The sequence below is a fragment of the Nocardioides sp. NPDC127514 genome, from assembly GCF_040302125.1.
Taxonomy (GTDB): Bacteria; Actinomycetota; Actinomycetes; order Propionibacteriales; family Nocardioidaceae; genus Nocardioides.
This window is the reverse complement of the sequence record NZ_JBEORF010000004.1, coordinates 1-112,403: the sequence shown is the minus strand read 5'-3', so window position 1 is coordinate 112,403 and position 112,403 is coordinate 1. Positions and strand designations below refer to the sequence as shown.

Annotated in this window: 109 protein-coding genes and 3 tRNA genes (1 of these 112 running past the window's edge); 74 read left to right on the top strand and 38 right to left on the bottom strand. The window is 69.5% G+C overall.

Going from position 1 to position 112,403, the window contains the following annotated elements; genetic code table 11:
• The 3 genes from dnaA to gnd all read left to right on the top strand — a co-directional run.
• Positions 1–415: the end of a chromosomal replication initiator protein DnaA gene (dnaA, locus tag ABTX24_RS04475; RefSeq protein WP_160026108.1), read on the top strand. 1,331 nt of this gene lie to the left of the window's left edge; the window shows 415 of its 1,746 coding nt (coding positions 1,332–1,746); the start codon falls outside the window, past its left edge; the stop codon is at positions 413–415.
• Positions 416–1,039: 624 nt separating this feature from the next.
• Positions 1,040–2,179, top strand: a complete 1,140-nt coding sequence (dnaN, locus tag ABTX24_RS04470; RefSeq protein ID WP_008355535.1) for a DNA polymerase III subunit beta — start codon at positions 1,040–1,042, stop codon at positions 2,177–2,179.
• Positions 2,180–2,240: 61 nt separating this feature from the next.
• On the top strand, positions 2,241–3,131 hold the full coding sequence (gene gnd / locus ABTX24_RS04465; RefSeq protein ID WP_350837708.1) for a phosphogluconate dehydrogenase (NAD(+)-dependent, decarboxylating): 891 nt from the start codon (positions 2,241–2,243) through the stop codon (positions 3,129–3,131).
• Positions 3,132–3,165: 34 nt separating this feature from the next.
• Here the strand turns inward: gnd and ABTX24_RS04460 are convergent, their stop codons facing one another.
• Positions 3,166–3,564 carry a DUF2752 domain-containing protein gene (locus ABTX24_RS04460; RefSeq protein WP_350837706.1) on the bottom strand — a complete coding sequence of 133 codons (399 nt, stop codon included), beginning with the start codon at positions 3,562–3,564 and terminating at the stop codon, positions 3,166–3,168.
• A 22-nt stretch (positions 3,565–3,586) separates the two neighbouring features.
• On the bottom strand, positions 3,587–4,009 hold the full coding sequence (locus tag ABTX24_RS04455; RefSeq protein ID WP_350837704.1) for an NINE protein: 423 nt from the start codon (positions 4,007–4,009) through the stop codon (positions 3,587–3,589).
• A gap of 29 nt (positions 4,010–4,038) precedes the next feature.
• Between ABTX24_RS04455 and recF the strand changes: the two genes are divergently transcribed.
• The 8 genes from recF to ABTX24_RS04415 all read left to right on the top strand — a co-directional run bounded on the left by recF (position 4,039) and on the right by ABTX24_RS04415 (position 12,752).
• Entirely contained in the window at positions 4,039–5,193 is a 1,155-nt protein-coding gene (gene recF / locus ABTX24_RS04450) for a DNA replication/repair protein RecF (RefSeq protein WP_350837702.1), read from the top strand.
• On the top strand, positions 5,186–5,752 hold the full coding sequence (locus tag ABTX24_RS04445; RefSeq protein WP_350837700.1) for a DciA family protein: 567 nt from the start codon (positions 5,186–5,188) through the stop codon (positions 5,750–5,752). Before recF ends, ABTX24_RS04445 begins: the two co-directional genes overlap by 8 nt.
• Positions 5,753–6,108: 356 nt before the next feature.
• Positions 6,109–8,172, top strand: a complete 2,064-nt coding sequence (gyrB, locus tag ABTX24_RS04440; RefSeq protein WP_160029293.1) for a DNA topoisomerase (ATP-hydrolyzing) subunit B — start codon at positions 6,109–6,111, stop codon at positions 8,170–8,172.
• 49 nt (positions 8,173–8,221) lie between these two features.
• Positions 8,222–10,921, top strand: coding sequence for a DNA gyrase subunit A (gyrA, locus tag ABTX24_RS04435; protein ID WP_350837698.1), 2,700 nt, complete (start codon positions 8,222–8,224; stop codon positions 10,919–10,921).
• Positions 10,921–11,478 carry a DUF3566 domain-containing protein gene (locus tag ABTX24_RS04430; protein WP_350837696.1) on the top strand — a complete coding sequence of 186 codons (558 nt, stop codon included), beginning with the start codon at positions 10,921–10,923 and terminating at the stop codon, positions 11,476–11,478. Before gyrA ends, ABTX24_RS04430 begins: the two co-directional genes overlap by 1 nt.
• Before the next feature lie 155 nt (positions 11,479–11,633).
• Positions 11,634–11,707 (top strand) — tRNA-Ile (locus tag ABTX24_RS04425).
• A 109-nt stretch (positions 11,708–11,816) separates the two neighbouring features.
• The gene (locus ABTX24_RS04420; RefSeq protein ID WP_350837694.1) at positions 11,817–12,479 is read left to right on the top strand and encodes a YdcF family protein; all 663 of its coding nucleotides are present in this window, start codon (positions 11,817–11,819) and stop codon (positions 12,477–12,479) included.
• Positions 12,480–12,482: 3 nt separating this feature from the next.
• On the top strand, positions 12,483–12,752 hold the full coding sequence (locus ABTX24_RS04415; RefSeq protein WP_350837692.1) for a hypothetical protein: 270 nt from the start codon (positions 12,483–12,485) through the stop codon (positions 12,750–12,752).
• A 266-nt stretch (positions 12,753–13,018) separates the two neighbouring features.
• Here the strand turns inward: ABTX24_RS04415 and ABTX24_RS04410 are convergent, their stop codons facing one another.
• Positions 13,019–13,948: an MBL fold metallo-hydrolase gene (locus ABTX24_RS04410; protein ID WP_350837690.1), complete on the bottom strand. Its 930-nt coding sequence runs from the start codon at positions 13,946–13,948 to the stop codon at positions 13,019–13,021.
• Between the two features lie 72 nt (positions 13,949–14,020).
• On the opposite strand from ABTX24_RS04410, the gene ABTX24_RS04405 reads away from it, so the two are divergent.
• The 4 genes from ABTX24_RS04405 (at position 14,021) to ABTX24_RS04390 (ending at position 16,058) form a co-directional block, all read left to right on the top strand.
• The gene (locus tag ABTX24_RS04405; RefSeq protein WP_350837688.1) at positions 14,021–14,968 is read left to right on the top strand and encodes a hypothetical protein; all 948 of its coding nucleotides are present in this window, start codon (positions 14,021–14,023) and stop codon (positions 14,966–14,968) included.
• A gap of 80 nt (positions 14,969–15,048) precedes the next feature.
• On the top strand, positions 15,049–15,168 hold the full coding sequence (locus ABTX24_RS04400; RefSeq protein ID WP_008355567.1) for a DLW-39 family protein: 120 nt from the start codon (positions 15,049–15,051) through the stop codon (positions 15,166–15,168).
• Between the two features lie 17 nt (positions 15,169–15,185).
• A tRNA-Ala gene (locus tag ABTX24_RS04395) sits at positions 15,186–15,261 on the top strand.
• Between the two features lie 17 nt (positions 15,262–15,278).
• Positions 15,279–16,058 (top strand): protein phosphatase 2C domain-containing protein, encoded by a 780-nt coding sequence (locus ABTX24_RS04390; protein WP_350837686.1) that lies wholly within the window; start codon positions 15,279–15,281, stop codon positions 16,056–16,058.
• Between the two features lie 46 nt (positions 16,059–16,104).
• On the opposite strand, the gene ABTX24_RS04385 is transcribed toward ABTX24_RS04390, so the two are convergent.
• From ABTX24_RS04385 to ABTX24_RS04370, 4 genes are read right to left on the bottom strand one after another with little or no spacing between them, the layout of a single operon-like run.
• A complete protein-coding gene (locus tag ABTX24_RS04385) occupies positions 16,105–16,701 on the bottom strand; it encodes an SRPBCC domain-containing protein (RefSeq protein ID WP_350837684.1) in 597 nt (198 codons plus the stop codon).
• 3 nt (positions 16,702–16,704) lie between these two features.
• On the bottom strand, positions 16,705–17,037 hold the full coding sequence (locus ABTX24_RS04380; RefSeq protein ID WP_160026093.1) for an ArsR/SmtB family transcription factor: 333 nt from the start codon (positions 17,035–17,037) through the stop codon (positions 16,705–16,707).
• Between the two features lie 42 nt (positions 17,038–17,079).
• Positions 17,080–17,583 (bottom strand): hypothetical protein, encoded by a 504-nt coding sequence (locus ABTX24_RS04375; RefSeq protein ID WP_350837682.1) that lies wholly within the window; start codon positions 17,581–17,583, stop codon positions 17,080–17,082.
• A gap of 33 nt (positions 17,584–17,616) precedes the next feature.
• Positions 17,617–18,018, bottom strand: coding sequence for a DUF1304 family protein (locus ABTX24_RS04370; protein ID WP_160026091.1), 402 nt, complete (start codon positions 18,016–18,018; stop codon positions 17,617–17,619).
• 169 nt (positions 18,019–18,187) lie between these two features.
• Here ABTX24_RS04370 and ABTX24_RS04365 point away from each other — a divergent pair, with 169 nt between their 5' ends.
• The gene (locus ABTX24_RS04365; protein ID WP_350837680.1) at positions 18,188–18,607 is read left to right on the top strand and encodes a MarR family winged helix-turn-helix transcriptional regulator; all 420 of its coding nucleotides are present in this window, start codon (positions 18,188–18,190) and stop codon (positions 18,605–18,607) included.
• Positions 18,608–18,610: 3 nt separating this feature from the next.
• On the opposite strand, the gene ABTX24_RS04360 is transcribed toward ABTX24_RS04365, so the two are convergent.
• Positions 18,611–18,982 (bottom strand): hypothetical protein, encoded by a 372-nt coding sequence (locus ABTX24_RS04360; protein WP_350837678.1) that lies wholly within the window; start codon positions 18,980–18,982, stop codon positions 18,611–18,613.
• Between the two features lie 310 nt (positions 18,983–19,292).
• Here ABTX24_RS04360 and ABTX24_RS04355 point away from each other — a divergent pair, with 310 nt between their 5' ends.
• From ABTX24_RS04355 to ABTX24_RS04330, 6 genes are all read left to right on the top strand, one after another.
• Entirely contained in the window at positions 19,293–20,297 is a 1,005-nt protein-coding gene (locus ABTX24_RS04355; RefSeq protein ID WP_350837676.1) for a TauD/TfdA family dioxygenase, read from the top strand.
• A 95-nt stretch (positions 20,298–20,392) separates the two neighbouring features.
• Positions 20,393–21,295: a hypothetical protein gene (locus tag ABTX24_RS04350; RefSeq protein ID WP_350837675.1), complete on the top strand. Its 903-nt coding sequence runs from the start codon at positions 20,393–20,395 to the stop codon at positions 21,293–21,295.
• A gap of 22 nt (positions 21,296–21,317) precedes the next feature.
• Positions 21,318–22,169 (top strand): SURF1 family protein, encoded by an 852-nt coding sequence (locus ABTX24_RS04345; RefSeq protein ID WP_350837673.1) that lies wholly within the window; start codon positions 21,318–21,320, stop codon positions 22,167–22,169.
• Positions 22,166–22,498 carry a DUF3817 domain-containing protein gene (locus ABTX24_RS04340; RefSeq protein ID WP_160026085.1) on the top strand — a complete coding sequence of 111 codons (333 nt, stop codon included), beginning with the start codon at positions 22,166–22,168 and terminating at the stop codon, positions 22,496–22,498. Before ABTX24_RS04345 ends, ABTX24_RS04340 begins: the two co-directional genes overlap by 4 nt.
• A 78-nt stretch (positions 22,499–22,576) precedes the next feature.
• Entirely contained in the window at positions 22,577–23,086 is a 510-nt protein-coding gene (locus tag ABTX24_RS04335; protein ID WP_350717520.1) for a peptidylprolyl isomerase, read from the top strand.
• 105 nt (positions 23,087–23,191) lie between these two features.
• Positions 23,192–23,998, top strand: coding sequence for a rhomboid family intramembrane serine protease (locus ABTX24_RS04330; RefSeq protein ID WP_350717518.1), 807 nt, complete (start codon positions 23,192–23,194; stop codon positions 23,996–23,998).
• A gap of 144 nt (positions 23,999–24,142) precedes the next feature.
• Here ABTX24_RS04330 and ABTX24_RS04325 read toward each other — a convergent pair whose 3' ends face one another.
• Positions 24,143–24,604: a cell division protein CrgA gene (locus ABTX24_RS04325; RefSeq protein WP_141802023.1), complete on the bottom strand. Its 462-nt coding sequence runs from the start codon at positions 24,602–24,604 to the stop codon at positions 24,143–24,145.
• A 43-nt stretch (positions 24,605–24,647) separates the two neighbouring features.
• Between ABTX24_RS04325 and ABTX24_RS04320 the strand changes: the two genes are divergently transcribed.
• The gene (locus ABTX24_RS04320; RefSeq protein WP_160026082.1) at positions 24,648–25,436 is read left to right on the top strand and encodes a DUF881 domain-containing protein; all 789 of its coding nucleotides are present in this window, start codon (positions 24,648–24,650) and stop codon (positions 25,434–25,436) included.
• A gap of 34 nt (positions 25,437–25,470) precedes the next feature.
• Here the strand turns inward: ABTX24_RS04320 and pknB are convergent, their stop codons facing one another.
• From pknB to ABTX24_RS04285, 7 genes are read right to left on the bottom strand one after another with little or no spacing between them, the layout of a single operon-like run.
• A complete protein-coding gene (gene pknB / locus ABTX24_RS04315; RefSeq protein ID WP_160026081.1) occupies positions 25,471–27,279 on the bottom strand; it encodes a Stk1 family PASTA domain-containing Ser/Thr kinase in 1,809 nt (602 codons plus the stop codon).
• Positions 27,272–28,825, bottom strand: coding sequence for a serine/threonine-protein kinase (locus ABTX24_RS04310; protein WP_350837670.1), 1,554 nt, complete (start codon positions 28,823–28,825; stop codon positions 27,272–27,274). Before ABTX24_RS04310 ends, pknB begins: the two co-directional genes overlap by 8 nt.
• Positions 28,822–30,288 (bottom strand): peptidoglycan D,D-transpeptidase FtsI family protein, encoded by a 1,467-nt coding sequence (locus ABTX24_RS04305; RefSeq protein ID WP_350837668.1) that lies wholly within the window; start codon positions 30,286–30,288, stop codon positions 28,822–28,824. The genes ABTX24_RS04310 and ABTX24_RS04305 overlap by 4 nt, the downstream gene beginning before the upstream one ends.
• Complete coding sequence (locus ABTX24_RS04300) at positions 30,285–31,691, bottom strand: FtsW/RodA/SpoVE family cell cycle protein (protein WP_350837666.1); 1,407 nt, start codon at positions 31,689–31,691, stop codon at positions 30,285–30,287. Before ABTX24_RS04300 ends, ABTX24_RS04305 begins: the two co-directional genes overlap by 4 nt.
• 23 nt (positions 31,692–31,714) lie before the next feature.
• Entirely contained in the window at positions 31,715–33,049 is a 1,335-nt protein-coding gene (locus ABTX24_RS04295; protein WP_160026077.1) for a PP2C family protein-serine/threonine phosphatase, read from the bottom strand.
• On the bottom strand, positions 33,046–33,528 hold the full coding sequence (locus tag ABTX24_RS04290; RefSeq protein WP_141802030.1) for an FHA domain-containing protein FhaB/FipA: 483 nt from the start codon (positions 33,526–33,528) through the stop codon (positions 33,046–33,048). Before ABTX24_RS04290 ends, ABTX24_RS04295 begins: the two co-directional genes overlap by 4 nt.
• A complete protein-coding gene (locus ABTX24_RS04285; protein ID WP_045550788.1) occupies positions 33,525–34,232 on the bottom strand; it encodes an FHA domain-containing protein in 708 nt (235 codons plus the stop codon). Before ABTX24_RS04285 ends, ABTX24_RS04290 begins: the two co-directional genes overlap by 4 nt.
• 244 nt (positions 34,233–34,476) lie before the next feature.
• On the opposite strand from ABTX24_RS04285, the gene ABTX24_RS04280 reads away from it, so the two are divergent.
• The 7 genes from ABTX24_RS04280 (at position 34,477) to ABTX24_RS04250 (ending at position 42,430) form a co-directional block, all read left to right on the top strand.
• Positions 34,477–34,563 (top strand) — tRNA-Leu (locus ABTX24_RS04280).
• A gap of 147 nt (positions 34,564–34,710) precedes the next feature.
• Complete coding sequence (locus ABTX24_RS04275; RefSeq protein WP_350837664.1) at positions 34,711–37,083, top strand: sulfatase-like hydrolase/transferase; 2,373 nt, start codon at positions 34,711–34,713, stop codon at positions 37,081–37,083.
• Positions 37,084–37,157: 74 nt separating this feature from the next.
• Positions 37,158–37,529: a DoxX family protein gene (locus ABTX24_RS04270; RefSeq protein ID WP_350837662.1), complete on the top strand. Its 372-nt coding sequence runs from the start codon at positions 37,158–37,160 to the stop codon at positions 37,527–37,529.
• Positions 37,530–37,591: 62 nt separating this feature from the next.
• Positions 37,592–40,144: a helix-turn-helix transcriptional regulator gene (locus tag ABTX24_RS04265; protein ID WP_350837660.1), complete on the top strand. Its 2,553-nt coding sequence runs from the start codon at positions 37,592–37,594 to the stop codon at positions 40,142–40,144.
• A gap of 65 nt (positions 40,145–40,209) precedes the next feature.
• Positions 40,210–40,662 (top strand): cupin domain-containing protein, encoded by a 453-nt coding sequence (locus ABTX24_RS04260; RefSeq protein WP_350837658.1) that lies wholly within the window; start codon positions 40,210–40,212, stop codon positions 40,660–40,662.
• Between the two features lie 44 nt (positions 40,663–40,706).
• Positions 40,707–41,888, top strand: a complete 1,182-nt coding sequence (locus ABTX24_RS04255; RefSeq protein WP_350837656.1) for a cytochrome P450 — start codon at positions 40,707–40,709, stop codon at positions 41,886–41,888.
• Positions 41,885–42,430, top strand: a complete 546-nt coding sequence (locus ABTX24_RS04250) for a TetR/AcrR family transcriptional regulator (RefSeq protein WP_350717485.1) — start codon at positions 41,885–41,887, stop codon at positions 42,428–42,430. Before ABTX24_RS04255 ends, ABTX24_RS04250 begins: the two co-directional genes overlap by 4 nt.
• 5 nt (positions 42,431–42,435) lie before the next feature.
• Here ABTX24_RS04250 and ABTX24_RS04245 read toward each other — a convergent pair whose 3' ends face one another.
• Positions 42,436–43,374 (bottom strand): AraC family transcriptional regulator, encoded by a 939-nt coding sequence (locus ABTX24_RS04245; protein WP_350837654.1) that lies wholly within the window; start codon positions 43,372–43,374, stop codon positions 42,436–42,438.
• Positions 43,375–43,515: 141 nt separating this feature from the next.
• On the opposite strand from ABTX24_RS04245, the gene ABTX24_RS04240 reads away from it, so the two are divergent.
• The 4 genes from ABTX24_RS04240 (at position 43,516) to ABTX24_RS04225 (ending at position 47,589) form a co-directional block, all read left to right on the top strand.
• Positions 43,516–44,748 (top strand): cytochrome P450, encoded by a 1,233-nt coding sequence (locus ABTX24_RS04240; protein WP_350837652.1) that lies wholly within the window; start codon positions 43,516–43,518, stop codon positions 44,746–44,748.
• Between the two features lie 3 nt (positions 44,749–44,751).
• Complete coding sequence (locus tag ABTX24_RS04235) at positions 44,752–45,774, top strand: 2Fe-2S iron-sulfur cluster-binding protein (RefSeq protein WP_350837650.1); 1,023 nt, start codon at positions 44,752–44,754, stop codon at positions 45,772–45,774.
• Between the two features lie 106 nt (positions 45,775–45,880).
• Positions 45,881–46,981, top strand: a complete 1,101-nt coding sequence (locus tag ABTX24_RS04230; protein WP_350837648.1) for an S-(hydroxymethyl)mycothiol dehydrogenase — start codon at positions 45,881–45,883, stop codon at positions 46,979–46,981.
• On the top strand, positions 46,978–47,589 hold the full coding sequence (locus ABTX24_RS04225) for an MBL fold metallo-hydrolase (protein ID WP_350837646.1): 612 nt from the start codon (positions 46,978–46,980) through the stop codon (positions 47,587–47,589). Before ABTX24_RS04230 ends, ABTX24_RS04225 begins: the two co-directional genes overlap by 4 nt.
• 13 nt (positions 47,590–47,602) lie before the next feature.
• Here the strand turns inward: ABTX24_RS04225 and ABTX24_RS04220 are convergent, their stop codons facing one another.
• Complete coding sequence (locus ABTX24_RS04220; protein WP_350837644.1) at positions 47,603–48,166, bottom strand: PadR family transcriptional regulator; 564 nt, start codon at positions 48,164–48,166, stop codon at positions 47,603–47,605.
• Positions 48,167–48,197: 31 nt separating this feature from the next.
• On the opposite strand from ABTX24_RS04220, the gene ABTX24_RS04215 reads away from it, so the two are divergent.
• From ABTX24_RS04215 to ABTX24_RS04160, 12 genes are all read left to right on the top strand, one after another.
• Entirely contained in the window at positions 48,198–49,007 is an 810-nt protein-coding gene (locus ABTX24_RS04215; RefSeq protein WP_350837642.1) for an alpha/beta hydrolase, read from the top strand.
• A 102-nt stretch (positions 49,008–49,109) separates the two neighbouring features.
• A complete protein-coding gene (mftA, locus tag ABTX24_RS04210; RefSeq protein ID WP_008355686.1) occupies positions 49,110–49,214 on the top strand; it encodes a mycofactocin precursor MftA in 105 nt (34 codons plus the stop codon).
• Complete coding sequence (gene mftB / locus ABTX24_RS04205) at positions 49,214–49,498, top strand: mycofactocin biosynthesis chaperone MftB (protein ID WP_141802063.1); 285 nt, start codon at positions 49,214–49,216, stop codon at positions 49,496–49,498. The genes mftA and mftB overlap by 1 nt, the downstream gene beginning before the upstream one ends.
• The gene (gene mftC / locus ABTX24_RS04200; protein ID WP_350837640.1) at positions 49,495–50,727 is read left to right on the top strand and encodes a mycofactocin radical SAM maturase; all 1,233 of its coding nucleotides are present in this window, start codon (positions 49,495–49,497) and stop codon (positions 50,725–50,727) included. The genes mftB and mftC overlap by 4 nt, the downstream gene beginning before the upstream one ends.
• Positions 50,724–51,926, top strand: a complete 1,203-nt coding sequence (mftD, locus tag ABTX24_RS04195; protein WP_350837638.1) for a pre-mycofactocin synthase MftD — start codon at positions 50,724–50,726, stop codon at positions 51,924–51,926. The genes mftC and mftD overlap by 4 nt, the downstream gene beginning before the upstream one ends.
• Positions 51,910–52,605, top strand: a complete 696-nt coding sequence (gene mftE, locus ABTX24_RS04190; protein ID WP_350837636.1) for a mycofactocin biosynthesis peptidyl-dipeptidase MftE — start codon at positions 51,910–51,912, stop codon at positions 52,603–52,605. The genes mftD and mftE overlap by 17 nt, the downstream gene beginning before the upstream one ends.
• A complete protein-coding gene (gene mftF / locus ABTX24_RS04185; RefSeq protein ID WP_350837634.1) occupies positions 52,602–54,020 on the top strand; it encodes a mycofactocin biosynthesis glycosyltransferase MftF in 1,419 nt (472 codons plus the stop codon). The genes mftE and mftF overlap by 4 nt, the downstream gene beginning before the upstream one ends.
• Positions 54,021–54,122: 102 nt before the next feature.
• Complete coding sequence (gene mdo, locus ABTX24_RS04180) at positions 54,123–55,415, top strand: NDMA-dependent methanol dehydrogenase (RefSeq protein ID WP_160026054.1); 1,293 nt, start codon at positions 54,123–54,125, stop codon at positions 55,413–55,415.
• Positions 55,416–55,512: 97 nt separating this feature from the next.
• Positions 55,513–56,685, top strand: coding sequence for an AAA family ATPase (locus tag ABTX24_RS04175; protein WP_350837632.1), 1,173 nt, complete (start codon positions 55,513–55,515; stop codon positions 56,683–56,685).
• A 19-nt stretch (positions 56,686–56,704) separates the two neighbouring features.
• Positions 56,705–58,225: a VWA domain-containing protein gene (locus tag ABTX24_RS04170; protein ID WP_350837630.1), complete on the top strand. Its 1,521-nt coding sequence runs from the start codon at positions 56,705–56,707 to the stop codon at positions 58,223–58,225.
• Entirely contained in the window at positions 58,222–59,142 is a 921-nt protein-coding gene (mftM, locus tag ABTX24_RS04165) for a mycofactocin oligosaccharide methyltransferase MftM (protein WP_350837628.1), read from the top strand. The genes ABTX24_RS04170 and mftM overlap by 4 nt, the downstream gene beginning before the upstream one ends.
• 241 nt (positions 59,143–59,383) lie before the next feature.
• The gene (locus tag ABTX24_RS04160; protein WP_350837626.1) at positions 59,384–59,986 is read left to right on the top strand and encodes an acetate uptake transporter; all 603 of its coding nucleotides are present in this window, start codon (positions 59,384–59,386) and stop codon (positions 59,984–59,986) included.
• Positions 59,987–60,003: 17 nt separating this feature from the next.
• Here the strand turns inward: ABTX24_RS04160 and ABTX24_RS04155 are convergent, their stop codons facing one another.
• From ABTX24_RS04155 to ABTX24_RS04140, 4 genes are read right to left on the bottom strand one after another with little or no spacing between them, the layout of a single operon-like run.
• A complete protein-coding gene (locus ABTX24_RS04155; protein WP_350837624.1) occupies positions 60,004–60,717 on the bottom strand; it encodes a MadR family response regulator transcription factor in 714 nt (237 codons plus the stop codon).
• A gap of 19 nt (positions 60,718–60,736) precedes the next feature.
• Positions 60,737–62,104: a MadS family sensor histidine kinase gene (locus ABTX24_RS04150; protein WP_160026049.1), complete on the bottom strand. Its 1,368-nt coding sequence runs from the start codon at positions 62,102–62,104 to the stop codon at positions 60,737–60,739.
• Between the two features lie 10 nt (positions 62,105–62,114).
• Positions 62,115–63,359: an iron-containing alcohol dehydrogenase gene (locus ABTX24_RS04145; protein WP_160026048.1), complete on the bottom strand. Its 1,245-nt coding sequence runs from the start codon at positions 63,357–63,359 to the stop codon at positions 62,115–62,117.
• 1 nt (position 63,360) lies between these two features.
• Positions 63,361–64,572 (bottom strand): helix-turn-helix domain-containing protein, encoded by a 1,212-nt coding sequence (locus ABTX24_RS04140; protein WP_350717442.1) that lies wholly within the window; start codon positions 64,570–64,572, stop codon positions 63,361–63,363.
• 146 nt (positions 64,573–64,718) lie between these two features.
• On the opposite strand from ABTX24_RS04140, the gene exaC reads away from it, so the two are divergent.
• From exaC to ABTX24_RS04115, 5 genes are read left to right on the top strand one after another with little or no spacing between them, the layout of a single operon-like run.
• On the top strand, positions 64,719–66,242 hold the full coding sequence (exaC, locus tag ABTX24_RS04135; RefSeq protein WP_350837622.1) for an acetaldehyde dehydrogenase ExaC: 1,524 nt from the start codon (positions 64,719–64,721) through the stop codon (positions 66,240–66,242).
• On the top strand, positions 66,242–66,634 hold the full coding sequence (locus ABTX24_RS04130) for a DUF779 domain-containing protein (protein ID WP_141802077.1): 393 nt from the start codon (positions 66,242–66,244) through the stop codon (positions 66,632–66,634). Before exaC ends, ABTX24_RS04130 begins: the two co-directional genes overlap by 1 nt.
• A gap of 37 nt (positions 66,635–66,671) precedes the next feature.
• Positions 66,672–68,633, top strand: a complete 1,962-nt coding sequence (acs, locus tag ABTX24_RS04125) for an acetate--CoA ligase (protein ID WP_350837620.1) — start codon at positions 66,672–66,674, stop codon at positions 68,631–68,633.
• A 7-nt stretch (positions 68,634–68,640) separates the two neighbouring features.
• On the top strand, positions 68,641–68,913 hold the full coding sequence (locus ABTX24_RS04120; RefSeq protein WP_160026044.1) for a hypothetical protein: 273 nt from the start codon (positions 68,641–68,643) through the stop codon (positions 68,911–68,913).
• 24 nt (positions 68,914–68,937) lie between these two features.
• Positions 68,938–69,060: a hypothetical protein gene (locus ABTX24_RS04115; protein ID WP_350837618.1), complete on the top strand. Its 123-nt coding sequence runs from the start codon at positions 68,938–68,940 to the stop codon at positions 69,058–69,060.
• Positions 69,061–69,253: 193 nt separating this feature from the next.
• Here the strand turns inward: ABTX24_RS04115 and ABTX24_RS04110 are convergent, their stop codons facing one another.
• The 4 genes from ABTX24_RS04110 to ABTX24_RS04095 all read right to left on the bottom strand — a co-directional run bounded on the left by ABTX24_RS04110 (position 69,254) and on the right by ABTX24_RS04095 (position 74,783).
• A complete protein-coding gene (locus ABTX24_RS04110; RefSeq protein WP_160026043.1) occupies positions 69,254–69,814 on the bottom strand; it encodes a hypothetical protein in 561 nt (186 codons plus the stop codon).
• Between the two features lie 100 nt (positions 69,815–69,914).
• Positions 69,915–70,136, bottom strand: coding sequence for a heavy-metal-associated domain-containing protein (locus ABTX24_RS04105; RefSeq protein WP_350837616.1), 222 nt, complete (start codon positions 70,134–70,136; stop codon positions 69,915–69,917).
• A gap of 62 nt (positions 70,137–70,198) precedes the next feature.
• A complete protein-coding gene (locus ABTX24_RS04100; RefSeq protein WP_350837614.1) occupies positions 70,199–71,641 on the bottom strand; it encodes an MFS transporter in 1,443 nt (480 codons plus the stop codon).
• A 58-nt stretch (positions 71,642–71,699) separates the two neighbouring features.
• Positions 71,700–74,783, bottom strand: a complete 3,084-nt coding sequence (locus ABTX24_RS04095; protein ID WP_350837612.1) for an ATP-binding protein — start codon at positions 74,781–74,783, stop codon at positions 71,700–71,702.
• Positions 74,784–74,919: 136 nt separating this feature from the next.
• On the opposite strand from ABTX24_RS04095, the gene ABTX24_RS04090 reads away from it, so the two are divergent.
• From ABTX24_RS04090 to ABTX24_RS04075, 4 genes are all read left to right on the top strand, one after another.
• Positions 74,920–75,816 carry a DUF8832 domain-containing protein gene (locus ABTX24_RS04090; RefSeq protein WP_160026039.1) on the top strand — a complete coding sequence of 299 codons (897 nt, stop codon included), beginning with the start codon at positions 74,920–74,922 and terminating at the stop codon, positions 75,814–75,816.
• A gap of 43 nt (positions 75,817–75,859) precedes the next feature.
• Positions 75,860–76,066 carry a heavy-metal-associated domain-containing protein gene (locus ABTX24_RS04085; RefSeq protein ID WP_160026038.1) on the top strand — a complete coding sequence of 69 codons (207 nt, stop codon included), beginning with the start codon at positions 75,860–75,862 and terminating at the stop codon, positions 76,064–76,066.
• A 72-nt stretch (positions 76,067–76,138) separates the two neighbouring features.
• Positions 76,139–78,412 carry a heavy metal translocating P-type ATPase gene (locus tag ABTX24_RS04080; protein WP_350837610.1) on the top strand — a complete coding sequence of 758 codons (2,274 nt, stop codon included), beginning with the start codon at positions 76,139–76,141 and terminating at the stop codon, positions 78,410–78,412.
• A 128-nt stretch (positions 78,413–78,540) separates the two neighbouring features.
• Positions 78,541–80,244 carry a cation:proton antiporter gene (locus ABTX24_RS04075; protein WP_350837608.1) on the top strand — a complete coding sequence of 568 codons (1,704 nt, stop codon included), beginning with the start codon at positions 78,541–78,543 and terminating at the stop codon, positions 80,242–80,244.
• 1 nt (position 80,245) lies between these two features.
• Here the strand turns inward: ABTX24_RS04075 and ABTX24_RS04070 are convergent, their stop codons facing one another.
• On the bottom strand, positions 80,246–80,623 hold the full coding sequence (locus ABTX24_RS04070; protein WP_350837606.1) for a winged helix-turn-helix transcriptional regulator: 378 nt from the start codon (positions 80,621–80,623) through the stop codon (positions 80,246–80,248).
• A 114-nt stretch (positions 80,624–80,737) separates the two neighbouring features.
• On the opposite strand from ABTX24_RS04070, the gene ABTX24_RS04065 reads away from it, so the two are divergent.
• From ABTX24_RS04065 to ABTX24_RS04050, 4 genes are all read left to right on the top strand, one after another.
• Entirely contained in the window at positions 80,738–81,103 is a 366-nt protein-coding gene (locus ABTX24_RS04065; RefSeq protein WP_350837604.1) for a DoxX family protein, read from the top strand.
• Positions 81,104–81,203: 100 nt separating this feature from the next.
• Positions 81,204–82,085: a sigma-70 family RNA polymerase sigma factor gene (locus tag ABTX24_RS04060; RefSeq protein WP_350837602.1), complete on the top strand. Its 882-nt coding sequence runs from the start codon at positions 81,204–81,206 to the stop codon at positions 82,083–82,085.
• Positions 82,086–82,172: 87 nt separating this feature from the next.
• The gene (locus tag ABTX24_RS04055; protein ID WP_141802088.1) at positions 82,173–82,643 is read left to right on the top strand and encodes a carboxymuconolactone decarboxylase family protein; all 471 of its coding nucleotides are present in this window, start codon (positions 82,173–82,175) and stop codon (positions 82,641–82,643) included.
• Positions 82,644–82,725: 82 nt separating this feature from the next.
• The gene (locus tag ABTX24_RS04050) at positions 82,726–83,112 is read left to right on the top strand and encodes a DoxX family protein (RefSeq protein WP_350837600.1); all 387 of its coding nucleotides are present in this window, start codon (positions 82,726–82,728) and stop codon (positions 83,110–83,112) included.
• Here the strand turns inward: ABTX24_RS04050 and ABTX24_RS04045 are convergent, their stop codons facing one another.
• The 3 genes from ABTX24_RS04045 to ABTX24_RS04035 all read right to left on the bottom strand — a co-directional run bounded on the left by ABTX24_RS04045 (position 83,113) and on the right by ABTX24_RS04035 (position 86,313).
• Positions 83,113–84,669 carry a multicopper oxidase family protein gene (locus ABTX24_RS04045; protein ID WP_350837598.1) on the bottom strand — a complete coding sequence of 519 codons (1,557 nt, stop codon included), beginning with the start codon at positions 84,667–84,669 and terminating at the stop codon, positions 83,113–83,115.
• Positions 84,669–85,079 (bottom strand): hypothetical protein, encoded by a 411-nt coding sequence (locus tag ABTX24_RS04040; protein WP_350837596.1) that lies wholly within the window; start codon positions 85,077–85,079, stop codon positions 84,669–84,671. Before ABTX24_RS04040 ends, ABTX24_RS04045 begins: the two co-directional genes overlap by 1 nt.
• A gap of 73 nt (positions 85,080–85,152) precedes the next feature.
• Positions 85,153–86,313: an ROK family transcriptional regulator gene (locus tag ABTX24_RS04035; RefSeq protein WP_350837594.1), complete on the bottom strand. Its 1,161-nt coding sequence runs from the start codon at positions 86,311–86,313 to the stop codon at positions 85,153–85,155.
• A 165-nt stretch (positions 86,314–86,478) separates the two neighbouring features.
• Between ABTX24_RS04035 and ABTX24_RS04030 the strand changes: the two genes are divergently transcribed.
• The 4 genes from ABTX24_RS04030 (at position 86,479) to ABTX24_RS04015 (ending at position 90,412) form a co-directional block, all read left to right on the top strand.
• Positions 86,479–87,648 carry a glycoside hydrolase family 19 protein gene (locus ABTX24_RS04030; protein WP_350837590.1) on the top strand — a complete coding sequence of 390 codons (1,170 nt, stop codon included), beginning with the start codon at positions 86,479–86,481 and terminating at the stop codon, positions 87,646–87,648.
• 192 nt (positions 87,649–87,840) lie between these two features.
• Positions 87,841–88,704 (top strand): alpha/beta hydrolase family protein, encoded by an 864-nt coding sequence (locus ABTX24_RS04025; RefSeq protein ID WP_160026027.1) that lies wholly within the window; start codon positions 87,841–87,843, stop codon positions 88,702–88,704.
• A gap of 86 nt (positions 88,705–88,790) precedes the next feature.
• A complete protein-coding gene (locus ABTX24_RS04020; protein ID WP_160026026.1) occupies positions 88,791–89,153 on the top strand; it encodes a non-heme iron oxygenase ferredoxin subunit in 363 nt (120 codons plus the stop codon).
• Complete coding sequence (locus ABTX24_RS04015; RefSeq protein WP_350837588.1) at positions 89,150–90,412, top strand: NAD(P)/FAD-dependent oxidoreductase; 1,263 nt, start codon at positions 89,150–89,152, stop codon at positions 90,410–90,412. The genes ABTX24_RS04020 and ABTX24_RS04015 overlap by 4 nt, the downstream gene beginning before the upstream one ends.
• A gap of 82 nt (positions 90,413–90,494) precedes the next feature.
• Here the strand turns inward: ABTX24_RS04015 and ABTX24_RS04010 are convergent, their stop codons facing one another.
• Positions 90,495–91,025: a Dps family protein gene (locus tag ABTX24_RS04010; protein ID WP_160026024.1), complete on the bottom strand. Its 531-nt coding sequence runs from the start codon at positions 91,023–91,025 to the stop codon at positions 90,495–90,497.
• Positions 91,026–91,173: 148 nt separating this feature from the next.
• Between ABTX24_RS04010 and ABTX24_RS04005 the strand changes: the two genes are divergently transcribed.
• The 7 genes from ABTX24_RS04005 to ABTX24_RS03975 all read left to right on the top strand — a co-directional run bounded on the left by ABTX24_RS04005 (position 91,174) and on the right by ABTX24_RS03975 (position 97,734).
• Positions 91,174–92,148, top strand: coding sequence for a helix-turn-helix domain-containing protein (locus tag ABTX24_RS04005; protein WP_350837586.1), 975 nt, complete (start codon positions 91,174–91,176; stop codon positions 92,146–92,148).
• 246 nt (positions 92,149–92,394) lie between these two features.
• On the top strand, positions 92,395–93,687 hold the full coding sequence (locus ABTX24_RS04000; protein WP_350837584.1) for an ABC transporter substrate-binding protein: 1,293 nt from the start codon (positions 92,395–92,397) through the stop codon (positions 93,685–93,687).
• Positions 93,684–94,466 (top strand): ABC transporter ATP-binding protein, encoded by a 783-nt coding sequence (locus ABTX24_RS03995; protein ID WP_350837582.1) that lies wholly within the window; start codon positions 93,684–93,686, stop codon positions 94,464–94,466. Before ABTX24_RS04000 ends, ABTX24_RS03995 begins: the two co-directional genes overlap by 4 nt.
• A complete protein-coding gene (locus ABTX24_RS03990; RefSeq protein WP_350837580.1) occupies positions 94,463–95,182 on the top strand; it encodes an ABC transporter ATP-binding protein in 720 nt (239 codons plus the stop codon). Before ABTX24_RS03995 ends, ABTX24_RS03990 begins: the two co-directional genes overlap by 4 nt.
• Positions 95,182–96,048: a branched-chain amino acid ABC transporter permease gene (locus ABTX24_RS03985; protein WP_350837578.1), complete on the top strand. Its 867-nt coding sequence runs from the start codon at positions 95,182–95,184 to the stop codon at positions 96,046–96,048. Before ABTX24_RS03990 ends, ABTX24_RS03985 begins: the two co-directional genes overlap by 1 nt.
• Entirely contained in the window at positions 96,045–97,076 is a 1,032-nt protein-coding gene (locus ABTX24_RS03980) for a branched-chain amino acid ABC transporter permease (protein WP_350837576.1), read from the top strand. The genes ABTX24_RS03985 and ABTX24_RS03980 overlap by 4 nt, the downstream gene beginning before the upstream one ends.
• Positions 97,077–97,134: 58 nt before the next feature.
• Entirely contained in the window at positions 97,135–97,734 is a 600-nt protein-coding gene (locus ABTX24_RS03975; RefSeq protein ID WP_350837574.1) for a TetR/AcrR family transcriptional regulator, read from the top strand.
• An 81-nt stretch (positions 97,735–97,815) separates the two neighbouring features.
• Here ABTX24_RS03975 and ABTX24_RS03970 read toward each other — a convergent pair whose 3' ends face one another.
• The gene (locus tag ABTX24_RS03970) at positions 97,816–99,045 is read right to left on the bottom strand and encodes an epoxide hydrolase family protein (RefSeq protein WP_350837572.1); all 1,230 of its coding nucleotides are present in this window, start codon (positions 99,043–99,045) and stop codon (positions 97,816–97,818) included.
• Positions 99,046–99,094: 49 nt separating this feature from the next.
• Positions 99,095–99,550, bottom strand: a complete 456-nt coding sequence (locus ABTX24_RS03965) for a nuclear transport factor 2 family protein (RefSeq protein ID WP_350837570.1) — start codon at positions 99,548–99,550, stop codon at positions 99,095–99,097.
• A 120-nt stretch (positions 99,551–99,670) separates the two neighbouring features.
• Here ABTX24_RS03965 and ABTX24_RS03960 point away from each other — a divergent pair, with 120 nt between their 5' ends.
• From ABTX24_RS03960 to ABTX24_RS03945, 4 genes are all read left to right on the top strand, one after another.
• The gene (locus ABTX24_RS03960) at positions 99,671–100,522 is read left to right on the top strand and encodes an alpha/beta fold hydrolase (RefSeq protein WP_350837568.1); all 852 of its coding nucleotides are present in this window, start codon (positions 99,671–99,673) and stop codon (positions 100,520–100,522) included.
• Between the two features lie 118 nt (positions 100,523–100,640).
• Positions 100,641–102,431 (top strand): FAD-dependent oxidoreductase, encoded by a 1,791-nt coding sequence (locus ABTX24_RS03955; protein WP_350837566.1) that lies wholly within the window; start codon positions 100,641–100,643, stop codon positions 102,429–102,431.
• Positions 102,432–102,462: 31 nt separating this feature from the next.
• Complete coding sequence (locus ABTX24_RS03950; RefSeq protein ID WP_350837564.1) at positions 102,463–103,515, top strand: maleylacetate reductase; 1,053 nt, start codon at positions 102,463–102,465, stop codon at positions 103,513–103,515.
• Positions 103,515–104,408 (top strand): hydroxyquinol 1,2-dioxygenase, encoded by an 894-nt coding sequence (locus ABTX24_RS03945; protein WP_350837562.1) that lies wholly within the window; start codon positions 103,515–103,517, stop codon positions 104,406–104,408. The genes ABTX24_RS03950 and ABTX24_RS03945 overlap by 1 nt, the downstream gene beginning before the upstream one ends.
• 57 nt (positions 104,409–104,465) lie before the next feature.
• Here ABTX24_RS03945 and ABTX24_RS03940 read toward each other — a convergent pair whose 3' ends face one another.
• The 5 genes from ABTX24_RS03940 to ABTX24_RS03920 form a co-directional block, all read right to left on the bottom strand.
• Positions 104,466–105,455, bottom strand: coding sequence for a hypothetical protein (locus ABTX24_RS03940; RefSeq protein WP_350837560.1), 990 nt, complete (start codon positions 105,453–105,455; stop codon positions 104,466–104,468).
• Positions 105,456–105,538: 83 nt separating this feature from the next.
• Positions 105,539–106,300 (bottom strand): Clp protease N-terminal domain-containing protein, encoded by a 762-nt coding sequence (locus ABTX24_RS03935; RefSeq protein ID WP_350837558.1) that lies wholly within the window; start codon positions 106,298–106,300, stop codon positions 105,539–105,541.
• A 50-nt stretch (positions 106,301–106,350) separates the two neighbouring features.
• On the bottom strand, positions 106,351–108,264 hold the full coding sequence (locus tag ABTX24_RS03930; protein WP_350837556.1) for a hypothetical protein: 1,914 nt from the start codon (positions 108,262–108,264) through the stop codon (positions 106,351–106,353).
• 405 nt (positions 108,265–108,669) lie between these two features.
• Positions 108,670–110,013, bottom strand: a complete 1,344-nt coding sequence (locus ABTX24_RS03925; RefSeq protein ID WP_160026008.1) for an FAD-dependent oxidoreductase — start codon at positions 110,011–110,013, stop codon at positions 108,670–108,672.
• A gap of 826 nt (positions 110,014–110,839) precedes the next feature.
• The gene (locus ABTX24_RS03920; protein ID WP_350837554.1) at positions 110,840–112,114 is read right to left on the bottom strand and encodes an HNH endonuclease signature motif containing protein; all 1,275 of its coding nucleotides are present in this window, start codon (positions 112,112–112,114) and stop codon (positions 110,840–110,842) included.
• Positions 112,115–112,403: the final 289 nt, after the last annotated feature.

The window sequence follows — 112,403 nt, the reverse complement described above, 5'->3', positions numbered from 1 at the left end:
CGAGGGTGCGCTGATCCGGGTGACGGCGTTCGCCAACCTCAACCGGCAGGACGTCGACCTGACCCTGGCCGAGATCGTGCTCAAGGACCTGATCCCCGAGGGCGGCGAGCCCGAGATCACCGCCGGCCTGATCATCGCCCAGACCGCGGCCTACTTCGGGCTGTCGATCGACGAGCTCACCGGACCCTCCCGTGGACGTCACCTGGTGATGGCCCGTCAGATCGCCATGTATCTGTGTCGTGAGCTCACCGAGGACTCCCTGCCCAAGATCGGCAAGCACTTCGGCGGCCGCGACCACACCACCGTGATGTACGCCGAGCGCAAGATCAACCAGCTGCTCGCCGAGCGCCGGGCCGTCTTCAACCAGGTCTCCGAGCTCACCAACCGCGTCAAGATGCAGGCACGCCAGGCCTGACCGCACCAGCAGTCGTACGCGGCCGCCGCCCCTCCTGGGCCGGCGGCCGTTTCGCGTTTTGGGCCGTACCGCGTTTTGAGATGGCGAAAACCCACAGGACGAGATTTCCCAGGTTGTCCACAGCCCACAGGCTGGGTGGAACCTGTGGAGAACCGGCCGTTCAAATGGGATGGAAAAGGGGATGGCCTGTGCACAAAACACCGGAACGGGCCGACAACTCTCCACAGCCCACAGTGACGTGCGTCATTTCAGCATGGCGTCCACATCCCCTGTGGAATCACATTTCCGGGGATGACCAGGGAAGACGCCACTCATCCACATTTCCCACAGATGCTCTTACGACGTACGAAACTATTTAGATCCATGGATCCTCCGTGAAATTCCACGAACGCCCTTCCCTGGGGACAACCCGCTCGGCGAGCCGAGTGCACAGGTACGCCTGTGCAGACCCGACACTGCTGAGCGCTTACCGGTTGTCGGCGGTCCGTGGCAGGATGCGTACTCCAGGTCATGTCAACGCGGGGGCGTTCCGGAACCGGTGGCGTCTTCCCCCAGGTTCAAGCACAGCCCGGGCCGCATGCCCTCAAACGCCCCGATGTCGAGTTAGAAGAAGGACAGGTCATCGTGAAGTTCCGCGTCGACCGCGACGTGTTCGCGGATGCTGTCGCCTGGGCTGCCCGCAGCCTTCCGGTCCGCCCCAGCACCCCGGTGCTCTCAGGTCTCCTGATCGAGGCGGGTCACGAGGGCCTGGTGCTCTCGACATTCGACTACGAGACCTCCGCGCGGGCGACGCTGTCGGCCGAGGTCGCCGACGAGGGCAAGGCACTGGTCTCGGGCAAGCTGCTCGCCGACATCTGCCGCAGCCTTCCGGCCAAGCCGGTCGAGATGGTCACCGATGGTGCCCGCGTCTCGCTCACCTGCGGGAGTGCGCGGTTCAGCCTCCAGACCATGCCGGTCGAGGACTACCCGACGCTGCCGGAGATGCCGACCGCGGCCGGCACGGTGAAGTCGGAGCTGTTCGCCCACGCCGTGGCCCAGGCCGTGACCGCCGCCGGTCGCGACGACATGCTCCCGGTGCTGACCGGCGTGCGGCTCGAGATCGAGGGCTCGACGATCTCGCTGCTCGCCACCGACCGCTTCCGGCTCTCCCACCGCGAGCTCGAGTGGAACCCGGCGACGCCCGACGAGAGCCTGGCTGCTCTCGTGCCCGCGAAGGTCCTCGGTGACACCGCCAAGTCGCTGACCAGCGGCAGCGAGGTCACCCTCGCGCTGTCCACCACCGGCACCGGCGAGGGCATCATCGGCTTCGAGGGCGCGGCCGCAGGCGGCGTACGTCGCACCACCACGCGCCTGCTCGACGGCGAGTTCCCGAAGGTGCGCAGCCTCTTCCCGGCCGAGCACCTCACCACCGCGCTGGTCGACAAGGCCTCCCTGGTCGAGTCGGTCAAGCGCGTGGCTCTGGTCGCCGAGCGCAACACCGCGGTCCAGATGGTCTTCGAGGACGGCGTGCTCACGCTCGACGCCGGCTCCGGTGACGAGGCCCAGGCGTCCGAGTCGATCGAGGCGACCATGGAGGGCGAGGGGCTGACCACCGGGTTCAACCCGCAGTTCCTCCTCGACGGGCTGCAGGCCATCGACGAGCAGGTCGTCGAGCTCGCCTTCACGCAGGCTCCGAAGCCCGTGGTGATCAGCGGCAAGCCGGCCGAGGGTGGCGAGGAGCCGGGGTTCCGCTACCTGTTGATGCCGCGGCGCCTGCTCTCCTGACCCACCCCCTCACTAGGGTGGTCTCGACAAGCTCGACCACCGGTACTCGAAGGAACCTCGTATGCACATCGGACTCGTCGGCCTCGGCAAGATGGGTGGCAACATGCGCACCCGGCTGCGGGAGGCTGGTCACACCGTCGTCGGATACGACCGCAACCCCGATCTCGCCGACGTGGCGAGCCTGGCGGAGATGGTCGAGGCGCTGCCCAGCCCCAAGGTGGTCTGGGTGATGGTGCCGGCGGGCGACCCGACGCGTTCCACGATCGCCGAGCTCAAGGAGCTCCTCAGCGAGGGCGACCTGGTGGTCGACGGCGGCAACTCGAAGTACACCGATGACGCCAAGAACGCCGCGAGCCTGGCCGAGAAGGGAATTGGCTTCGTCGACTGCGGTGTCTCCGGCGGCGTCTGGGGCCTGCAGAACGGCTACGCGCTGATGTACGGCGGCTCCGACGAGGACGCCGCCAAGGTGATGCCCGCCTTCGAGGCGCTCAAGCCGTCCGGCACCGAGGACGGCCTGGTCCACTGCGGTGTGACCCCCGGCGCCGGCCACTTCTCCAAGATGGTCCACAACGGCATCGAGTACGCGATGATGCAGGCCTACGCCGAGGGCTGGGAGCTCCTCGACAAGGTCGACATCGTCGACAACGTCCCCGAGATCTTCGCCTCGTGGCGGACGGGCACCGTCGTACGTTCCTGGCTTCTCGATCTTCTCGTCGACCAGCTGCGCGCCGACGAGCACCTCGACAAGATCAAGGGCTACGCCGAGGACTCCGGCGAGGGTCGCTGGACCGTCGAGGCAGCGATCGAGAACGCCGTCCCGATGCCGGCGATCTCGGCTTCGCTGTTCGCGCGGTTCGTCTCGCGCCAGGAGGACGACCACGCCATGAAGGCGATCGCCGCGATGCGCAACGGGTTCGGTGGGCACGCGGTGATCTCGGAGTCGGAGGCCTGATTCTTCGGGCGGTGGTCTCGACAGGCTCGACCACCTAGATGGCGGGGATTGCTCCGGTCATGGTGAGGATCAGGCGTACGGCGCCGTAGGCCACGAAGAGCGCGAAGAAGCCGAGGATGATCGGGCTTCGCACCAGCTTGTCGAGGTCGGCGGGGCGTCTCCGGTTCAGCCGGGCGCGCACCGAGACCACGGCCAGGACGAGGATCGCCAGGATGAGCACCGGTCCGAACCAGTTGCTCGCCAGGGATGAGCCGATGTCGCCGTGCATCAGGTAGACCCAAGACCGGGTCAGTCCGCAGCCGGGGCAAGGCAGCCCGGTGAGGGCACGGAACGGGCAGAGCACCGGGCCGTCCTCGATACCGCCGGCCGGCAGGAGCGCCGCGATGACGATCCCGCCGACGCCGATGGCGGCGGTGACCTCCGTGGAGCTCACCGCCGCGATGCGCTGATGCAGGTCAGGCGAGGGGTTTGCCGTCGGCATCCGGGAACTTTCGCACGATGACGAGGATGAGGTCGACGATCGTCCAGATCCCGAAGCCACCACAGGTGATCAGCTTGAGGATGCCGAGGCCGATCTGTCCGACGTAGAACCGGTCCACGCCGAAGGAACCCAGGAAGATCGAGAGCAGCAGGGTGACGAGCCACTCGCGGCTCGAGAAGACGCCCGGGATCTGTTTCACGGGAAACCACTGCTGGTCGGTGCCCAGGCTCGCCGGGGTGTCCGACTTGATCTGCCCGGCGGCAGCCATCTGGGCGAGCTGCTGGACCGGGTAAGGCCCGTGGACCTGGCCCATGACCGACAGATAGAAAGGTCCGGCCGGCTCGCTATAGGCGGGTTGCCCTGGAGGCGGGCCGTACGGGTTGGGAGACTGGGTCATGCAGGCACCTTAACGAGAGAGGAAACTCGATGTACGTCTCACACCTCTCTCTCCACGACTTCCGCTCCTATCCGAGCGTCGAGGTCCCGCTCGAGGCGGGCGTGACCGCCTTCGTCGGGAGGAACGGCCAGGGCAAGACCAACCTGGTCGAGGCGATCGACTACCTCTCCCGCCTGCAGTCCCACCGGGTCGCCACCGATGCGCCGCTGGTCCGGGCCGGCGCCGAGCAGGCGGTGGTGCGCGCCGCCGTCGTACGCGACGGTCGCACCGCCACGCTCGAGGTCGAGATCAACGCCGGCCGCGCCAACAAGGCCCGGATCAACAAGAGCCCGCTCCCCCGCACCCGCGACCTGGTCGGCCTGGTCCGCACCGTCGTCTTCTCCCCCGAGGACCTGACCCTCGTCAAGGGGGATCCCTCCGACCGGCGGCGCTTCCTCGATGACCTGATGATCCTGCGCGCACCCCGTCTGGCAGGCGTACGCAGCGACTACGACCGCGTCCTCAAGCAGCGCAACTCGCTGCTGAAGACCGCCGGCCTCGCGCGCGGATCCGCCCGCGAGGGTGCGCTCGCCACCCTGGCCGTCTGGGACGACCACCTTGCCGCCATCGGCGCCGAGATCCTCGCCCAGCGGCTCGCCCTGGTGGAAGCGCTGAGGCCGTACGTCGGCAAGTCCTACGAGACGGTCGCCCGCGGTGCGAGCCGCGACGACGCCGAGATCACCTACAAATCGGTGGTCGAGCCTGTCGAGACCACCACCCCGAGCGTGGAGTCGCTTCGCCAGGCGATCCTCGCCGAGCTCGCCCGACGCCAGAAGGACGAGCTTGACCGCGGGATCAGCCTGGTCGGTCCCCACCGTGACGATCTGCTGCTGTTCCTCGGCCACGGTGCCGGCGCTGAGCGCCTCCCGGTCAAGGGCTACGCCAGCCATGGCGAGTCCTGGTCCTTCGCGCTGGCGCTCCGGTTGGCGGCGTACGACCTGCTCCGGGCGGACGGCGATGACCCGATCCTGATCCTCGACGACGTCTTCGCCGAGCTCGACAGCCAGCGCCGGGTCCAGCTGGCCGAGCTGGTCGCCGATGCCGAGCAAGTCCTGGTCACCGCGGCGGTCCCCGAGGACGTACCTGCCGCTCTCGCCGGTGCGCGCTACCACGTCAAGGCGGGCGAGGTGACCCGCGATGAGTGACGACGACGAGGTGGTCGAGCCTGTCGAGACCACACCTGAAGAGGAAGAACCAGAAAAGCGCCCCGACGGCCTAGACCTCGCCCGCTCCCTGACCCGAGCCACCGCCAAGATGCCCGCGCCCAAGGCGGGGATGCGGAAGAAGCGGCGTACGCCGGACAACGCCACCCGACGCGGCACGGTCTCCGGCGCGCGGCCCGACGACCGCGACCCCCAGCTCATCGACTCGGTGGTCAGCCGGATGGTCAACGACCACGGCTGGGACACCTCGCTGCGCGTCCACGGCGTGATGGCCCGCTGGCCCGACATCGTCGGCGAGGAGATCGCCGACCACACCACCCCGGAGTCGTACGCCGACGGCAAGCTCTCCGTACGCACCGACTCCACCGCCTGGGCCACCCAGCTCAAGCTGCTGGCGCCCACCCTGGTGAAGCGTCTCAACGAGGAGCTCGGTCACGGAACCGTCCTCGTCATCGAGGTGCTCGGCCCGCATCTGCCCTCGTGGAAGAAGGGTCCCCGAGGCGTACGCGACGGCCGCGGACCACGCGACACCTACGGCTGAGACCCCGGTCGAAAGCGGGGCATGAACATGTGTTCGAGGCCCGGCGCGTGAGCCGCGATCTGCCGCTCTAGGCGCCCCGAGGACGTATAGGGACTCACCGAGCCCCCTGCTGAGGGCGCAGAGACACCGTCAGGAGACGTACAGACGCTCATTTCGATCACAGTTCCCCCTCAGGAACGGCGGTGTGCGTGGAATCCGGGCTTCCACGGGGTAAGATGGGGGTTGGGTCGATCGTCCTAGGTTTTACCTCCCCGGCGCTGGTCGGCCCGTTGCATGCCCGACCGACACCATGTCCGATTCCGGACCGAAATGACAGGTGGATCGCACCGGTGACCGCTGCCGACCAGACGACTCCTATGCCGGACGACAAGACCACAGACGGAGTCGAATACGACGCGTCTGCCATCCAGGTCCTCGAAGGGCTCGAAGCGGTCCGCAAACGACCGGGTATGTACATCGGCTCGACCGGAGCCCGCGGCCTGCACCACCTGATCTGGGAGATCGTGGACAACGCGGTCGACGAGGCGCTCGCCGGCTACTGCGACACCATCAAGGTGACGCTGCGTGAGGACGGCTGGGTGAGCGTCTCCGACAACGGCCGAGGCATCCCGACCGACACCGCGGCCGGCCAGGAGATCCCTGCGGCGACCCTGGCGCTGACCGTGCTGCACGCCGGCGGCAAGTTCGGCGGTGGCGGCTACAAGGTCTCCGGTGGTCTGCACGGCGTCGGCTCCTCCGTGGTGAACGCGCTCTCGACCAACCTCCACATGGAGATCAAGAACCGCGGACGCCTGTGGGAGCAGGAGTTCACCCGCGGCGTACCCGACTACGACCTGCGCGAGGTGCGCGAGCTCGAGGAGGGCGAGCGCACCGGCACCACGATCTCCTGGAACGCCTCGAGCGACATCTTCGAGTCGACCGACTACAACCTCGAGACCATCTCGAGCCACTTCCGCGAGACCGCGTTCCTCAACAAGGGTCTGCGGATCGAGCTGCGCGACGAGCGTCCGGAGGCCTCCGCCCTCGCCGAGGCCGTCGAGGACGGCACGATCGAGTCCGACACCGACAGCGCCGACGAGCTGCACAGCACCGGCAACGGTGAGCGGGTGCTGGAGCAGTCCTTCTACTACGAGCGCGGTCTGGCCGACTACGTCGACCACCTCAACAAGCGCAAGACCCCGGTCTCCAGCATCATCGCCTTCGAGACCGAGACCGACGACAAGGCGCCCAACCCGATGAGCGTCGAGATCGCCATGCAGTGGCAGGCGTCCTCCTACAACGAGTCGGTCCACACCTTCGCCAACACGGTCAACACCCCCGGCGGCGGCACCCACGAGGAGGGCTTCCGCGCCGCGCTCACCACCCTGATCAACCGGTGGGGCGAGGAGTGGGGTCTGATCAAGAAGAAGGAGGACCGGCTCACCGGTGACGACATCCGTGAGGGTCTCACCGCGATCATCTCGGTGAAGATCAGCGAGCCGCAGTTCGAGGGTCAGACCAAGGACAAGCTCGGCAACACCGAGGTCAAGGGCTTCGTGCAGGGCGCCGTCAACGACCAGCTCGGCGCCTGGCTGGAGCAGAACCCGGCCGAGGGCAAGGAGGTCATCCGCAAGTCGATGGCCGCGGCCTCGGCCCGGATCGCCGCCCGCAAGGCCCGTGACCTGGCCCGCAACCGCAAGGGCATCGGCGGCGGTGGCGGCCTGCCGGGCAAGCTCGCCGACTGCCAGTCGACCAACCCCGAAGAGTGCGAGATCTTCATCGTCGAGGGTGACTCCGCGGGTGGCTCGGCCAAGTCGGGCCGCGACCCGCGCATCCAGGCGATCCTCCCGATCCGAGGCAAGATCCTCAACGTCGAGAAGGCCCGGATCGACAAGGTGCTGGCCAACCAGGAGGTCCAGTCGATCATCTCCGCGCTGGGCACCGGCGTGCACGACGACTTCGACATCAACCGGCTGCGCTACCACAAGATCGTGATGATGGCCGACGCCGACGTCGACGGCCACCACATCAACACGCTGCTGCTGACGCTGCTGTTCCGGTTCATGAAGCCGCTGATCGAGCAGGGCTACGTCTACCTCGCCCAGCCGCCGCTCTACCGCCTGCGCTGGAACAAGCCGGCCGAGCACGAGTTCGTCTACTCCGACTCCGAGCGGGACGCCCTCATGCGTGACGGCATCGAGCAGGGCAAGAAGCTGCCCAAGGAGAACCCGGTCCAGCGCTACAAGGGTCTGGGCGAGATGAACGCCGACGAGCTGTGGGAGACCACGATGGACCCCTCGCAGCGGCTGCTGCTGCAGGTCACCCTCGAGGACGCCGCCCACGCCGACGAGATCTTCTCCATCCTCATGGGTGAGGACGTCGCCGAGCGACGCTCCTTCATCCAGCGCAACGCCAAGGACGTCCGATTCCTCGATATCTGAGTCTCACCGAGCCCCTAGATACCGATAGACGCATGCAGAAAGTGAAATCGTGACCGAGACTCCTCCGGAAGGCTCCGGGCAGACCGCTGCCGGCGGCCGGATCGAGACCGTCGAGCTGCAGGCCTCGATGCAGTCGAGCTACATCGACTACGCGATGGCCGTCATCGTCGGCCGCGCGCTGCCTGACGTACGTGACGGGCTCAAGCCCGTCCACAGGCGCGTCCTCTACGCGATGTACGACGGTGGCTACCGTCCCGACCGCGGGTTCTCCAAGTGCGCCCGTGTCGTCGGTGAGGTGATGGGTAACTACCACCCCCACGGTGACACCGCGATCTACGACACCCTGGTCCGGCTGGCGCAGCCGTGGGTGATGCGCAACCCGCTGATCCACGGGCAGGGCAACTTCGGTTCGCCCGGCAACGACCCGGCCGCGGCCATGCGTTACACCGAGTGCCGGATGGCGCCGCTGGCGCTCGAGATGGTCCGCGACATCACCGAGGACACCGTCGACTTCGGCCCCAACTACGACGGCCGTTCCCAGGAGCCGGCCATCCTGCCGGCCCGGTTCCCCAACCTGCTGGTCAACGGCTCGGCCGGCATCGCGGTCGGTATGGCGACCAACATCCCGCCGCACAACCTGCGGGAGGTCGCTTCCGGCGCCAAGTGGTCGCTCGAGCACCCGGACGCGACGCGCGAGGAGCTCCAGGACGCGCTGCTCGAGCGGATCAAGGGCCCCGACTTCCCCAACGGCGCGCTGATCGTCGGCCGCGAGGGCATCGAGCAGGCCTACCGCACCGGCCGCGGCTCGATCACCCAGCGTGCGGTGATCGAGGTCGACGAGGACGCCAAGGGCCGTACCAACCTGGTGATCACCGAGCTCCCCTACATGGTGAACCCGGACAACCTCGCCCAGAAGATCGCCGACCTGGCCGACACCGGCAAGGTGCAGGGCATCGCGGACGTCAAGGACAACACCTCCTCCCGCACCGGTCAGCAGCTCGTCGTGGTGCTCAAGCGCGATGCGGTCGCCCGCGTCGTACTCAACAACCTGCTCAAGCACACCGAGCTGCAGACCAACTTCTCCGCCAACATGTTGGCGCTGGTCGACGGGGTGCCGCGCACCCTGGCCCTCGACCAGTTCATCTCCAACTGGGTCGAGCACCAGATCGACGTCATCCGGAGGCGTACGGCATTCCGGCTGCGCAAGGCCGAGGAGGACGCGCACATCTGGCGCGGCCTGGTCAAGGCGCTCGACCAGCTCGACGCGGTCATCGCCCTGATCCGCTCCTCCCCCGAGGTCGACGACGCCCGCCAGGGCCTGATCCGGCTGCTGGAGATCGACGAGGTCCAGGCCAACGCGATCCTCGACATGCAGCTACGTCGCCTCGCGGCGCTGGAGCGGCAGAAGATCGTCGACCGTCTGGCCGAGCTCGAGGTCATCATCGCCGACCTCGAGGACATCCTCGCCAACGTCGCCCGCCAGCGTCAGATCGTCGGCGACGAGCTCGACGAGATCGTCGCGAAGTACGGCGACGACCGCCGCACCCAGATCATCGCGGCCGACGGCGACCTCTCCATGGAGGACCTCATCCCCGATGAGGAGCTGGTCGTCTCGATCACCCGCGGCGGCTACGCCAAGCGCACCCTCGCCGGTGAGTACCGCACCCAGAAGCGCGGTGGAAAGGGCGTACGCGGCGCCACCCTGCGCGGCGACGACGTGGTCGAGCACTTCATCTCGACCACCAATCACCACTGGCTGCTCTTCTTCACCACAGCCGGCCGGGTCTACCGGATCAAGGCCTACAACCTGCCCGAGGCGGCGCGTGACGCCAAGGGCGGTCACGTGGCCGGGCTGCTCTCGTTCCAGCCGGACGAGTCGATCGCCCAGGTGCTCGCGATCCGCGACTACGAGCAGGCGCCCTACCTCGTGCTGGCCACCCGCTCCGGTCTGATCAAGAAGACGCGGCTCGGTGACTACAACTCACCTCGCCAGGCCGGCGTCATCGCGATCAACTTCCGCGAGGACGACGACGAGCTGATCGGCGCCGAGCTGGTCAACTCCGAGGACGACATCCTGCTCGTCTCCCGCAAGGGCCAGGCGATCCGGTTCCGCGCCGACGACAACCAGCTGCGGCCGATGGGCCGGGCGACATCGGGTGTCACCGGCATGAAGTTCCGGGAGAGCGACTCGCTGCTGTCGATGTCGGTCATCCGGGCCGAGCACGTCGCCGCCGAGATCGCGGCCGGGCTCTCCGAGGCCAACGAGGACACCGCGGACGTCGCGGCCCCCGTCTCCGGCGCCGAGTCGCCCGACGAGGTCAAGGAGCAGTTCGTCTTCACCATTACCGACGGCGGCTTCGCGAAGCGTACGAAGATCTCCGAGTACCGGCTGCAGTCCCGCGGCGGTCTGGGCATCAAGACGATGGCCCTGGCCAACGCTGACCGCGGCGGTCTGGTCGGTGCGTTCATCGTGGTCGACGGAGACGAGATCCTCTCGATCACCGCGACCGGTCAGGTCGTACGCAGCCCGATCAACGCCGACTTCCGGGCAACCGGTCGCTCCACCCAGGGTGTCAAGTTCGTCTCGCCCAAGAAGGGTGACTCGGTCGCCGTCGTGGCGCGTTCCGTCGAGGCCCGCGAGGTCGACGATGACATCGTCACCGGGACAGAGGTTGCGGATGATGTAACAATCGGGGGAGACGACGAGCACGGAGCGTCGTCCGAGACCACGACGGAAGATGAATCCTGATGACGGACCGCACCGCCGACCGCACGACTGGGGGAGTCGCGATGACCGAGCGGAACGAGACCGCAGCACAGCCGGTGACCCAGCGGATCACGGACACGGTCGCCAACGCGGCCAGGCGTACCACCTCGGCAGTGGCCTCGACCGCCCGCACCTCCGGCCCCGCCGGCGCGGAGCGGGACGCGGCCAGCGGCTCGGCTCGCCGGGCCCGCCTGAGCCTGAGCCGCATCGACCCGTGGTCGGTCATGAAGATGGCCTTCCTGCTCTCGATCGCGCTCAGCGTCGTGGTGATCGTCGCCGTCTTCGTGATCTGGTCGGTGCTCGGGGCCGCCGGCGTGTGGGACTCGATCAACCAGGCGGTCCAGGACGTCGTCGGTGACTCCAGCGCAGGCTGGAACGTGCAGGACTACCTCGGTCTCTCCCGCATCATGGGCTTCACCATGGTCGTCTCGGTCGTCAACATCATCCTGATGACCGCCGTCGCCACCCTCGCCGCGTTCCTCTACAACATGGCCGCTGCCCTCCTGGGCGGCGTCGAGGTGGAGCTCACCGAGAACTGAGCTGCACACGCATCGAACGTAGGAGGGCAGGAGTCTCACCGAGGCTCTTGCCCTCCTACGTCTCAGGGCTCGCTTCGTTTTGGTGGTCGACTGGGCTGCCAGGTAATGTTTCCTCTCGCCCGCTGGTAGGGGCTTCCACCCTCCAGTTGGCGCCTGCGCTTATAGCTCAGACGGTTAGAGCACCACACTGATAATGTGGGGGTCGGAGGTTCAAGTCCTCCTAAGCGCACAGCAGTTTCACCAGGTCAGAGGCTCCTTCGGGGGCCTCTTCCTCGTTTTCAGGGCCGTCGTTCGAGGTTCTCCTGGAGCCGCACACCCGCTCTGCCAGACTGATTGACATGCCTGCGCTCATGGAGGACGCCCGGACGCTGTGGGAGTTCCACCAGATGCACCACGAGCCACGCAACACCGACGTCGCGATCGGCCTGGGCAGTCACGACATCGGCGTGGCCGAGCACGCCGCGGATCTCTACCGCCAAGGGCGGTTCCCGCTGATCGTCTTCACGGGGGCGAACGCCCCGACGACCGTCAACGACTTTCCGCGAGGTGAGGCGGTCGAGTTCGCTGAGCGGGCCGAGGAACTAGGTGTCCCCGCCTCCGCGCTGCGGATCGAGCCCCGAGCAACCAACACGGGCGAGAACATCACGTTCACACGTGCTCTCCTCGAGAACGAGGGCATCACGCCACGCACCGCAACCCTCATCAGTCGGCCCTACCAACAGCGACGGGCGTACGCGACAGCCCGCAAGATCTGGCCCGACCTCGAGGTGACCTGCTCCGCACGTGTGCAGGAGCTGCCCGACTACATCGCCGGCATCGGAAGCACTCGTCGCGTCCTCGACATGCTCGTCGGAGACACGCAACGTCTGTGGGTCTACGCCGACCGTGGCTTCGCCGCGCCTCAGCAGATCGACGACGACACGTATGCGGCGTACGAACGGCTCGTGGCTGCTGGGTACACCGGCCGACTGCTTGAATCGAACGCACGTTCGATACGATGAGGTGTGTCGGCCAACCCTCCCAAGAACGACGCCTGGCCCGCTCCCAGGAACTGGCTGCACGTCTGGGTGCACCGCCGCCGACGGAACTATCCGCCGCCGATGCCCGGTCTCGTCCTCAAGTGGGAGCTGCACAAGGGCCGCTGGCGCGCCTGGGTGATCTGGGTAGACACCACGTACGACAAGCCCGAGATCCGGGGGGACTGGTTAGGTGTCGACGAGATGCGGCCCGCGAAGAGTGACATCAACGTATGGAACGACCGGAGACGCAGGTAGCCATACGTACGCTCTCCAGCCCTCCGAGGCGCCCGTAGGAGGCTCGCTAACTAGACCGCGGTCCCGAGTCGGTACCCGAGACCACGGCACCAGCGGCACACTTCGTGGTGTCACGCTCCACGTCGGAGAAGTCACCCAGATGGCCCGTTGGCGCTGAACACGGTAACCAGTCACGTGCCATGAATGCACGCGACCGCGTCCAGTCAGTGATACCCAGAAGATCCCAGCTCCAGGAGATCGGCCGATGACGCAGGGGCTCCTTGCGCCTAGAGTTTGCTGGAAGCGTCGTGGTCGTGGGTGGGGACGACCCGCATCAGGTGGCGAGCCAGGTGCAGGCGGTGGAGGGTGGCGAAGGCGGCGTCTCGGTCCTCGTCGACGAGGTCTCCGGGGAAGGCCGGCTTCTGCCTGATCAGGTCGACCTGGTCGTAGTGCCAGGCGGCGTCGCCGGCGATCAGGACCCAGCCCGACGGGGTTCGGGCGAGGACGCCGATGCTGCCCGGCGTATGGCCGGCGAGCTCGACGAGCAGGACGGAGCTGTCGCCGAACAGGTCGTGGGAGGCGGTGAAGGTCGCGACGGGCGGGCCGTCGAGGTCGTACGTCTGCACGGGTCGGCCATCGGTCAGGGCCGGGCGGACGCCGCCGACAGGAGGCTGACCCGGGCCGAGGATCCAGTCGCGCTCGATGGTCCGCAGGCGTACCGGCAGGCCGGGGAGGTCCAGGAGGCCGCAGACGTGGTCCCAGTGTGCGTGGGTCGGGAGGGCGAAGTCCGGCTTGACCAGCGCCGTCTGCAGTGAGTCGATGGTGGCAATGGTGTCCGCCGGCGGCGTGACCAGGCGTCGCAGCATGCCCGGGAGTTCGCTCAGGGCTCGTTCGGGGGCGTCGCGGCAGTAGGACGGATCGACGACGAACGTCGCCTCGGGATGAGTGATCACGAAGCAGGTCATGGCGTTGCGTACGCGCCGGCGGAGTCCTGCGCCCTCGATGAGGCCGCCGGCGGGCAGGTTGCGTGGGACCTGGGGCATCGTGCTGACGGTCACCGTTCGGTCGCCCGGGGGCAGGCCGGCGTCGGTGATCGAGGAGAGAAGTCGCTCGTCCGGGCGGCGCGGACGCAGCATGCCGCGCCCGAATCCGGTCAGGGCGCCGATCAGCTCTCGAGCTGTCGGCGTGGCAGGGGAAGCAGTGGGGTCGCTCGTCACACAAAGAACCTAGCGACCAGGGCACGGTACGCCATCCGAACGCAGTAGGAACCGCATGCGAATATCACCATCATGACGAAGATCGACCTTCCTTTCGACCTCGACTCCATCCCGGGCCGTACGCGCCGGTGGGTCAGGGGCGGGATGAAGCGCACCGAGAGGTGGGGGAAGCGGATGGGCGGTCGGGTCGGCCCGCTCATCCCCAACACGCTCGCCACCGGGGGCACCGACGACTGGACGCCGCAAGGGCTGGGCTACGGCCCGGACACCAACATGCTGGCCCAGAGCTACTACTCCCACGACAAGGGGTCGGCGCTGGTGCTGGTCGACCTGAAGAGCGGGAAGACCGCCGCCGAGGTGCTGCTCGTGGGTCACCACGGCAAGGCCGGTCCCGGGCACGCCGGCGGGGTCGCGATCGACGGTGACGACGTCTGGGTCTCCAAGGGTGCCGGCGGCGGCAAGGGTCGGCTCTACCGCTACTCGCTCTCGGTCATCCGGAATGCGGCGAAGGGCGCCGAGGTCGAGCCGATCGAGGCACCGGCGAAGGTCGCGGCCGGCTCGTACTGCCGGATCCGTGGAAACCGCCTGTATGTGGGCGGCTTCGGAAACCAGACGCTGTTCGCCTACGAGAAGGACGCGAACGGTCAGTGGGACTTCTCCGAGCCGGTCCTCTCGACCACCACCCCGCCCAAGGTCCAGGGTGTCGTCGTGCGCCGCGACGAGTACGTCTTCTCCTCCTCGTTCGGCCGGCACCGGCGGAGCACGATCTTCATCTGCGAGCGGAAGTCCGACGGCCGTGTGGGTGCGGTGCGCCGCAAGTTCAGGTTCCCGAACATGGCCGAGGCGATCGTCGAGGTCTCGGGCGAGCTCATCACCACATACGAGTCCGGCGCCTCCCCCTACAGTCGGCCCTCGGCGCGCGGGTTCGGCATCCTGACCGGCCGGATGTGGGCGAGCACCCACATGACCTGCACCCCGATCGCCTCCCTGGGCCTCGCCCCCGACCCCGAGGCCGGTTGATTTCGTACGCTTCATGGCGGGCCGGTACGCTTTCCTGGTCTAACGGGCAGCGATGCCCACCACGACTTGCAGGAGAAGACATGAAGAAGATCGTCCTCGTACTGCTGGCCGCGGCTGGCATCGTCCTCGCCAAGAAGAAGCTCGACCAGTCCAACCCCGAAAAGGGTCACTGGGCCGCGGCGACCGACAAGGTGAACTGACCGACGGACACCCGTCCGGGGCGTTGGCGCAATTGGTAGCGCACCTGCTTTGCAAGCAGGGGGTTAGGGGTTCGAGTCCCCTACGCTCCACCAGGATTCGAGGCTGCTGAGTGAGCATCCGTCTCAGCAGCGAGGTCTACACCGAGACCTCACCGACTCATCGGGTCAACGAGGACTTCGTGCTCGTCGGGCAGGACTTCGTCATCGTGCTCGACGGTGCGACACCGGTCGCCGGGCTCGAGAACGGGTGCAGCCATGACGTGCCGTGGCTGGTGCGTCATCTCGGCCTCCATCTGGCCGAGGGACTCACCGCTCCTGGCGACGCCGGCCTGGTGAGCATCCTCGAGGATGCGATCCGTCGAGTCTGCGAGGCTCATGCCGACACCTGCGATCTCGACGACCCGAACAGCCCGTCCTCGACGGTCGCGCTCCTCCGCCTCCGGGGCGAGTGCGCGGACTATCTGGTCCTGGCGGACTCGTCGGTCGTGTTCCGGATGACCGACGGCAGCATCCTCCCGATCACGGACGACCGGCTCGATCACCTCGATGACTACTCGGTCGCCGGGTTCGGCGCGGTTCGCAACACCGCCGAGGGGTTCTGGGTCGCCAGCACCAAGCCGGAGGCCGCGCGGCAGGCGGTCACCGGCAGCATCGACCTCGGCTCACGCTCGGTCCATTCCGTCGCTGTGCTGACCGACGGTGCCGCGACGCTGGTCGAGAGGCACGGCCGGACGTGGACGGAGCTCTTCGCCGTCCTTGACCTCGGACCGGAGGAGCTGGTGCGGCGTACGCGGGAAGCCGACGAGGCCGCCACAGCCGAGTTTCGGGGGAAGCGGCACGACGATGCGACCGCCGTGCTGTGCCACCTCGTCGACGGCGACATCCCCTGACGGCGTACGAACGAAAATTCGTTCGTACGCCGGTCACCCGTGCCGGCTACGAGAGCAGCGCGGCGTACGTCGGTCGCAGCTCGTCGGTGCGGTCCTTGACGTGCTGGACGACGCGGGCGGAGGTCTCCTCCGTCATGGGCGACGGGCCCTTGTCGAGGAGGTCGGCGAGCTCGTCCAGGCAGACGTGCCAGCCGACGGCGGTGTCCGTGTTGCCGGTGGGGCTGCCGAGCCAGGTCGTGAAGGTGAGACGGGTGCCGTCGTCGATGGGTTCGAGGTCGAAGCGGAGCAGGTCGGTCAGGTCCTCGCGACCGTCCATCCCCCAGGTGAACTCGAAGGCCCGAGGCGGGTCCCAGACCCGCAGCTCCCCCGCCGAGACGTAGTTGCCCGGGTCGACGCCCATCTCTTCGATCGCCTCGGTGGTGCTCGCCAGCTCCAGGCCCTCGGGCCAGAAGGGGAGGCTCAGCCGCGCCCCGACCGTACGCTCGCCGACGATGTCGGTCGGAAACCAGTGCCGCAGGCCGTCCGTCTCGGTCAGGGCCCGCCACACCTTCTCAGGTGAGTGGCGGAGCTGGCGTACGTAGCGAAGACCCCTCCGCTCGCCGTCGAGGAGCACCTCGCCCATGGGTCCGGTCGTCGTGGTCATCTTTCAGTCCTCCTTGTGGTCAGGGTCGTCGAGCTGGTCCAGGTGACGCTCGAGCGCATCGAGACGGTCGGCCCACATCCGGCGGTACGGCGCCAGCCATTCCTCCAGCTCCCGGAGCCGTTCGGGACGCAGCCGGTAGTGACGGCGCGGTCCGTCGATGCGTACGTGAACCAGGTCCGCCTCGCCAAGTGTCCGTAGATGCTTGGACACATTGGGCTGAGCGAGTCCGAGGGTCTCCACCAGCTCGCCCACCCCCATCTCACGCTGACAGAGCAGGTCGAGGATCTGCCGACGGGTCGGGTCGGCGATCACGCTGAAGACGTCTCGGGTGGGCACCTCTCAAATATGCCTCGGTAGGAATATGCCTGTCAAGGCATGTCAGGGCAGCAGATCGTTGACCACCAGGCCGACTGTCGCAACGGCGGACAGGGCCGCGAGCACCCAGAGAACGGTCGACCCGTGTCCGGACAGGAGGGCGCGCCGGGGCGGCTCGGGGAGCGAATCGGGAGGTGAGATCCGCCGTTCCTGCTCGTCTCCCATCCAGTCGATGTCGTCCCGCTCATCTTCGTCGCGAGCGCCGCCCGGGTAGGCGGAGCCGGGCGTCACGGCCGGCTTCGAAGAAGGACGGAGCCACGGGTCCTCGAGGCCGTGTGCAGCCGCGGGTGCCTTTCGTTCGGTCAGGGCGAGCAGCTGCGCGGTATCGGCGGCGAGTGCCGCGTCCAGGTGAACACGCGCCGGATGTCCCTCGGGAAGGTCTTTGAGGAGTTGGACGTATCGCTCGATCCGGCTGAGGAGACGGGCTCGGCGACTGCCGTTCTTGAATATCCAGGCGAGGCACGCGAGTGCTACCGCGAAGAGCCCCGAGATGACCGCTGCGCCCATGGGTCGGAGCGTAGTGGCCGGGAGCGCATCCCGCTATCCAACTGCGATCGCGATCAGCGCGATGGCGGGGAGCACGGACGCGGCGATGGTCCCCTTGATGCTGCCGCCGCGTGGGAGCCAGTATCCGAGGGCGTCGGCGATCCCCATGAACAACGAGGCGAGCAGCATGTAGATGGTGGTGACGACCACGACGGTGACACCGGTGGACTCGTCGCCGAAGTTCACCATCCAGAGGCCGACGAGCGTGCCGACGCCGGCGAGAGCGTTGCGGGCGCCGATGCAGAACGACCACAGGTGGACGTTGCGGATCCCGTTCGATTCGATCCCGAGGAACCGCTGGACCTCGGGGCGATGGATGAGGAAGGCCTCGAAGGGGAAGACGGCGATGAGGATCAGCGCGGCGATGGCGGCACTGAGCTGAGCGACTGCGTTCATGGGGACCTGCTTGCGACGGGCCCCGACGCGCGAGGCTGTGGAGATCGTGGATGCAACACGCGTCCGGCGGAGCCCCGTGAACAGACCGCTGTGTCTGGACACCGGAGAGCGATATAGTCAGTCTTACTGACTATATTGACCAGGGTGCCGCACAGTGTCAAGGGGTTCGATGGACGTCGCAACGCTCATGTTCATCGCCTACCGGGCGATGGACGAACGGGTCATCTCCGCGATGCAGGAGGCCGGTTACGACATCACCGTCGCGCAGGCCCGGCTGGCCCAGCGGATCGCCGAAGACGGCTCGCGCCTGGTCGACCTGGCTGAGCAGGCCCAGGTCACCAAGCAGACCGCGAGCGTGCTGGTCGCGGCGCTGGAGAGCAAGGGGCTCGTGGAGCGGGTCCCGGACCCGATCGACGGCCGGGCGCGCCTGATCAGGTTCACGGCCACCGGGCAGGACGCCGCTGACCGCGCTCGCGAGGTGGTGATGAGCGTCGAGCAGGAGTGGAACGACCACCTCGGCCCCCATCTGGCCTCAGCCCTGCGGGAGGCGCTCACCTCGCTGCGCGAGCTCGTCGATCCGTACCAGTGACGCTCAGTCGATGGTGGCCAGCAGGAGGACGAGTCCGAGGACGTAGAGGGCAGTCGCGAGTACGCCGCCGGCGACCACGACCAGGACGGCGAGCTTCTTGCGGGCCAGGCGGACGATCCCCCAGATGCCGAAGACGAGCCAGCAGATCCACGGGGCGAAGACCATCACCGCGACGCCGATGTTCATCATCGTGTAGTTGCAGGTCTCGGAGCACCCGTTGCTTGCCATGATGGAGAACGCGCCGAAGAAGCTCCCGATGGCGCATCCGCCGAGACCCAGCACGATCAGGACGATGGTCAGCACCTGGTCGGCCGTCGAGCCGCCGAAACCTGCGGTTGTCCTCGGAGGTGAACCCGGCGGGGTCGTCGCTGTCATGGGGCTCAGGATAGGGGTGCGTACGGCCTTCAGAACCCGGGCTGGACGGGCAATTTGTCGGTAACTGGCAAACCGCAGGGGGGATACATTCCCTAAACAGGTTCGCGGCGATTACGCAAGGGGCCTAATACCTATCGTCTCGATATTTGGACCTATCACTCGTTTGAATTCCGTACGGCGGAACAAAGTGGTCTCGAACTTAGGAAACCCTTTGGTGCGGGCGCCAGAAAACGCTTCTGACGAACCCCTCCACCGCAAAGTCCGAGAGGTCAATGTTGTGGGCGCAGAGTCCGTAGTCACCCGGGTCGAGATGACCCCAGCAGAGTCCCAGGCCGCAGCCGAGCTGTCGGAGTCCTTGCTCGCCCGGTTCGAGAGCCCGGTCTCCTCGGAGTTCCTCGAGACCGCGCCCTTCCTCGGCGGCGAACTCCCCGACAGCGTCGCCAAGGCGATCCGCGCCTTCCGCTACGGCGATGCGACCGACGCCCTGGTGATCAGCGGACTCCCGGTGACAGCCGGCCCGACTCCGCCGCACTGGAACCACCCCGACGCTCAGGCGCCGCACATGGCCGACTTCTGGCTCGCCCTGATCATGGCCCAGCTCGGCGACGCCGTCTCCTGGTCCTCGCTGCAGGGCGGCCAGCTGGTCAACAACATCCTGCCGATCCAGAAGCAGGAAAACCTGCAGACCGGGCACAGCAGCGACGTCGTGCTCGACCTGCACATCGAGGACGCCTTCAGCAACCTGCGCTGCGACCACCTCGGGCTGATCTCGCTGCGCAACGAGGACATGATCCCGACCACCGCGGTCGGCATCAGCTCGATCGACGTGACCGGCCCTGAGTACGCTCCGCTGTTCGAGCCGCGCTACGTCATCCACCCCGACGACGAGCACCTGCGCAACCTTCGCGAGGCCGGCGTCAACGAGGGCGAGCTGCTCGCCGCGCCGACCGCCGTTCTCTCCGGCTCGCCCCAGGCTCCCGATGTCCGGCTCGACCCGCCCTACATGGCGGCTCTGCCGGGTGACGTCGAGGCCGACCGGGCGCTTCAACTGCTCATCATGGAGCTCTCCGCGAACGTCGAGGACGTCGCGCTGGCTCCCGGCGAGATCCTCATCGTCGACAACCACCGTGCTCTGCACGGCCGTAAGCCTTTCACGGCTCGCTACGACGGCACCGACCGTTGGCTCCGCCGCCTCACGACCGTCAAGGACCTGCGCCGCAGTCGGGTCGCTCGGTCCGAGGCCTCCTCGCGGATCATCGACCCGGTGCTCGAGCCTCTTCCCGCATCCCTTGAGCTCACAGGCGCTGGTCGCTGACGCTCGGGATCAAGGAGGCCGCAGGCGCGTTCCGCCTGCGGCCTCCATCTATTTCGTGCCGCCGACCGTGACAGGGATCCGGAATACTCGTTGGGGTGAACGTGACGCGATGGGGCATGTGCGTGCTGGCCGTTGGGCTGGCCCTTGCGCTGGTCGGCTGCGGCGACGACAGCGAGCCGAAGGAGCCGGAAGCGGCGCCGTCGGAGGACACCTACCCCGTGTACGCCGCGACCATGGACCCCGTCGAGGCGGCCATGACGTTCGTGCCGGAGGGCGCGAAGACGCTGGCGGTGACCGACTACGACGAGGTGAAGTCGCTCTTCGGGCTCGACGACATCACCGGCCGGTCGAGCCCCGCGGACCAGAGTGACCTGTGGAACCGGGCCGACAAGGAGGCCGCCCAGGTCAGCGGTGGTCTGCTGCGTGGGGTCGACCAGCGTCTGCGTGACACATACCAGTGGGGCGCGGCCGATGTCGTCTGGGAGGCCAGGTTCACCGGCGGCGGCAAGGACGGGTACGTCATCAAGGTCGCCGACCGGGTCAAGCCCGGACCGGCGATCAAGGCGGGCGTCGGCCCGCTGAAGGGCGCGACGTTCGACCCGGAGACCCACCTGATCACCAAGAACACCGCACGCCCGGACGCGGAGAACTGGGCGGCGCAGGAGGGGATGGTCGCCGTCGCCGGAGGCCCTGCCACCTCGACGTACGTCGTCAAGGGCTGCGCCGAGGGTGGGCCGAAGGAGAAGACCAGGCTGGCGCCGGTCGAGGCCTACTCGGTCGAGTTCGGCGGCGGGCTGGCCACCCTGCGTCTCGGCGAGGACCGTGACGACCTGTTCTACCGGCTGAAGCTGGGCGATCAGGTCGCGGCGTACGAGAAGGTCTTCACCAACGGTGTCGCCGATCCGTCCACGGGGCGGATCGGGTTCCGGGTGACGAACCCGGTGACCGCGGCCACCCTGGTCACCACGGAACCCGTCCCGTTCGCGGTCTGTGACTGAGGGGCCGTACCCTGGAAGGGCTATGGCCGCCCAGACCACTCCCCCGCGCAGTGCATATCCACGTGGGATCGTCTCCCCCAGGTTGTGGGGTGCGCACGCGCTGGTGGTGATCTTCGTGACCGGCGCGGTGTTGCTCGGGGTCTGGCAGTACCAGTCGAGCCAGCAGGACAAGCAGGACCAGATCGCGGAGCTGGTGCACGCGAAGCCGAAGGCGTTCACCGACCTGATCGGGCCCAACGACGCCTTCCCGTGGGAGCAGATCGGCCGCCCCGTGACCGTCTCCGGGATCTGGATGCCCGAGGAGACCATCTTCATCGACGGGATGGAGCGAGGCTCTCAGGTCGGCTTCTGGGCCGTCACACCGGTGCTCGTCGAGGACACCGAGTCGGCCGTCTACGTCGTACGCGGCTGGACCCCTGAGGTCGGCAGCGCACCGCCCGCGCCGCGCGGCCACGTCACCGTCACCGGCTGGCTGCAGCCCAGCGACTGGACCGACGTCGCCGACGACCGCAAGTCCGACAACGTCTTCCCGCAGCTGGACGTCTCCGACCTGATCTCGCGCACCAGCTACGACCTCTACAGCGCCTACCTGGTTCGCTCGCCGGTCGAGGACAACTGGCCGGCCAGCTCGATGCCGGTCAACGACGGGGCCACGGACGTCGCCGACGTGCCCGCCCCGCAGTTGCCCGAGCCGGAGGCCACGACCGGGCTGCGCAACCTCCTCTACGCGATCGAGTGGTGGCTGTTCGGCATCTTCGGGATCTACGTGTGGTGGCGCTACGTGCGCGACACCCTGTGTCCCCGTGATGACGACGAGGACGAAGAAGACCCTGAGAAAATCACTCAGGATGAGCGCGTACCCTCAGACGCGTGAACAAGCTGTTCGGCACCTACAAGGTGCTTGCGTACGTCGTGGGTGTGCTGCTGCTCGTCGGCACGATCTCCTCGCTGTTCAAGTATCTGCTGCCCGAGGGCACCGCCCTGCAGTCCTTCGGCGAGGCGATGACGCCGCTGTGGGTCGCGCACGGCTGGATCTTCATCATCTACGTGATCGTCGCCTTCCTGCTGACGCAGAAGGCCCGCTGGACGATCCCCGAGTTCCTGCTGATGATGATCGCCGGCCTGATCCCCGGTCTGATCTTCTGGGTCGAGCGCCGCGTCGCCGACCGGATCGCTCCCAAGCTCGCTGACGCGGCCTCCTGACCTCAGGTCCGCGACCGACACTGTGGGAGGATCGAGGAGTTACATCCCGTACCAATCCCAATGTCGGAAGGGCAGGTCATGGCTGACCAGAAGGCCATCCTCCACACCAATCACGGTGACATCACGATCACCTTGTTCCCCAACCATGCTCCGGAGACGGTCGCCAACTTCGTCGGCCTCGCCACGGGGACCAAGGAGTACACGGACGACGCCGGCCGCTCCGGTGTTCCCTACTACGACGGTCTCGGCTTCCACCGTGTCATCGCAGGGTTCATGATCCAGGGCGGTTGCCCCCTGGGCACCGGTACGGGCGGCCCGGGCTACACCTTCAAGGACGAGCCGCACCCCGAGCTCACCTTCGACAAGCCCTACCTGCTCGCGATGGCCAACGCCGGCCCCGGCACCAACGGCTCGCAGTTCTTCATCACCACCGGCCAGGCGCCGTGGCTGAACTTCAAGCACACCATCTTCGGTGAGGTCGCCGACGAGGAGTCGAAGAAGGCCGTCGACTCGATCTCCGGCACCAAGACGGGTGCGATGGACCGCCCGGTCGAGCCGGTCGTCATCGAGAAGGTCGAGATCGTCTAGTTGTCCGACTCGACCCCGGTCGGGGTGCCGGTCTGCTACCGCCACCCCGACCGTGAGACGCATATTCGCTGTCAGCGATGCAGCCGGCCTATCTGCCCTGACTGCATGACGCCCGCCTCGGTCGGCTTCCAGTGCCCCGAGTGCGTGCGTGAGGGCCACAAGTCCGTACGCCAGCCCAAGCGCTTCACCGGCGCGCGCGTGAGCTTCCGGGCGCTCCCGGTGACCTTCTCGCTCATCGGCGTCAACGTCCTGGTCTGGCTGAGCATCGTCCTCACCGGTGGATCCGGGTCGAGGATCGCCGACTTCCTCGCGATCCGGCTACAGGGCTACTGCCTCACGCCTGACGGTGGGTTCGCGGTGCCGAACGACGTCTGCCGGGCGAGCGGCTACACCTGGATGCCTGGGGTCGACGACGGAGCGTTCTGGCAGCTGCTGACCTCGACGTTCACCCACGTCTCGATCATCCACCTGGCCGTGAACATGCTGTCGCTCTACATGCTCGGCTCGTTCCTCGAGCCGATCGTGGGCAGGCTGCGGCTCCTGGTCTTCTACCTGATCTCCGGCCTGGCGGGCTCCGCCCTGGTGGTCTGGGCGTCGGCACCGGCCGGGTCGACCGTGGGCGCCTCCGGTGCCATCTTCGGCCTGCTGGGTGTCCTGGTGGTGCTCTTCGTCAGGGCCGGGCAGTCGCTCTCCCCGCTGCTGCCAGTGCTCTTGATCAACGCGGGCATCACCTTCTTCGGCAACGGCATCTCCTGGCAGGGGCACGTCGGCGGCTTCATCGGCGGTCTCGTCGTCGCGGGCATCTTCACCTCGCTCCGGGCCGACCGGAAGGCACCGTTGCAATGGGCTGCCCTGGGTGCCTTCACGTTGGGCTTGCTTGCCCTGATCGGCGTACGGATCATGCTGTTCTGATGCCTTCGAGGCAGGTGTTTTCGGAGCGTTTTCACCGCGTGGACAAATCCACAGGTGTGGATGGCCCTGTGGAGAACTACATCCGTGTAACGCAAAGCGGCGCAAACCAAAGGTTTGCGCCGCTTTCGCCGTCTAACGAGAGGGTCACTCCCACTTCGTGGCGAAGGTGAAGCCCACCGCCATGAAGCCGATGCCGACCAGGAGGTTCTTCTGGCCCAGGTCGTTGAAGACCCAGATCTTGTCCAGGTGGTCGTTGGCGAAGACGTAGAAGACGCAGATCCAGATCAGGCCGATGACGAAGCAGCCGAGCATGCCGACCACGACGCCGCGGCCACGGCCCAACGGGGTCTTCGGGTGAGCGGCGACGGCCAGGCCCAGGAAGAGCAGGACGAAGCCGATCAGGTAGTTCCACCCCTCGAGCTTCTGCACCGGCTTCGGCCCGGTGAAGTCGCCACCGACCTCGTTGGGGCGGACCCCGACGTAGTAGTAGGCGATCCAGCCGATGCCGAGGGCGATCAGCAGCAGGGCGACCCCGAAGCGCGGAGTGAAGATCGGCTCCTTGGGAAGGTCGAGATCACTCTTCTTCGAGAGCTTGAGCTTGGCCACGGGTGATGCTCCTCAGACAAATGTGATTGCTGCGCATACCCTAATGGTCGTGAGCTCCGGAACCCAGGCGAACCCCACACCTAAACCAAAGCGCTGGTCCCGCGTGACCTCTTGGCGGCTTGGTACGCCCGTCGTGGTGCTGCTCTGTGGCGGCCTGCTCGCGGTGAGTTTCGTGAACGCCGACGGCACCGACCTGCGTCCGGGCCGCTACGAGGACCTGGCGACGCTCGTCGACGGCGAGCGGATCCGCTACAACCGCCTCGAGGCCCAGCTGACCGACCTGCAGAGCGAGGTGGACCAGCTCACCAGCGGCGTCACCGACAAGGACGTCAAGAAGCTCCAGCACCAGTCCGCGCGGCTGGCCGATCCGGCCGGCACCTCCGACCACAGCGGCGCCGGCATGCAGATCGTCCTCGGCGACGCGCCCTCGGAGGTCCAGGAGAGCTACACGGGTGACGACCCGAACTCGCTCGTCGTCCACCAGCAGGACATCCAGGCCGTCGTCAACGCGCTCTGGGCCGGCGGCGCCGAGGCGATCACCATCGCCGGCAAGCGGATCATCACCACCACCGGCATCAAGTGCTCCGGCAGCACCGTGCAGCTCGACGGCGTCCCCTACCCCCAGCCGTACGTCATCGAGGCGGTCGGCGACCCCGACCGGCTGCAGGCCGCGATCGACCGCGACAACCACGTGCAGAACTACCGGGCCGACGCCCGCGACCCCAACGTCCAGATCGGCTGGTTCCTCAAGCCGCTGACGTACCTCACCGCGCCGGCCTACGACGGCCTGCTCGACGTGAAGTACGCGAAGCCCCTGCCTCAGGAGAAGTGAGACAGGGGCTTCGGCTGAGCCTCGGCGTCCGGGGCTACGGTGCCGCCGGGGTGCTCGGCGGGAGCGCAGGGTCGCACGTCGGCGGGTCACCCGGGTCGGCGGTCTGCGTGGCCGACGCCGACGGGTTGGCCGGGTCGGTGCCGGGCACCAGCGTCTGACAGCTCGGCAGGGCCTCCTCCTTCGTCGAGACGAAGATGATCACCTCGCCGTCCTGCGCGAGCGGCGTGCCCTTGGCCGGCGTCTGCTCGACGACGGTGCCCTTGGGCTTGTCGGTGTTGGGCTCGTCCTTGCGTACGGGCGTGAACCCGGCGTTGCGGAGGATCTCCTCGGCCTGCTCGGCCGTCTTCCCGACCACGTTCGGGACCTTGTTCGGGCCCTTGGAGACGGTGAGGGTGACCACGGTCGACTTGCCGGTCGTGACGCTCTCGCCGTCGACCGGGTCGGACTCGATCACCGTGCCCTTGGGCTTGTCGGAGTCCTCCGTCTCGATCTTCACCGTGAAGTTGTAGGGATCACCCTCGAGCAGATCCTTGGCCGTCTTCTGCGGGGATCCGATCACGTTGGGCATCTCCCGGTTGGGTGGCCCGGTGGAGACCGTCAGGGTGACGGTGCTGCCCTCTTCGACGTCCTCGCCGGCTGACGGGTCCTGGGAGATCACGACGCCGACGGCGACGGTGTCGCTCGACTCCTGCTTGATCGCGCCCTTCAGCTTGGCCGTGCTCAGCTCGGCCATCGCCTTCTCCTGGGTCAGACCGGTCACGTCGGGCGCAGGGGTGGTCTGCGGCCCGAGGGCCGCAGGCAGGAAGTAGGCGCCCAACCCGATGAGGCCGACGATGACCAGACCGAGCAGGATGAGCACCCACGGGCGCGGGCCTTCGGGGCGGTCGTCCTGGGGCGGGTAGTAGCCACCGTTGGTGGGGTCGCCACCGTAAGGGCCGACAGCGCGGTTCTGGGCGACCTGCGTCTGGTCCATGCTCGGGGGCACGGTCGCCTGGACCGGACGCCCGGCGAGGTAGCGCTCGATGTCGGTGCGCATCGCCTGCGCAGACTGGTAGCGGTCCTCGACCCGCTTGGCCAGCGACTTCATCACGATCGCGTCGAGCTCACGGGTCAGCGTCGGGTCGTGGGCCGAGGGAGGCTGAGCCTGCTCGCGTACGTGCTGGTAGGCCACCGACACCGGCGAGTCGCCGACGAACGGCGGACGGCCGGTGAGCAGCTCGTAGAGGAGGCAGCCGGCCGAGTAGACGTCAGAGCGGGCGTCGACCTGCTCGCCGCGGGCCTGCTCGGGGCTCAGGTACTGCGCGGTGCCGACCACGGCCGCGGTCTGGGTCATCGTCGACTGGGCGTCGTTGAGAGCCCGGGCGATGCCGAAGTCCATCACCTTCACGTCACCGGCCGGCGTCAGCATGACGTTGCCCGGCTTGATGTCGCGGTGGATGATCCCGTTGCGGTGGCTGTAGTCGAGAGCGTTGAGCACGTCGGAGCTGATCTCCAGCGCCCGCTCGGGCAGGATCTTGCGACCCTCACGGAGTACGTCGCGCAGCGTGCGGCCGGCGACGTACTCCATCACGATGTAGGGCTGGGCCACGCCGTCGTCGGACTTCTCCTCGCCGGTGTCGTAGACCGACACGATCGAGGGATGGTTGAGCTTGGCCGAGGACTGCGCCTCGCGCCGAAAACGGGCCTGGAAGGTCGCATCGCTGGCGAGATCGACCCGCAGCCGCTTGATCGCGACGACGCGGCCGAGCCGGTGGTCGGTGCCCTTGCGGACCTCCGCCATGCCGCCACGGCCGAGCAGCTCGCCGACCTCGTAGCGACCGGCCAGGAGAGCTCCCTCAGCCATTGCCGCCCCCGTTGCCGTTGCCGCCGCCGCCATCGGTGTTCTCGTCCCCCGGAAGATCAGGGATGCCCCAGTCGGAGGACTCTCCGTCGGTCGGCTCCTCCTCGTCGCTCTCTTCCTCGTCGGGCTCCTCCTCGGCGGGAGGCTGCTCGACCACGGGGCGCTCGCCGTAGTAGCGGATGGTGATCGGGTCGCCCTCGTAGAGGTTGCGGGTCGGGTCGAGGCCGGCGACCGTGTCGGGCTCGTAGCTGCCGTCGTTGTTCTGGACCGCCACCTTGACGTTCAGCCCGAGATCGCTCAGCTCGGAGCGCACCTCATCGACGTTGCGGCCGACGTAGTCGTTCTCGTCGATCTCGACGCGCTGCGGCTCCTCCTCGGGCTCCTCCGACGGGGTGGGAGTGGGGGAGGCCGACGGAGTGGTGGACGTGTCGTTGGCCGGAGGAGTCTTCGGGTCCGCCGCGAGGGTCGAGATGATCCAGATGATCGCGACGATGACGGCCACGAGCATCAGGATGATGACGATGTTGAACGGCTTCTTGTACCAGGGCTTCTGCTCGTCGTCCTCGTCGTACCGGTCGTACGGGTCCTGGTAGCGAGGCGGCGGCGGGCCCTCGGGACCGCCCGCGGCACCCTGCATGCCGACGTAGTTCTGAGTGGGCGAAGGCACCGGGTCCATGACCGACGTCGCGGTCGCGTCACCGGGCGCCGCCGCGGCGACGACGGTGGTGGCATCGGCGTCCGGGTCAGCGGCGCCGTGACCGATCATTGCGCTGGTGAATGCGGCCGCGTCGGCGTAGCGGAGGCTCGGGTCCTTCTGCAGGCTCCGCATCACGATCGCGGCCAGATCGGCGGGGACGTGGTCGGGCAGCGGCGGGACCGGGTCGTGCAGATGGGCGATCGCGGTCGCGACCGGGGTCTCCTTCTGGAACGGCCGGTAGCCGGCCAGGCACTCGAAGGCGACCACGCCGAGGGAGTAGACGTCGGAGGCGGGCGTGGCCTTCTCGCCACGTGCCTGCTCGGGGCTGAGGTACTGAGGTGTTCCCATCACCTGGCCGGTGCCGGTGATGCCGGTCGAGGCCTGCGCGCGGGCGATGCCGAAGTCGGTGACCTTCACCTTGCGCTGCGGGGTGACCAGGAGGTTGGCGGGCTTGACGTCGCGGTGGACGATGCCGGCCCGGTGCGCGGCGGCCAGAGCATCGCCGGCCTGACCGAGCAGGTCGCGTACGACCTCGGGGGCCAGCGGACGGCCGTCACGGAGCAGCTCGGAGAGCGGCTTGTGGTCGACCAGCTCCATCACCAGGAACGGTCGCATCAGGCCGGAGGCGGTCGGCATCTCGCCGACGTCGTAGACGGCCACCACGTTGGGGTGGTGGAGCGCCGCGGCATGCTTCGCCTCGGACTCGAACCGGGAACGGCCGATCGGGTCCTCGGCGTGCTCGGGCTTGAGGAGCTTGATCGCGACCTCGCGGTTGAGGGTCGTGTCAGTCGCTCGCCACACCTCGCCCATCCCGCCGGTGCCGATGAGCTCGTGGAATACGTAACGACTCATGAGATCGCTGCCTCCATCATGGCCTTCGCGATTGGGCCGCCCAGCCGTCCGCCGGCGATCTCGCTGCGTTCGGTGCCGCTCTTCTGGACCATCACGGCGACCGCGATGGACGGGTTCTCCGCCGGGGCGAACGAGGTGAACCAGGCGTACGGCGGCTTGTCCGGCGTGGTCTGCGCGGTGCCGGTCTTGCCGGCGACGCTCACGCCGTCGATGGCCGCCGCCTCGGCGGTGCCGTTGTCGACGGTGCTGACCATCATCTGGGTCAGGATCTCGGCGGTGTCCTGCGAGACCGCAGGCTGGTTGTCGATCGGGGTCGGGTTGCCCTGGTCGATGACGTCGAGCGAGGAGGACGTCACCCGGTCGACGAGGTAGGGCTTCATGACCTCGCCGCCGTTCGCGATCCCTGCCGAGACCATCGCCATCTGCAGCGGGGTCGCGATCACGCTCTGCTGACCGATCGCGGCACGGGCCTGCTCGGCCTTGCCGTCGTTGGGCGGGTACTGGCTCTTGGCAAGCGGGCCGATGTCGTCGAGGTAGTCCTGGCCGAAGCCGAACCCCTCGGCCTGCTCCTGCATCTCCTCGTCGGAGAGCTCCATACCGAGAGAACCGAAGGCGGTGTTGCAGGAGACCTCGAGAGCGTGGGTGAGGGTGATCTGCTCGCCGCCGCAGCTGGTGCCGTTGAGGTTGGGCAGGTCGGTCGTGGTGCCGGGGAGGTCGAGCGACGCACCGCCGTAGACCATGCTGTCACCGTCCATGCCGAGGTTCTCGATCGCGGCCGCGGCGGTGACCAGCTTGAAGGTCGATCCCGGCGGCAGCGCGGTCTGGATGGAGCGGTTGAGCAGCGGCTCGTTCTCGTCCTTCGAGAGCTGGTTGTAGGACTTCGTCGCAGCACCGAAGTCGTGGTTCGCCAGCTTGTCCGGGTTGTAGGTCGGTGTGGAGGCCATCGCCAGGATCTTGCCGGTGCTCGGCTCGATCGCCACCGCCGCCGCCTGGACGTCGTCGCCGAGAGAGGTCAGGCCCTCGTACGCAGCGTCCTGGACCTTCGGGTCGATGGTGAGCTCGACGTTGCCGCCGGACGGCTCGGAGTTGGTGACCAGGTCGACCAGACGGTTGGTGAAGAGCTTGTTGTCCTGACCGGACAGCACCGAGTTCTGGGAGCGCTCGATCCCGGTCTGGCCGTAGGAGTAGGACATGAAACCCGTGATCGGGGCATACTTCTTGCCGCCGGGGTAGGTGCGCTGCCACTCGTACTTGTCGTCGCTCGGCTTGCTGGTGGCGATCGCCTTCTTGCCGACCAGGATGTCGCCGCGCTGCTGGGAGTAGGCATCTTCGGTGACCCGCCGGTTGTCGGCTCGGTCGTTGTACCAGTTCGCCTTGAAGAACTGTACGTACGTCAGGTTCAGCATCAGCGCCACGAACAGGATCAGGCAGCCGACGCTGAGCGTACGGATGGGGCGGTTCACTTGCTCATCGCCCCTTTGTCGAGCTTGACGATCTGGGTCTCCTCAGCGGCGAGGTCTTCATCGGACGGCGCCGTCGGCAGTGGACGGCGGGACTGGTCCGAGACGCGCAACAGGAGGGCCACGATCACCCAGTTGGCGACCAGCGAAGACCCACCATACGAGAGGAACGGTGTGGTCAGACCAGTCAGCGGGATGAGCCCGGTCACGCCACCGACGACCACGAAGGTCTGCAGCGCGATCGAGGTGGCCAGGCCGACGGAGAGCAGCTTGCCGAAGTCGTCGCGGGCCACGATCGCGGTACGCAGGCCGCGCTCGACGATCAGGCCGTAGCAGAGCAGCAGAGCCAGGAGCGCGGTCAGACCGAGTTCCTCGCCGATCGCCGGGACGATGAAGTCGGAGTTGGCGTACGGAATTCGCCAGGGCTCGCCCGAGCCGAAGCCGCGGCCGATCATGCCGCCCCAGGCCATCCCGAACAGCCCTTCGACCAGCTGCCCCGACGAGGTCACGCCATCATCGCCCACGGGGTAATACTTGAACGGGTCCAGCCAGGTGAACACCCGGACGCGGACGTGGCTGAACAGGGTCAGAGCAGCGAAGACACCACCTGCGAAGAGCAGGCCGCCGACGACGATCCAGCCCTTGCGCTCGGTCGCGACGTACAGCGTCACCACGAAGAGGCCGTAGAACAGCAGGCTGGAGCCGAGGTCGCGCTGCAGCACCAGGATCGCGAGGCTGATCGCCCACATCATCAGCAGCGGCCCGAGGTCGCGGCCGCGGGGCAGGTCGATGCCGGCGAATCGGCGCCCCGCCAGGGCGAGCGCGTCGCGGTGGACCGCCAGATAGCCGGCGAAGCAGATCACCAGCAGCACCTTGGCGACCTCACCGGGCTGGAAGCCCACCGGACCGATGTTGATCCAGATCCGGGCGCCGTTGATCTCCTTGCCGATGATCGGGAGCATCGGCAGGATCAACATGACCACCGCGCCGAGGCCGGCGGTGTAGGTGAACCGCTGCAGCATCCGGTGGTCGGGCACGAAGAAGAGCGTGATCAGGAACAGCGCCACGCCGATCGTCATCCAGGTCAGCTGCTGGCCTGCGAAGTCCGCATTCTCAGCCGCCGGGCGCGACAGGTCGAGCCGGTGGATCACGGCCAGACCGAACCCGTTGAGCATCGCCACCAGCGGAAGCAGCACGGGGTCGGCGTACGGAGCCAGCAGACGTACGCCGATGTGGGCCGCCACCAGGAGCGCGACCAGCCAGGTGCCGTAGCCGACGATGTCGACCGGGATCTCCTCCTTCACCCCCAGACCGACCGCGGCGTACGCACCGATCCCGACCACCAGGGCCAGGATCAGCAGGACCAGCTCCGCTCCCCGCCGTGACCGGTGGACGAAAACGGGCATGGAACTAGCCGGTGTGAAACCGCTCATGACCCGCTTCCCGCGTCCGCGGCGCTCTGGTCCGCGAGAGACTGCACCTTCTCCTGGGCGCCGGCGAGGTCCTTGCTGTGGATCCCGTCCTCGAGCTGGTTCTGGTAGGTCTCGGCCAGGTCGGCGACCTTCAGGTTGGAGGTCTGGTAGGGCTCGGAGAGATCGAGGCCGATCATCGTGGTGGGTACGCCGCGGAAGATCGTGACATTGCCGTCCTGCTCGCCGATGTACCACTGGTTCTGCGACCAGACGAACGCGGTCGCAACGGCGATCCAGACGACGCCGAGAAGGGTCAGCAGCCCGAAGGCCCAGCGCAGCTTCAGATACTTGGCCGGCGCCTGGAGCGCGTAGCGCATCTCCTCCGGGTCGGCGGCGATCGCGCCGTCGGGGATCTCCTCGTCGATCGGGTCCAGCTCGCCGGTGTCGCCCATCCGGTGACCGCGGAAGAGGGCGGTCATCTGGCCGGTCTTGGTGGTCTTCCGCTTGAGCTCGGCCGCCGCGCCCACCATCTGGGCCTCGAGGCCCGGGGACGGGATGGTGTCGCTCGGCACCACGTCGGCGACCACGCAGGTCACGTTGTCGGTGCTGCCGGAGTCGAGGGAGACCCGGACCAGCTCGACGGCTGCGTACTCGGGCGTGCCGGTGGCCAGGATGTCGGCGATCCGCGGGTCGTCGACGTAGCCGCAGACACCGTCGCTGCAGAACATCAGCCGGTCGCCGGCGACGAGGTCGACGATGAACAGGTCGGGCTCGAGCTCCCGGGTGCCGTCGAGGGCCTTGAGGATCAGGTTGCGGTGGGGGTGGGTCTTGGCCTCCTCCTCCGTGATCCTCCCCTCGTCGAGAAGCGTCTGCACGAAGGTGTGGTCGTGGGTGACCTGGTGGATCGCGCCGTTGCGGAGGAGATAGGCGCGGCTGTCGCCCACGTGGCCGACGGTCAGCTTGGAGCCGTCGAAGAGGCCGACGGTCGAGGTCGTGCTGGTGCCGTTGAGCGTCGGGTCGTGGTCGACCAGGTGGCCGATCTCGTCGTGGGCCATGTGCAGCGCGTGGGAGACCAGGCCGATCAGGTCGTCGTCGACCAGCCCGAGGGCCGGCTCCTCGTCGAGCTTGCGCAGCTGCTGGACGGCCGTGCTGGAGGCGATGTCACCGCGGGCAGCGCCGCCGACACCGTCGCAGACGGTCAGCAGCCAGGGGCCGGCGTACCCGCTGTCCTGGTTGTCCTTGCGCACCCGGCCGACGTCCGAGACCGCCGCGAACTCGAGGCGGAAGGGTCGTCCGTCGGCAGAGCCGGGGCTGGGTGCGGGGTCGGGGGTGGGGTCGGTCGCAGCGGTCACTTGCGCAGCTCCAGGATTGTTTTACCGATCCGCACCTGGGTCCCGAGAGAGATGGCGGTCGGCTGATTGATCCGGACGGACCCGATGTAGGTGCCATTGGTCGATCCGAGGTCCTCCACGAACCACTGGTCGCCGGAGACGGCGATCCGGGCGTGGCGGGTGGAGGCGTAGTCGTCATCGAGGATGATCGCGGCATCGCTGCCGCGGCCGATGACGATGGGTGCCTGCGAGAGAGGCACGGTCACACCGGCGTTGGAGCCGGTGGTGACGGCGACATGCGTGGGTACGCCGCGCCGCGGTGCGCGCGCAGCGGCAGCCTTGCCGCGAGCCGGCGGGGCCGCGGGCTGGCCGCCGGCGGAGGCGTTGGTGACCCGCGCGCCGAACATGTCGGAGCGGATCACCGACAACGCGGCCAGCACGAAGATCCACAGGATCGCCAGATAGGCGACCCGGATGAGGAAAAGGGTCAGCTCGCTCAACGGCGCTCCTCCACGATATGCGCGGTGATGACGGTGGTGCCGATGCGCACCTGAGAGCCGTCGTCCAGGGTGGCACTCGCCATCTTCTGCCCGTTGACCAGCATGCCGTTGGTCGAGCCGAGGTCATAGACCTCGACGCGCACACGGTCGCCGGCCTGCTTCGAGCGGAACTCGATGTGGCGGCGGCTGATGCCGGGGTCGTTGATGCGCAGGTCGGCGTCGGTGCCCCGGCCCACGACGAGGTTGCCGTGGAGCGGGTGCCGGGTGCCGTTGATCTCCAGGTAGGCCTGCGCGCGGCTGACCTGGGTGTCGCTCATGTCGGCGCCGGAGACGGCGGCCTGGGCGCGGCTGCGCACCCGGAACCGGCCGATCGTCAGGTCCTTCGCCTCGCCGAACTCGATGCTCACGCGGCCGGGGAAGACGAACCCCTGCGCCTCGGCGTGGTCCATCAGCTGGCGCTTCAGCTCTTCCTTGAGGTGCGGGCCGTACGACTCCAGCTTGCTCAGGTCGCTGGAGGACAGTTCCACGAAGAAGTCGTTGGGGACCAGGCGCCGCTGGCGGCTGAGCACCTGGGCGTTGTTGTCGATCTCGCGCTGGAGCGCGGCGACGATCTCCACCGACTTCACCTCGGACCGGAACGCCTTCGCGAAAGCGCCTGAGATGAGCTGCTCCAACTTCTGCTCGAACTTCTGCAGGCCGCTCACGTTGTTGCGCTCCTCTCAGGTGCCGGGGGTGGGCCGGTCGGGGTGGGTGGTCAGTCGCGTACGGGCACAGTGGTCCCCGGGATTCGGCCCGATCGTATCGGTGCACCCTAGGGGATCTGCCACTTCCCGCATTCTGCGTGGTTTCGATCCTCCCACGATCGGGTGACCACCAGCGTCAAGGCGACCGGGGTGCCGTCGTTTTGGGTCGGTGGACGCCCGTGGGCTAACGTTTCCTCTGCTGCACGCGCGAGTGGCGGAATAGGCAGACGCGCACGGTTCAGGTCCGTGTGTCCGAAAGGACGTGGGGGTTCAACTCCCCCCTCGCGCACCACCACCGAAGCCCCAGGGATGACCTGGGGCTTCGTGCATTTCAGGGCGAATCCTGAAGAACGCAGTCGATCATCCACCAAGGGTGACGCGGCGGGCGCGGTCGGTTGCGACGCTCGGTGGGTATCCGCCGACGACTGGAGCCATTGCGATGCCGAACCGTCCCGACTCTCACGCCCGGACCATGCTGCCGATCCCGGACCGGCCGACTGCGGCGCACACGACGTACGACGCCAAGGATCCCGACACCGCCTACCCGCCGATCGAGCCGCTGCTCCCGCCGGACGGAGCGCCCAACGTACTGGTCGTCCTCCTCGACGACGTCGGCTTCGGCGCGGCCAGCGCCTTCGGAGGGCCCTGCGCCACGCCGGTCGCCGAGCGGCTGGCGGGCAACGGTCTTCGCTACAACCGGTTCCACACGACGGCGCTGTGCGCCCCGACGCGACAGGCGCTGCTGACCGGGCGGAACCACCACTCCGTCGGCATGGGCAGCATCACCGAGACGGCCACCTCGGCGCCCGGCAACAGCTCGCTGCGGCCGAACACCAAGGCACCGCTCGCGATGACGCTCAAGCTCAACGGGTACTCGACGGCACAGTTCGGGAAGTGCCACGAGGTCCCGGTCTGGCAGACCTCGCCGCTCGGCCCCTTCGACGCCTGGCCCTCGGCCGGCGGCGGGTTCGAGACGTTCTACGGCTTCATCGGCGGCGAGAACAACCAGTGGGACCCTGCGCTCTACGAAGGCACCACCGCGATCGAGCCCCCGGCGACGCCCGAGGAGGGCTATCACCTCACCGAGGATCTGGCCGACCACGCGTGTTCCTGGATCCGCCAGCAGAAGGCGCTGATGCCTGACCGGCCCTTCTTCGCCTACTTCGCGCCTGGCGCGACCCACGCTCCCCACCACGTCCCCCAGGAGTGGATCGACAAGTACGCCGGCAAGTTCGACGACGGCTGGGACGTCCACCGCGAGCGCACCTTCGCGCGGCAGAAGGAGCTCGGGGTCATCCCCGCGGACGCCGAGCTGACCGCCCGCCACGACGAGATCCCGGCGTGGGACGACATGCCGGACGAGCTCAAGCCCGTGCTCGCCCGTCAGATGGAGGTGTACGCCGGCTTCCTCGAGCACACCGACCACCACGTCGGCCGGGTGATCGACACCATCGCCGACCTCGGCGTGCTCGACAACACCATCGTCTACTACATCATCGGCGACAACGGCGCCTCAGCCGAGGGCACCGTCAACGGCGCCTTCAACGAGATGGCCAACTTCAACGGCATGGCCGCGCTGGAGACGCCCGAGTTCATGCGGGCGAAGATGGACGAGTTCGGCTCGCCCAGCTCCTACAACCACTACTCGGTCGGCTGGGCGTGGGCGATGAACTCGCCGCTCCAGTGGACCAAGCAGGTCGCGTCGCACTGGGGCGGCACCCGCAACGGCACCATCGTGCACTGGCCGGACGGGATCGACGACCCGGGCTCGGTGCGATCCCAGTTCACCCACGTGATCGACCTGGCGCCGACCGTCCTCGAAGCGGCGGGGCTGCCCGAACCGGCCATGGTCAACGGCGTCCAGCAGTCGCCGATGGAGGGGACGAGCATGCTCTACACGTTCCGAGGCGCGAACGAGCCCGAGCGGCACGACCTGCAGTACTTCGAGATGTTCGCCAACCGCGGCGTCTACCACAAGGGCTGGAGCGCGGTCACCAAGCACCGCACCCCGTGGGTGATGGTCGGCGGAGAGCTGCCGGCGTTCGACGACGACGTATGGGAGCTCTACGACGGCACCACGGACTTCAGCCAGGCGAGGGACCTCTCGGCGGAGCACCCCGAGAAGCTCGCGGAGCTGCAGCGGCTCTGGTTGATCGAGGCGGTGAAGTACGGGGTGCTGCCGATGGACGACCGCACCGGCGAGCGGCTCGAGCCGGCGATGGCCGGCCGGCCGACGCTCGTCCACGGCAACACCCAGCTCTTCTTCCCCGGCATGGGACGGCTCTCGGAGAACAGCGTGGTCAGCATCAAGAACAAGTCGTTCTCCGTCACCGCCGAGGTGACGATCCCCGACGCCGGCGCCGAGGGCGTGATCATCGCCCAGGGCGGCCGGTTCGGCGGCTGGACGTTCTTCGCCCGCGACGGTCGGCTCAAGTTCGTCTACAACGTCCTCGGCATCCAGCAGTTCCCCGTCGTCTCCGAGTCCCTGCTCGCGGCGGGAACCCGCCAGGTCCGGGTCGAGTTCGCGTACGACGGCGGCGGCCTCGCCAAGGGCGGCGACGTCACGCTCTACGACGACGGCAAGCCGGTCGGGGCGGGTCGGGTGGCGATGACCCAGCCGATGGTCTTCTCGGCCGATGAGACCACCGACATCGGCTACGAGTCCGGTACGACGGTCTCCTCCGACTACACCAGCCGGACCAGCCGGTTCACCGGCAAGATCGCGTGGGTCCAGATCGACCTCGGCGACGACGTACATGACCACTACATCGACCCGGACGAGCGGTTCAGGATTGCGATGGCACGTCAGTAGCGATGTCACAGACGCACCGTGTGTCCCGTCGGAGGGGGTGAACATCGGGAATCACCTGAACACAGGGAGACATCATGAACATTGCCCTCTGGATCGTCGCCGGCGTATTCGGCATCGCCTATGTCACCGGCGGAATCGTCAAGCTGACGATGCCGTACGAGAAGTACACGGCCAAGACCCGCTGGCCGGAGGACTTCACGCCCGGCAAGGTGAAGTTCATGGGCGCCGTCGAGACGCTGGGCGGCCTCGGTCTGATCCTTCCGGGGCTGCTCGACATCGCGCCGGTCCTGGTGCCGGTCGCGGCGTCGTGCATGGCGCTCTACATGGCCGGCGCGGTCACCGAGCGGGTGCGGCGCAACGAGTACAAGGAGCTGGCCGGTGACCTGCTGTTCTTGGCGGCGATGGTCTTCATCGCATGGGGGCGCTTCGCGATCGAGCCGTTCTAGGTCCTGAGCGCAGCCACCTTTTGAGTGATGCGCCCGCGGAACCGGGTCGCTAGCCTGACGCCATGGAGCGGCCGTGGCCGCTGACCGGCCGGGACGAGGAGCTGCGCAGGGTGGCGGCGGCGATCCGGCCCGGTGCGGCGGGCGTCATCGTTGCGGGTCGGGCGGGGGTGGGGAAGACCCGGCTCGCCCGCGAGGCGTTGGCGGCCGCTGCCGGTCACAGCGGATCGGTCGTCTTCGCCCAGGGGAGCTCGGCCGCCCGGCAGTTCCCGCTCGGTGCGTTCGCCGGTCTGCTCGACGTCCCGCCCGGCGAGGCGGCCGAGACCATCAGCAGGGCGCTCGACCAGATCACCCGGCAGCTGCCGATCGTGCTCACCGTCGACGACGCTCATCTGCTCGACGAGCACTCCGCGATCGTGATCCATCGGGTGGTGGCCCGGCGGATGGCTCCGGTGCTGATCACGCTCCGCACCGGTGAGCCCGCGCCCGACATCGTGACCTCGCTGTGGAAGGACGAGCACCTCCCGCGCCTGGACCTGGCGCCGTTGGATGCCGAGGAGAGCACCCGGCTGATCGCCCGGGTGCTCGGCGGTCCGGTCGACACGGACTCCGCGCACCGGCTGTGGACGATGACCGAGGGCAGCCCGCTGTTCCTGCGGCACCTGCTTGCCGGCGAGGTGGCGACAGGGAGGTTCACCGCGGCGTCCGGGATCTGGCGGTGGACCAGCGAGCCGGCGATCTCGCCGGAGCTCGCCGGTCTCCTGGAGCGGGAGATCGGGGACCTCGCGGCCGGGGTGCAGGACGTCGTCGACGTGGTCGCCCTGGCCGAGCCGGTGGCGGTCGCGACTCTGTCCGCGCTGACCTCGGCAGCCGACCTCGAGGAGGCGGAGGAGCGTGGGCTGGTGCGTACTGACGGAGTGGTCGCCCGGCTCGCACACCCCCTCTATGGCGAGGTACGCCGCACCGCGATGGGCACGCTGCGTGCCCGTCGCCTCCGCGGCCGGGTGGCGCTCACCCTGGACCCGGAGCCGGACCCGATCCCCCGCGCCGTACTGACCCTCGACTCCGACCTGCCACCGGAGCCGGCGCTGTTCCTGCGGGCCGCCGAGGCCGCGACCCGGATGTACGACCTGCCGCTGGCCGAGCGGCTGGCACGCGCGGCCGCTGCCACCGGCGACATCGCCGCGAGGGTCGTGCACGGCGCGGCGCTCTCCTGGCTCAGCCGTGGGGAGGAGGCCGAGGCGATCCACGAGGACATCGTCGCCACGGCGTCCGACCCCGGGCTGCTCGCGATGGTGCAGCTGCACCGCACCGGCAACCTGCTCTTCACGATGGCCCGGCCCGACGAGGCCCATCAAGCACTGGCCGCCGCCGAGGCCACCGGGGCAGCCCCGGCCCACGTCGCCGCCATGTCGCTCGTCCTGGATCTGGTGGACGGCGAGATCTCGGGCGTGCTCGCCCGGGCGCCGCAGCTGCTGCGGAGCGAGGTCCCCGACGACCTGGCCGGCATCCTCGTGGCCACCGCCGCGTCCGCGGCGGCCGCCGTCACCGGTGACCGCGAGCTCCTCGACGAGGCCGCGATCGTGGGTGGGTTGACCGCAGACCGGGTGCCGACCGTCATCCCCGGTTTCGGGCTCGCCGACTTCCAGGTGCTCGGGCACCGTCTCGCGGGCACACCGGACCGGGGCACGGACCTGGCCCGGAGGATGCGGGCCGCCTCGGCCGACCTCCCTGGGCCGGCCAGGCTCATGGGGCTCGTCGTCGCAGGTCACGCGGCCCTGGCCGAGGGCCGCCTGCTCGATGCCCTCCTCTCGTTACGCGAGGCCTGGGCCGCGCTGGACGGCTCCGGCCACGAGTTCCGGTTCCGGTGTCGTACGTTGCTGGCGACCGCCCTGGCGCAGGCCGGCCAACCGGAGAACGCGGCGCCGCTGCTGGCCGACGTCGCTGCCGGGCACCATCCGGCGTACCGGCTCTATCTGCCTGATGATCGCCTGGCACAGGCATGGGGTGCCGCGGCCGCGGGATGGACGACGGAGGCGATCGGCCACGCGGTCGCCGCGGCGGATCTCGCTCGCGAGGCGGGTTCGCCGGCGTACGAGGTTCTTGCCTGGCAGACCGCGGTCCAGCTCGGCGACACGACGGTGGCGCCGGCCCGCCGGCTCGCCCCGCTGGCCGGACTCGGCCCTCGCGCCGACACGGCCCTGGCCCACGCCCGGGCCTGGGCCGACGAGGACGGCGACGCGCTGCTCCAGGTGGCGCATGCGTGGGCCCGGCTCGGTGACCTCGTCGCCGCGGGCGACGCCGCCGCGCAGGCCGCCGACGTGCACCGCCGCGCAGGGCGGCAGGGGTCGGCCCTGACCGCGGCGGCCACCGCGGCGAAGCTGGCCGAGCGGTCGGGTGCCCGCACCCCGGCGTTGGTGGTCGCGGCCCGGCCGCTGCCGCTGACGGCCCGCGAGCGCGAGATCGCCGCCCTGGCCGCCCGAGGGTTGTCGAACAAGGACATCGCGGCGCGACTGACCCTGTCGGTACGCACCGTCGAGGGCCACCTCTACCGGGCCGGCCACAAGCTCGGCGTCTCCGAACGTGCCGGGCTGGCCGACCCTCTCGGAGTCGAGTAGCGCACTACTCGCACCACCCCGGCTCCAGCGGCGGATGCTGAACGCACCCAACCGGAGGAGGAGTCATGAGCACCACCTACGTACGGCCCGACGAGGGCCGGCACATTCCGATGATCGACGGTGACCACATCGCGAAGGCGGCCGTGAAGGACGCCCAGGGTGCGTTCGAGGTCTTCGAGGTCGTCGCCCCCGCCGCGCCGATGGCGCCGCCGCACGTCTCGCCGTGGAGCGGGGTGCTGTACCTGCTCGAGGGTCGCGTCACCGCGTACGTCGACGGCACGGCCTACCACGTGGAACCGCACGGGATGGTCGTCTGCCCTGCGGGGACGCCCCTCACCTTCGAGGTCGTCGGCGACTCCGCCCGGTTCCTCGCGATCACCACCGGCGACGGCGCCGGCCGCTTCTTCGCCGACTTCGCCAGCTCCGTTCCCGCCGACCAGCCGGCCGCGGACTCGATGGCCGCGATCATGTCGGTCACCGAGCGTCATGGCGTCGCCCTCGCCGGGCCGACCCATTGACAAACTAGTCGCGTGTGTTGATTCTGTGAGACATGTCAAGCGATATGTCTCACAGAGTCGCCACGTACGTCCCTCCGACCGGCGCGTCCTGGGCCGACCCGTGGCCGATGTACGCCGCGCTGCGCGAGCACGACCCGGCCCATCACGTCGACCGGGGTGACTACTGGGTCCTGACCAGGCACGACGACGTCTACGCGGCGGTGCGCGACCACGAGACGTACAGCTCGACCGGAGGGCTGACGACCGCTCATGACGAGCTCGACCGGATCGGGCTGGCCGACAACCCGCCGATGGTGATGACCGATCCGCCGACGCACACGGCGTTCCGGAAGCTGGTGAACCGCGGGTTCACCCCGAAGCAGGTCGAGGACGTGACTCCCCGGGTCACCCAGTTCGTCGTCGAGCGGGTCGAGCAGCTTAGGGCCGCGGGCGGCGGCGACATCGTCGCGGAGCTGTTCAAGCCGCTGCCGAGCATGGTGGTGGCCCACTATCTCGGCGTCCCCGAGGTGGACTGGGGCCGCTTCGACGTGTGGACCGACGCGATCGTGACGGCCAACGCCGCTCAGGACGAGAGCAGCGGGGCCGGTGCCGCCGCCGAGCTGATGGGCTACTTCGCCGAGCTCATCGAGCGCCGCCGGCGGGAGCCCGGCGACGACACCGTCTCCCATCTCGTCGCCGCCGGGCAGGCCGATGATGACGCCGGCCTGCTGCGGGTGCTCGCGTTCGCCTTCACGATGGTCGCGGGCGGCAACGACACGACGACCGGGCTGCTGGGTGGTGGCCTCCCGCTGCTGGCGGACCGCCCCGACCAGCGCGAGCTCGCCCTGCAGGACGTCCCGGCCGCCGTCGAGGAGCTGCTGCGGCTCACCTCGCCCGTGCAGGGGCTCGCTCGGACCACCACCCGCGACGTCACTCTCCACGACGTCACCATTCCCGCGGGCAAGAAGGTCCTGCTCTGCTACGCCGCAGCGAACCGGGATCCGCGCGCCTTCGGCGCCGACGCCGAGGAGCTCGACGTCACCCGCCGGCCCCGGCAGATCCTGACCTTCGCCCAGGGCGCGCATCACTGCCTGGGCGCGGCGGCCGCCCGGATGATGGGCCGGGTGACGCTCACCGAGATACTCACCCGGATGCCGTCCTTCACCGTCGACCACGACTCCCTGCGATGGGCGCCGGGGAGCTACGTACGCAGGCCCGTCAGCCTTCACGTCGAGGTGACGGCGTGAGCTGGCTCGAGGCGGAGCGGACCGAGCTCGCCGCCGAGCGGATCCTCGACGCCGCGGGCGCGCTCTTCGTGGAGCGGGGCGTCGACAAGCCGGGCATGGACGAGGTCGCCCGCGCGGCCGGCTGCTCGCGCGCGACCCTGTACCGCTACTTCGAGAACCGGCAGGCGCTGATCTACGCCTTCGCCCACCGCGAAGCGCGGCTCATCACGAAGCAGGTCGGGGAGGTCGCGGCCGAGGTGACCGACTCCCGCAGTCGCGTGGTCGAGGCCGTCGTCGCCTGCCTCGCCGCCGTGCGCGAGCGCCCCCACCTCGCCGCCTGGTACGCGGGTGACAGCACTCTCCTCCGCGAGGTCCTCCACGACTCCCCTGTCATCCGCGGCGTCGCCCAGAGCTACCTCGCCTCCGACTCGGAAACCACCGATCCCGACCTCGCCGACTGGATCCTGCGGATCATCCTGTCGTTCCTCTCCAACCCCGGCGACGACGAAGAAGCCGAGCGCCGCCTGCTGGAGCGGTTCCTCGTGGTGCCGGCAAGCAGCTAGACCCGTCAGCGGCGGGCGGCCGACGGGGCGGTGCCGTACTTCTGTCGGTGTGCGGCGGCGAAGCGGCTCGCGGAGGAGAAGCCCCAGCGCGCCGCGACGTCGCCGACGCTGGCGGTGGGGTCGGTGGTGAGGTCGGCGTGGGCGCGCTGGAGCCTGATGTCGAGGAGGTAGCGGGAGGGTGCGCAACCCAGCCACTGCTGAAAGCCCTCCTGCAGGCGGCGGACGCTGGTGCCGGCAAGGGTGGCCATGTCGGCGGCGGTCCAGGCCCGGGCCGGGTCGTCGTGGAGGGCCTCGACCACGCGGCGGATCGTCCTCGGCTGCGCAGTTGCGGTGACGCCGCCGTCGGGGCAGCACATCTCCATCAGGCCGGCGGCGACCGCGCCGGCGAGCTGGCGGCGTACGAGCTCGCTGTCGGCGAAGAGGTCCGGGTCGTGCAGGTTGGCGGCCAGGCTGGTGATCAGGCGGTGCCAGGCGCGACCGCGGCCGCGTTCCAGCGACAGCTGCTCCGGGAGGATGGCGCGGGTGTTGACGCGGTCGGTGCCCAGGATCCGCTCGGTCTCGACCTCCAGCCAGTCGCTGTCGAACTTCACGCCGAGCACGGTGCAGGTCGCGTCCCAGTGGGTGATCAGGGACGGGGTGTCGGCCCGGAAGACGGTGCCTTGGCCGACCACCGAGGTGATCTCCCCGAACCGGCCGCGGCTCTCCAGGTGGCCGGTGATCGGCATGTTCACCTCGTACGCGCTCGGGTAGTCGCACTCGATCGCGACGTCCGCGCCCCAGCCGACGTGGCCGATCAGGACCGGCCCGAGATCGAGCGTACGCAGCGTGAGCCGCGGCTCGTGCGCGCCGCCGACCGGCCGGAGCTCGTGCGGGAAGTACGCCTGGGCCACGACGCGCGAGGCCTGGCCCCAGTCCCTGGGAGCGGCTCGCATACGACCGGACATGCCGCTGAGCGTACCTGAGACGAGCGTCACAAATCGGCCGCGCTCAGGGTGCCGAACCCGCGCAATCCGTGTCGCCGCTGCGTCGGGACCGACCTACTTTCGAGTCCTGTTCGGAACCTCCGACCCTCCCGAGGAGCACCCATGACGACCACGCAGCAACCCGGCAAGCAGGACCTCTCCTGGCTCGACGACGTGACGATGACCGAGCTGGAGCGGAACCCCTACCCGACCTATGAGCGCCTTCGCCGCGAGGCGCCGCTCGCCTTCGTCCCGGTCCTCGGCTCCTACGTCGCCTCCACCGCGGAGATCTGCCGCGAGGTCGCCACCAGCCCCGACTTCGAGGCGGTGATCACCCCGGCCGGCGGACGTACGTTCGGGCACCCGGCGATCATCGGCGTCAACGGCGACATCCACGCCGACCTGCGCGGCATGGTCGAGCCCCAGCTCCAGCCGGCCGAGGTCGACAGCTGGGTGGACGACCTGGTCCGCCCGATCGCCCGGAACTACGTCGAGCAGTTCGAGGACCGCGGCCGCGCCGAGCTGGTCGCGGAGTACTGCGAGCCGGTCTCCGTACGCTCGCTCGGCGACCTGCTCGGGCTGCAGTCGGTCTCCTCCGACAAGCTCCGCGAGTGGTTCCACAAGCTGAGCGTCTCGTTCACCAACGCCGCGGTCGACGAGAACGGGGAGTTCACCAACCCCGACGGGTTCACGCCCGGTGACGAGGCCAGGGCCGAGATCCAGGCGGTCGTCGACCCGCTGATCGACCGGTGGATCGAGCACCCCGAGAACACCGCGATCTCCCACTGGCTCCACGACGGCATGCCGCCGGGAAAGACCCGCGATCGCGCGTACATCTACCCCACCATCTACGTCTACCTGCTGGGCGCGATGCAGGAGCCCGGCCACGGGATGGCCTCGACCCTGGTGGGGCTCTTCAGCCGGCCCGAGCAGCTGGAGGAGGTCGTCGACGACCCGTCGCTGCTGCCGCGGGCCATCTCCGAGGGCATGCGCTGGACCTCCCCGATCTGGTCGGCGACCGCGCGGATCAGCACCAAGCCGGTCACCATCGCCGGCGTCGACCTGCCCGCCGGGACCCCGGTGATCCTCTCCTACGGCTCCGCGAACCACGACTCCGGGAAATACGATGCGCCGACGGCGTACGACCTGCACCGGCCGCCGCTGCCGCACCTCGCCTTCGGCGCCGGGAACCACGCGTGCGCCGGCATCTACTACGCCAACCAGGTGATGCGGATCGGGCTCGAGGAGCTCTTCGAGGCGATCCCGAACCTGGAGCGCGACACCGGTGAGGGCGTCGAGTTCTGGGGCTGGGGATTCCGCGGCCCGACCAGCCTGCACTGCACCTGGGAGGTCTGAGCGATGTCCGCCGCGATCAGTGTCTCCGGCCGCCGCGTCGAGTGCGCCGAGGACCAGTCGATCCTGGAGGCGTTCCTCCGCGCCGGCGTGTGGATGCCGAACTCCTGCAACCAGGGCACCTGCGGCACCTGCAAGCTGCAGGTCCTGTGCGGCGACGTCGACCACCGCGACTCGCCGCTCGAGACGCTGACCGCGGACGAGCGCGCGAGCGGTCTGGCGCTGGCGTGCCAGGCCCGGCCGCTCGAGGACACCGAGGTCGCTCTGCGTGGCACGGAGGCGGGCCGCGCCACCCATCCGCTCCGTGACCTCACCGCCACCGTCGTCGACGTCGAGGACATCGCCCGCGACACCCGGCGCGTCCGGCTCGGTCTTGAGGAGCCGCTCGCGTTCTCGGCGGGACAGTACGTCGAGCTGCTCGTCCCCCGCACCGCCGAGCGCCGCCAGTACTCGCTCGCCAACACCGCCCAGGAGGACAAGGTCCTCGAGCTCCACGTACGCCGCATCCCCGGCGGCGTGGCCAGCGACTGGCTCTTCGGGCCGGTGTCGGTCGGCGACCGGGTCGAGGTACGCGGTCCGCTGGGCGACTTCCACGTCCCGGACGCGGACCAGGACGCGGGCGAGCCGATGGTGCTCATCGGTGGCGGCACCGGTCTGGCGCCCCTGCTGGGCATCGCCCGCACCGCGCTCGAACGCCACCCCGACCGGGTGATGGTGCTCTACCACGGCGTACGCACCGAGGCGGACCTCTACGACAACGACCGGCTCGCGGAGCTGGCCGAGAGGTACCCGAGCTTCAGCTTCGTGACCGTGCTCTCCCGGGAGGCGCGACCCGGTCACCGCACCGGCTACGCGCCCGACGCCTTCGTCGAGGACGTCGCCAGCGCCCGCGGCTGGTCCGGGTGGCTGTGCGGCTCGCCGGCGCTGGTCGAGGCCGGGGTCAAGGCGTTCAAGCGGCGCCGGCTTGCGCCCCGGCTCATCCACCGCGAGAAGTTCGAGCCGGCCGACGGGCTCGGGCCGGGCTCCTGACCCGGGAAAACGCCGGCGCCGAGATCGGTTCTTGCCGAGATATATCACGAACCCCCAGGATGGAGCCCGAGCGACCGGATGCCTCCGGCGCCTCGAGAGGAGAGACATGCAGCAGGTCAAGGCCGTCGTCGCCCGTGCCAAGGGCGCGCCCGTCGAGCTCGTCACGATCAACGTCCCGGACCCGGGACCGGGCGAGGCGGTGGTGAAGATCCAGTCGTGCGGGGTGTGCCACACCGACCTGCACTACCGCGAGGGCGGGATCAACGACGAGTTCCCGTTCCTCCTGGGTCACGAAGCCGCCGGGATCGTCGAGACGGTGGGTCCGGACGTGACCGACGTGGCACCGGGCGACTTCGTAGTGCTCAACTGGCGCGCGGTCTGCGGCAGCTGCCGGGCATGCAAGCGCGGTGAGCCCCAGTACTGCTTCGCCACGTTCAACGCCACCCAGAAGATGACGCTCGAGGACGGCACGGAGCTCTCGCCCGCGCTGGGCATCGGCGCCTTCGCGGAGAAGACGCTGGTCGCGGCGGGTCAGTGCACGAAGGTCGACCCGGAGGCCCGGCCTGCCGCTGTCGGACTGCTCGGCTGTGGCGTGATGGCCGGTATCGGTGCCGCCATCAACACCGGCGGCGCGACCCGTGGCAGGTCGGTGGCGGTCATCGGGTGCGGCGGTGTCGGAGTGGCGGCGATCGCCGGTGCGGCCCTGGCCGGGTCGAGCCCGATCATCGCCGTCGACATCGACGCGAAGAAGCTGGAGCGTGCCGCGGCCATGGGCGCGACGCACACCGTGGACTCCTCGCAGACCGACCCGGTCGAGGAGATCCGACGGATCTGCTCGGAGACGTACGAAGGTGCCGAAGGCGCCGACATCGTCGTCGAGGCGGTCGGGCGCCCGGAGACGTGGAAGCAGGCCTTCTACGCCCGCGACCTGGCCGGCACCGTCGTCCTCGTCGGTGTGCCCACGCCCGACATGACGGTGCCCGAGATCCCGCTCATCGACGTCTTCGGACGCGGTGGCGCCCTCAAGTCCAGCTGGTACGGCGACTGCCTCCCCAGCCGCGACTTCCCGATGCTGGTCGACCTCTATCGCCAGGGGCGGCTCGACCTGGACGCCTTCGTGAGCGAGGAGATCGGGATCGAGGATGTCGAGGCGGCCTTCGAGAAGATGCATCACGGTGGCGTGCTGCGTTCGGTGGTGGTCCTGTGACCGGCGTACGCATCGACCACGCCGTCACGAACGGCACGTTCAGCCTCGACGGCGAGACCCACCAGGTCGACAACAACCTGTGGGTGATCGGTGACGACGAGGAGTGCCTGGTCATCGACGCCCCTCATTCGGTCGAGGACATCCTGGCCGTGGTGGACGGTCGCCGCGTGAAGGCGATCGTCTGCACGCACGCCCACGATGACCACGTACGCGTGGCGCCGGCGCTGCGAGAGGCTGTCCGGGCCCCGATCCTGCTGCATCCCGACGACCGGCCGCTGTGGGAGCTCACCCACTCGGACGAGCTGTGGGACGCGGACCTGTCCGACGGCCAGGTCATCGAGATCGGCGACACCTCGGTGACAGTCCTGCACACGCCGGGTCACGCGCCCGGGGCGGTCTGTCTGTCGGTGCCGTCGCTGGGGTGCGTCTTCACCGGGGACACCCTGTTCCAGGGCGGTCCCGGGGCGACCGGGCGCTCGTTCAGCGACCGGCCCACGATCGAGTCGTCGATCCGGGCCAAGCTGTTCACGCTTCCGGGAGACACGGTCGTCCACACCGGGCACGGCGACGACACCACGATCGCCGCCGAGGCCGCCGGTCTGGGCTGACGCAGGACCCCGGCTATCCGCGTCGCTCGGCGGCCGCAAGCTCCGCGCGCATCCAGGCGCACCACTCCAGTGCCGTACGCCGTGACCGGATGCCTCCTTCGAGGGTGATCCGAGTGGCGAACAGCGGGTTCGACGGGTCGCGGACGCCGGGGCGGTCGGCGATCTCGGCCAGCTCCTCGAGGTAGCGGTCGAGTACGCCCTGATGGGCCGCCTCGAGCCGGCAGACCAGCTCGGTGGCGGCGTCGGGCTCGACGGTCCAGATGGACCACAGCCGAAGGACCTCCAGGTCACGGACCGGCTGGGGCTCGAGGTCGCCGACGACCCAGGCAGCCAGGGCGGCCCGACCGGTCTCGGTGATCCGGTACCGCTTCGTCGGCCTGGGGCCGGCGCCCTCGATGACCTCGTGGTCGACCAGGCCGGCGGCGTCGAGACGGTTCAGCTCCGGGTAGATCTGGGAGTGGCGGGCGGTCCAGAAGTAGCCGATCGGCTGGCGCATCCGCTGCGCGACCTCGTAGCCGGTGCTCGGCCGCCGTGCCAGCAGCCCGAGGATCGCGAAGCCGAGGTTGGAAGCGGTCACCCCGGGATCATTCATATGTCAATATTGACATATGCGGAGCATGAAGGGCGTAGCGGCCGGGGCGGCGATCCTCGGCCTGTTGCTGGCAGGCTGCGGCGCCGACGACGCCGACCCGGCGAAGGCGAAGGCGAAGGAGTCGGGTCCGGTGCTGCCCACCGACGGGCCGTACATCGAGGGCGAGCTCGGCGGCTGCTTCCTGCCGGAGACCGACGCCGGGGTGGAGCCGATGCAGGTCTCCGGCAAGAAGCTCGAGCTGCCGGCCATTCGCTTCTCCCCGCCGGACGGCCAGGACCCGTCGGCGGTGCTGGTGATGCTCCACCAGACCGACGGGGACCGCTGCGGCTGGGGAGACTTCGCGATCCTGGCGGCGCTCCAAGGCGTCGCCGGCGTCTCGTTCGACCTCTGCGGCTACGGCGATGCCGACTGCGGGATCAAGGTCCCCGACGACCCGGTGCCGCAGGTGCAGGCCGTGCTGAGCGAGGTCGAGAAGCAGTGGCCGGATGCGCCGGTCGTGCTCGTCGGCGCCTCGATGGGAGGCAGTCAGACCGTCCGGGCCGTCGCCGCCGGCGTGGACGTCGACGGTTGGGTCGACCTGTCGGGGCCGTCGAACTGGGCCGGCGTCGACCTGGCCTCGGTCGCCGACTCGATCAGCACGCCGGGCCTGATCGCCATCGCCGAGGACACCGACGGCGCCGAGGAGGCCGAAGCGGCCCGAGCGTTGGCGAAGGCCACCTCTTCGGAGTTCGTGCCCGCCGACGCCGGACACGGCTGGGAGCTGGTGCTGGAAGAGGGCCGGCTCACGCCGCTCGGTCAGCAGGTCCTCACGTACGCCACCAGCTGATTCTCCTCCCTGATCCTGCCCGCAAGACTCTCCGATCGGGGAGGTTGCTGCGCTCACGCCGTGATTAACGTGCGAACGGTCACCCCGTGAGAGGAGCAGCAGATGGAACCCCAGAACGAGTCGAACCCGGTCGACATCGCCAGCGACGTCGCCACCGAGGACCTCATCGAGGAGGTCTCGATCGACGGAATGTGCGGCGTCTACTGATGCCCGATCGCATGCTCGAGGAGCCGTGGACACTCTCGCCCTCGGTGGCGCTGCGTCCTGAGCCCTTCGGGGCCCTCGCCTACCACTTCGGCAACCGGAAGCTGACCTTCCTCAAGCGGCCGGAGCTGGTCGAGGTGGTCCGGCTCCTCGAGCAGCACCCCCGTCTCGGCAGCGCGCTCGACGCGGCCGGCATCCCGCCGGAGCAGCACGACGCGTACGCAGCGGCGCTCCGCGCCCTCGCCGAGACCGACATGATCCGCCCCCGCCATGAGGAGGCAGTGTGACCCTCGCACCAGAACGCCCCACCACTCCCCAGGGCCGTCCCGCAGGCGGCAGCCTCGTCGAGCAGTTCGAGTTCGGCCTCGACGCCCCGATCTGTCTGACCTGGGAGCTGACGTACGCCTGCAACCTCGAGTGCGCCCATTGCCTGTCGAGCTCGGGACGGCGCGACCCGCGCGAGCTCAGCACCGAGCAGTGCAAGGCGGTCATCGACGAGCTGCAGCGTATGCAGATCTTCTACGTCAACATCGGCGGCGGCGAGCCGACGATCCGCCCCGACTTCTGGGAGCTCGTGGAGTACGCCGTCGACCACCAGGTCGGCGTGAAGTTCTCCACCAACGGCTTCCGGATCACCCCCGAGCGCGCTGCCTTCCTGGCCTCGACCGACTACGTCGACGTGCAGATCTCTCTGGACGGCGCGACGGCGGAGGTCAACGACCGGGTCCGCGGAGCCGGCTCGTACGACACCGCGCTGCTCGCGTTGAGGAACCTTCGCGACGCCGGCTTCTCCGACGCCAAGATCTCCGTGGTCTGCACGCGGGAGAACATCGGCCAGCTGGACGACTTCAAGGCCATCGCCGACGAGCACGGCGCGACCCTGCGCCTCACCAGGCTGCGCCCGTCGGGTCGCGGCGCCGACGTCTGGGACGAGCTGCACCCGCTGCCTGAGCAGCAGCGCGAGCTCTACGACTGGCTGATGGCTCATGGCGAGGACGTCCTCACCGGCGACTCCTTCTTCCACCTGGCCGCTTACGGCGAGTCGCTCCCCGGGCTCAACCTGTGCGGCGCCGGACGGGTAGTGTGCCTGATCGACCCGATCGGCGACGTCTACGCCTGCCCGTTCGCGATCCACGACCAGTTCCTGGCCGGCAACCTGCTCGGTGAGGGCGGATTCCAGGAGGTCTGGCAGACCTCCGCGCTCTTCCAGGAGCTCCGCTCGCCGCAGACCGGCGGAGCCTGCACGAAGTGCCAGCACTTCGACGCCTGCCGCGGCGGCTGCATGGCCGCCAAGTTCTTCACCGGGCTGCCATTGGACGGCCCGGACCCGGAGTGCGTCCAGGGCTACGGCGAGACGGCGCTCGCCGGCGACCGGCTCGTCCCGCAGGCGAGCCAGGACCACTCCCGCAGCCAGGCCAGCCGCAACGCACCTGTGCTGCTCAACCTCGGTGCCACCAGGCGGCGCCCCGTCTCCGCCTGCAACGAAGACCCGCTCGCCGGAGGTGACCTGTCATGAAGCTCGAGAACCCCTGGAAGAAGAACCCGTGGTTCGAGTCGGTCGCGGTGGCCCAGGAACGTGCCCGGCGCCGGCTGCCCAAGCCGGTCTACGGCGCGCTGGTCGCCGGCTCCGAGCGCGGCCAGAGCATGACCGACAACCAGGCCGCCTTCGCCGAGCTCGGCTGGGCGCCCCACGTCGTCGGACAGCACGCCAAGCGTGACCTGGGCACGACCGTCTTCGGCCACTCCGTCCCGCTGCCGGTCCTGATCAGCCCGACCGGCGTCCAGGCCGTGCATCCCGACGGCGAGGTCGCGGTCGCCCGTGCCGCCGCGGCCCGCGGCACCATCATGGGGCTGTCCAACTTCGCCTCGCGGTCGGTGGAGGAGGTGGCGGCGACCGGTGCCACCACGTTCTTCCAGATGTACTGGACCGGCGACCGTGACACGATGATCCAGCGCATGCAGCGGGCGCACGCCGCCGGCGCCCAGGGCCTGATCGCCACCCTCGACTGGTCCTTCTCGATCGGCCGTGACTGGGGCAGCCCCGAGATCCCGGAGAAGGTCGACCTGCGGACGATGCTGCGGCTGGCGCCGCAGGTGGCGGCCCGGCCCCGGTGGGCGTGGCAGTTCGGGCGTACGGGCTCCTTCCCGGATCTCACCGCGCCCAACCTCGCCCCGCCGGGCGGCAGCGCGCCGACGTTCTTCGGCGCCTACTACGAGTGGATGACCACTCCGCCGCCGAGCTGGGACGACGTCGTCTGGATGCGCGAGCAGTGGCACCAGATCAGCGGCACGCCGTTCGTGCTGAAGGGCGTGTGCCGGGTCGACGACGCGCTCCGCGCGGTCGATGCCGGGGTCGCGGGCATCTCGGTGTCCAACCACGGCGGGAACAACCTCGACGGCACCCCGGCCGCGATCAGGATGGTCAAGCCGATCGCCGACCGCGTCGGGGACCAGGTCGACGTGGTGATGGACGGAGGCGTACGCCGCGGCTCCGACGTCGTCAAGGCGCTCGCGCTCGGGGCGAAGGCGGTGCTGATCGGCCGGGCGTACCTGTGGGGTCTGGCCGCCAACGGCCAGGCCGGGGTCGAGAACGTCCTCGACGTGCTCAGCGGTGGCATCGACTCGGCGCTGCGGGGGCTCGCGGTCGGGTCGGTCGCCGAGCTGAGCCCGGAGCACCTGATCGTCCCGGACGGCTTCCATGTCCACGCTGGCTGATGCCACCTGGCCTGAGGTGGGCAGGGGCACGGTCCTGCTGGTGCCCGTCGGATCGCTGGAGCAGCACGGACCGCATCTGCCGTTCGACACCGACACCACCATCGCGGCCGCGGTCACGCAGGGGGTGGCCGAACGGCTCGCGGAGCAGGGTGTCCAGAGCTGGGTGGCGCCGCCGATCGCGATCGGCTCCAGCGGCGAGCACCAGTCGTTCCCCGGCACGGTGTCGATCGGGAGCGATGCGCTCCATCTGGTCGTCGTCGAGCTCGTCCGTTCGGCCCGCACCTGGGCCGAGCGGGTGGTGCTGGTCAACGGCCACGGTGGCAACGCCGCCGCACTGACCAGCGCGGTCAACCAGCTCACCTTCGAGCGGCAGTCCGCGTGCTGGCTGCCGTGCCGCACCGAGGAGTTCGACCTGCACGCGGGCCGCACCGAGACGTCCCTGATGCTGCACCTGCGGCCCGAGGCCGTACGCATGGACCTGGCCGAGCCCGGCGACACCCGGCCGCTCGCGGAGATCCTCCCGGCGATGCGGGCGGGCGGGGTCGCGGCGGTCTCCGCCAACGGCGTGCTCGGCGACCCGACCGGCGCCACCGCGGCGCAGGGAGCCGAGGCGCTCACCCTGATGATCGAGCAGACCACGATGGACGTGCTGGCTCCCGGCGGCGTGGCAGTGGGGTGAGATTCCCGACCGGCTTCCGGGTCCGAGTCCGGGAGGACGTACGCCGCATCGACCGGCGGCTGCTGGTCGGTGGTTCGCCGCTGCGTGCCGTCCGGCTCACCGATGCCGCACTGGCCCGTCTCGACGACGGCGAGGTCACGGTGGTCGACGCGGCCACGGAGGCGCTCGCGGCCAGGCTCGTCGACGGGAACCTGGCCGATCCCGTGCTCAGCGGCCCCGGGGTGGACCCGGCTGAGCTCACCGTCGTGATCCCGGTGCGCGACCGCCCCGACCAGCTCGACCGTGCGCTCGGCCCGCTGGCCGGTCTCGAACGCATCGTCGTCGACGACGACTCCCACGATCCCGACGCGGTCGAGAAGGTGGCCCGTCGCCACGGGGCGCGCATCATCCGGCTGCCGGAGAACCTCGGCCCGGCCGGCGCGCGCAACGCGGGCCTGCGGGCCGTCCGCACCCCGTACGTCGCCTTCGTCGACTCCGACGTCACGGTCGAGGCGAGCACGCTCCTGGCTCTCTCTCGCCACTTCGCCGACAGCCGAGTCGCGCTGGTGGCGCCGCTGGTCCGCAGCCGCGCACGCAGCCGGGCGCCACGGTGGTTCGAGCGCTTCGACGAGGACGACTCCTCGCTCGCGCTCGGTACCCGGGCCTGCGTCGTACGTCCCGGCGCCGCGGTGGGCTGGCTGCCCAGCGCCTGCCTGGTCGGACGTAGGTCCCGGCTCGGCCAGGGCTTCGAGGAGTCGATGCGGGTGGGCGAGGACGTCGACCTGGTGTGGCGGCTGGTCGAGGCCGGCGAGGTCGTCCGCTACGACCCGGACCAGGTGGCCTGGCACGACACCCGCACCACGATCCGCGGCTGGCTGGGCCGCAAGTACCTCTACGGGACCGGCGGCGCCGATCTCGCCGTCCGGCACGGTCGCAAGGGTGCCCCGGCGGTGATGACCGCCAGCATGGCCGCCACCGCGGCCGCGCTGATGGTGCACCGCCGGTGGTCGCTCCCGGTGGCCGCGGTCGGGATCGCCTACGGCACGCTCTCGCTGCGACGACGGCTGCCGGAGACCCCCGGCCGCGATCTTCTCGCGGTCCAGCTCTGCGCCCAGGGCCTCGGCTGGACCATCCGCCAGGAGGCCGCGCTGCTGCTGCGGCACTGGTGGCCGCTGACCGCGCTCCTCGCCCCGCACAGCAGGCTCCTGAGGCGCGCCCTCGCCGCCTCGCTGCTCGTCGACGTGGTCGTCGCCCAGGTCGACAACCCCGGCACGAGATACCGGCCGCTGGCCCGGCGGCTGGACGACATGGCGTACGGCGCGGGGCTCTGGGCCGGCGCGTTCAGAGCACGTTCGGTGACCTGTCTGCTGCCGCGCCGACCCGGCCAGAAGACCGGCCAGAAGACCGGCCAGGGCGGCACCTCTCCCAACGGGTAGGTAGGCCCCTCCCGGGCCGGGCTGTTTCCCGTTCCTCGCCTGTTCGCGGCTCTGTCGGCGTACCTAATGTGCTGAGCGTCACACACCAACCGGAGGTTTGCCATGCAGGTCGACGAACTACTCAAGCCCTTCCCCATCAAGGAGTTCCACCCGTTCCCTCGAGCCCTCATGGGCCCCGGCGCTCACGAGATGATCGGGCCCGAGGCTCTGAAGATGGGCTTCCGCAAGACCCTCGTGATGACGTCCGGCCTGCGCGGCACGGACATCGTCACCAAGATCGTCGAGTCGATGAAGTACCACGGCCTCGAGGTCGTCGTGTACGACAAGGTCGAGTCCAATCCCAAGGACTACAACGTCATGGACTCGGTGAAGCTCTACCAGGAGAACGAGTGCGACTCGTTCGTCTCCATCGGCGGCGGCTCGTCGCACGACGCCTGCAAGGGCGCGCGCATCTCGGTCGCCCACGACGGCCGTAACGTCAACGAGTTCGAGGGCTTCAACATGTCCGAGAACCCCAAGAACCCGCCGCACATCGCCGTCTCGACGACCGCCGGCACCGGATCCGAGACGTCTTGGGCGTACGTCATCACCGACACCACCACCGACCCGGACAACCCGCACAAGTACGTCGCCTTCGACGACGCCTCGGTGGCCAGCCTGGCGATCGACGACCCGGTGCTCTACTTCGACTGCCCGGTCGACTACACCGCGCAGTGCGGCTTTGACGTCCTGGCGCACGCCAGCGAGCCGTACGTCTCCCGGATCAACTTCCAGCCATCGCTCGGCAACGCGCTGCACGCGATCAAGCTGACCTCGGAGAACCTGCGGCAGGCGGTCTGGAACGGCCAGGACCTCGGCGGCCGCGAGGGCATGATGTACGCCCAGTACATCGCCGCTCAGGCGTTCAACTCCGGCGGCCTCGGCATCATCCACTCGATCAGCCACGCCATCAGCGCGTTCTACGACACCCACCACGGCCTCAACAACGCGATCGCGCTGCCGCGGGTGTGGGCGTTCAACATGCCCACGCACTACAAGCGGTTCGCCGACATCGCCCGCGCGATGGGCGTCGACACCCACGGCATGACCGACGTGCAGGCCGCCGACGCGGCGCTCGCCGCGGCCATCCGGCTGCTGCGCGACGTCGGCATCACCGAGCGGTTCGTCGACGTCAAGCAGGACACGTACTCGAAGAACCGGCTCGGCCAGGGGCCGACCGCGTACTACGAGAACGCCAAGGAGATCGTCGGCGACGACACCGACGTCGACCGGATCACCAACCACGTCCTGGGTGACGCCTGCACGCCGGGCAACGCCAAGGAGTGCACGTTCGAGACCGTACGTCCGGTGGTCGACCACTGCCTCAACGGCGACCTGGACGACCTGCTCGGCTGATCGGCCCGCCTGATCCCGCGAACGTGGCGGGTCCGGCCCGCTGAGATCACCGGCCGGACCCGCCACCTCGCCCCATCCACCACCTCGAGGAGTGCACGTGTCGACCACCACCGAACCGATCCAGGGCTTCACCGACGTCGAGAACACCCGCGCCCAGCTGGCGACGTGCGGCTACCTCGCCGACGACCGGCTCGCCACCACGGTCTTCCTGCAGACCCGGCTGGAGAAGCCGGTCCTGCTCGAGGGCCCGGCCGGCGTCGGCAAGACCCAGCTGGCCGAGAGCCTGGCCGCCGCGACCGGACGGCGCCTGATCCGGCTGCAGTGCTACGAGGGCCAGGACGAGACCAAGGCGCTCTACGAGTGGGACTACGGCAAGCAGCTGCTCTACACCCAGATCCTGCGCGAGAAGATCGGTCAGGTCGTCGAGGACGCCGCCGACCTGAACGAGGCCGTCGAGAGGATCGCCAAGCAGGACTCGGTGTTCTTCTCCCAGCGGTTCCTGGCCGCGCGCCCGCTGCTCGAGGCGATCGACTCCGACACCCCGGTGGTGCTCCTCATCGACGAGGTCGACCGGGCCGACGAGGCCCTGGAGGCGGTGCTGCTCGAGCTGCTCGCGGAGTTCCAGATCTCCATCCCCGAGATCGGCACCGTGACCGCCCGGACGATGCCGTACGTCGTCCTGACCTCGAACAACACCCGCGACCTCTCCGCCGCGCTCAAGCGCCGCTGCCTGCACCTCTTCCTCGACTACCCCGACGCGGCCCGCGAGCTGGAGATCATCCGGTCCAAGGAGACCGGGCTCGCCGACTCGCTCGCCGCGCGCCTCGTCGACATCGTCCGGGGCATCCGCGAGCTGGAGCTGCGCAAGGCGCCCAGCATCTCCGAGACCGTCGACTGGGCTCGTACGCTGGCGGTGCTCGGCGTCGAGGAGCTCACCGCCGACGTGCTCTCGACGACCCTCAACGTGGTGGTGAAGTACGAGCGCGACCTCAAGCGGGTGATGGAGGCGCTGCCGCGGCTGGTCGACCCGAACGCCGAGGTCCCCGACCACCTGCACGGCCACGGGCATGGCCATGGTCACGGACACTCCCACGGCCCGAGCGATGACGATGTCGACGGCCGCGCCGAGCGGAAGGCGAAGGACCAGCCCGGCCGGCACAACGCGGGCTACTACGGCGGTGCCGGCGGCACCGGGCCGCGTACGGCACCTTCGGTGTCCACCAGCCAGGGCAGCCGGGCGTTCCCGTCGGCCCGCAAGCGCCCGGTCTGAGCCGGGATCGGGGCCCGACATGGAGACCGCACTCCACCGCTTCATCCGGCTGCTCCGGCTCTACGGCGTACGCGTGAGCACCGCCGAGGTGATCGACGCGATGCACGCGGTCGCCCAGCCCGGGGTGCTCGAGCAGCGCCACCTGCTCCACGCCGCGCTGACCGCGAGCCTGGTCAAGGACCGTCGCGACCTGGACACCTTCGATCTCGTCTTCGACCGGTTCTTCGGGCTGCGCCCGGTCGTCGAGGACACGGACGAGCACGGGCACAGCCACGACGACCTCTCCGACGACGGGGAGCTCACCGACTTCACGCTCTCCGAGGAGCCGGGCGAGGTGCCCGAGGATGGGCACAGCCACGGCAAGCCGGACGACATCAAGGAGTACTTCAAGCCCGAGGACATGGCGCAGCGCTACAACCTCCACCAGGAGGCGAACAAGATCGACATCGCCGCGCTCACCGACGAGATCGTCCTCTCCAACGACCCCAAGTCGAGCCCCGGGGAGGCCGCGCGGGTCCAGCTCTCGACCAGCCGGATGCACAACCCCGGCAACCCGGGCGAGCTGATCCGGGACGGCGGGATGCAGCTCGACACCGAGCTGTCCGTGCAGGAGGAGATCGCCCTGCTGAGCTGGCTCGAGGAGCGCGAACCCGACGGCGGCATCGACGACGATGATGCCCTCGCGGAGCTCCGCAAGGCACTCTCCCCGTGGCTGGCCACGCTGCCCGAGCGGATCCGGGACCACCTCGAGCGGCTGATGAGCATGGAGCGCGAGATCGAGTCGCGGGAGATCCAGGCGGCGCAGGCGGAGACCGTGGCCGAGCACGACCGCGCCGCCCTGGAGGAGTCGCTGCGGAGGCTGCTCCGGAAGCTCCACGGAGCGCCACGCCCGCGGCGTACGGTCGCCGCCCGTGGCATCGTCGACGGCCGGCGGACGATGCGCACCAACATGAAGTACGACGGGGTGCCGTTCCGCCCGGTGACCGTCGCCAAGGCGCACGACCGGCCACGGCTGCTCGTCCTCTGCGACGTCTCCCTGTCCGTACGCTCCACCGCCCGCTTCACGCTGCACCTGCTGCACAGCCTGCAGTCGGTGGCGACCTCCGTCCGGTCGTTCGCGTTCGTGAAGGACCTCGTCGAGATCACCGACCTGTTCGCCGAGCACCGGATCGAGGACGCGCTGTCCCTGGTGCTGGCGGGCCTGCCGGCCGGCGGGGTGCTCGACGTGGACGCGGACTCGAACTACGGGGCCTCGTTCGAGCAGTTCCTCGAGCAGTTCGGCTCGGCCGTGAACCGGCGGACCACGCTGGTGATCCTCGGCGACGGCCGCGGCAACGGCAAGGATCCGGGCTTCGCCGCCTTCGAGGAGCTCACGCGGCGCGCCCGGTCGACGATCTGGCTCACCCCTGAGCCGCGCTACTCCTGGGCGCTCGGGGGCTGTGACCTGCCGGAGTACGCCGAGTGGTGCGACAAGGTCCAGGTCGTCCGCAACCTGCGCGGGCTGGACAACGTCACCCAGACGATGTCGGTCGGCCGATGACCACGCCGCCCGGCGAGCTGGATGTGATCGACGCGCTGCGACCCGGCCCCGAGGTCGGGGTCTACCGCGACGAGCTCGTCAGCGTCCGGGCCTGGCAGGGTCCGCGCCCGCGGCGTCATCTCGGGACGATCCGCACCCGCCACTTCGACGTGCACCGTGAGGGCCACCAGGTCCATCTGATCCACTGCCTGCGTACGGACCAGATCGACGACGACCTCTCGGGTCTGCTGGCCGAGGAGCTGTTCCAGCCCGGTTGGCTGCGCGGCCCCGACCTCTTCGAGCGGCTCTTCACCGGGGTCGTGGTCAGCAGCGCTCAGGACCCGGTGCAGGCGTGGGCGGCGTTCTACCGCAACACGCTGCGCCGCGTGGAGCAGGCGCTGCACCGGCCCGGTCCTGCCGCCCCGGCTCACGGAACCGTCGCCGAGTACGCCCCCGTCTACCGCTTCGTCGAGCAGCAGCTGGCGCCCGGCTCGGTCCTCGAGGTCGGCTGCTGCTTCGGGTTCCTCTCGCTGCGGCTGGCCTCCGCGGGACGGGACGTGACCGCCTCCGACCTCTCCGCCGGCACCGTCACGCTGCTCGGCGCCGCGGCGGCCGGGCTGGGGGTGCCGCTGGCGACGCGAGCCGCGGACGCGACCCGGCTGCCGTGGTCGGACGGGGCCGCCGACAACGTGCTGCTGATCCACCTCCTCGAGCACATCGAGCCGGGCCTCGGCGACCGGGCGGTCGCGGAGGCGATCCGGGTGGCGCGACGCCGTGTGGTGATCGCCGTACCCCTCGAGGACGAGCCCGACGAGACCTGGGGACACGTCCGGACGGTCTCGCTCGACGACCTCGCCGCCTGGGGTGCGGCCTCGGGACACCCGCACCGGGTCGTGGAGCACCACGGTGGCTGGCTCGTCATCGACACCGACCGCTGATCGCCTCTCCGGTGGCGACCTGTCCGTCGGCGACGCGGACGAGCAGTCGTCCTCCCAGGGCCGCGTCAGGCCTGGTCAGGGCCCGGTCCGACCTGTCCGTCGACCGCACGCAACCGCGCTGGAGGGCTACCCGCGGGCAGGTGCGCTACCGCCCGCTCGGCGGGTCCGTCGGTGTGTCGTACGTCACTACTTTGTGAGAACCGTGGCCCAGCCGGACGACGGTTGAACCCTTGGAGGAACGATGACGAACACATCCATCGACGCAGTAGAGACCATCCCAGGCACCGCACCGACGACGTGGGGCGACCCGTTCCCGCTCGGACTGGCCAGCTTCGGGATCTCGGCGCTCGTCCTGTCCACCGTGATGTCGGGGATCGTGGACGCGGCCGCCCTGCCCGCCGTCCTGCCTCTCGCGCTGGCCCTGGGCTTCGCGACCGAGCTCGTGGCCGGCCTGGTCCACTTCCGGCGGGGCGAGACGTTCCCGGCCCTGGTGTTCACCGCGTACGCCGGGTTCTGGCTCTCCTACGCCCTGCTCGTGCAGTTCTACGGCCCGATGGTGACCGCAGGCGGGGCCGCGATCACGGGGATGTTCCTGCTGGCCTGGGCGGTGTTCACGACCTACATGCTGCTGGCCGCGCTCCGCACCAACACCACCACGATCGTGATCTTCGTGCTCCTGGCCGGGGTCTTCTACCTGGCCGCCTTCGGGTCGTTCCTCGGCAGCGCCGCTCTCGGTCAGACGGCCGGCTACGTGCTGATCCTGGACGCCCTGGTCGCGCTCTACGCCTCTGCCGCGATCATCGTGAACACGACCTGGGACCGCACCGTCCTGCCGGTGCCGTGACGTCTCCGGCCGCCGGGTCAGAGGAGGCCGAGCTTGGACGCCTCGTACACCGCCTCGGCCCGGCGGCTGACGCCCAGCTTCCGCAGGATGTTGCCCACGTGGAACTTGGCGGTGGTGTCGGAGATGTAGAGCCGGTGGCCGATGGCACGGTTCGACAGCCCGTGCGCGAGCAGCTCCAGCACCTCCAGCTCGCGGGCGGTGAGCTCGGAGTCGTCGCTGGTCACCGGCATGTTGACGCCACGGATCATCGCGGCCGCGGAGCGCGCGTCGAAGGCGCTGCCGCCGCTCGCGACGTCCCGGATGGCGCGGACCAGCCCGGTGGTGTCGACGTCCTTGACGACATAGCCACGGGCGCCGGCGCGGATCGCCTGCATCACCAGCTGCTCGTCGAGGAACGTCGTCAGCACGAGGATCAGCGCCTCCGGGTGCCGCTGGGTCAGCGCGGCGCAGAGCTCGAGCCCCTCGGCGTCCGAGGACGAGGAGAGCTTCAGGTCGAGGAGCACGATGTCCGGCCGAGCGCTGTTCACCCGGGCGAGCGCCTCCGCCGCCGTCGCCGCCTCCGCGACGACCCGGAGGCCGGGCTCGCGCTCGAGGATCGAGCGCAGACCCTGACGGACGATCGCGTGATCATCGACCAGCAGTACGTCGATGCCTGCTGTGGCTCCGGTCTGGGCTCCGGTCTGGGCCGCGGTCTGGGCCGGGGCCGCCAGGGGTGGGCTGAGCGTGTTCATGGGTTCCTCCTCGAAGCGGCTACTGCGGGTCCTCGATGAGCCCGCAGATCGTTCCCCGGCCGCGATCCACGACCGGCAGCGGCACCCGGAGCTCCACCCGTACGCCACCGAGATGCGAGCGCCGGAACGCGACGGTGCCACCGAGCTCGCTGATCCGGGTCTCGATGTTGGCCAGGCCCCGGTGCCTGCCGTCGATCGAGGCGCCGCGCTCGAGCCGCAGCTTCCGGGCGAGCAGGCCCGGATCCCCACGGCCGTCGTCGGCGACCCCGACGTAGAGCTCGTGCTTGCGGTAGCGGAGCCGGAGCACCGCCTGGCTGGCCTCGGCGTGGATCGCCACGTTGAAGAGCGCCTCGCCGACCGCGCGGGCGATGTCGTGCTTGGCCTCCGCGGGCATCGGGCAGACCTCGCCCTCCACCCGCACCGACACGTCCAGATGCGGACGGTGGTGCTCGGCGACCTCGTGCAGCAGCTCGGGCAGCGACGACACCGTGTCGCGATGCGGCTGGTGCAGGGCGTAGATCGCCCGGCGGAGCTGCTCCACGGCGTCCTGGGTGAGCTTCTTCGCGGTGTTGAGGAGCTCGCCGATCCGCTCCCCGGCCGGGCCCAGCTCCTCCGTCTCGCCGCGCGCGACCTCGACCGACATCCCCGCCGAGAGCACGAACTGGGTGACGCTGTCGTGCAGCTCCCGCGCGATGCGGTGGCGCTCGTGGTCGACCAGCTCGCGCTGGCGTGCCACCAGCAGCCGTTCCTCGGCCTGACGCAGCTCACGGGTGCGCTGCTCGAGGTCCCGCTCCCGGGCACCGACCTCGTCGTAGAGCCGCTGGGCGCGCCGGTGCTGGGCGAGCCCGGCCTGGTACTGCTCGGAGGTGTGCAGCGCGACGGCTGCCTCGTTGGCCAGGATCCGCAGCACCGACAGGTCCCCGGGCTCCGGGTCGTCGGCGAGCCCGTGGAGACCGACCAGGCTGCCGATCATGACGCTCTCCAGCGTCATCGGCACCCGCACCCAGCGAGCCGGCCCCGGCGCCCCGGTCGCATGTCCGGCCCGGATCGCGCCGAGCTCGCGACGTACGACTCCGGGGAGCTCCTCCTCGTCGCCGACCACTCGGCCGTCGTGGTCGACGACGATGAATCTCGGCCGGGCCCCGGTCAGGTGGCCGTCGGCCAGCGCCAGGATCGTCCACTCCGCGGCGAGGTGCACTGCGGCCGCACGGGCCACCTCCTCCAGGAGCGCCCGGGGACCCTCGACCGTGCGCACCAGCGCACGCGAGATCGAGTCCATGGCACGTACGGCCTGCTGCATGCGCTCGTCGGAGCGCAGGAAGGCGCGGTAGTAGGAGCGCTTGCCGGAACGTACGCCGGTCAGTGCTGCCAGGTCGGGAGCGCTCACTGGATCGCCCTCACAGGGCTTCTCGGAAGAGCGCGTGGATCTCGGCGCGGCTCGCCGGGCGAGGGTTCGTCGTCAGGCAGGCATCGTCGAGCGTGGTCACCGACAGGGTGTCGAGATCGGTGTCGGTCACCCCGAGGTCTCTCAGGCCTCGGGGCACACCGACGTCGTCGGCCAGGCGCCGCACGTGGTCGGCCAGCATCTCGGCCGCGACGTACCCCGGGACACCGTCGACCGGCAGTCCGGCGGCCCGGGCGAGGCCGACGAACCGCTCGGGGACCGAGCGTGCGTTGTAGCGGATGACGTGCGGAAGCAGGACCCCGTTGACCACACCGTGCGGAGCGTCGAGCAGCCCGCCGACCTGGTGGCTCATCGCGTGGGTCGCGCCGAGGATCGCGTTGGTGAAGGCCAGGCCCGCCTGCAGGCTCGCCTGCGCCATCATCGCGCGATGCTCCATCGAGGTCGGGTCGGTGACGGTCGAGCGCAGGTGCCGGCAGACGAGCGCGACCGAGCTCATCGCGTGCCCGTCGGCCAGCGGGTTGTGCGCCAGCGAGACGTACGACTCGATGCCATGGGTCAGTGCGTCCAGGCCGGTCGCGGCGTTGAGCGCCTCCGGCATCGTGGTCAGCAGGCGGGGGTCGGTGATCGAGACGTCGGGCACCAGGGCGCGACCCATGATCGTGATCTTCACCCGGCGGTCGGTGTCGGTGACGATGCAGAACTGGGAGACGTCGGCGCCGGTCCCCGAGGTGCTCGGGATCATCAGCATCGGCGGGATCGGCCGGGCGATCTGGTCGATCCCGGCGTAGTCGAGGATGTCGCCGCCGTTGCCCGAGAGCACCGCGACGCCCTTCGCGGCATCCATGCAGGAGCCGCCGCCGATGGCCACGATGACGTCGGCCTCGGCCTCGACGTACCTCTCGTAGGCGCGGCGTACCTCGTGGTCCTTGGGGTTCGGCGTGACCTCGGTCCACAGCACCGGGACGAGCCCCTCGGCCCGGAGCAGCCGGAGCAGCTCGTCGACCCAGCCGGCCTCGACGATGCCGGGATCGCTGACGACGAACGGTCGTCTGGCCCCGAGCCGGGCAGCGGCGTAGCCCGCTTCCTCGAGCGAGTTGTGCCCGAAGACCACCTCGGGAGCCTGGAACTTCACCACCTGGTCGAGCGGGGCAGCGGCCGGCGGGACCTGCTCCTGCCGAGGAGCCACCTCCCAGCTGCGTGCCATCACCGCCGTCGTCGGCGCCATTCCAGCGGTCATCTCAGAGACCGACCTCGCGGTCCAGGCGGGCGATCTGACCGTCGGCGAGCGCCAGCAGCGGCGAGCCGGAGGGCAGCAGGGTCCGGAGCCGGAGCCACATCTCGTAGTCGTCGGCGCCCCATGCCGACCGGGTCCACGTCGAGACCAGGTCGGGCTGGCCCGACTGCAGCACCGCCGCGCGCAGCTGCTGCGCCAGGGTCTCGCGGAGCCGGACCACGCCCGGCGCGACCGAACGCGGCAGGATCGGGCCGCGATAGCAGCGGAGCGCGCCGGCGACGTCGCCGACCGCCAGCCGTGCCTCGACGCCCAGCCAGTCGCCGGTCACCTCGGTCGTGAGCCGGTAGGGCCGCGAGGCGAGGAACTCCTCCCCGAGCAGGTTGCGCAGCCGGTTCAGCTCGGCGCGGAGCGTCGAGGAGCCGCCGTCGTCCTCGTACAGGAGGACCGCGAGCTCGTCGCCCGAGAGGCCGCGCGGGGCGCTGGCGAGGAGCAGGAAGATCTCGCTGTGGCGTGGGGAGAGCCGCAGCTGCGCGCGATGCCCGCGGCCGTCGTCGATCGACAGCAGCAGGTCCTGGCGGCCCAGGGTCTCCACGGCGATGCGCGCCCAGCCCGGCCGGGTCTCGGGCGGCCTCGGCAGCAGCTGCTCGCGGGCGAGCTCGGACTCCGCGAGCCTCGCGGCGGCGCGCACCATCGCCATCGTCTGGGGTACGACGATGGAGTCTCCGCCGGTGATGTCGAGCACGCCGAGCAGGCGCGAGTCGCCTGGGTCGTGGATCGGGGTCGCGGCGCAGCTCCACTGCTGCACCGAGCGCCGGAAGTGCTCGGCGGCGACGACGCTGGTCGGCCGGTCGAGCCGGAGCGCGAGCCCGGGCGCGTTCGTGCCGGCCAGGCGCTCGTCCCAGTTGCTCCCCTCGACGAAGCCGATCCGCTCCGCGCGGCGGAGCGCCGCCGGGGCACCGCACACCCAGAGCAGCTGACCGGCCTCGTCCGAGACGGCCATGATCGCGTCGCAGTCGCGCGCTGCCTGCCCGAGCACGTCGTCGAGGAGCGGGAACACGCGAGCCAGCGGATGGGCCGCGCGGATGTCCCGGAGCTGGTCCTCGGGCAGGGTGATCGGCGCGGACGTGTCGTCCGCGGTCACTCCGGCGGCAGCGGATCGGTGCCACGAGTCCGCCACGGCTGCACGCATGGAGGGGCTCTGCTTCGTATCGTTCATCCGGACCTCCTCAAGTGATGAGGGTCACATTTGAAGGTTGCATTCACGTTGCATCGGTCGCGCAACGTTGCTGCAACCTCGGCGTTCCTAGCGTCTGTGACCACGATCACGCCCCAATGCCTGACTTTGCCTGAGGAGAATTCCCGATGACCGTATACACAGCTCCCGGCCAGCCCGACTCGCTGGTCACCGTCCAAGGCCGCTACGGCCACTACATCGGCGGCGCCTGGGTCGACCCGGTCAAGGGTGCCTACTTCGAGAACATCTCGCCGGTGAACGGTAAGCCGTTCACCGAGATCGCCCGGGGCACGGCCGAGGACATCGAGGCCGCCCTGGACGCCGCACATGCTGCCGCTCCGTCGTGGGGGAAGACCTCGACGACGGAGCGGGCCAACATCCTGCTCAAGATCGCCGATGTGATGGAGGAGAACCTCACCGCGATCGCCGTCGCCGAGACCTGGGAGAACGGCAAGCCGGTCCGCGAGACGCTGGCCGCCGACATCCCGCTCGCCATCGACCACTTCCGCTACTTCGCCGGCGTGCTGCGTGCCCAGGAGGGCACCATCGGTGAGATCGACGAGAACACCGTGGCGTACCACTTCCACGAGCCGCTGGGCGTCGTCGGCCAGATCATCCCGTGGAACTTCCCGATCCTGATGGCGGTCTGGAAGCTCGCCCCGGCGCTCGCCGCGGGCAACTGCGTCGTCCTGAAGCCGGCCGAGCAGACGCCCTGGTCGATCCTCAAGCTCGTCGAGCTGGTCGGCGACCTGCTGCCCGCCGGCGTACTCAACGTCGTCAACGGCTTCGGCGTCGAGGCCGGCAAGCCGCTGGCCTCCTCGCCGCGCGTCGCCAAGGTCGCCTTCACCGGCGAGACCACCACCGGCCGCCTGATCATGCAGTACGCCAGCCAGAACATCATCCCGGTGACCCTGGAGCTCGGTGGCAAGAGCCCGAACATCTTCTTCGACTCCGTCGCCGCGGAGAAGGACGCCTTCTACGACAAGGCGCTCGAGGGCTTCACGATGTTCGCCCTCAACCAGGGCGAGGTCTGCACCTGCCCGTCGCGTGCGCTCGTCCAGCGCTCGATCTACTCCGACTTCGTCGGCGACGCGATCGCCCGGGTCGAGAAGATCAAGCAGGGCAACCCGCTCGACGACACCACGATGATCGGCGCCCAGGCCAGCAACGACCAGCTCGAGAAGATCCTGTCCTACATCGAGATCGGCAAGGACGAGGGCGCCAAGGTCCTCACCGGTGGCAAGCGGACCATCCTCGAGGGCGACCTCGCCGAGGGCTACTACGTGCAGCCGACCGTCTTCGAGGGTGACAACTCGATGCGGATCTTCCAGGAGGAGATCTTCGGCCCGGTCGTGTCGCTGACCGGCTTCGACGACGAGGCCGACGCGCTCAAGGTCGCCAACGACACCCTGTACGGCCTCGGCGCCGGCGTCTGGTCGCGCGACGGGTCGCAGGCGTTCCGGGCCGGCAAGGAGATCAAGGCCGGCCGGGTCTGGACGAACTGCTACCACGCCTACCCGGCCCACGCGGCCTTCGGCGGCTACAAGCAGTCCGGCATCGGTCGCGAGACCCACAAGATGATGCTGGACCACTACCAGCAGACCAAGAACCTGCTCGTCAGCTACAGCCCCGACGCACTCGGGTTCTTCTGATGAGCGCGACCCACGCCTCCTCGCTTCCGGCGCGGGTCGCCGTGACCGACGGGGCGGCGGACCTTCTCCGCCGCCTCGTCGGTATCCACGGGCCGGTCATGTTCCACCAGTCCGGTGGATGCTGCGACGGCTCCGCCCCGATGTGCTACCCGAGCGGCGACTTCATGCTCGGCGACGCCGACATCCACCTGGGTGACCTGGACATCGGGCTGGACCAGCAGGTGCCGGTCTGGATGTCGCGCTCGCAGTTCGAGTACTGGTCGCACACCCACCTCACCATCGACGTCGTCCCCGGACGCGGCGCCGGGTTCTCCCTGGAGGCGCCCGAGGGCGTGCGGTTCCTGATCCGGTCGCGACTGTTCACCGACGACGAGGCCGCCCTGCTCGGCTAGCGCCTCCCCTCCCGCCCTCCCGAGAAAGCACGACGCCATGACCGACCTGACCATCCCCAGCACACCGATCCGCTTCGATCCTCCGGCCGACCTGGCCGCTGCCGCCAACGTCACCGAGGAGGCGTACGCCCGGGCCGAGTCCGACGTCGAGGCCTTCTGGGCCGAGCAGGCGAAGCGGCTGACCTGGGCCGAGCCGTTCACCGAGGTGCTGGACTGGTCCGACGCACCCCACGCGCGGTGGTTCGCGGACGGGAAGCTCAACGCGGCGTACAACTGCATCGACCGGCACGTCGAGTCCGGTCGCGGCGACAAGGTCGCCTTCCACTTCGTCGGCGAGCCCGGTGACACCCGAGACATCACCTACGCCGACCTCAAGGACGAGGTGTCCCGAGCCGCCAACGCGCTGACCGACCTCGGCGTGGTCAGTGGCGACCTGGTCGCGATCTACCTGCCGATGATCCCCGAGGCCATCGTGGCGATGCTGGCCTGTGCCCGCATCGGGGCCACCCACACCGTGGTCTTCGGCGGGTTCTCGGCCGAGGCCCTCGCCTCGAGGATCGAGGACTGCCGAGCCAAGCTGGTGATCACCTCCGACGGCGGCTACCGCCGCGGGGCTCCGTCGGCGCTGAAGCCGGCGGTCGATGCGGCCCTGGCGCGACTGGGCGGCCAGAGCCCGGTCGAGCACGTCCTCGTCGTGCGCCGCACCGGCGAGTACGTGCCCTTCGACGACGCCACCGACCTGTGGTGGCACGACGTCGTCGACAGCGCTTCGCCCGAGCACACGCCGGAGGCGTTCGATGCCGAGCACCCGCTGTACGTCATGTACTCCTCGGGCACGACCGGGAAGCCCAAGGGCATCCTGCACACCACCGGCGGCTACCTGACCGGCGCGGCCTACACGCATCACGCCGTGTTCGACCTCAAGCCGGACACGGACGTCTACTGGTGCACCGCCGACATCGGCTGGGTCACCGGCCACAGCTACATCGTCTACGGGCCGCTCGCCAACGGCGTCACCCAGGTGCTCTACGAGGGCACTCCGGACAGCCCGCACCGGGGCCGCTGGTGGGAGATCATCGAGCGGTACGGCGTGACCCTCTTCTACACCGCCCCGACGGCGGTCCGGACGTTCATGAAGTGGGGGCGCGAGATCCCTGACAGGTACGACCTCACCTCGCTGCGGCTCCTCGGATCGGTCGGCGAGCCGATCAACCCCGAGGCGTACCTCTGGTACCGCACGGTCATCGGCGGCGACCGCTGCCCCGTCGTCGACACCTGGTGGCAGACCGAGACCGGTCAGATGATGATCAGCCCCCTCCCCGGCGTCACCGCCGGCAAGCCGGGCTCGGCGATGCGGCCGCTGCCCGGCATCGGCGTCGACGTGGTCGACGAGGAGGGTCGCTCGGTGCCGAACGGGTCGAGCGGCTACCTGGTGCTCACCAAGCCGTGGCCCGCCATGCTGCGCACGCTGTGGCAGGACGACGACCGCTTCGTCGAGACGTACTGGACTCGCTTCGCGGATCTCGGCTACTACTTCGCCGGCGACGGAGCCAAGAAGGACGAGGACGGCGACATCTGGATCCTGGGCCGCGTCGACGACGTGATGAACGTGTCTGGTCACCGGCTCTCCACGAGCGAGATCGAGTCCGCCCTGGTCTCCCACCCGCGGATCGCCGAAGCAGCCGTCGTCGGCGCCGCCGACGAGACCACCGGCCAGGCGGTCGTCGCCTACGTGATCCTGCGCTCCGGGGACGGCAACACCGGCGAGGCGCTGATCCAGGAGCTACGCAACCATGTGGCCCGAGAGATCGGGGCCATCGCCAAGCCGCGGCAGATCACGATCGTCCCGGAGCTGCCCAAGACACGGTCCGGGAAGATCATGCGCCGCCTCCTGCGCGATGTCGCCGAGGGCCGAGACGTCGGCGACACCACCACACTCAGCGATCCGAGCGTCATGGCCCTGATCGCGAACCGCGACGCCGAAGCTGTCGGGGGATGAGATGACCGTGCCCGCCACAGGCGTCGATCCCAGGACCGTCGGGCGCAGCTGGGTCATCGTGGCCCGGCACCGCCAACCTGCGGGGACAGCGGCTCCTGCGCCCTGGGGCGAGGCGCATCTCAAGCGGATCGGCACGTCCGTGACCCTTTGCGGTGTGCCGACCCAGGGCTGGCACGCGTTCTGGCACCTGCGCTCCGAGGACATCCGCCGGTGGTGCGTCGACTGCTCGGTCGCAGCACGCCCGACCCGCACCGTGTCAGGCTCCCTGAGCACCAAGTGATCCCACCCGAGAGGCGGACGATCCGTGAAGACCGTGATCCGCACCTGCCGATGCCCGGAGGTGTTCCACGATCTCGGGCTGCACACCCGGGAGGGCGTGCTGCGAGGCCCGCGCTGGCTGCAGTTGCTGGCACAGCTTCTGCCCTGATGGGGACGGAGGTGCGTATCGTTCGGGTCTTGCCGGCAACGCTCGGCCCTACTCCATTGCAGGTTGAACCTGTAAAGTAGGGATCGCAACGGCCTTGTAGGCCCGCGAAGTAAGCCCGGCAGTCTTCCGGACGGTGGATGAGCCGGGCTCGCGCCATTTCTGAGGCTGTCAGGTTTCCGCCCACTCGGAGCGGTCAGACCATGATGTGGCGGACATCCACGACCAGTGGCGAAGCCGCGTCGGTCCAACGGCCGCCGCGCTGGTAGCACCAGCACACTGCGTCGCTGATCCACAGGAGCGGTTCACTGCGAGGGACGTCGAGGCGGTACGACGGCTTGTTGGTCACCGGGTAGAGCAGGTCGGAGATCAGTTCGAGATCCGAGCGCATGAGGCTCTCGTCGCGCTCGATGACCAAGTGGGAAGCTCGATCCTTGAGAACATCTTCGACCACAGCGGTCAGGCAGGCTGCACGTCCAGCGCGTTGGTCCTTGGTCTTCGCGACGTAGAGGGTGACCTGGACCTCGAGCCCACGCATCACGTGAAGAACTCGGTCACGATAGGCGTCCTTCTCCTTGGCGAAGTGGATGCGGTCCTGTCGGGGCAGAAGCAGTCCACGAAGCGCCTTGCGGGCTTGCGTGACTTTGGCTGCTGGCAATGTGGCCGCAGCGACGACGTAATCCCTCGTCTTTGTCTCGTCGACGAAGACGTGACCGCGCAGGTAGCGATTGAGATCGTCTGCGCGTCGAAAGGTCACCGGTCCATTGTCGAGGACAGCACCGACAGTGTGTTCGAAGGTGGCGGAGTGTCGTGGCGGCGCAGGACACCGACGGCGAGATGAGGGAGTGACGACGGCCTCAACGCACGGGCGTCACGGAACGCACCTCGGCCGTGAAGCTGCTGCCCGCGAGGGCGGAGAGCAGGTCGGTGGCGGCGACGTCTCCGGTGACGGTGATGCGGCCGGTGCCGCGGTCAGCGGTGAGGGTGGCGATCCCGGGGAGGTCCCGGAGCCGAGCCGTGGCCTCACGGACGCATTGAGGGCAGCGCATGCCCTCGACGTACAGCTGAATGGTCTGCATGGCGGTCTCCTGGTGCCGTCGTGGCCCCGGACGGATCCGGGGCCACGAAGAGGGGCGGACTGCTAGCGGCCGGCGGGAACCGACTCGGCGGCGGTCGCGGTGCGGACCGGCTTCCAGCCGATCCCGGTGACGACCGCACCGGCGAGGGCGATGCCGGCCGCGCCGAGGAAGCCGGCTGAGAAGCCGTCGGTCATGGCGGCCAGGTCGCCGACCTGGTCGGAGCCGTACGCGGAGGCGACGACGGTCATCGCCGCCAGCCCCAGCGCGGAGCCGACCTGGTAGCTGGTGTTGACGATCCCGGCGGCGAGACCGCCCTCCTCGGGTGCGGCCGCGCCGAGCGCCGTGCTCAGCGACGGGATGAACGCCAGCGCCATGCCCGCCGCGGTGACCAGCGTGGCCGGGAGCACGTCGACGGCGAAGCTGCCGTCGGCGTCGATCCGGGAGAGCCAGACCAGGCCGATTCCGAGGGCGACGAGGCCGCCGACGGTCATCGCCTTGGGTCCGTACGCGGCGGTCAGTCGCGGGGCGATGGCGACCATGCCGAGCATGATCGTCACCGTCATGGGCAGCAGGGCGGCGCCGGACTCGAAGGCACCGAGCCCGAGAACCTGCTGGAGGTAGAGGTTGATGAAGAAGAACATCGGGATCCAGGCCGCGCCGAGCAGGAGCTGGGCGATGTTGGCGGCGGCCAGGTTCGGCGCCCGGAAGATCCCCAGGCGCATCAGCGGTGCCGCCGAGCCGGCCTGCAGGGCCACGAAGGCGGCGAGCAGGGCGATGCCGACGAGACCGGCGATGAGCGTGCTGGGCGACCCCCAACCCTGCTCAGGGATGCGTACGACGGCGAACACCACCGCGGCGAGGCCCAGGGTGACGGTGAGCGCGCCGAGAACGTCGATGCGGCCGCGCTGCGCCCGGCCCGCCGGCATCACGGCGGGCGTCAGGAGGAGTACGCCGACGGCGATCGGCACGTTGATGAAGAAGACCCACGGCCAGGACAGGTACTCGGTGAGCACGCCACCGAGGAACACGCCGGCCGTGCCGCCGGCCGGGGCGGCCGCGCCGTAGAGCGCGAGCGCCTTGGTCAGCTCCTTCGGGTTCGCCCCGAACGTCATGAACAGGAGCGTCAGTGCCGAAGGAGCGATGAGTGCGGATCCGGCGCCCTGGACGGCGCGACCGACGATCTCGACCGCGACGCCGTCAGCGAGTCCGGCGACGAGGGAGCCGACTCCGAGGACCAGCCACCCGATGGCGAAGATCCGTCGGGCGCCGAGCAGGTCGGAGAGCCGGCCGCCCAGCAGGAGGAGGCCGCCGAAGGCCACCACGTAGGCGTTGAACACCCAGCTGAGGTCCTGCGGGGCGAATCCGAGGTCGCGCTGTATCTCAGGGAGTGCGACTCCGATGATGGAGGTGTCCATGATGACCATGAACTGGGCGGCGGCGATGAGGCCGAGCGCGAGCCAGCGGCGGCTGTTGGCACCCGCCGCCGGGGATGCTGTGGAAGACATGGTTCTCTCTTTTCGTCAGGGCGGCCGTCCGGCCGCGTGAAAGAGAACCTGTCCCGGGTCACTGTCCCTGGACTGTCCGGCCGCCGTCTGTGCGGCCGCCGGCCAGCCGAGCCAGCGCCTCCTCGGCCCGAGCGGCGACGGCGGTCTCGCCGGCGGCGAGACCGAGCGCGCGGGCCTCGTCGTAGCGCTCCGCCGCCGCCTCCGGCTCGGCGACCTGCTCGTGGCACCGGGCCAGGGCCAGCGTGGCCTTCGCCGTCATCGCGGGCGTCTCCAGCGTCTCGAAGCCCTGGATGGCGCTCGACAACAGCGAGATGGCGCTTGACCAGTCCTGCTGGCGCTCGGCCAGCCGGCCACGTCCGTACGCGGCGAGGACCGACCCGGCGCGGTCGCCGACGTGACGGGACGCGAGCTCAGCGCGACGGAAGGCGTCCCGGGCCGACTCCTCGTCCCCGAGCTCGAGGTGGGTGATCCCGAGGTCGGCGAGGGCCCACTGCACGGTGTTGTGGATGCCTGCGGACGCCGCGACGTCGCTGGCCTGCTCGAGCGTCCGGGCCGACTCCCGCAGGCGTCCGAAGTGCCGCAGCCCGTAGCCGAGGTGGTAGAGGACGGCGCTCTGACCCCACGGGTCGTCGAGGTGACCGAACTCCGCCGCGGTGGCCCGTCCGAGGCGTATCGCAGCCGGCTCGTCCCTGGCCTTCAGCGCGGTCTCGAGCCGGACGAAGCCGGCGACGGCGAGTCCCCAACGGTCCCCCTGCTCGCGGAACCACGTCTCGGCGTCGTCCAGGAGCGCGGCGGCCTCCGGGTCCGTCCCGTTGACGCCTTCGACGGCGAGCAGTACCCGGGAGACCGCGGCGCCGTCGGCGTCACCGTCCGCGAGGAAGATCGCGAGGCTCTCCTGGGCTGCCTCGGCGCAGCGCGGATGGGGGTGGACGACGCAGGCCCGGGGACGCTCGACCAGCGCCACCGCCTGAAGGGCAGCCGCCCGAGCCGCGGCCGAGCCGCGGTCCTGCTCGAGGAGCCGACGCAGGATCCGGCGGCCCTCGAGATGGCGGCCCTGATGCCAGAAGAGCCCCAGATGACCGGCCAGACGCAGCGCGGCGTCGATGTCGCCGGCTGGACCCTCCAGCCAGGCGATGGCCGAGCGTACGTTGGCCTGCTCGTCGACGAGGAGGAGCCTGGCCCGGGCGTCCCCCTGCCCGCGCATCGCCTGCGCCGACCGCTCGGCGACCTGGGCAAAGTAGTGCGCGTGCCGGGTGGCCAGGGCGTCGTTCCGGCCGGTCTGTGCCAGCCGGTCGGCGGCGTACTCACGCAGCGTCTCGAGCATGCGATAGCGGGTGACCGGCCCGCGCTCGGCGACGATCAGGGACTGCTCGACCAGCCTGCCGACGGCATGGATGATCTGGTTCGAGTCGGTCTCGTCGTCGGAGAGGATCTGCTCGGCAGCGGTGAGGGTCCAGCCGCCGTGGAACACGGCGAGTCCTTCGAAGACGCGCTTCTCGAGGTCGTCGAGCAGGTCGTAGCTCCAGTCCACGGTCGCGCGGAGCGTGCGCTGGCGGTCCTCCGCCGTCCGCGCTCCCGAGGTGAGGAGCGTGAACCGCTGGTCGAGCCGGTCGGCGAGGTCGCTCGGGGAGAGCGTGGCCGCGCGGGCCGCGGCCAGCTCGAGTGCCAGCGGCATGCCGTCGAGCGCGCGGGCGATGCGGCCGAGCGGGGCGTACGCCTCTTGGTCTGCCTCGATCCCCGGCAGGACCGTCGCGACCCGGCGGATCAGCAGCTGTACGGAGGCGGTCGCCGCGATCGCCTCGGCGTCGTCGTCCTCGCGCGGGGTCGGGAGCGGCCCGACGAGGGTCTGCACCTCGCTCGGCAGGGCGAGGGGCTCTCGGCTGGTGGCGATGACGGTGAGCCGGGGGCAGCGCGCCAGGAGCTGCTCGACCAGGGTGGCGACGGGGTCGACGAGGTGCTCGCAGTTGTCGATGACGAGGAGCAGGTGCTTGTCGGCGAGGAAGTCGGCCAGCCGCTCCTGGAGATCGATCGCGGAGCCGTCCTGCGGCATCGCCACGGCCGCGGCGACGGCCGGCACGATGTGCTCCCGGCTGCGGATCGCGGCGAGCCGGACGAGGAAGGTGCCGTCCGGGAACCGGTCGGCGACCCGCTGCGCGGTCTGCAGGCCGAGGACGGTCTTCCCGGATCCGCCGGGGCCGACGAGGGTGATGAGCCTGGATGTGCCGACCCGCTCACTCAGGGACGTGAGCAGCTCCTCGCGTCCGACGAGCGGGGTCAGGTCGGTCGGCAGGTTGGAGAGGCCGGACCTGGGGCGGTGCGGACCGGTTGCGGGGGTCGACAGGGTGACCTCGCCGGAGGTGCCGAGCGACGGGTCCTGCCGGAGCACCCGCTCGTGGAGCGAGCGGAGGGACGCCGACGGTTCCAGGCCGAGGTCGGCGTCCAGCGTCGTCCGGGTGCGGGTGAACACCTCGAGCGCGTCGGCCTGCCGGCCGGCGCGATAGAGCGCGACCATCAGCAGCCCGGCCATCGCCTCGTGCGTCGGGTCGGTACGCAGCAGCGGCTCGAGATCGGTGACGACCTCTGCATGCCGGCCCAGCGACAGCGCGATCTGAGCACGCTCGGCGTACGCCGTCCGGCGGAGGTCCTCGAGCCGTACGGACTCGGGCACCGCCCAGGGCTCGGTGGCGAAGTCGGCGAGCGCGTCACCGCGCCAGAGCCCGAGTGCCGCGTCGTAGGCGTCCAGGTCGGTCTCGGTCGGGCTCCCGCCGCCGGCGACCGACGCCCGGACCCCGCGGATCCGGCGCTCGAAGTCCTCGGCGTCGATCGTGACCGGGTCGACCGCGGCCCGGTAGCCGCCGCCGTCGCGCTGAACCAGGTCGAGGCCGGCGGTCTTGAACACCCGCCGCAGCTTGGAGACCCGGAGCTGGAGGGCGTTCAACGGGTCGGCGGGCAGCGACGAGTCGGCCCACAGCCGGTCGATCAGCGCCGAGGCGGGCACGATCCGGCCGCGCGCCAGGAGCAGCACCGCGAGCAGGGCCCGCTCCGCCGACCCGGGGACCTTGACGATGTCGCCGTCGACCGCGGTCTCGAAGGGGCCGAGCAGCCCGAACCGGATGTCACGCGAGGTCGGGGTCGGCAGCACATCGAGATCGTAGTCAGACCGGGCGCAGGCGCCGATCGGATATCTGTCCGGGTCCCGACAATCCCGGGACAGTCCGCGGACAGATCGGCCGAGCAACCTCTGGCACGTCATCGAGATTCGAGCCAGGAGAGATCACATGAACGCCATTGCCAAGGTCGGTGCGTTCGCCGGAGCCGTCGTTGCCCTCGGCGGCCTGGGTTCCGCCGTGGGTGCCTCCGTCGGCCCCGTCGGAGAGCCGGAGCGCCCGACCCACCAGAAGCACGAGGCGACGAGCGCTGGCCACGGCGGTCACGCCGGGCACGGCGCGACGAAGGCGCCCGAGGCCACCGGGCTCAACGTCAGCGAGGCCGGCTACACGCTCGACCTCGTCGAGGACCGCTACCAGCGCATGGCCGACGCCACGCTGCGGTTCCGGATCCTCGACGCCGACCACGAGCCGGTGACCCGGTTCGGGACCGCGCACGGGAAGAAGCTCCACCTGATCGTCGTACGCCGCGACCTGGCGACCTACGAGCACTTGCACCCGGTGATGGCCGCCGACGGCACCTGGTCGGTCACCGCCGACCTGGCCACGGCCGGGACCTACCGCGTCTTCGCCGACTTCCGGCCGGCGACCGCGGCCGAGGGTCTGACCCTCGGTCAGGACCTCTTCGTCGCCGGCCCCCACGAGCCGCAGCCGCTCCCGCCGGCCGCCGCCACCAGCACGGTCAGCCCCTACCAGGTGGACCTGGACGGTCACCTGGTCGCCGGGAAGACCTCGGGCCTCACCCTGTCCGTCACCAAGGACGGCGAGCCCGTCACCGACCTCGAGCCCTACCTCGAGGCGTACGGGCACCTGGTCGCGCTCCGCGACGGCGACCTCGCCTACCTCCACGTCCACCCCGAAGGGGCACCCGGCGACGGGCGCACCGACCCCGGCCCGGAGATCACCTTTTCCGCCGAGGTGCCCTCGGCCGGGACGTACCGGCTGTTCCTCGACTTCAAGCACGCCGGCGAGGTGCGTACCGCTGCGTTCACCGCCGAGGCCCACTGACCCCCTGCCTGAGCAGGGTCCACCACAGAGAAAGGAAAGCACCATGTGCAGCACCACCTACACCGTTTCCGGGATGACCTGCGGCCACTGCGTCAGCTCCGTCACGGAAGAGGTCACCCAGATCGAGGGCGTCTCCTCCGTCGACGTCGACCTGGCCACCGGCCAGGTGACCGTCACCTCCGCGAACGAGCTCGACCGCGTGCAGGTTCAGCGCGCGGTCGAGGAGGCCGGCTACCAGCTCGCCGGCTGAGCCACCCGCGTCGGCTCCCTGTGAGCGGGGAGCCGACGCGCACCACGATCACCCACCCGAAGGACACCAGTGATGACCGTCTCCGGAACCTCTGCCCCCACGACCGACTTCGAGCTCGAGATCAACGGCATGACCTGCGCGTCGTGCGCGAACCGCATCGAGCGCAAGCTCAACAAGCTCGACGGTGTCGCCGCCACCGTCAACTACGCGACCGAGAAGGCGAAGATCTCCGTCGCCGCGGACAGCACCGACATCGACGCGAGCGTGCTGATCGCGACGGTCGAGAGCGCCGGGTACGGCGCCAAGGAGCCTCGCCGCGAGGCGGCTCCTTCGAGTGCCTCCCCCGATGCCGACGCCGACGTCTCGGACCCGGTCGCCCTTCTCAAGCGGCGGCTGCTGGTCTCGACCCTGCTCACCGTCCCGGTGGTGCTGCTGGCGATGGTGCCGGCGCTGCAGTTCGAGAGCTGGCAGTGGCTCTCGCTCACGCTCGCCGCACCGGTCGTCGTCTGGGGCGCGGCGCCGTTCCACCGGGCAGCCTGGACCAACGCCCGCCACGGGGCGGCGACCATGGACACCCTGGTCTCCATCGGCACCCTGGCAGCCTTCGGCTGGTCCCTGTACGCCCTCTTCCTCGGCACCGCCGGCGAGCCCGGCATGACCCACGCGTTCAGCTTCGCCATCGAGCGCACCGACGGGCTCGGCAACATCTACCTCGAGGCGGCAGCCGGGGTCACGACGTTCATCCTCGCCGGCCGCTACTTCGAGGCCAGGTCGAAGCGCCGCGCCGGCGCCGCCCTGACCGCGCTCCTCGAGCTCGGCGCGAAGGAGGTGGCCGTCCTCCGGGACGAGGTGGAGATCCGGATCCCGATCGACGAGCTCGCCGTCGGCGACCTGTTCGTCGTACGTCCCGGGGAGAAGGTCGCCACCGACGGCATCGTCGAGGAGGGATCGTCGGCGATCGACGCGGCCATGCTGACCGGCGAGTCCGTGCCGGTCGAGGTCGCACCCGGCGACGCCGTCACCGGAGCCACCGTGAACGCCGGCGGACGCATCGTCGTCCGGGCGACCCGGGTCGGTGCCGACACCCAGCTCGCCCAGATGGCGCGCCTGGTCGAGGAGGCGCAGACCGGCAAGGCGGCGGCTCAGCGGCTCGCCGACCGCATCTCGGGGATCTTCGTACCCATCGTGATCGCCCTCTCGGCCATCACCCTCGGGTTCTGGCTCGGCGCCGGGGCGGGGACCGCCACCGCCTTCACCGCGGCGGTCGCGGTGCTGATCATCGCCTGCCCGTGCGCGCTCGGTCTGGCCACGCCTACAGCGCTGATGGTCGGAACCGGACGCGGCGCCCAGCTCGGCATCCTGATCAAGGGACCGGAGGTGCTCGAGAGCACCCGCAGGATCGACACCATCGTGCTCGACAAGACCGGCACGGTCACCACCGGCAGCATGACCCTGACCGACGTCATCGCCGCGCCCGGCGAGGACGCCGACGAGATCGCCCGGCTGGCCGGCGCCCTCGAGTACGCCTCGGAGCACCCGATCGCCCGGGCGATCGCCGCCGGGGCCGAGGCCCGCGTCGGCACCCTGCCGGCGGCCGAGGACTTCGCCAACGTCCCGGGCCTGGGTGTCCAGGGCATCGTCGAGGGCCACGCGGTCCTCGTCGGCCGGGTCCGCCTGCTCGAGGAGTGGAGCCAGTACCTGCACGAGGACCTCGCGTCCGCGATGGCCGAGGCCGAGGGTGAGGGCCGCACCGCCGTCGCCGTCGGCTGGGACGGACGGGCGCGCGGCGTCCTGGTCGTCAACGACGTGATCAAGGCGACCTCGGCCGAGGCGATCGCCGAGTTCCAGCGCCTGGGCCTGACCCCGGTCCTGCTCACCGGCGACAACGAGACCGTGGCTCGGAGCGTTGCCGCCGAGGTCGGGATCCCGGTCTCCGCGGACACCGTCATCGCCGGGGTTTTCCCCGAGGACAAGGTCGCGGTGGTCCGTCGGCTGCAGGAGGAGGGCCGTGTCGTGGCGATGGTGGGTGACGGTGTCAACGACGCGCCGGCGCTCGCCCAGGCCGACCTCGGCCTCTCGATGGGCACCGGCACCGACGTCGCCATCCAGGCCAGTGACCTGACCCTGGTCCGCGGCGACCTGCGGGTCGCGGCCGACGCGATCCGGCTCTCCCGCCGGACCCTGGCGACCATCAAGGGCAACCTGTTCTGGGCGTTCGCCTACAACGTCGGCGCGATCCCGCTGGCCGTCGCCGGACTGCTCAACCCGATGCTCGCCGGTGCCGCGATGGCCTTCTCGTCGGTGTTCGTGGTGAGCAACAGCCTCCGGCTGCGCCGCTTCCGCTGACCCCACCGCCGACAACCCACCGATCGCCGAGTCGGCGCGTCATGACGCGCCGACTCGGCGTGGTTTTGCGTCAGGACGCGCCGACTCGGCATCCGGAGCCATGTCCAGCGGTTTCCTAGGCTCCTGACATGGACCATCGGGTAATGCTGATCGTCGGGGTGGCGCTGGCGATCATGATCGCGGCGTCGGTGTTCGCGCGGCGTACGGGGGTGGCGGCGCCGCTGCTGCTCGTGGGGCTCGGGATCGGGGCGAGCTATCTGCCGGGGGCACCGGCGATCGAGCTCGATCCGGAGTGGATCCTGGCCGGCGTACTGCCGCCGTTGCTCTACTCCTCCGCGGTGAACCTGCCGGTGATCGACTTCCGGCGGAACCTCCGCCTGATCAGCTGGCTCTCGGTCGTGATGGTGATCGTCTCGGCGCTGGTGATCGGAGCGGTGGTCCACTGGCTGTTCCCGGAGATCTCCTTCCCGCTCGCGGTCGCGCTCGGTGCGGTCGTCAGCCCCACCGACGCGGTGGCGGCGACGGCGATCGGGCGCCGGGTCGGGCTGCCACCGCGGGTGATGACCGTGCTGGAGGGCGAGAGCCTGGTCAACGACGCCTCCGCCCTCGTCGTCCTCCGGACGGCGGTCGCGGGGATCGCGGCGGCCAGCTCGTTCTCGCTGGGACGTACGGCGCTGGAGTTCGGCTGGGCGGTGCTGGGCGCGCTCGTGATCGGCGGCGTGGTCGGCTGGCTCACCGTGCTGCTCCGCCAGCGCCTGGACGACCCGGTGCTCAACACCACGATCTCGTTCGCGGTGCCGTTCATCGCCTACTTCCCGGCCGAGGAGCTGAACGCGTCCGGCGTGCTCGCCGTCGTCGTGGCCGGGTTGGTGACGGGCGGCCTCGGCAGCCGCCGGTTCAGCGCCCGCGACCGACAGACCCAGACGACCACCTGGGCGACCTTCAACTTCATCCTGGAGAGCGGCGTCTTCCTGGCGATGGGCTACCAGCTGCCCGACTTCGTCGATGCCGCCCAGGGCGAGACGACCCTGGGCGAGATGGCCGGGCTGGTGGCGATCGTGGTCGGCCTGCTGATCCTGCTCCGGTTCGCCGGGCTCGCCGGGCCTGCCCTCCGCGACCGGGAGGAGAGCAAGGAGCAGGTACGTGCCCGCCTGGACCAGTTCGAGGAGAAGATCGAGTCGCTGACCCCGGCCGACGACCGGGAGGACGCCCGGATCACCTCGGCCCGCAGACGGTTGGCCAGAGGTCGGGCAGACATCGACTTCGAGGAGCGGGAGCCGATCACGAAGCGCGGCTTCCTGACGATCGGCTGGGCCGGGATGCGCGGCGTCGTCACGGTCGCCGCCGCTCAGACGATCCCGGTCGGCACCTCCCACCGTGCGACCGTCGTGCTCGCCGCGTTCCTGGTCGCGCTGATCACCCTCGTGCTCTTCGGCCTCGCCCTCCCGGCGGTGATCCGCCGGATGCGGTTCTCCCCCGAGAGCGCCAAGGAGAGGCACAACGCGTTCCGCGCCCTGCTGCGTCAGGTCGGGGAGTCGGCGGTCGACACGCTCGGACCGCTGGAGTCGCAGACCATCGACGGTGAGCCGATCGACCCGCAGCTGGTGACGAAGCTGAAGGACCGCATCCTCCCGCGGGTGCTCGCGGGCGTACGCGACACCCCGAGGCTCAAGCCCGCGGTGATGGAGCAGACGATGATCCTCCAGCTGCGCTACCTCGACGCGATGCGTGACGCGCTCGCCGCCGAGCGCGGCATCGGGGCGTACAGCTCGCAGACCTACCGCAAGGTCGAGTCGCTCCTCGACGACATGGAGAAGCGGCTCGAGGTGTGAGTCAGTCCAGTCGGGCGTCGTAATCGCGTCGCTGCTGATCGATGAGCGGGTTGTGCCGGATCGCCCACTCGGCCAAGGAGACCGCGGGACCGACCAGCGTCCTGCCGATGTCGGTCAGCTCGTACTCCACCCGCGGCGGCACCTCGGGGTAGCTGGTGCGTGCCACCAGCCCGTCGCGCTCGAGGTGGCGCAGGGTGAGCGTGAGCATGCGCTGGGAGACGCCCGGGACGTGCCGCTTCAGATCGCCGAACCGCATCCGACCGCCGTCCAGGGTGGCGATCACGAGCAGGCTCCACTTGTCCCCGATGCGATCCAGGATGCCGCGGATCGCGCGTCCGCCATCGCCCCTGATCAGGCAGGCCTTCTCGTAGTCCGACACGCTCTGCTCCCGCCGCTCCCCAGGCACACCGATGTGCCTTTTGTACGCCCCTCGAAACCCGTCCATGCTGGGTGGTCATTGCTCAGTTACTCATCGTAACCAATGGAGTTCGACATGGCTGTCGCGTACTGGATCGTCGCCGCGCTGCTCGCTGCTTTCTATCTCTATTCGGGCGGGATCAAGGTGGTTCGGAGCCAGGAGCAGCTGGCGCCGATGATGGCGTGGGCCGGCACCTCGATCCCGATGGCGGGAGTCCGGGCGATCGGTGCGGTGGAGATCGCCGGCGCTCTGGGGCTGATCCTCCCACCGCTGACCGGCATCGCCCCCGGCCTGGCGGTCTGGGCGGCGGGAGGGCTGGCCGTGGTGCAGGTGCTCGCCGCGATCTTCCACCTCTCGCGCGGAGAGCGTGGGGACCTGTGGCTCAACGGTGTGCTGATCTTGGTCGCCCTGGCCGCGCTGTTCCTGGCCGTCGGTCGCTAGCTCGGGGTCGTCCGGGGCGGATCTCACCGTCGTGACGGTTACCTTGGCGTCTGCGGACCCGTCATCACCATGACGGAGTTTCCGCGAGGAAGGTAACGACATGACCGGATCAGGTCCACACGAAGCGACGGCGGAGGCCTTCGAGCAGCAGCGGGAGCGCCTGGTGGCGGTCGCGTACCGGATGCTCGGGTCGAGGGCGGACGCCGAGGACGCGGTGCAGGAGGCCTGGATCCGGCTGTCCCGGCAGGACGAGGCCTCGATCGACAACCTGGCCGGCTGGCTGACGACCGTGGTGGGGCGGGTCTGCATCGACGTGCTCCGCTCGCGGAGGACCCGGCCGGAGCTGTCGTACGAGGACCGGCTACCGGACCTCGTGGTGGCCGTCGACGGTGGAGCAGCACCCGAGGACGACGCGATGCTCGCCGAGTCGGTCGGGCTGGCCCTGCTCGTCGTGCTCGACTCGCTCACGCCCACCGAGCGGCTGGCGTTCGTCCTGCACGACATGTTCGCGGTGCCCTTCGCCGAGATCGGCGAGATCATCGGCCGGTCCACCGATGCGACCAAGATGCTCGCCAGCCGGGCGCGCCGGAAGGTGCAGGGCACCCCGCTGCCGCAGGATGAGCCGCGTCGCCAGCGTGCCGTGGTCGACGCATTTCTCGCCGCATCACGGAACGGGGACTTCGAAGGGCTCGTCGCCCTGCTCGATCCGAACGTGACCTGGCGGACGTACCACCCGAAGGGCGTGCTGACCACGGTCGGCGCAGCCGAGGTGGCCGAACCGGTCCTGCGCGGCGCCCGCTCGATGACCTCGACGCTCCCGGTTCGGGTCAACGGCGAGCCCGGGTTCGTGGCCTGGGGCGCCCACGGCAAGGTGCTCGGCCTGGTGGTGTGCACCGTGGTCGAGGGGCTGATCGTCGAGCTGGTGACCGTGAGCGACCGCAAGCGCCTCGACGCCATGGATCTGCCCCCGCGACCCGAGTAGCGCGCCCGTCGTCGCCCCGGGTTGTTACCTCGTGGACAACGGCTCCGTCGTACTGGTGCAAGCATCCGAAGACGAAGGAGACCCAAGATGGAAAGCCGGATCAACCCGATGGGCAACGAGATCGGGGCCGCGTGGGCGAAGCACATCATCTCGTCGAACAAGATCATCGCCGGCTCGACACTGCCGAAGGCGGTGCAGGAGCTGGTGAAGATCCGTGCCAGCCAGATCAACGGCTGCGGCGGCTGCCTCGACATGCACACCAAGGACGCCGCGGCCGCCGGTGAGAGCGCGATGCGGATCAACCTGGTGGGGGCATGGCGGGAGACGACCGTCTACACCGAGGCGGAGCGGGCGGCGCTGGAGCTCACCGATCAGGGCACTCGCCTCGCCGACTCCAGCGGCGTGACCGATGAGGCGTGGGCGAACGCGGCGAAGCACTTCGACGAGGACCAGCTGATGGCCCTGGTCGGACTGATCTGCCTGATCAACGCCTTCAACCGTCTCAACGTGATCACCCGGACTCCCGGCGGCGAGTACCAGCCCGGGCAGTACGCCTGACCCGACGTGCCTCGGCTCGCGGCGGACCCGGCCGGGTCCGCCGCGGCCACAGACCTCATCGATTCTGCCCAGGAGAAGACTCATGAACATCGCACTATGGATCGTCGCCGGCCTGATGGCCGCCATCTACCTGCTCTCCGGCTTCGGAAAGCTGTTGGTCCCCAGGGAAAGGATGGCCACGATGGGCGACGCCTCGCGCTGGGTCCTCGACTTCCGGCCCGCGACCCTCAAGACCATCGGCGGCCTCGAGATCCTCGGCGCCATCGGTCTGATCCTGCCCGCCCTGCTCGACATCGCGCCGATCCTGGTGCCGCTGGCGGCAAGTGGACTGACCCTGATCATGGTCGGCGCCGTGACCTTGCGGATCCGCAGAGGCGAGACGAAGGCCGCGCTGGTGGACGCGACCTACCTCGCTCTGACCGCTTTCGTGGCGATCGGCCGGTTCGCCTGGGTCCCCTTCACCGGCTGATCACACCGTCTCGAAGCCGGCCATCATCGCCATGTCCTCGTGCTCCAGGTTGTGGCAGTGGATCAGGAACCGGCCGGCGTACTTCTCGAACTTCACCCTGACCCGGACGGCCTCGTAGGGGCGTACGTCGACGGTGTCCTTCCAGCCGAGGTCCATCGGACCCGGGCCGCGATTGCCGCGTCGCAGGACCTGGAAGGGAGAGAGGTGGACGTGGACGGGGTGGTGCGCGTCGGTGAAGAACTCCCAGATCTCGGTGGACTCCAGCGGCACCCGGGCCTGCGGCACCGAGGGGTCGAAGGGCTTGCCGTTGATCCCCCAGCCACGGCGGCCGTGCACCTTCGCCTGGCGGAAGTGCCACCTGCGGACGACCGCGCCGTCGGGCGCCTCGGGCTCGGGTACGTCGGCGAGCCGCCCCGCCAGCCGGACGTCGTCGGCCGCGTGCCGGGCGATGCGGAATCGCATCACCTGAGCGGTGCGGCCGGTGCCGAGACGGTTGCGCATCTCGACCGTCGTCCCCGGCGCGAGCGACCGGAAGTCGACGACGACGTCGAACCGCTCGCCGGAGGCCATCGTGATCTCACCGTGCTCGACCGGGGCCGCGAGGAGCCCGCCGTCGGAGCCGATCTGGGTGAACGCCACGGGCCGTCCGTCGGAGGTACGCAGGCTCAGCGCGTAGCGACGCGCGTTGGAGGCGTTGAGCAGCCGCAGCCGATACTGCGCCGCGTCGACCTCCGCCTCCGGCCACGGGGCGCCGTTGACCAGGATGACGTCGCCGAGCACGCCGGCCATGTAGCGGTCCTCGACGCCGGGCTCGCCGAGCAGTTCCGGGTCGAGCGCGGGATAGCGCAGCGTGCCGTCCTCGTCGAAGGCCCGGTCGGCGATCATCAGCGGCATCTCCCGCTCGCCCCGTGGCAGCGAGAGCGCGTCCTCCTCGTCGTCGCGGATGATGTGGAAGCCGGCCAGCCCACGCCACACCTGCGGGGCGGTGAAGTCCATCCGATGGTCGTGGTACCACAGCGTCGTCGCCGGCTGCTCGAGCGGATAGCGGTAGTCCCGCTTCCCCGTCGTGACCTGCGCCTTCGGATCGGCCATGGCCTCGTGGCCACCCCCGTGACCGGCGTGGTGGGCGTGGTCCGACTCGAAGCCAGGAGGCAGCAGCAGATCCGTCGGCCAGCCGTCGCTCTTCGCCGGGGTGTGCCCGCCGTGGAGATGCGTCGCCGTCGGCAGCGTGAGGGCGTTGGTGTGGCGTACGGTCACGGCCTCGCCGCGGCGGGTCTCCAGCGTCGGCCCGGGAAAGACCCCGTCGTACGTCATCATCTCGGTCCGCAGCCCGGGCAGGATCTCCACCGACGCGGTGCGCTGGGCGATCTCGATCAGTTCGCCCGACGGCCGCTTGACCGGCGGCAACGGCAACGGAGTCTCGTACGCCTTCGGCAGCCGTGCCGCGCTGCGCAGGACCCGTCCGGTCTGCCCGGGGGCCTCGCCGCACCCGGCCAGCGATCCGGCGACCGGGGCAGCCAGTCCGGCGCCGAGAAGGGTGCGTCGTCCGATCCTCATCACCGGACCTCCCGCGGGCTGCCGGCGCCGCGGCGTACGGCGGCGACGGCCACGGCCACCGCGATGCCGACGGTGAGGACGCCGACCGGCACGTGCAGCTGCAGGACCCGGGTGTAGCCGAGGATCGCCTGGACGTGGATGAGGAAGAAGAGCGCGACGGACCAGATGAGGAACCACCAGCGCCCGCGCATCGCCACGACGGCGCACGCGGCTATCGGCAGCAGCAGGCCGAGGCCCTGCAGTGCGACCGCGCCCGCGGAGTGGAGGCCCAACGCCTCGAAGGTGCCGGCGAAGTAGGAGCCGATGAAGATCGGTTGCCCGATCGCGAAGAGCGCGGTCAGAACCGCGACGGCTCGGAAGCAGAAGAGGCTGACGCGTGGTCGGCGCTCGCATGTCTGGGTGGTGGTCACACCACGACGATATGTAGCCGCGGTACCTATGGCATCGGGCGTTCCCCTGACTGCCGGCGGATCCTCGTCGGGGTCAGCCCTGGTGGGTGAAGACCTCGTCGCGGGCCGTGTCGAGACCGATCTGGAGGGCACCGCGGAGCACGGGGTCGCCGGAGATCTCGGTGGGAACGACGGTGGGGACGTTGGGGCCGAGGGCGGCGATCGCCTTCTGCACGCGGGCGGCCAGGACCGGCCCGCCGGCGCGTCCGACCTCGCCCGCGAGCACGCAGAGCTCGGGGTCGAGCACGACGCAGATGCCCGCCAGGCCGAGGGCGAGCCTCCTGGCCAGCTCCTCGAGGAACGGCTCGGCGTCGGGGTCGCCGCCGGCGGCCGCGCGTACGCATTCCACGCCGCTGCCCTTCAGCCCGAACGCCCGAGCGAGGACGTCCATGGCCTCGACGCTGACCAGCGACTGGAAGGCCGCGTGCTGCGGGCTGTCGGTGCCGTGGGGCGTGGAGGCGCCCGGAACCGCCAGATAGCCGATCTCGCCGGCACCGCCGCCGGCGCCGCGGTGGAGGCGGCCGTCGACGATCACCGCGAGACCGAGGCCGCGGTCGATCCAGGCGAGCACCGAGTCCTTGACGCCGTGGGAGGCTCCGGCGGACTGCTCGGCGAGCCCGGCGAGGTTGACGTCGTTCTCGATCAGTATCGGCCGCTGGAAGCTGCGGCGGAGGTCCTGGAGGACGCCCGCGCGCCAGTCCGGCAGATCGTTGGCGAAGCGGAAGTCGCCGGTGCGCGGGTCGATCATCCCGGGCGTACCGATCGAGAGGCAGCGGAGCTGCGTCATCGTGATGCCGGCGCTCCGGGTGGCGTCGGCGACGGTGGCCCGGACCGCCTCGACCGGGTCGGAGGTCTCGTGGGGGTCGAGCGCGCCGGTGGCCAGCTCGGTGCCGGTGATGTCGGCGACCGACGCGGTGATCTGGTCGGGTCCGATGTGGAGGGCCGCGACATAGCCCGCCGACGGGACCACGCCGTAGAGCGCGGCGTTGGGGCCGCGACCGCCCTGCTGGGTCCCGACGACCTCGACCAGGCCGCGCTCGCCGAGCCGGGTCAACAGCTGTCCCGCGGTCACCTTCGAGAGGCCGACGAGCTCGCCGAGCCGGGTCTTCGTCACCGGCCCGTTCGAGAGCATCAGGTCGAGCGCGGCGCGGTCGTTGGTGTCGCGGATCAGGTGTGTCTTGGGCGGCTTCGACATCGGCGGCGCTCCTTTCGAGGGTCGGGGTGGCGTACGGAAAGCAACCTAACAATTGCAGGGCTCGCGCCGGTGTTTGTCCACGCAGGGTCTAGACGGTAACTGTAAAGGAACCTTACAGTGGGGCTTCGATCGCCATCCTTCTCAACCCCCATCAAGGAGTTTGGAATGCGTACTACCACGAAGATCGCCGTTCTCGGCGGGATCTTGCTGGCGCCCGTCCTGGCCATGTTGCCGACGAGCCCCGCAAGTGCGCACGGCTACATCTCGAACCCCCCGAGCAGGCAGGCCCAGTGTGCTGCCGGCACCGTCGAGTGCGGGGACATCAAGTACGAACCACAGAGTGTCGAGGGCCCGAAGGGCCTGACCAGCTGCTCCGGCGGCAACTCGAGGTTCGCCGAGCTCGACGACGACTCCAAGAACTGGCAGGCCACGCCCGTCGGCCGGACCCAGACGTTCACCTGGTCACTGAGCGCCCGGCACAGCACCAGCACCTGGCAGTACTTCGTCGGCGGCACCAAGATCGCCGAGTTCGACGACGGTGGCGCGCAGCCGCCGGCGACCGTCGAGCACCAGGTCGACTTCGGGTCGTTCACCGGCCGGCAGAAGGTCCTCGCGGTCTGGAACGTCGCCGACACGACCAACGCCTTCTACGCCTGCATCGACGTGAACATCGGCGGCACCGCCACCGACCCGGAGTCACCGGCGCCGGTGGCCGGTGAGTTCCCGGTCAGCGAGGAGCAGTTCAACCAGCTCTTCCCCAACCGCAACCCCTTCTACACATACGCGGGCCTCGTCGAGGCACTCAGCGCCTACCCGGAATTCACCAATGCTGGGGACGAGGCGACCCAGAAGCGCGAGGCTGCCGCGTTCATCGCCAACGTCGCCCACGAGACCGGTGACCTGCTCTATGTCGTCGAGCAGAACGAGGCCAACTACCCGCACTACTGCGACACGTCCCAGCCCTACGGTTGTCCGGCCGGCAACGACCAGTACTACGGTCGCGGGCAGGTCCAGCTGAGCTGGAACTTCAACTACAAGGCAGCCGGGGACGCGCTCGGGATCGACCTGCTCAACAACCCGAACCTGGTCGCCACCGATCCGGCGGTCGCCTGGAAGACCGGGCTCTGGTACTGGAACACCCAGAACGGCCCGGGCACCATGACGCCGCACGCGGCGATGGTCAACGGCGCCGGCTTCGGCGAGACCATCCGGTCCATCAACGGTGCCATCGAGTGCAACGGCGGCAACCCGGCCCAGGTGCAGAGCCGCGTCGACAACTATCGCGAGGTCACCGCGCTGCTCGGGGTCGATCCGGGCGGGAACCTTTACTGCTGACCGACATCCCGCACAGAAACCGACGGCGTACGCAGCCCCACCTGCGTACGCCGTCGTGTTTCTGTTTTGTGACAAGCGCCCAACGAGGTTCTGCCTCCGTGCCGGTGTCGGCCGCCCGGCCGCGCCCCTACCTTCGAGTAGCAACCGGATCCCCGGACAGCCCGGGGCCGGACGGACGAAGGAGCATGCTCGGTGCTCAGATCACTCTCTCTCCGAATCGCCGCGGTCGCCGCGGCCGTCACTCTCCCCCTCTTCGGCCTGGTAGCGCCGGCCGATGCGGAGAGCCCCTACGAGCGCGGGCCGGACCCGACGTCGGCCAGCGTCCTGGACAACGGCACGTTCTCCCTCTCCACCGCCTCGGTCTCCTCGCTGGTGACCGGCTTCGGCGGAGGGACGATCTACTACCCCACCTCCACCACCGCGGGGACCTTCGGCGGTGTCGTGCTCGCCCCCGGCTACACGGCCTCCTCGTCGTCGTACTCCGCGGTCGCTCGCCGGGTGGCGTCGCACGGGTTCGTGGTCTTCGCGATCGACACGAACTCCCGCTACGACCAGCCCGACAGCCGCGGCTCGCAGATCCTGGCTGCGGTCTCCTACCTGAAGAACAGCGCCTCCTCGACGGTCGCCTCTCGCCTGGACGAGTCGCGGATCGCGGTCTCCGGCCACTCCATGGGCGGCGGTGGCACGCTCGCGGCGGCCAACCAGGACTCCTCGATCAAGGCCGCGGTCGCGCTGCAGCCCTGGCACACCGACAAGACCTGGCCCGGCATCCAGATCCCGACCATGATCATCGGCGCGGAGAACGACAGCGTCGCGCCGGTCAGCTCGCACTCCATCCCGTTCTACACCTCGGCCACGGGGGCCCGGGAGAAGGCGTACGGCGAGATCAACAACGGCGACCACTTCATCGCCAACACCGACGACGACTGGCAAGGGCGCCTGTTCGTCACCTGGCTGAAGAGGTACGTCGACGACGACACCCGCTACTCGCAGTTCCTCTGCCCGGCGCCGTCCTCGATCAACCTGTCCGACTACCGCAACACCTGCCCGGACTGATCCGTCGGCCCCGGACGTACGCAATCGAACCGGCCACCTCGGGGGAGGTGGCCGGTTCTTCTGCACCCACGTTGGAAGATGGGGGCATGACCGCAAATAGTGGAAACGGCGGAAGCAGCACAGGCATCCGCGTCGCGTCCGTCGACGACATCCCGGAGGGCGAGGGGATCGCCATCTCCTCCGACATCACCGGCACCGAGGACGACATCGCCATCCTGCGCGACGACGACGGCACCTGCTGGGCCCTCAACGACACCTGCACCCACGAGACCGCCTCGCTGGCCGAGGGCTGGGTCGAGGACGGCGACGTCGAGTGTCCGCTGCACTCCTCGCGGTTCAACCTCAAGACCGGCAAGGTCGACGGGCTCCCTGCCACCCGCGACACCGTCCCGCACCGCGTCGAGGTGCGCGACGGTGAGGTGTACCTGTTCCCCGGCGAGAGGCCGTGACGGTCTCGTCGGTCCTCGTCGTCGGCGGCGGTATCGCCGGGGTGTCGACGGTCGCGGAGCTGCGGAAGAACGGGTACGCCGGTGAGCTGACGCTCGTCACCGTCGACCCGTTCCCGTACGACCGTCCGCCCCTGTCCAAGGAGTACCTGGCGGGGGCGAAGGACCTCGGCTCGATCGCGCTGCAGGCTCCGGAGTGGTACGCCGAGCAGCGGATCGATCTGATCACGGCTGCGCTGGTGGTGGATCTGGATCCGGCTGCCGGGACGGTGGCGCTGTCGGACGGCCGGATGCTCTCCGCCGACAGGATCGTCCTGGCGACGGGCGGACACTCGCGGTGGCCAGCCTTCGAACGCGTCGTCGGGGAGCGGCTTGATTTTCCGCCACCCGGTGAGGGAATCCCGATCTCGACCACCGGGATCCACACGCTGCGAAGTGCCGAGGACGCCGATGCGCTGCGGCACGTGCTGCTCTCTCGCGCCCGGCTGCTGGTGGCCGGTGCCGGCCTGATCGGGGCCGAAGTCGCCTCGACCGCTCGGAAGCTCGGCTGCGAGGTCGTGCTCGTGGATCCCGCCGACCCGCCGATCGCGCCGGCGGTCGGCACCCGGGTCGCTGCGTGGCTGCACTCCCTGCACGCGGTCCACGGTGTGGAGACGGTGACCTCGACGGTCGAGAAGCTCGAGTCGACGAGGGCCGGAGTCGTGGCGCACATCGCGGGCGAGGTGGAGCCGCGTACGTTCGATGCTGTCCTTCTGGCTGTGGGCATGGTGCCGGACGCCGCCCTGGCGACGGCGGCTGGCCTGGAGGTCGACAACGGCGTCCTCGTCGACGAGCACCAGGTCACCTCACACCCGAACGTCCTCGCTGTCGGTGACTGCGCCCGACGCCGCGGCGATCGCCGCGCGGAACACTGGGAGGCCGCGCTGCACGACGGTCAACGCGCTGCGACGACGATCCTCGGTGCCGACGCCGGACCGGAGACCGCACCGTGGTTCTGGACCGACCGCTACGACCTTCATGTCGAGGTCGTCGGTGAGATGCACGAGCCGGATGCGGATCACGAGACCGTCGTACGCGGCACCCTCGGCGAGCCGCCCTTCGCGGTCTTCACTCTCCGTGGCGAGCGCGTCATCGGCGCGGTCGCGGTCGACGACCCCAACGCCGCGAGAGCAGCACGCAGGCTGATCGATCGTGCTGCCGACGTACGCGCATCGGATCTTGCGGATCCGACCAAGAGCCTCCGAACCCTGCTGCGTCGATAGCGAGCTCGGCGCGGCTTCGCCCGCACGACGAAGAACGGCGCCCCGCGAGCAGCTCGCGGGACGCCGTCCTCAGGGAAAGATCTCAGACGGTCAGCTGAGCCGGCTTGGACTGGTTGGCGACGCGGTTCTCGGAGTCGATGAACCAGGCCAGCTGCTCGACGCGGGTGATGATCGCGTGCAGCAGGTCGGCGGTGGTCGGGTCCTCGGAGTCGATGTCGTCGTGGATGTCACGAGCGGTCTTCGAGGTGGCGTAGAGCGCGGCGGCGGCGAGGTCGGCGGCGGTCGCGGTGTCGACCTCGGTCGCCGGAAGCGGCGCGAGGGTGGTGTCCTCGGCGACGGTGCCGGTGCGGCCGTCGGGGAGGATGTAGAGCGCGCGCATGCGCTCGGCGACCTCGTCGGTGAAGTCACGGGCGGCGTCGACGACCTCGTCGAGGACGAGGTGCATGTCGCGGAAGTTCTTGCCGACGACGTTCCAGTGCAGCTGCTTGCCCTGGAGGCTGAGCTCGGTCAGATCGACGAGCAGGCGCTGCATCTGGGTCGCGAACGCCGGGCTCGGGATGAACGCGGGGTGCGAGGTGTGGGTGGCGCTGCTCGTGGCGGTCTGCGTAGCCATGTTCGGTGTATCCCCCTGGATCGATGTGGGTCTTTCGTGGTGACACCCACTGTGCCACCTTTTCTTGAACCATTCCAGAAAGGTAAGTCTTCCCTAAGTCGCCACGAAGTCATCGCGGGCGGCACCCGCAACGCCGTAGAGTCGGCCTGTGCCGCCAGCCGGAGTCGATCCAGCCCCTCTCCTCGCGCGGGTTCGCCGCCCGGAGGTCTTCGAGACCAGCCGGCTGAACGAGGACGCGCAGGTCGAGGCCTGGGAACGCCACAACGCCAGCGCCCTGGTCGCGCTCTCCTGTCGGCCCATCGACGGCCACGGGTTCGACGCGCAGGAGGTCAACCTGCAGCTCGACGAGATCCATCTGGCGCGGGTCCGAGCCACCCGCCACGTCGTCGAGCGGCCGGCCAGCCTCGTCAAGGAGATCCCCGCCCGGTCGATCGCCGTCTACGCGAGCCTCCGCGGCGAGGCGATCCTGGAGTACGCCGGCCGCCGCAAGGTCATCCGGCCCGGACAGCTGATCGTGTGCGACGTCGACGCACCCTTCCTGCGCGGCTTCGGGCACGGGCTCGAGGAGCTCGCGGTCAAGGTCCCGGTGGACGCCTTCGCGGCCCGCACCGGGATGGCGTCGATGCCGTCGCCGCTCGTCCTCGACGCCGGCCGCGACCAGGACCCGCACGGCCGAGCCCTCGTGCAGATGGTCGGCCGCGCCCTGCGGCCGCACGACCCGGTGCCGGCCGACGAGGGCGCCGTGCTCGACCTGATCTCGGTGATCGCCACCGCCGGAAAGGTCTCGCTGGCCACGGCGCATCGGGCGGCGGCGAAGGCGTTCATCGAGGACCACCTCGCCGACCCCGGCCTCTCCGCCACCACCGTCGCCGCGGGCGCCGGCATCTCCGAGCGCCACCTGTCGCGCCTCTTCGCCGACGCCGGCACCAGCGTCCCCCGCCACATCCTCGGCCGCCGCCTCGAGCTCGCCTACGCGATGCTCGCCACCGGCTCGGACCCGGCCATCCGCACCGTCGACGTCGCCGAGAAGTGCGGCTTCACCTCCGCCTCGTACTTCTCCCACGCCTTCCGCAAGCGCTTCGGCGTCGCCGCCGGAGACGTACGCCGCGCCGCCCGCGCCTGACCCCAGCCGAGTCCGCGCCTGTGGCGTGTCGAATCCTCAGTTGCGGCGTACGAAAGTCGAGTTTCGTACGCCGCAAGTCACTTCTCGGCGCCCAGAAGTCACTTCTCGGCGCGAAAGGGTGACAAGTCCACCAAAAGTCCGATAGGTCTTCCATGCGATTTTCCGCCAACCAGACCCTGCTTCCCACCTGTAGGGGCGGTGGCGGACGACACTCTCGAACACCCCACACTCTCTAAGGAGACGTACGTGCGCAACGGACTCACCACCGGACGCGGCCTGAGCTTGGCAGCCGCCGGTGTCGCAGCGATGGCGCTGACCTTGACGGCCTGCGGGTCGGGCGGCATCGACGACGAAGGCGGTGGCGGCGAGGACACGCTCACCATCGGGTTCGTCTCGACCGAGACCGGCTCCTCCGCGCCGTTCGGCGAGGCGAACAGCTTCGTCGTCGACGAGATGGAGGCCTACTTCAAGGACCACCCGGTCAAGGTGGGTGACAAGGAGCTCGACGTCGAGATCGTGGTGCGCGACGCGCAGAGCGACACGACGAAGGCCGGGGCGGTGGCCGGCGACCTGATCAACAAGGACGGCGCCGACATCATCGTCGCCTCCTCGACGCCCGACATCGTCAACCCGGTCTCGGAGCAGTGCGAGGCCAACTCGATCCCGTGCATCACCACGGTGGCCCCGTGGCAGCCGTTCGCGATCCGCAGCGGCGACAAGCCGGCCGAGCTGAAGTACAGCTACCACTTCTTCTGGGGCCTCGAGGACGTCGCGACGGTCTACGCCGACATCTGGGGCAAGGTTCCGAACAACAAGAAGGCCGGCGGCCTGTTCCCGAAGGACCCCGACGGTGAGGCCTGGGGCGCCAACTTCCCGGCGCTGACCGAGGCATCGGGCGTGAAGATCGACAACCCGGGCAACTACCCCAACGGCACCAAGGACTTCTCCGCGCAGATCAGCGCCTACAAGGGCCACGACGTCCTGGTCGGCGTCCCGATCCCGCCGGACTTCACCACGTTCTGGCAGCAGGCGAAGCAGCAGGGCTACAACCCGAAGGTCGCCACCATCGGCAAGGCGCTCCTCTTCCCGAGCAGCGTCGAGGCCCTCGGCCCGATCGCCCACAACCTCTCCACCGAGGTGTGGTGGACCCCGACCGCTCCCTACGAGTCCTCGCTGACCGGCCAGTCCGCGCAGGAGCTGGCGGACGCGTACGAGGAGAAGACCGGCAAGCAGTGGACCCAGCCGCTGGGCTTCGCGCACGCGCTCTTCGAGGTCGCGACCGCGGCGGTGACCGAGGCCGGCTCGACCGACGCCGACGCGATCACCAAGGCGCTGGCCGGGCTCGAGGTCTCCACGGTCGTCGGTGACGTCGCCTGGGGCAAGGACGCGAACGTCCCGCCGTACGTCGCCAAGACCTCGCTCGCGGGTGGTCAGTGGCGCCAGGTCGAGGGCGGGGAGCACCCGTTCGAGCTGGTCGTCGTGCAGAACTCGCTGGCTCCCGACGTACCTCTCGGGGGCGAGCCCGAGGCGCTCAAGTGACCTCTGCTCAACAAGCGGTCGAGGCCTCCAGCAGCGCGCCCGGCGCGCTGCTGGAGGCCGAAGGCCTGGCCAAGGCGTTCGGCCAGGTCGTCACCGCCCGCTCGGTCTCCTTCCACGTGGCCGCGGGCGAGGCGCTCGGCATCGTCGGGCCCAACGGCGCCGGCAAGTCCACGCTGCTCAACCTGGTGACCGGCACGCTCCCGGCCGACGCCGGCACCATCCGTTTCGACGGCGCCGACGTCACCCGGATGCCGGCGGCCCGCCGTACGGCCCTCGGGATCGGACGTACGTTCCAGGTCCCCCGCCCCTTCGATGGGCTCACCGTCTTCGAGAACGTGCTGGTCGGGTCGACCTTCGGTGCGGGTACGCGCCGGAAGGAGGCCAACGCGCAGGCCTGGGAGGCGCTGGAGACCGCCGACCTGACGCACCTGGCCAACACCCCCGCCGGCTCGCTGCGGCTTCTCGACCGCAAACGGCTCGAGCTCGCCCGCGCGCTGGCCACCCAGCCGCGGCTGCTGCTCCTCGACGAGATCGCCGGCGGCCTCACCGAGCACGAGCTCCCGGCGCTGATCGAGACCATCTCGGCGATCCGCGACAGTGGCACCGGAGTCGTCTGGATCGAGCACATCGTGCACGCGTTGCTGCAGGTCGTGGACCGGTTGATGTGCCTGGCCCAGGGCGACGTCGTCGCCACCGGCGACCCGCGCGAGGTGATGGCCTCGGACGCGGTCGCCGCCGTCTATCTCGGCTCCCCCGACCTGGAAGGCGACACCCCATGACCAGCCTGCTCGAGGTCGACGCGATCGACGTCGCCTACGGCGACTTCCGCGCCCTGCACGGCATCACGGTCCGGGTCGCCGAGGGCGAGACGCTGGCCGTGATCGGTGCCAACGGCGCCGGCAAGTCCACGCTGCTGAAGACGATCGCCGGCCTGCTCCGCCCGACCGCCGGCCAGATCCGCTTCAACGGCCACAACGTCTCCCACACCCCCGCCCATCGGCGGGTCCGCGAGGGCATCGCGCTCACGCCGGAGGGGCGCCGGATCTTCGCTTCCCTCACCGTCGAGGAGAACCTCAAGGTCGGCGCGCACGGACGCCGGCCCGGCCCCTGGAACCTCCAGACCGTCTACGACGCGTTCCCGCTGCTCGCTGAGAAGAGAACGCGCCGCGGGGCCCACCTCTCCGGTGGCGAGCAGCAGGCGACCGCCATCGGCCGGGCGCTGATGTCCAACCCGAAGCTGCTCCTGCTCGACGAGGTCTCGCTCGGCCTCGCCCCGGTCGTGATCGCCGACATCTACAAGGCGCTCCCCACGATCACCGCGAAGGGGACGACCGTGCTCGTGGTCGAGCAGGACCTCACCCAGGCGCTCACCGTCGCCGACCGGGTGCAGTGCCTGCTCGAGGGCCGCACCGTCCTCGAGGGCGCGGCGGCCGACGTCACCCGAGAGCAGGTCCAAGCGGCGTACTTCGGGATCGACGAGCAGGAGGTCGGCTGATGGACTGGATCAACGCGGTCCTCCAGGGACTTCTGCTCGGTGGGCAGTACGCACTCCTCGCCTGCGGCCTGAGCCTCATCTTCGGCGTGATGCGGATCGTCAACCTCGCTCACGGCGTCCTCGCCGTCGCCTCGGCCTACCTCGCCTACTGGCTCGTCCAGCAGACCGGGATGCCGGCGTTCCTCACCATCGTCATCGTGATCCCCGTGCTCGCGGCGGTCGGCTACGCGATCCAGCGCGGTCTCTTCAACCCGGCACTGCGCCACGGGGAGCTGTCGCCGCTGCTGGTCTCGTTCGGCCTGGCCGTCATCGGCGCCAACCTGCTCCAGGAGATCTTCACCGCCGACTCCCGCAAGATCTCGATCGGCACCCTGTCGACCGCGTCCGTCGAGCTCGGCGGCCTGCGTCTCGGGGTGTTCTCGCTGATCACGCTCGTGGTGGCGGTCGGTGTGATCGTCGGCATGCAGCTCTACCTCTCCCACACCCGCATCGGCCGCGCGATGCGCGCGACCAAGGACGACCCCGAGGCGGCCACGCTCATGGGGATCGACGAGAGGCACATGTACGCCCTGGCCACCGCGATCGCGATCGGCACCGTCGCCCTGGCCGGTGTCTTCCTCGGCATGTCGACGCAGTTCAGCCCGACGTACGGGGATCTGGTCCTCATCTTCGCCTTCGAGGCGGTCATCATCGGCGGCCTCGGCTCGCTGTGGGGCACGCTCCTCGGCGGCCTCGTGCTCGGCGTCGCGCAGACCGTCGGCGCCCAGATCGACCCGGCCTACGGCGTCCTCGCCGGTCACCTGGTCTTCCTGGTCGTACTCCTGTTCCGGCCCCAGGGCCTGCTCCCGAAGGCGGTCGTCGCATGAGCTCATCGACAACTCTCGCCGGACAAGACCTGAAGGTCGTACGCGGCGGCTGGCCCTCGCTCGCCGGCGGCGGGGTCCTCGCCGCGATCGTGGTCTTCCTGGCCGCAGCACCATGGTTCGTCTTCAGCCCGGGTGACGTGACCAACCTGGTCACGCTCTTCGCGCTGATCATCCTCGGCACGACCTGGAACCTGATGGCCGGCTACGGCGGGCTCGTCTCGATCGGTCAGCAGGCCTACATCGGTGCCGGCGGCTACGGCGTGATCAAGCTCGCCGACGTCGTCGGGCTGCCGGTCCCGGTGGCCGTCGTGGCAGCCGGCGTGGTCTGCGCCGTGCTGGCCATCCCCACGTCGTTCCTGCTGTTCCGGCTGGTCGGAGGCTATTTCGCGATCGGCACCTGGGTGGTGGCCGAGGTCTTCAAGCTGGTCACCCAGGAGCTCCCGGGCTTCGGCGGCGGCTCCGGCCTCTCGCTCACCGCCTTCCAGGGCGTCGACCGGGTGACCCGGATCGCCACCGTCTACTACCTGGCGCTCGCGCTCGCCGTGCTCGTCGTGCTCGCGACGTACGTCCTGATGCGCTCGCGCGTCGGCCTCGGTCTGACCGCGATCCGTGACGACTCGGTGGCGGCGGCGTCGCTCGGGGTCGCGGTGCGGCGCTCGCAGCGGCTCGTCTACGTCGCCGCCTCCGGTGGTGCCGGCCTCGCGGGGGCGCTGATCGCGGTCAACGGCCTGCGGGTCTCGCCGGACTCGATGTTCTCGGTCCAGTGGACCGCCTTCATGATCTTCATCGTGGTCATCGGCGGGCTGGGGACGATCGAGGGCCCGATCCTGGGCGCGGTGATCTTCTTCGCGCTCCAGCAGCTGCTGGACTCCTACGGCACCTGGTATCTCGTCGCGCTCGGCGCGGTCGCGATCGCCGTCGTGCTGCTGGCTCCGTGCGGGTTGTGGGGGCTCGCGGCGCGGGGTCGCTACGAGGTCTTCCCCGTCGGTCACCAGGTTTATCCACAGGGTTCTCCACAAGGGCCCTAGTCTGTGGATTTCGAATGATTTTGGACTAGCTGGTACTGGTTCGAGGTAGGCTCGGGACATGGCGTTCACCACCAAGGGCATGGCCACGCGCCAGCGGATGCTCGAGGGCGCGGCGGCCTACCTCCGCGGCACCGATCCCGGGAACGCGACGTTGGACGACATCCGGGCAGCCACCCAGACGAGCAAGAGCCAGATCTTCCACTACTTCCCGGGTGGCAAGGAGGAGCTGTTCCTCGAGGTCGCCCGCCTCGAGGCCGCTCGGGTGATCGACGACCAGCAGCCGCACCTCAGCGAGCTCGACTCGTGGGCCGCCTGGGACCGCTGGCGCAAGGCAGTGATCGCGCGCTACAAGGCGCAGGGCGTGAACTGTCCGCTGGCGGCGCTGATGAACCAGGTGGGAAGCGTTCCTGGGGCTGCCGAGGTCTCGACCACGCTGATCCGTCGGTGGCAGGACTACGTGCAGCGCGGCATCGAGGCGATGCAGGCGAACGGGTCCGTGAGCGCCGAGCTCCCTGCCGGGCGTACGGCGGCAGCGATCATCGCCGGTATCCAAGGCGGTGTCTCGGTGCTGCAGGTGACCGGCCGGACCGACCATCTGGAAGCGATCCTGACGCTGCTGATCAGCCACCTGCGCGACTCCGGACCGGTCGCGGCGTAGGCCGCCGTCGACCGCACCCGCACCCGCCGTCGCCCCGACCCGCGGTAGCCACGGCTGCGCGGATCGGGGCGGATGGGTAGGTCAGCCGAGGATCCTGCGGAAGGTCTCCCGGAGGTCGGAGGCGAAGGCCTCAGGATTCTCGTAGTGGACGAAGTGGCCACCCTTCACGTGGGCGTTCACGTTGACGACGTTGTACAGGTCGCGGGTCGGACCGTTCTCGAAGTAGGCGATGCGGTCCTCGACGGTGTCGATGGCGGGCGGGTACGCGTCGCCGAGCAGGAAGGTGAATCCGGCAGGCGCCTGGACGAGGGGCTGGCGGTCGTGAGAGGGCACGAACCGGTAGCGCTCCGCGTTGCGGTACATCCGGATGGAGGTGCCGATGGACTGCGTCACCCAGAAGATGGTCGCCTGGGTGAGGATGAAGTCGCGCGAGAACGCCTCCTCGAAGTCGCCGTGCTTGTCGCTCCAGGACTTCCAGCGCTTCAGCAGCCAGGCGAGCATGCCGATGGGTGAGTCGTTGAGACCATGGGTCAGCGTCGAGCCGTCCAGCATGTGCGCCGCGACGTGTGAGGCGTAGGTGTCGACGAAGTACTTCCAGCCGGCGCGCCACTCCTCCGAGGCGTCATCGGGGGTCTTGGCTCCGTCGGTCAGGTCCCAGAACCGCTCGTTCTCGAACATCCCCGGCGGGAGGGCATGGCCGAGGTGCAGGCCGATGATGCTGTCGGCGTACTTGTGGCCCAGCGCGCTCGTGACGAGGGCACCGTAGTCGGAGCCGGCCACCGCGTACTTCTCGTGGCCCAGCACCTCGGTCATCAGCGTGTGCATGATGTCGGCGATCTTCCAGTAGTTCAGATCGCCTCGGCCGACGGGCGTCGAGAAGCCGAAGCCGGGCAGGTCCGGGATGATCACGTCGAACGACAGCGCGGGGTCGCCGCCGTGGGCGGCGGGGTCGGTCAGCGGCCCGATGAGCTGGTAGCTGAACTCCCCGGGCCACGGCCAGCCGTGGTGGATGATCAGCGGGATCGGGTTGGCCCCCTTGCCGCGGACGTGGACGAAGTGCACCGGCGTGCCGTCGATCTCGACCTGGAACCGGTCGTAGGTGTTGAGCCGCTCCTCCTGGGCGCGCCAGTCGAAGCCGTCGGCCCAGTACTCGATCAGCGGCTTGAGGTAGGCGGTGCTGATCCCGTAATAGCCCTCCTCGTTGTCGAGGTCGTCGAAGAAGCGGGTCCGCCTCAGGCGGTCCCGGAGGTCGTCGAGGGCGTCCTGGGCGACGTCGATCTTGAAGGGGGTGAGCTCGGTGGTCGTGTTCATGGTGTGTGCTGCTTTCCGGGTGAAGGTCGGGATGAAGGTCGGGTGAGGGTCAGCTGAAGTCGAGCCGGACGCGGGTCTGGGTCAGCTCGGCGATCCGCCAGGAGCCGTCGGTCCTGACGAACCGGGCGTGGTAGTGGCCGAACCCGTGCATGTGGCGGAACGGGATGGCCTCGGACACCTCGGCGTCCTCGGGCCGGGTCACGATGTCCTCCATCGCGAAGACGCCCTGGGCGCTCGTCGCGGAGTCGACGTCGATCTCGTCGGAGAACAGGTGGTGGATCAGGGTGACGCCGGGGCCGCCGCTGGCTCCGACGGTCGCGACGATCTCGTCGCGGCCGCTCATGTGCAGCCAGACCGATCCATCGGGCTTGTGTGGGGTGAACGTGCCGTCCTCGGTGAACAGGTTCGCCAGATCGTTCCAGCGTTGGTTGTCCGCGTAACGGACGTAGCGAGCCATCAGGCGCCGTACGTCCTCGGTGATGGCGAGGCGGTCGAGGGTGTCCATGACATTCCTTCCTGTGTGGACTACTTGGTCCAAACAGGATGACTCTCAAAAAATGGACCCACAAGTCCAGAATCACGGCGGAGTGACGGCGACGCCCTACTGGCGGGTAACATTCGCAGGGTGACCGAGACTTCGTCCCCCACGACCACCCCCGAGGCGTACGGAATCGAGCGTGCCGAGGGCACCAGCTTCACGCTGACCGTGGTCCGTGCGGCCGACCCCGAGGCGCCGACCGTGCTGGTCGTGCCCGCGATGGGAATGCCGGCCGGGTACTACGACAAGCTGATCGTGGCCTTCGCGGAGGCGGGGATCAACGTGGGCCGGATGGAGCAGCGGGGCCACGAGGAGCTCGGCGGGCGGGTCGCCGGCTGGTCCTACGACTTCGGCTACGCCGACCTGGTCGACGACATCGCCGCCGCCGTCGAGCGGCTCGGCGAGCTGGTTCCGGCCTCGGCCGGTGCGGCGTACGTCCTCGGGCACAGCCTCGGCGGCCAGGCCGCCAGCGCCTATGCCGCGCTGCACCCCGACCGGGTCGCCGGCCTGATCTACGTCGCCTCGCAGACGCCCTACTGGCGCAACTACGGCCCGGGCTTCCTGGTCGCCAGCCAGGCGATGGGCCTCATCGGCCGCGTCGTCGGCCACTTCCCCGGCAAGCAGCTCAAGTTCGCCGGGCGCGAGGCCCGCACCCTGATGAGGGAATGGGCCAGGTACGCCCGCACCGGCCGGCTCCGCTTCGGCAGCCCGGCCCGCGACGTCACGCCCGCGATGCGCGCACTCGAGAAGCCCGCGCTCATCGTCTCCATCGAGGGCGACTGGCTGGCCCCGAGCGCGACGGTCGATGAGATTCATCGCCGGATGCCCGGGCTCGACGTCGCGAGGGTCCATCTGGACGAGCCCGGCATCGACCACTTCAAGTGGGCCCGGCAGCCGGGCTCGACGATCGCAGCCGTCCAGGAGTGGCTCGTGCGCTAGTCGCGTACGCATTTCCGCCAACCCGGCACCCCACCTTTGATGCGGCCCGAGCGGGCCGCAAGACTCGCCCTGAGGCTGCGATCCCACACCCCACCGCGGCCTCGGAAAGGTGAGGAACATGCCAGTCTTCGACGACGGTCAGAAAGAGACCGAGGTTCCCGAGACCGAGGATGTCGTGACCACCGACGTCCTCGTCGTGGGATCCGGCCCGGCGGGCGCGTCCGCCGCGCTCTTCCTGAGCGAGCTCGGTGTCGACAACATCATGATCACGAAGTACCGCTGGACCGCGAACACCCCGCGGGCACACATCACCAACCAGCGCGCGATGGAGATCTTCCGCGACCTGGGCATCGAGGAGCAGGTGCTCGCCGACGCGACCCCGCACGAGCTCGTCGGTGACACCGTCTTCTGCACGAGCATCGCCGGCGAGGAGATCGGCCGCATCCGCACCTGGGGCACCCGCCCCGACCGCGAGGCCGACTACCAGCTCGCCTCCCCGTGCCTGACGGTCGACATCCCGCAGACGTACCTCGAGCCGATCCTGGTCCGCAACGCGACCGAGCGCGGCTCCCAGACGCGGTTCTCCACCGAGTACGTCTCGCATGTCCAGGACGAGGACGGCGTCACCACGATCGCCCGCGACCGGCTGACCGGTCACGAGTACAAGATCCGGTCGAAGTTCCTCATCGGCGCCGACGGCGCCCGCACCCAGGTCGGCGCCGACATCGACCTCCCGATGGAGGGTGCGATGGACATCGCCGGCTCGATGAACATCACCTTCAAGGCCGACCTCTCCGAGCTCGTCGACCACCGCCCGTCGGTCCTCTACTGGGTCATCCAGCCGGGCTCGAACGTCGGCGGCATCGGCACCGGCCTGGTCCGGATGGTCCGCCCCTGGGACGAGTGGCTGATCGTGTGGGGCTACGACATCAACCAGCCGCCGCCGGAGCTGACCGAGGAATACGCGGTCAAGGTCATCCGCGACCTGCTCGGGATGCCCGACCTGGAGCCGGACGTGACCGGCTACTCGCTGTGGGGCGTGAACGAGATGTACGCGACCCACGCCCAGAAGGGCCGCGTCTTCTGCGCCGGCGACGCCATCCACCGGCACCCGCCGTCGAACGGTCTCGGTTCGAACACCTCGATCCAGGACTCCTACAACCTGGCCTGGAAGCTCGCCGCGGTGCTGCAGGGCTATGCCGAGCCGTCGCTCCTGGAGTCCTACTCCGCCGAGCGTGCCCCGGTCGCCAAGCGCATCGTCACCCGGGCCAACCAGTCCGCCCGCGAGTTCGGTGAGCTCTTCGAGGCGCTCGGCGTCGTCGGCCTCGAGGGCGAGGAGATGGCCAAGGCCATCGAGGAGCGCAAGGCCAACACTCCCGAGGGTGCCGCCAAGCGGGCCGCGCTCGTCACCGCGATGGAGCGCAAGAACTACGAGTTCAACGCCCACGGCGTCGAGCTCGGCCAGTTCTACGAGTCGTGTGCGGTCGTCTCGGACGGCACCCGGCCCGCGCCGACCGACGACGAGGACCTCTACCACCGGATGTCGACCTCTCCGGGTGCTCACCTGCCGCACGCCTGGGTCGGGGACAACGTCGAGAAGCACGCGATGCTCGACCTCGCCCCCTACACGCAGTGGACGCTGATCACCGGCGTCGCCGGCGAGGCGTGGGAGGACGCGGCGGAGGCGGCCCGGACGAAGTTCGGGATCCCGCTCCAGACCGTCGTCATCGGTCCGGGCCGGCCGGTCACCGACCTCTACTTCGACTGGGCCAAGCTCCGCGAGGTCGAGGAGTCGGGCGCGATCCTGGTACGTCCCGACAAGCACATCGCCTGGCGCTCCATGTCGCTTCCCGACGACCCCGGCGCCGCGCTGGGCGAGGCCGTCGCGACGCTGCTGGGCAAGGCCTGACACTTTTCCGGGGCCTGACGGGGGGGATTTCATGAAGTTCACGCACGAGTCGCTGCCGCAGCGGGTCCGCTTCGCCACCGGCGAGGCGCCCGCCGCGGTGGCAGCAGAGATCGACGAGCTCGGCGCGCGGCGGGTGATGGTCATCGCCGGCGCGCGCGAGGCCGAGCTCGCCGCCCGGGTGACGGCCGACGTACCGGTCGCGCTGCACCACGACGAGGTCGTGATGCACGTGCCGGTCGAGGTCGCCGAGCGGGCTCGTGAGCGGGCGGCCGAGTCCGCCGTCGACGCGCTGGTGTGCGTCGGCGGTGGCTCGACCACCGGCCTGGCCAAGGCCGTCGCGCTCACCACGGGGCTGCCGATCGTGGCGGTCCCGACGACGTACGCCGGGTCCGAGGCGACCAACGTCTGGGGGCTGACCTCGGGCGAGACCAAGACGACCGGCATCGACGCCCGGGTCCTGCCGCGGTCGGTCGTTTACGACGCCTCGTTGCTGACCACGCTGCCCGGCGAGATGACCGTGGCCAGCGGCCTGAACGCGCTCGCGCACTGCGTCGACGCGATGTGGGGTCCGCGGGTGGATCCCATCGACCAGGTCTTCGCGGCCGAGGGGATCCGGGGGCTCGCGGGCGGACTGCCGCTGGTCGCGGGCGACTCGGCGAACGTCGAGGGGATCGAGCAGACCCTCTACGGCGCCTACCTCGCGGCGGTCTCGTTCACGTCCGCCGGCTCCGGGATGCACCACAAGATCTGCCACGTGCTCGGCGGCATGTTCAACCTGCCGCACGCCCAGACCCACGCGGTCGTGCTCCCGCACGTGCTCGCCTTCAACGCGCCGTCCGCCCCGGAGGCGGAGGTACGGATGGCGGCGGCGTTCGGGGCAGCCGGCGCCGTGGAGGGGCTCGCTGAGCTGCGTACGACGCTCGGCGCGCCGACGGCGCTCAAGGACTACGGCATGCCCGAGGACGGCATCGCCAAGGCGGTCGCGCCGATCATGGCCGCCATCCCCGACAACAACCCGACCCCGGTCACCGAGGAGAACCTGACCGCGCTGCTGACCGCGGCGTGGGCGGGAGAGGAGAGCTGATGAGCGACGTAGCCGCCGTATCGCCGGAGCAGCAGGCGGTCGAGCAGAGCCTGGTCGACACCGTCGTCGCGTCCTTCGACGCCTGCGAGGACCCGCGCCTGAAGGAGGTCATGGTCTCGCTGACGCGCCACCTGCACGCCTTCATCCGCGACGTACGCCTCACCGAGGAGGAGTGGGCCGCGGCCATCGAGTTCCTGACCAAGGCCGGTCACATCACCGACGACGTACGCCAGGAGTTCATCCTCCTCTCCGACACCCTCGGTGCCTCGATGCAGACCATCAACATCAACAACCAGGCATACGCCGACGCGACCGAGGCCACGGTCTTCGGGCCGTTCTTCGTGGAGGACTCCCCGGCGATCGAACTGGGTGGGGACATGGCCTTCGGTGCTCCGGGCGAGCCGTGCTGGGTCACCGGGACGGTGACCGGAACCGACGGGAAACCGCTGGTCGGAGCGCGGATCGAGGTCTGGGAGGCCGACGAGGACGGGCTCTACGACGTGCAGCGCGACGCGGGCGCCAGGGCCGCCCGGGCGCACCTCTTCACCGACGCCGAGGGTGGCTACCGGTTCTGGGGGCTGACGCCCACGCCGTACCCGATCCCCGACGACGGCCCCGTCGGCCAGATGCTGGCCGCGGTCGGGCGGTCGCCGCTGCGGGCCTCGCACCTGCACTTCATGGTGACCCACGAGGGCTGCCGCACGCTGGTCACCCACATCTTCCCCGAGGGCGACCCGATCGGCTGGAAGGACACCGTCTTCGGGGTCAAGGAGTCGCTGATCAAGAGGTTCGAGCGGCAGGCCACCGGAACGCCGACGCCGGACGGACGGGACGTCGACGGCACCTGGTCGAAGGTGCGGTTCGACATCGTCCTCGCGCCCGCCGGCGCCTGATACGTCCCTGGCGTGCTTCGGGCACAGGGGTGTTGCCCCGGCACGCCAGGGACCCCCTCACGGAGCCGGATGGACGATGTAGGTGAAGTCCTCGTGGACCAGGACGTTGCCGGCGGAGTCGGTGATCGTGAGGTGGTCGGTGACGCGGGAGTCCGGTGGGTACGGGTGGTGGTAGACCGTCGTCTCGGTCCAGGTCGCGCCCTCGGGAACGGTCAGGCCGTTCACGTCGAGACCGCCGGGTGGCGCGGGATGGTCCAGCGTGATCCGGAGGGTTCCCCGCACCCAGCCGTCTGACCCCTCGGGTGTCAGGATCGGCTCGTTGACGGTGAACCGGTCGCCGGCCCGGAACGCCCGGATCTCCGGCCGGACCTGCATCGCCCGGGCGGCGCTCTTCCCGTTCCGGGTCGCCCTGATCGTCACGTTGAACGCGGGCAGGGTCCCGACCGCCGGCGCCTTCGTGACCGCCGTGAACGACGCCGTACGCCGCCCGGCCAGGATGGTGAGCGTGCCCGGGACCGTCACCCACGACGAGCTCGAGGTGAGGCTCACGGCCAGCGAGGTGCGGGCCACGCAGTCGAGCGTGACCGTCCCGGTCGCCCTCTGCCCGGCGTGGACGTAGGCGGGCAACGCGACCGCGGTGGGCACCGGTGTCGGGTAGCACGGGGTGACCGTGCGGACGAGTGCCGCGCGGCGTACCACCTGCCGGTAGACCGCCTTGACCCTGCCGCTGCTGCGGACCGTCGTGGGTGAGGTCCGGACGGTGACGACCCGCGTGCTCCGGCCGCCGGCGACATAGACGTACGCCGGGACCCGGATGCCCGTGCTGGCCCACAGCTGCACCTTGGCGCGCCGAGGAGTCCGGCAGGTGAGGCGGATCGTGGCGGTGGTCGACGTTCCTCCGGCCACGGTGCTCTTGGCGAGCGTCAGCGACTTGAGCGCCGGCCGACAGGCCGCCTCCGCCGACGGTGCCGTCACCGCGGCAGGCACGTTGAGGACCGCGACGGCCAGGACGATGCCGAGGACGAGTCGGGCGAAGCGGCGGGACATCTTCGGAACGTATCGGGACCGCCGGTACGTGCTGCTCGCACGTACCGGCGGTCCCTCAGATCAGGTAGCCCTCGCCCGGTCGCCTACTTCTGGGCGTCGGCGTCGGCCGCGGCGAAGTCGACCTGGAGCGATTCCAGGATCGAGGCGATGGTCTGCTCGGTCCTCGCCTTCTCGATCCCGGCCTCGTGGAGGATCCCGGCGCCGTCCTCGTACTCGAGCAGGGCGAGCAGGATGTGCTCGGTGCCGACGTAGGAGTGCTCGAGCCGCAGGGCCTCGCGGAACGTCAGCTCGAGCACCTTCTTGGCGTCGGCGGTGAACGGGATCATCTCCCCGACCTCGCCGTAGGGCTCCGGCGTGGCGGCGGTCGCCGCGGCGCGCACGGCGTCGAGGGTCACGTCCTGGGCCCGGATCGCATGACCCGCGACGCCCTCTGGTTCGGCGAGAAGACCGAGCACCAGGTGAGGTACGCCGGTCTCCGCGTTCGCGGCCTTCCGGGCCTCCCCCTGGGCGGCGACGACGACGGTGCGAGCGCGCGGGGTGAACTTCGCGAACCCGGCGTTCGGGTCGAGCGCCGTCTCGCCGGCCTTGGGGACGTACTTCTTCTGGGCGGCCTGCTTCGTCACCCCCATCCGGGTCCCGATCTCGGTCCAGGAGGCGCCGGAGCGGCGGGCCTGGTCCACGAAGTGCCCGATCAGGTGGTCGGCCACCTCGCCCAGGTGCTCACCGACCACCATCGCGTCGGCCAGCTGGTCCAGGGGCTCGGTCCGAGCCTTTTTGATCGAGTCGATCAGGGTGTCGAGGCGTACGGCCTTGAGGCCGGGGTCTACATCGCGGGGAGTCGTCATGCGTCAACTCTAGGTTGACGCTCGGTCGGCGTCAACCTAGAGTTGACGATCTACTGACCAAGGACGAGATCGTACGTCTGGCTCCCTCGGCCGATCGTCACCGTGACGTGGACGGTCGTGCCCGCCGCGCTCGGGTCGATGCTGATCGCCGGGACAGTGACGTACCGGGCTCCGGCGGGAACCTCGACGGACGCCGGGAAGGCGAGGAGATCCGGTCTGTCGGTCGTGATGCTGGCGACCGTGCCGGCCGAGGCCTGGCCGGTCATCCAGATCTGCACATCGCGTAGGCCAGTCTCGGCGTTCTTCGGGAAGAAGGAGGACCACAGGCCGGGCTTCACGGCAATCATTCGCGACATGCTCAACCCGGAGGGTCCTGCTTCCACTGCGACGGCCCGTTCCGGCACGCAGCGGAAGTAGTAGCACGCGCCGCCGCCGATGGCCTTGAGCGTAAAAGCTCCCGTTGTCGATCCCGCCGCCACCTCGACATATCTCGGTACGGCGAGCGTGTACGAGTCGGAGGAACGCAAGGGGATGAGCAGGTCGGTGGGCGCGGCACAGCCGAGCGTGACTTGGGCCTGGTAGGCGAGCGGGTCGTAGAAGTCGTTGGTGACGTAGACGTCCTCGGCGACGTCGATGGCCTGCGGTCGGCACTCGTCCGGGATGGCAGGGCCAACCGTGACGGTGGTCGACGTCGTCGCGCCCCGAAGCTCGGCCCGCACGCTCCCGGTCCCGGCGCCGCTGCCGTCGATCTCGAATGTGGCGCTAGCCGCTCCCGCGGGCACGGTGACGGTCGCGGGCACCTCGACGCCGGCCCCCGTGAGCTGGACCGTCTCGTCCTGGGACGAGGCTCCTGCCAAGATGACCGTTGCCGTCGCCGGTCGTCCGGTGATCACAGGCGACGGCACCCGCAGCCCCGTCGGCGCGGGATGGACGGCGTACGACACATCCTCGTAGACGTCGCCGGAGCCGGTGTGGATCGCGAGGGTTCCGCTGATTCGGGAGTCCGCCGGATAGCCGTTCGCATAGACGGGCACCCTCGCGGTGGTCGAGCCGGCAGGGATGTGCGCCTGATGCGACCTGAATTCGACGATGGCGCCCTCCGGGCCTGCTGGATGGTCAAGGATCAGCCGAAGCTCGCCGGTCACGTCGCCGTTGGCCCCGTGGGGTGCCAGCGTCGGCTCGTTGTGCATGACGCTGTCGCCGGCCCGGAACGCTCGCAGAGTCGTCAGCTGAGTCGATATCGCGCGTCCGGCGAGAGTGGCCTTGATCGTCACCGTTTCGTCGTCCGGTAGAAGGTTCAGCTGTGGCTTCACCACCAGAGAGGACCGTCCTGCGGGCACCGTCACCTTGGAAGGGAGAACCAACGAGTTGCTCGACACCGGGACTCCGTCGATGTAGCCCGTAGCGGTGACCAGCGAGACGGTGGTGTCGGTCGTGGCCGGCCCACTGAGTCCGATGGTGAGGTCGACGGCGTTGCTGTCCGAAGCCTGCTTGGCGGAGACAGTGCGGAGGCCGGGCCGGACCTGGATCGTCCGCGAGGCAGTCTTCTGTCCGCGTGTTGCTCTGATGGTTGCGTTGTATGCCGCCTGCGATCCGGTTGCCGGGAGCTTTGAACCCAGCTTGAACGAAGCAGTGCGCTTCCCGGTGGGGACCGTGACCGTCGCCGGCACGGTGACGCCCGAGTTGCTCGACGTGAGGCTCACCGCCAGCGACGTCTTGGCGTAGCAGTCGAGCGTGACGGTGCCCGTGGTCGAGCTGCCGGCGTGGACGTACGTGGGCAACGTGATCGAGGACGGAACAGCCGTCGGATAGCAGGGCGTGATGGTTCGGGTGAGGCTTCGCTTGATGACACGGAGCCGGTACGTCGCCTTGACCGTGCCGGCTACTCGCTTGGTCGTGGGGCTTGTTCTGACGGTCACCTTCCGAGTGCTCGTGCCCTTGGCGACATACACGTAGTCGGGCACGCTGATACCGGCAGTGGCCGCCAGGCGAACCTTCTGCCGTGTCGAGACCCGGCAACTGAGCTTGATCGTCGCGGTCGTCGACTGTCCGCCGGTCAGCGTTGACCTTGCGAGTGAGAACGACGACAACGTCGGGCGGCACGCCGCCTGGGCAGAGGGTGCTGTGACGGCGGCAGGAACGACGACAGATGCGATCAGCACTGCGCCGGCGAGCAGCCTCGCGACTGTGCGCGACATGAAATGGAACCTCGAGGGGGAAGAGCGCCACCCCGGAGTCGGCGCAAGATCGAACAGGCGTCGCGGAGCCTAGCGGATGCAGATCGCCCGCGTCCTGTGATCGTAAAGGTCCCAGTCAGATGTAGAGGGCCGGCCACCACGCGGTGGCCGGCCCTCTACGTACAGGATTGATCAGTGGTTGGAGATCTGGATCATCTCGTCGCGGGGGACGACCTTGATCCGCTCGCGGCCCTGGGCCTCGCCGAGCGAGCGCTCGTGGTTGTCGAGCTTCTCCCAGCCCTCGATGGTGGTGAACTCGACGCCCTTGCCGGACAGGTGCTCGAGCACCGCCGCGGGCGAGCCGAGCTCGGCGGGCTTGAGCTTGTCGAGGTCGTGGAGGAGGTTGTCGATGGTCTCCTTGGCGTCGGACTTGGTGTGGCCGATGAGGCCGACCGGTCCGCGCTTGACCCACCCGGTGACGTACGTCCCGTTGATGTGCTCGCCGTTGAGGTCGAGCACCCGGCCGCCGGCGTTGGGGATGACGCCGTTCTCGCTGTCGAAGGGCACGTCGGGGAGCGCCTCGGAGAGGTAGCCGACGGCGCGGTAGACGGCCTGGACCGGGGTGTCGGTGAACTCGCCGGTGCCGGTGACGGTGCCGTCGCCGTTGTATTCGGTCTTCTCGCTGCGCAGCGCGACCACCTGACCGTCCTCGCCGAGGATCTCGACGGGGTTCTGCATCATGTGGATGACGATCTTGTGGGGCTTGTCGCCGGCGGGCGCCTCCATGTACTTCAGGAGGATGTCGGCCACGAGCTTGGTCGCCTTGTGGCTCTGGATCGCCTTCTCGCCGGCCTCGTCGATCTCGAAGCCCTCCTCCTCGACGACGACGTCGACCGACGGGGAGTGGGAGAGCTCGCGCAGCTCCATCGGGCTGAACTTGATGTGCGCCGGGCCGCGGCGGGCGTAGACGTGGATCGTCTTGGCCGGGTTCTTCTTCAGGCCCTGGTAGACGTTGTCGGAGATCTCGGTGACCAGCTGCTCGTCGGCGGGCTTGGCCAGCATGCGGGCGACGTCGAGCGCGACGTTACCGGCACCGAGGACGGCGACCTCCTCGGCGTCGAGGGGCCACTCGCGGGAGACGTCGGGGTGTCCGGCGTACCAGCTGACGAAGTCGGCCGCGCCGTAGGACTGGGGCAGGTCGATCCCCGGGATGTCGAGCTCTCGGTCGGCCATCGCGCCGGTGGCGAAGATGACGGCGTCGTAGAACCGGTGCAGGTCGTCGAGCTTGAGGTCGGTGCCGAAGTCGACGTTGCCGATGAAGCGGATGCTGTCCTGGTTCAGGACGCGCTTCAGAGCCTTGATGATCTCCTTGATTCGCGGGTGGTCAGGAGCCACGCCGTAGCGAACCAGGCCGTAGGGAGCAGGCAGGCGCTCGATGACGTCGACGCGCGCACCAGGGTGCTCCTTCGTGAGGATGTCGGCAGCGTAGATGCCGGCCGGGCCGGCACCGACGATCGCAACGCGGATGTCACGCATAAGGGAGTTCAACCTTCCGTGGATGTACTAAGGCAAGCCTAAAGGGGGTCGTGTAACCCTCCGAATCCGTTCCACCAGGTGGTTACGAGGTCGTGCGTGGGTTCCACGCTCAATACTAGAACGTGTTCTCGTTTAGGGGTTGCCTGGGGACGTGATCTCGGACACGTACGGCGCGTCATCGGGCCTCGATCGGGTCGGGGATGCTTCGAAGCTGGTGGCCGCCGACCCTGCTATCGATGGTGTTCTCGGTGTCGGTCCGGAGTCAAGGGGCGCTGCTGGCTTCGCCGTTGAGTTCTGGTTTGGTCTCGGTTCACCGCGCTGGAGGTGGCCGCAGTTTCGCCTCGAGGTTCGCCGCCGACCCTTGGTGCGATCGAGAAAGATTTGGCCTGTATCGGGTCGGCGGCGAGGGTGTGGCGCAGCGGATTCAGTTGGGCACGGGTTTGGGGGCTGTGGCGGGTCGTGCGCGCCGGCGGGTCGTGCCTCGTGGGTGCCTACGGCAGTGGGCGTGACCTTGTGAAGGGTTCACAAGCGGGCCGTTGTTCTTGACCGGGTCGGGTTCGGTGCCGGCAGGGTCGCGAGTTTCCCACTGATGGAGAGTTCCCCACGGGCATGGAGGTTCCCCATGCTCCGGAGTGTGGGGAACCTTCACTGGAGCGGGGAAGTGTCCTCGCCGGTGGGGAGCGGCGGGCGTGGAGTCGAGAAGGGTGGCCGAAACGCTCGTTGGGCAGAGGGGCATACGGCTTCAGCGAGAGCCGAGACCGATCGACGGTTGGAGTCGTCAGGCCCGACGGCCGGGACCCGGTGAAGTGGTTCCTCGCCCGGCCGGTTAGGGGCGGCGGGTGAACCGGATGGTGCCGTCGGGTAGTCGCTCGTGGGTATAGCCGGGTGCGTGGGCGAGGCGGTGATGGTGGGGACAGAGCAGGGCCCCGTCCTTCAGGTCTGTCTTGCCGCCGGCGGCCCAGGGTTCGAGGTGGTGGGCGTCGCACCATTCCGGTGGCATGTCACACCCCTCGGCTTGGCAGCACTTGTGCTGGATCCGCATGGCCTTGCGCTGGATGGGTTGGAAGAACCTGCTGCCTCGGCCGGCGTCGAGGACCTCGCTGTCACCACCGAGGACCCAGGGGATGATGGTGGCGTTGCACGCCATCCGCCTCGCTTCGGCCGCGGTGATGGTGGTGCCGTTGGTCTCGTCGTAGCCCAGGGTGGCGATGCCGAGGTCTTTGCGGAGTTCCTCGAGGGAGATGACCACGTTGATGGTGGTCGCATCCCCGCCGTGACGCGGCAGGGCCGCCGGGTCGACGGTCTCCAACAGGCGGGCGAACCCCTGACCCATCAGCCGCTTCCACGGCGGCAACGGAGCACCCTTGCCGACCAACTGCTGTTTGCGGGGCTGGGCCCAGGCCTCCACCAGTCGCTTGAACCGCATCCCCATCGAGGTCGGCAGCACGCCGTCGAAGCCGACGGTGCCGTCGTGGTTGTCCCAGACCCGTAGCGCGGTCTTCTGCCGAGCCCGTTCCTCTTCAGCCAACAGTGCTTTGGCTTCGGCGTCTTCGAACCGGGCCGGGTCGATCTCGGCCAGGATCCGTCGTCCGACGATCCGGAGTTCGTTCGCGGTCAGGCGACCGGCGTAGTCCACGAGGAGCTTCTCGGCGAGGACCAGGTCCTCGGCGCTGGCGACCGGGTCGGTCTGGATCTTGTCGAGCGCCTGGGTGATCACCCGAGCCTTGTCTTGGGACACCACACCCTCGGCAAGACCGTCAGCCACGAGGCCGTACTTGGCCACCGCCGCCGCGAGTTTCACCTGGGAGCGCGCCACGCCCTTGTCGACCAACAGCTCGGTCCGCATCCACCCGGAGGCGTCTTTGGCACCGGTCTCCCCGGCGATATCACCGGCAGAAGCGAGCACCCTCAGCTTCAACGCCGCTTGTTGGGCCTGGAGCTTCTCCAACCGCTCGAGCAGGTCCTTCTTCTGCTCCGTGCGCCAATAGGAGGGATCGGTGGCGAGCAGGTCGTGAAGGGCAGTCTCGATGGCGGCCAAGGCAGCGTCGATCGCGTCGCCGGGGTTGGTGCCCCAGGGGTAGATGTCGCGGCCGAGACTCATTGCTGTCCTCTCCTCGGAGGTGTGCTGTGATGGGTCTGATTCTACGCTCTCTACTCCTGTCTGGCCACCTATTTTCCCTGATCAGAGACCATTTTCGCGGTGAGCGAACGACCTCGTTCCTGTGGATGGTAAGTGGCCCGAAGGGCCACCCTCACGCCCCATCAACCTCACCTGTCTCAAGCAACATTCACTCCGCGCCACACCCGGGCCGCCGCCCCGATAGCCAGCCAAATCTTTTCTCGATCTGGTCCGGAGTCCAGGACCGCCGAAGGCGGCCGGCGAAGCCGGC

Bases quoted from the DNA above. Each gene is read 5' to 3' on its own strand.
- ABTX24_RS03955 (WP_350837566.1), top strand. From the start codon at position 100,641: ATGCCAGTCTTCGACGACGGTCAGAAAGAGACCGAGGTTCCCGAGACC.
- ABTX24_RS03940 (WP_350837560.1), bottom strand. From the start codon at position 105,455: ATGTCCCGCCGCTTCGCCCGACTCGTCCTCGGCATCGTCCTGGCCGTC.
- recF (WP_350837702.1), top strand. From the start codon at position 4,039: ATGTACGTCTCACACCTCTCTCTCCACGACTTCCGCTCCTATCCGAGC.
- ABTX24_RS04345 (WP_350837673.1), top strand. From the start codon at position 21,318: ATGGCCGCCCAGACCACTCCCCCGCGCAGTGCATATCCACGTGGGATC.
- ABTX24_RS04365 (WP_350837680.1), top strand. From the start codon at position 18,188: ATGGACGTCGCAACGCTCATGTTCATCGCCTACCGGGCGATGGACGAA.
- ABTX24_RS04260 (WP_350837658.1), top strand. From the start codon at position 40,210: ATGAGCACCACCTACGTACGGCCCGACGAGGGCCGGCACATTCCGATG.
- ABTX24_RS04255 (WP_350837656.1), top strand. From the start codon at position 40,707: ATGTCTCACAGAGTCGCCACGTACGTCCCTCCGACCGGCGCGTCCTGG.
- ABTX24_RS04235 (WP_350837650.1), top strand. From the start codon at position 44,752: ATGTCCGCCGCGATCAGTGTCTCCGGCCGCCGCGTCGAGTGCGCCGAG.
- mdo (WP_160026054.1), top strand. From the start codon at position 54,123: ATGCAGGTCGACGAACTACTCAAGCCCTTCCCCATCAAGGAGTTCCAC.
- ABTX24_RS04335 (WP_350717520.1), top strand. From the start codon at position 22,577: ATGGCTGACCAGAAGGCCATCCTCCACACCAATCACGGTGACATCACG.
- ABTX24_RS04045 (WP_350837598.1), bottom strand. From the start codon at position 84,669: ATGAGGATCGGACGACGCACCCTTCTCGGCGCCGGACTGGCTGCCCCG.
- ABTX24_RS04330 (WP_350717518.1), top strand. From the start codon at position 23,192: ATGACGCCCGCCTCGGTCGGCTTCCAGTGCCCCGAGTGCGTGCGTGAG.
- ABTX24_RS04240 (WP_350837652.1), top strand. From the start codon at position 43,516: ATGACGACCACGCAGCAACCCGGCAAGCAGGACCTCTCCTGGCTCGAC.
- ABTX24_RS04270 (WP_350837662.1), top strand. From the start codon at position 37,158: ATGAACATTGCCCTCTGGATCGTCGCCGGCGTATTCGGCATCGCCTAT.
- ABTX24_RS03970 (WP_350837572.1), bottom strand. From the start codon at position 99,045: ATGAACACGACCACCGAGCTCACCCCCTTCAAGATCGACGTCGCCCAG.
- ABTX24_RS04310 (WP_350837670.1), bottom strand. From the start codon at position 28,825: ATGAGTCGTTACGTATTCCACGAGCTCATCGGCACCGGCGGGATGGGC.
- mftM (WP_350837628.1), top strand. From the start codon at position 58,222: ATGACCACGCCGCCCGGCGAGCTGGATGTGATCGACGCGCTGCGACCC.
- ABTX24_RS04170 (WP_350837630.1), top strand. From the start codon at position 56,705: ATGGAGACCGCACTCCACCGCTTCATCCGGCTGCTCCGGCTCTACGGC.
- gyrB (WP_160029293.1), top strand. From the start codon at position 6,109: ATGCCGGACGACAAGACCACAGACGGAGTCGAATACGACGCGTCTGCC.
- ABTX24_RS04160 (WP_350837626.1), top strand. From the start codon at position 59,384: ATGACGAACACATCCATCGACGCAGTAGAGACCATCCCAGGCACCGCA.
- ABTX24_RS03945 (WP_350837562.1), top strand. From the start codon at position 103,515: ATGAGCGACGTAGCCGCCGTATCGCCGGAGCAGCAGGCGGTCGAGCAG.
- ABTX24_RS04010 (WP_160026024.1), bottom strand. From the start codon at position 91,025: ATGGCTACGCAGACCGCCACGAGCAGCGCCACCCACACCTCGCACCCC.
- ABTX24_RS03935 (WP_350837558.1), bottom strand. From the start codon at position 106,300: ATGACGACTCCCCGCGATGTAGACCCCGGCCTCAAGGCCGTACGCCTC.
- mftB (WP_141802063.1), top strand. From the start codon at position 49,214: ATGCCCGATCGCATGCTCGAGGAGCCGTGGACACTCTCGCCCTCGGTG.
- ABTX24_RS04145 (WP_160026048.1), bottom strand. From the start codon at position 63,359: ATGACCGCTGGAATGGCGCCGACGACGGCGGTGATGGCACGCAGCTGG.
- ABTX24_RS04105 (WP_350837616.1), bottom strand. From the start codon at position 70,136: ATGCAGACCATTCAGCTGTACGTCGAGGGCATGCGCTGCCCTCAATGC.
- ABTX24_RS04050 (WP_350837600.1), top strand. From the start codon at position 82,726: ATGAACATCGCACTATGGATCGTCGCCGGCCTGATGGCCGCCATCTAC.
- ABTX24_RS03975 (WP_350837574.1), top strand. From the start codon at position 97,135: ATGGCGTTCACCACCAAGGGCATGGCCACGCGCCAGCGGATGCTCGAG.
- ABTX24_RS04320 (WP_160026082.1), top strand. From the start codon at position 24,648: ATGGTCGTGAGCTCCGGAACCCAGGCGAACCCCACACCTAAACCAAAG.
- exaC (WP_350837622.1), top strand. From the start codon at position 64,719: ATGACCGTATACACAGCTCCCGGCCAGCCCGACTCGCTGGTCACCGTC.
- ABTX24_RS03990 (WP_350837580.1), top strand. From the start codon at position 94,463: ATGACCAGCCTGCTCGAGGTCGACGCGATCGACGTCGCCTACGGCGAC.
- ABTX24_RS03985 (WP_350837578.1), top strand. From the start codon at position 95,182: ATGGACTGGATCAACGCGGTCCTCCAGGGACTTCTGCTCGGTGGGCAG.
- ABTX24_RS04215 (WP_350837642.1), top strand. From the start codon at position 48,198: ATGCGGAGCATGAAGGGCGTAGCGGCCGGGGCGGCGATCCTCGGCCTG.
- ABTX24_RS04020 (WP_160026026.1), top strand. From the start codon at position 88,791: ATGACCGCAAATAGTGGAAACGGCGGAAGCAGCACAGGCATCCGCGTC.
- ABTX24_RS04055 (WP_141802088.1), top strand. From the start codon at position 82,173: ATGGAAAGCCGGATCAACCCGATGGGCAACGAGATCGGGGCCGCGTGG.
- ABTX24_RS03920 (WP_350837554.1), bottom strand. From the start codon at position 112,114: ATGAGTCTCGGCCGCGACATCTACCCCTGGGGCACCAACCCCGGCGAC.
- ABTX24_RS04060 (WP_350837602.1), top strand. From the start codon at position 81,204: ATGACCGGATCAGGTCCACACGAAGCGACGGCGGAGGCCTTCGAGCAG.
- ABTX24_RS04075 (WP_350837608.1), top strand. From the start codon at position 78,541: ATGGACCATCGGGTAATGCTGATCGTCGGGGTGGCGCTGGCGATCATG.
- mftD (WP_350837638.1), top strand. From the start codon at position 50,724: ATGAAGCTCGAGAACCCCTGGAAGAAGAACCCGTGGTTCGAGTCGGTC.
- ABTX24_RS04030 (WP_350837590.1), top strand. From the start codon at position 86,479: ATGCGTACTACCACGAAGATCGCCGTTCTCGGCGGGATCTTGCTGGCG.
- ABTX24_RS04130 (WP_141802077.1), top strand. From the start codon at position 66,242: ATGAGCGCGACCCACGCCTCCTCGCTTCCGGCGCGGGTCGCCGTGACC.
- pknB (WP_160026081.1), bottom strand. From the start codon at position 27,279: ATGGCTGAGGGAGCTCTCCTGGCCGGTCGCTACGAGGTCGGCGAGCTG.
- ABTX24_RS04370 (WP_160026091.1), bottom strand. From the start codon at position 18,018: ATGAACGCAGTCGCTCAGCTCAGTGCCGCCATCGCCGCGCTGATCCTC.
- ABTX24_RS04155 (WP_350837624.1), bottom strand. From the start codon at position 60,717: ATGAACACGCTCAGCCCACCCCTGGCGGCCCCGGCCCAGACCGCGGCC.
- ABTX24_RS04420 (WP_350837694.1), top strand. From the start codon at position 11,817: ATGCCTGCGCTCATGGAGGACGCCCGGACGCTGTGGGAGTTCCACCAG.
- ABTX24_RS04400 (WP_008355567.1), top strand. From the start codon at position 15,049: ATGAAGAAGATCGTCCTCGTACTGCTGGCCGCGGCTGGCATCGTCCTC.
- ABTX24_RS04230 (WP_350837648.1), top strand. From the start codon at position 45,881: ATGCAGCAGGTCAAGGCCGTCGTCGCCCGTGCCAAGGGCGCGCCCGTC.
- ABTX24_RS04275 (WP_350837664.1), top strand. From the start codon at position 34,711: ATGCCGAACCGTCCCGACTCTCACGCCCGGACCATGCTGCCGATCCCG.
- ABTX24_RS03965 (WP_350837570.1), bottom strand. From the start codon at position 99,550: ATGGACACCCTCGACCGCCTCGCCATCACCGAGGACGTACGGCGCCTG.
- ABTX24_RS04140 (WP_350717442.1), bottom strand. From the start codon at position 64,572: ATGAACGATACGAAGCAGAGCCCCTCCATGCGTGCAGCCGTGGCGGAC.
- ABTX24_RS04265 (WP_350837660.1), top strand. From the start codon at position 37,592: ATGGAGCGGCCGTGGCCGCTGACCGGCCGGGACGAGGAGCTGCGCAGG.
- ABTX24_RS04245 (WP_350837654.1), bottom strand. From the start codon at position 43,374: ATGTCCGGTCGTATGCGAGCCGCTCCCAGGGACTGGGGCCAGGCCTCG.
- gnd (WP_350837708.1), top strand. From the start codon at position 2,241: ATGCACATCGGACTCGTCGGCCTCGGCAAGATGGGTGGCAACATGCGC.
- ABTX24_RS04430 (WP_350837696.1), top strand. From the start codon at position 10,921: ATGACGGACCGCACCGCCGACCGCACGACTGGGGGAGTCGCGATGACC.
- ABTX24_RS04355 (WP_350837676.1), top strand. From the start codon at position 19,293: ATGACCCCAGCAGAGTCCCAGGCCGCAGCCGAGCTGTCGGAGTCCTTG.
- ABTX24_RS04085 (WP_160026038.1), top strand. From the start codon at position 75,860: ATGTGCAGCACCACCTACACCGTTTCCGGGATGACCTGCGGCCACTGC.
- ABTX24_RS04445 (WP_350837700.1), top strand. From the start codon at position 5,186: ATGAGTGACGACGACGAGGTGGTCGAGCCTGTCGAGACCACACCTGAA.
- ABTX24_RS03925 (WP_160026008.1), bottom strand. From the start codon at position 110,013: ATGCGTGACATCCGCGTTGCGATCGTCGGTGCCGGCCCGGCCGGCATC.
- ABTX24_RS04300 (WP_350837666.1), bottom strand. From the start codon at position 31,691: ATGCCCGTTTTCGTCCACCGGTCACGGCGGGGAGCGGAGCTGGTCCTG.
- ABTX24_RS04100 (WP_350837614.1), bottom strand. From the start codon at position 71,641: ATGTCTTCCACAGCATCCCCGGCGGCGGGTGCCAACAGCCGCCGCTGG.
- ABTX24_RS03950 (WP_350837564.1), top strand. From the start codon at position 102,463: ATGAAGTTCACGCACGAGTCGCTGCCGCAGCGGGTCCGCTTCGCCACC.
- ABTX24_RS04360 (WP_350837678.1), bottom strand. From the start codon at position 18,982: ATGACAGCGACGACCCCGCCGGGTTCACCTCCGAGGACAACCGCAGGT.
- ABTX24_RS04080 (WP_350837610.1), top strand. From the start codon at position 76,139: ATGACCGTCTCCGGAACCTCTGCCCCCACGACCGACTTCGAGCTCGAG.
- ABTX24_RS04455 (WP_350837704.1), bottom strand. From the start codon at position 4,009: ATGACCCAGTCTCCCAACCCGTACGGCCCGCCTCCAGGGCAACCCGCC.
- ABTX24_RS04385 (WP_350837684.1), bottom strand. From the start codon at position 16,701: ATGACCACGACGACCGGACCCATGGGCGAGGTGCTCCTCGACGGCGAG.
- ABTX24_RS04090 (WP_160026039.1), top strand. From the start codon at position 74,920: ATGAACGCCATTGCCAAGGTCGGTGCGTTCGCCGGAGCCGTCGTTGCC.
- ABTX24_RS04065 (WP_350837604.1), top strand. From the start codon at position 80,738: ATGGCTGTCGCGTACTGGATCGTCGCCGCGCTGCTCGCTGCTTTCTAT.
- mftE (WP_350837636.1), top strand. From the start codon at position 51,910: ATGTCCACGCTGGCTGATGCCACCTGGCCTGAGGTGGGCAGGGGCACG.
- ABTX24_RS04035 (WP_350837594.1), bottom strand. From the start codon at position 86,313: ATGTCGAAGCCGCCCAAGACACACCTGATCCGCGACACCAACGACCGC.
- ABTX24_RS03980 (WP_350837576.1), top strand. From the start codon at position 96,045: ATGAGCTCATCGACAACTCTCGCCGGACAAGACCTGAAGGTCGTACGC.
- ABTX24_RS04375 (WP_350837682.1), bottom strand. From the start codon at position 17,583: ATGGGCGCAGCGGTCATCTCGGGGCTCTTCGCGGTAGCACTCGCGTGC.
- ABTX24_RS04405 (WP_350837688.1), top strand. From the start codon at position 14,021: ATGACGAAGATCGACCTTCCTTTCGACCTCGACTCCATCCCGGGCCGT.
- acs (WP_350837620.1), top strand. From the start codon at position 66,672: ATGACCGACCTGACCATCCCCAGCACACCGATCCGCTTCGATCCTCCG.
- mftA (WP_008355686.1), top strand. From the start codon at position 49,110: ATGGAACCCCAGAACGAGTCGAACCCGGTCGACATCGCCAGCGACGTC.